General features: G+C 64.6%; 104 protein-coding genes and 1 pseudogene (2 of these 105 only partly in view). 51 read left to right on the forward strand and 54 right to left on the reverse strand.

Going from position 1 to position 114,568, the window contains the following annotated elements; genetic code table 11:
* The 4 genes and pseudogenes from XH91_RS23680 to XH91_RS23695 form a co-directional block, all read left to right on the forward strand.
* Positions 1-41: pseudogene (locus XH91_RS23680) on the forward strand (arsenate reductase ArsC); its annotated part reaches 70 nt to the left of the window's first position; the annotation flags it as partial.
* A gap of 2 nt (positions 42-43) precedes the next feature.
* Positions 44-1,102: an ACR3 family arsenite efflux transporter gene (gene arsB / locus XH91_RS23685; protein WP_128952809.1), complete on the forward strand. Its 1,059-nt coding sequence runs from the start codon at positions 44-46 to the stop codon at positions 1,100-1,102.
* 37 nt (positions 1,103-1,139) lie between these two features.
* Positions 1,140-1,541, forward strand: coding sequence for an arsenate reductase (glutaredoxin) (arsC, locus tag XH91_RS23690; RefSeq protein ID WP_128952810.1), 402 nt, complete (start codon positions 1,140-1,142; stop codon positions 1,539-1,541).
* A gap of 263 nt (positions 1,542-1,804) precedes the next feature.
* On the forward strand, positions 1,805-2,530 hold the full coding sequence (locus tag XH91_RS23695; RefSeq protein WP_128952811.1) for a Crp/Fnr family transcriptional regulator: 726 nt from the start codon (positions 1,805-1,807) through the stop codon (positions 2,528-2,530).
* Positions 2,531-2,862: 332 nt separating this feature from the next.
* On the opposite strand, the gene XH91_RS23700 is transcribed toward XH91_RS23695, so the two are convergent.
* Positions 2,863-3,288, reverse strand: a complete 426-nt coding sequence (locus XH91_RS23700; RefSeq protein WP_128952812.1) for a hypothetical protein — start codon at positions 3,286-3,288, stop codon at positions 2,863-2,865.
* Between the two features lie 173 nt (positions 3,289-3,461).
* A complete protein-coding gene (locus XH91_RS39460) occupies positions 3,462-3,638 on the reverse strand; it encodes a hypothetical protein (protein WP_245477186.1) in 177 nt (58 codons plus the stop codon).
* A 147-nt stretch (positions 3,639-3,785) separates the two neighbouring features.
* Here XH91_RS39460 and XH91_RS39465 point away from each other — a divergent pair, with 147 nt between their 5' ends.
* Positions 3,786-3,932: a hypothetical protein gene (locus XH91_RS39465; protein WP_245477187.1), complete on the forward strand. Its 147-nt coding sequence runs from the start codon at positions 3,786-3,788 to the stop codon at positions 3,930-3,932.
* Positions 3,933-3,979: 47 nt separating this feature from the next.
* Here XH91_RS39465 and XH91_RS23710 read toward each other — a convergent pair whose 3' ends face one another.
* Entirely contained in the window at positions 3,980-4,606 is a 627-nt protein-coding gene (locus XH91_RS23710; protein ID WP_128952814.1) for a LysR family transcriptional regulator, read from the reverse strand.
* A 129-nt stretch (positions 4,607-4,735) separates the two neighbouring features.
* Between XH91_RS23710 and XH91_RS23715 the strand changes: the two genes are divergently transcribed.
* Complete coding sequence (locus XH91_RS23715) at positions 4,736-5,128, forward strand: RidA family protein (RefSeq protein WP_128952815.1); 393 nt, start codon at positions 4,736-4,738, stop codon at positions 5,126-5,128.
* Positions 5,129-5,165: 37 nt separating this feature from the next.
* Positions 5,166-5,858, forward strand: coding sequence for an L-2-amino-thiazoline-4-carboxylic acid hydrolase (locus XH91_RS23720; protein ID WP_128952816.1), 693 nt, complete (start codon positions 5,166-5,168; stop codon positions 5,856-5,858).
* 30 nt (positions 5,859-5,888) lie between these two features.
* Here XH91_RS23720 and XH91_RS23725 read toward each other — a convergent pair whose 3' ends face one another.
* The 4 genes from XH91_RS23725 to XH91_RS23740 are packed head-to-tail and all read right to left on the reverse strand — an operon-like array spanning position 5,889 to position 10,727.
* The gene (locus tag XH91_RS23725; protein ID WP_128952817.1) at positions 5,889-6,653 is read right to left on the reverse strand and encodes a hypothetical protein; all 765 of its coding nucleotides are present in this window, start codon (positions 6,651-6,653) and stop codon (positions 5,889-5,891) included.
* A 2-nt stretch (positions 6,654-6,655) separates the two neighbouring features.
* A complete protein-coding gene (locus XH91_RS23730) occupies positions 6,656-6,850 on the reverse strand; it encodes a hypothetical protein (RefSeq protein ID WP_128954972.1) in 195 nt (64 codons plus the stop codon).
* Positions 6,850-7,293, reverse strand: a complete 444-nt coding sequence (locus tag XH91_RS23735; RefSeq protein ID WP_128952818.1) for a hypothetical protein — start codon at positions 7,291-7,293, stop codon at positions 6,850-6,852. The genes XH91_RS23730 and XH91_RS23735 overlap by 1 nt, the downstream gene beginning before the upstream one ends.
* A gap of 26 nt (positions 7,294-7,319) precedes the next feature.
* Positions 7,320-10,727 carry a CHAT domain-containing protein gene (locus tag XH91_RS23740; protein ID WP_128952819.1) on the reverse strand — a complete coding sequence of 1,136 codons (3,408 nt, stop codon included), beginning with the start codon at positions 10,725-10,727 and terminating at the stop codon, positions 7,320-7,322.
* A gap of 94 nt (positions 10,728-10,821) precedes the next feature.
* Here XH91_RS23740 and XH91_RS23745 point away from each other — a divergent pair, with 94 nt between their 5' ends.
* Positions 10,822-11,796 carry a dienelactone hydrolase family protein gene (locus XH91_RS23745; RefSeq protein ID WP_128952820.1) on the forward strand — a complete coding sequence of 325 codons (975 nt, stop codon included), beginning with the start codon at positions 10,822-10,824 and terminating at the stop codon, positions 11,794-11,796.
* Positions 11,797-11,806: 10 nt separating this feature from the next.
* Here the strand turns inward: XH91_RS23745 and XH91_RS23750 are convergent, their stop codons facing one another.
* Together XH91_RS23750 and XH91_RS23755 are read right to left on the reverse strand one after the other, a co-directional pair.
* Positions 11,807-12,568, reverse strand: coding sequence for a hypothetical protein (locus XH91_RS23750; protein WP_128952821.1), 762 nt, complete (start codon positions 12,566-12,568; stop codon positions 11,807-11,809).
* Positions 12,569-12,583: 15 nt separating this feature from the next.
* Entirely contained in the window at positions 12,584-12,772 is a 189-nt protein-coding gene (locus XH91_RS23755) for a hypothetical protein (RefSeq protein ID WP_128952822.1), read from the reverse strand.
* Between the two features lie 253 nt (positions 12,773-13,025).
* On the opposite strand from XH91_RS23755, the gene XH91_RS23760 reads away from it, so the two are divergent.
* On the forward strand, positions 13,026-14,000 hold the full coding sequence (locus XH91_RS23760; protein WP_128952823.1) for a DUF2336 domain-containing protein: 975 nt from the start codon (positions 13,026-13,028) through the stop codon (positions 13,998-14,000).
* Positions 14,001-14,109: 109 nt separating this feature from the next.
* On the opposite strand, the gene XH91_RS23765 is transcribed toward XH91_RS23760, so the two are convergent.
* The 5 genes from XH91_RS23765 to XH91_RS23785 form a co-directional block, all read right to left on the reverse strand.
* Positions 14,110-14,454, reverse strand: a complete 345-nt coding sequence (locus XH91_RS23765; RefSeq protein WP_128952824.1) for a DUF1491 family protein — start codon at positions 14,452-14,454, stop codon at positions 14,110-14,112.
* Between the two features lie 2 nt (positions 14,455-14,456).
* On the reverse strand, positions 14,457-14,750 hold the full coding sequence (locus XH91_RS23770; RefSeq protein ID WP_128952825.1) for a BrnA antitoxin family protein: 294 nt from the start codon (positions 14,748-14,750) through the stop codon (positions 14,457-14,459).
* Positions 14,731-14,991, reverse strand: a complete 261-nt coding sequence (locus XH91_RS23775) for a BrnT family toxin (RefSeq protein ID WP_128952826.1) — start codon at positions 14,989-14,991, stop codon at positions 14,731-14,733. Before XH91_RS23775 ends, XH91_RS23770 begins: the two co-directional genes overlap by 20 nt.
* A 96-nt stretch (positions 14,992-15,087) precedes the next feature.
* Positions 15,088-15,801, reverse strand: a complete 714-nt coding sequence (locus XH91_RS23780) for a peptidoglycan-binding domain-containing protein (protein ID WP_128952827.1) — start codon at positions 15,799-15,801, stop codon at positions 15,088-15,090.
* Complete coding sequence (locus XH91_RS23785) at positions 15,794-17,632, reverse strand: PAS domain-containing sensor histidine kinase (protein ID WP_164933767.1); 1,839 nt, start codon at positions 17,630-17,632, stop codon at positions 15,794-15,796. Before XH91_RS23785 ends, XH91_RS23780 begins: the two co-directional genes overlap by 8 nt.
* 406 nt (positions 17,633-18,038) lie before the next feature.
* On the opposite strand from XH91_RS23785, the gene XH91_RS23790 reads away from it, so the two are divergent.
* Together XH91_RS23790 and XH91_RS23795 are read left to right on the forward strand one after the other, a co-directional pair.
* Entirely contained in the window at positions 18,039-18,485 is a 447-nt protein-coding gene (locus XH91_RS23790; RefSeq protein ID WP_128952829.1) for a DUF5330 domain-containing protein, read from the forward strand.
* A gap of 69 nt (positions 18,486-18,554) precedes the next feature.
* Complete coding sequence (locus tag XH91_RS23795; RefSeq protein ID WP_128952830.1) at positions 18,555-18,983, forward strand: SufE family protein; 429 nt, start codon at positions 18,555-18,557, stop codon at positions 18,981-18,983.
* A gap of 67 nt (positions 18,984-19,050) precedes the next feature.
* Here XH91_RS23795 and XH91_RS23800 read toward each other — a convergent pair whose 3' ends face one another.
* Together XH91_RS23800 and XH91_RS23805 are read right to left on the reverse strand one after the other, a co-directional pair.
* On the reverse strand, positions 19,051-19,467 hold the full coding sequence (locus XH91_RS23800) for a Ros/MucR family transcriptional regulator (protein ID WP_128952831.1): 417 nt from the start codon (positions 19,465-19,467) through the stop codon (positions 19,051-19,053).
* Positions 19,468-19,628: 161 nt separating this feature from the next.
* Positions 19,629-20,498: a DUF308 domain-containing protein gene (locus XH91_RS23805; RefSeq protein ID WP_164938302.1), complete on the reverse strand. Its 870-nt coding sequence runs from the start codon at positions 20,496-20,498 to the stop codon at positions 19,629-19,631.
* A gap of 309 nt (positions 20,499-20,807) precedes the next feature.
* Between XH91_RS23805 and XH91_RS23810 the strand changes: the two genes are divergently transcribed.
* Together XH91_RS23810 and XH91_RS23815 are read left to right on the forward strand one after the other, a co-directional pair.
* Entirely contained in the window at positions 20,808-22,457 is a 1,650-nt protein-coding gene (locus XH91_RS23810; RefSeq protein WP_128952833.1) for an ArnT family glycosyltransferase, read from the forward strand.
* A 178-nt stretch (positions 22,458-22,635) separates the two neighbouring features.
* Positions 22,636-23,415: a class II aldolase/adducin family protein gene (locus XH91_RS23815; protein WP_128952834.1), complete on the forward strand. Its 780-nt coding sequence runs from the start codon at positions 22,636-22,638 to the stop codon at positions 23,413-23,415.
* A 251-nt stretch (positions 23,416-23,666) separates the two neighbouring features.
* Here the strand turns inward: XH91_RS23815 and XH91_RS23820 are convergent, their stop codons facing one another.
* The 3 genes from XH91_RS23820 to XH91_RS23830 all read right to left on the reverse strand — a co-directional run bounded on the left by XH91_RS23820 (position 23,667) and on the right by XH91_RS23830 (position 28,175).
* Positions 23,667-25,061: a M20/M25/M40 family metallo-hydrolase gene (locus XH91_RS23820; RefSeq protein ID WP_128952835.1), complete on the reverse strand. Its 1,395-nt coding sequence runs from the start codon at positions 25,059-25,061 to the stop codon at positions 23,667-23,669.
* A 25-nt stretch (positions 25,062-25,086) separates the two neighbouring features.
* Positions 25,087-26,415, reverse strand: a complete 1,329-nt coding sequence (locus XH91_RS23825) for a glycosyltransferase family 87 protein (protein ID WP_164933995.1) — start codon at positions 26,413-26,415, stop codon at positions 25,087-25,089.
* A gap of 137 nt (positions 26,416-26,552) precedes the next feature.
* Positions 26,553-28,175 (reverse strand): helicase HerA-like domain-containing protein, encoded by a 1,623-nt coding sequence (locus XH91_RS23830; protein WP_128952837.1) that lies wholly within the window; start codon positions 28,173-28,175, stop codon positions 26,553-26,555.
* 345 nt (positions 28,176-28,520) lie between these two features.
* Here XH91_RS23830 and XH91_RS23835 point away from each other — a divergent pair, with 345 nt between their 5' ends.
* The 13 genes from XH91_RS23835 (at position 28,521) to XH91_RS23895 (ending at position 41,196) form a co-directional block, all read left to right on the forward strand.
* Positions 28,521-28,886 carry a hypothetical protein gene (locus tag XH91_RS23835; protein WP_057753036.1) on the forward strand — a complete coding sequence of 122 codons (366 nt, stop codon included), beginning with the start codon at positions 28,521-28,523 and terminating at the stop codon, positions 28,884-28,886.
* A 24-nt stretch (positions 28,887-28,910) separates the two neighbouring features.
* Entirely contained in the window at positions 28,911-29,318 is a 408-nt protein-coding gene (locus XH91_RS23840; RefSeq protein WP_128952838.1) for a DUF4332 domain-containing protein, read from the forward strand.
* A 189-nt stretch (positions 29,319-29,507) separates the two neighbouring features.
* A complete protein-coding gene (folP, locus tag XH91_RS23845; RefSeq protein WP_128954973.1) occupies positions 29,508-30,368 on the forward strand; it encodes a dihydropteroate synthase in 861 nt (286 codons plus the stop codon).
* Complete coding sequence (gene folB / locus XH91_RS23850; protein ID WP_128952839.1) at positions 30,365-30,733, forward strand: dihydroneopterin aldolase; 369 nt, start codon at positions 30,365-30,367, stop codon at positions 30,731-30,733. The genes folP and folB overlap by 4 nt, the downstream gene beginning before the upstream one ends.
* A gap of 1 nt (position 30,734) precedes the next feature.
* Entirely contained in the window at positions 30,735-31,226 is a 492-nt protein-coding gene (folK, locus tag XH91_RS23855; protein WP_128952840.1) for a 2-amino-4-hydroxy-6-hydroxymethyldihydropteridine diphosphokinase, read from the forward strand.
* Between the two features lie 80 nt (positions 31,227-31,306).
* On the forward strand, positions 31,307-33,178 hold the full coding sequence (locus XH91_RS23860) for a methylmalonyl-CoA mutase subunit beta (RefSeq protein WP_128952841.1): 1,872 nt from the start codon (positions 31,307-31,309) through the stop codon (positions 33,176-33,178).
* Complete coding sequence (locus XH91_RS23865; RefSeq protein ID WP_128952842.1) at positions 33,175-33,639, forward strand: GFA family protein; 465 nt, start codon at positions 33,175-33,177, stop codon at positions 33,637-33,639. The genes XH91_RS23860 and XH91_RS23865 overlap by 4 nt, the downstream gene beginning before the upstream one ends.
* 23 nt (positions 33,640-33,662) lie before the next feature.
* A complete protein-coding gene (gene scpA / locus XH91_RS23870; protein ID WP_128952843.1) occupies positions 33,663-35,819 on the forward strand; it encodes a methylmalonyl-CoA mutase in 2,157 nt (718 codons plus the stop codon).
* 228 nt (positions 35,820-36,047) lie between these two features.
* Entirely contained in the window at positions 36,048-36,815 is a 768-nt protein-coding gene (locus XH91_RS23875; RefSeq protein ID WP_245477362.1) for an RsiV family protein, read from the forward strand.
* Positions 36,816-36,935: 120 nt separating this feature from the next.
* On the forward strand, positions 36,936-37,922 hold the full coding sequence (locus XH91_RS23880; RefSeq protein WP_128952845.1) for a tripartite tricarboxylate transporter substrate binding protein: 987 nt from the start codon (positions 36,936-36,938) through the stop codon (positions 37,920-37,922).
* Between the two features lie 41 nt (positions 37,923-37,963).
* Positions 37,964-38,953: a methylmalonyl Co-A mutase-associated GTPase MeaB gene (meaB, locus tag XH91_RS23885; protein ID WP_128952846.1), complete on the forward strand. Its 990-nt coding sequence runs from the start codon at positions 37,964-37,966 to the stop codon at positions 38,951-38,953.
* The gene (locus XH91_RS23890; RefSeq protein WP_128952847.1) at positions 38,950-39,606 is read left to right on the forward strand and encodes a pyroglutamyl-peptidase I; all 657 of its coding nucleotides are present in this window, start codon (positions 38,950-38,952) and stop codon (positions 39,604-39,606) included. The genes meaB and XH91_RS23890 overlap by 4 nt, the downstream gene beginning before the upstream one ends.
* 219 nt (positions 39,607-39,825) lie before the next feature.
* Positions 39,826-41,196, forward strand: a complete 1,371-nt coding sequence (locus XH91_RS23895) for a TIGR03808 family TAT-translocated repetitive protein (RefSeq protein WP_128952848.1) — start codon at positions 39,826-39,828, stop codon at positions 41,194-41,196.
* A gap of 14 nt (positions 41,197-41,210) precedes the next feature.
* On the opposite strand, the gene XH91_RS23900 is transcribed toward XH91_RS23895, so the two are convergent.
* The 4 genes from XH91_RS23900 to XH91_RS23915 form a co-directional block, all read right to left on the reverse strand.
* A complete protein-coding gene (locus XH91_RS23900) occupies positions 41,211-41,849 on the reverse strand; it encodes a TIGR03809 family protein (protein ID WP_128952849.1) in 639 nt (212 codons plus the stop codon).
* A gap of 479 nt (positions 41,850-42,328) precedes the next feature.
* Entirely contained in the window at positions 42,329-44,041 is a 1,713-nt protein-coding gene (locus XH91_RS23905; protein ID WP_128952850.1) for a S8 family serine peptidase, read from the reverse strand.
* A 14-nt stretch (positions 44,042-44,055) separates the two neighbouring features.
* Entirely contained in the window at positions 44,056-44,748 is a 693-nt protein-coding gene (locus tag XH91_RS23910; RefSeq protein ID WP_128952851.1) for a hypothetical protein, read from the reverse strand.
* Positions 44,745-45,314: a sigma-70 family RNA polymerase sigma factor gene (locus tag XH91_RS23915; RefSeq protein WP_164933996.1), complete on the reverse strand. Its 570-nt coding sequence runs from the start codon at positions 45,312-45,314 to the stop codon at positions 44,745-44,747. The genes XH91_RS23910 and XH91_RS23915 overlap by 4 nt, the downstream gene beginning before the upstream one ends.
* 438 nt (positions 45,315-45,752) lie before the next feature.
* On the opposite strand from XH91_RS23915, the gene XH91_RS23920 reads away from it, so the two are divergent.
* Positions 45,753-46,910 (forward strand): GGDEF domain-containing protein, encoded by a 1,158-nt coding sequence (locus tag XH91_RS23920; RefSeq protein ID WP_128952852.1) that lies wholly within the window; start codon positions 45,753-45,755, stop codon positions 46,908-46,910.
* A 63-nt stretch (positions 46,911-46,973) separates the two neighbouring features.
* On the forward strand, positions 46,974-48,074 hold the full coding sequence (locus XH91_RS23925; RefSeq protein ID WP_128952853.1) for a DUF2336 domain-containing protein: 1,101 nt from the start codon (positions 46,974-46,976) through the stop codon (positions 48,072-48,074).
* On the opposite strand, the gene XH91_RS23930 is transcribed toward XH91_RS23925, so the two are convergent.
* Positions 48,071-48,709: an NrsF family protein gene (locus tag XH91_RS23930; protein WP_128952854.1), complete on the reverse strand. Its 639-nt coding sequence runs from the start codon at positions 48,707-48,709 to the stop codon at positions 48,071-48,073. The two genes, XH91_RS23925 and XH91_RS23930, sit on opposite strands and share 4 nt — an antisense overlap.
* Positions 48,710-48,711: 2 nt before the next feature.
* Positions 48,712-49,257 (reverse strand): sigma-70 family RNA polymerase sigma factor, encoded by a 546-nt coding sequence (locus tag XH91_RS23935; RefSeq protein ID WP_128952855.1) that lies wholly within the window; start codon positions 49,255-49,257, stop codon positions 48,712-48,714.
* A gap of 290 nt (positions 49,258-49,547) precedes the next feature.
* Between XH91_RS23935 and XH91_RS23940 the strand changes: the two genes are divergently transcribed.
* Together XH91_RS23940 and XH91_RS23945 are read left to right on the forward strand one after the other, a co-directional pair.
* Positions 49,548-50,234: a hypothetical protein gene (locus XH91_RS23940; protein WP_128952856.1), complete on the forward strand. Its 687-nt coding sequence runs from the start codon at positions 49,548-49,550 to the stop codon at positions 50,232-50,234.
* 122 nt (positions 50,235-50,356) lie between these two features.
* Positions 50,357-51,136 (forward strand): enoyl-CoA hydratase, encoded by a 780-nt coding sequence (locus tag XH91_RS23945; RefSeq protein ID WP_128952857.1) that lies wholly within the window; start codon positions 50,357-50,359, stop codon positions 51,134-51,136.
* A gap of 155 nt (positions 51,137-51,291) precedes the next feature.
* On the opposite strand, the gene XH91_RS23950 is transcribed toward XH91_RS23945, so the two are convergent.
* Complete coding sequence (locus XH91_RS23950; RefSeq protein WP_128954975.1) at positions 51,292-53,148, reverse strand: acetyl-CoA hydrolase/transferase C-terminal domain-containing protein; 1,857 nt, start codon at positions 53,146-53,148, stop codon at positions 51,292-51,294.
* 258 nt (positions 53,149-53,406) lie between these two features.
* On the opposite strand from XH91_RS23950, the gene XH91_RS23955 reads away from it, so the two are divergent.
* From XH91_RS23955 to XH91_RS23965, 3 genes are read left to right on the forward strand one after another with little or no spacing between them, the layout of a single operon-like run.
* Positions 53,407-54,804: a TolC family outer membrane protein gene (locus XH91_RS23955; RefSeq protein WP_164933997.1), complete on the forward strand. Its 1,398-nt coding sequence runs from the start codon at positions 53,407-53,409 to the stop codon at positions 54,802-54,804.
* 24 nt (positions 54,805-54,828) lie between these two features.
* Positions 54,829-55,386: a P-loop NTPase family protein gene (locus XH91_RS23960; protein ID WP_128952859.1), complete on the forward strand. Its 558-nt coding sequence runs from the start codon at positions 54,829-54,831 to the stop codon at positions 55,384-55,386.
* Between the two features lie 40 nt (positions 55,387-55,426).
* Entirely contained in the window at positions 55,427-56,338 is a 912-nt protein-coding gene (locus XH91_RS23965) for an amidohydrolase family protein (RefSeq protein ID WP_128952860.1), read from the forward strand.
* A gap of 2 nt (positions 56,339-56,340) precedes the next feature.
* Here the strand turns inward: XH91_RS23965 and XH91_RS23970 are convergent, their stop codons facing one another.
* The 3 genes from XH91_RS23970 to XH91_RS23980 all read right to left on the reverse strand — a co-directional run bounded on the left by XH91_RS23970 (position 56,341) and on the right by XH91_RS23980 (position 62,282).
* Positions 56,341-59,457 (reverse strand): efflux RND transporter permease subunit, encoded by a 3,117-nt coding sequence (locus XH91_RS23970; RefSeq protein ID WP_128952861.1) that lies wholly within the window; start codon positions 59,455-59,457, stop codon positions 56,341-56,343.
* A gap of 34 nt (positions 59,458-59,491) precedes the next feature.
* Positions 59,492-60,736 (reverse strand): efflux RND transporter periplasmic adaptor subunit, encoded by a 1,245-nt coding sequence (locus XH91_RS23975; RefSeq protein WP_128952862.1) that lies wholly within the window; start codon positions 60,734-60,736, stop codon positions 59,492-59,494.
* A 151-nt stretch (positions 60,737-60,887) separates the two neighbouring features.
* A complete protein-coding gene (locus tag XH91_RS23980) occupies positions 60,888-62,282 on the reverse strand; it encodes a CoA transferase (RefSeq protein ID WP_128952863.1) in 1,395 nt (464 codons plus the stop codon).
* A gap of 56 nt (positions 62,283-62,338) precedes the next feature.
* Here XH91_RS23980 and XH91_RS23985 point away from each other — a divergent pair, with 56 nt between their 5' ends.
* Positions 62,339-62,626 carry a hypothetical protein gene (locus tag XH91_RS23985; RefSeq protein WP_128954976.1) on the forward strand — a complete coding sequence of 96 codons (288 nt, stop codon included), beginning with the start codon at positions 62,339-62,341 and terminating at the stop codon, positions 62,624-62,626.
* 199 nt (positions 62,627-62,825) lie between these two features.
* Positions 62,826-63,596 (forward strand): SDR family NAD(P)-dependent oxidoreductase, encoded by a 771-nt coding sequence (locus XH91_RS23990; protein ID WP_128952864.1) that lies wholly within the window; start codon positions 62,826-62,828, stop codon positions 63,594-63,596.
* A gap of 171 nt (positions 63,597-63,767) precedes the next feature.
* Here the strand turns inward: XH91_RS23990 and XH91_RS23995 are convergent, their stop codons facing one another.
* Genes XH91_RS23995 through XH91_RS24005 form a run of 3 tightly spaced genes read right to left on the reverse strand, consistent with a single transcriptional unit; the run spans position 63,768 to position 69,434 of the window.
* Positions 63,768-67,142, reverse strand: coding sequence for an error-prone DNA polymerase (locus XH91_RS23995; RefSeq protein WP_128952865.1), 3,375 nt, complete (start codon positions 67,140-67,142; stop codon positions 63,768-63,770).
* Positions 67,139-68,731, reverse strand: coding sequence for a Y-family DNA polymerase (locus XH91_RS24000; RefSeq protein WP_164933998.1), 1,593 nt, complete (start codon positions 68,729-68,731; stop codon positions 67,139-67,141). The genes XH91_RS23995 and XH91_RS24000 overlap by 4 nt, the downstream gene beginning before the upstream one ends.
* Positions 68,628-69,434, reverse strand: a complete 807-nt coding sequence (locus XH91_RS24005) for an ImuA family protein (protein ID WP_128952866.1) — start codon at positions 69,432-69,434, stop codon at positions 68,628-68,630. Before XH91_RS24005 ends, XH91_RS24000 begins: the two co-directional genes overlap by 104 nt.
* Before the next feature lie 161 nt (positions 69,435-69,595).
* Here XH91_RS24005 and XH91_RS24010 point away from each other — a divergent pair, with 161 nt between their 5' ends.
* The 3 genes from XH91_RS24010 (at position 69,596) to XH91_RS24020 (ending at position 74,020) form a co-directional block, all read left to right on the forward strand.
* Complete coding sequence (locus XH91_RS24010; RefSeq protein WP_128952867.1) at positions 69,596-70,831, forward strand: putative DNA modification/repair radical SAM protein; 1,236 nt, start codon at positions 69,596-69,598, stop codon at positions 70,829-70,831.
* Positions 70,831-72,273, forward strand: a complete 1,443-nt coding sequence (locus XH91_RS24015) for a UdgX family uracil-DNA binding protein (RefSeq protein WP_128952868.1) — start codon at positions 70,831-70,833, stop codon at positions 72,271-72,273. Before XH91_RS24010 ends, XH91_RS24015 begins: the two co-directional genes overlap by 1 nt.
* A gap of 124 nt (positions 72,274-72,397) precedes the next feature.
* Positions 72,398-74,020, forward strand: coding sequence for an inorganic phosphate transporter (locus tag XH91_RS24020; RefSeq protein ID WP_128952869.1), 1,623 nt, complete (start codon positions 72,398-72,400; stop codon positions 74,018-74,020).
* Positions 74,021-74,094: 74 nt separating this feature from the next.
* On the opposite strand, the gene XH91_RS24025 is transcribed toward XH91_RS24020, so the two are convergent.
* Complete coding sequence (locus XH91_RS24025) at positions 74,095-75,267, reverse strand: M20 aminoacylase family protein (protein WP_128952870.1); 1,173 nt, start codon at positions 75,265-75,267, stop codon at positions 74,095-74,097.
* A gap of 177 nt (positions 75,268-75,444) precedes the next feature.
* Here XH91_RS24025 and XH91_RS24030 point away from each other — a divergent pair, with 177 nt between their 5' ends.
* From XH91_RS24030 to XH91_RS24050, 5 genes are all read left to right on the forward strand, one after another.
* Positions 75,445-77,064 (forward strand): GMC family oxidoreductase, encoded by a 1,620-nt coding sequence (locus tag XH91_RS24030; protein WP_128952871.1) that lies wholly within the window; start codon positions 75,445-75,447, stop codon positions 77,062-77,064.
* Positions 77,065-77,227: 163 nt separating this feature from the next.
* Complete coding sequence (locus XH91_RS24035) at positions 77,228-78,172, forward strand: metallophosphoesterase family protein (RefSeq protein ID WP_128952872.1); 945 nt, start codon at positions 77,228-77,230, stop codon at positions 78,170-78,172.
* 24 nt (positions 78,173-78,196) lie between these two features.
* Entirely contained in the window at positions 78,197-78,526 is a 330-nt protein-coding gene (locus XH91_RS24040) for a cupredoxin domain-containing protein (protein ID WP_128952873.1), read from the forward strand.
* A 127-nt stretch (positions 78,527-78,653) separates the two neighbouring features.
* Complete coding sequence (locus tag XH91_RS24045; protein WP_164933999.1) at positions 78,654-79,202, forward strand: sigma-70 family RNA polymerase sigma factor; 549 nt, start codon at positions 78,654-78,656, stop codon at positions 79,200-79,202.
* Positions 79,199-79,963 carry an anti-sigma factor family protein gene (locus XH91_RS24050; RefSeq protein WP_128952875.1) on the forward strand — a complete coding sequence of 255 codons (765 nt, stop codon included), beginning with the start codon at positions 79,199-79,201 and terminating at the stop codon, positions 79,961-79,963. The genes XH91_RS24045 and XH91_RS24050 overlap by 4 nt, the downstream gene beginning before the upstream one ends.
* A gap of 412 nt (positions 79,964-80,375) precedes the next feature.
* Here the strand turns inward: XH91_RS24050 and hpnO are convergent, their stop codons facing one another.
* Positions 80,376-81,767, reverse strand: coding sequence for an aminobacteriohopanetriol synthase HpnO (gene hpnO / locus XH91_RS24055; protein ID WP_128952876.1), 1,392 nt, complete (start codon positions 81,765-81,767; stop codon positions 80,376-80,378).
* A gap of 142 nt (positions 81,768-81,909) precedes the next feature.
* Between hpnO and XH91_RS24060 the strand changes: the two genes are divergently transcribed.
* Entirely contained in the window at positions 81,910-82,533 is a 624-nt protein-coding gene (locus XH91_RS24060) for a DUF2147 domain-containing protein (RefSeq protein WP_164934000.1), read from the forward strand.
* Here XH91_RS24060 and hpnN read toward each other — a convergent pair.
* Positions 82,501-85,089: a hopanoid transporter HpnN gene (gene hpnN / locus XH91_RS24065; protein ID WP_128952878.1), complete on the reverse strand. Its 2,589-nt coding sequence runs from the start codon at positions 85,087-85,089 to the stop codon at positions 82,501-82,503. The two genes, XH91_RS24060 and hpnN, sit on opposite strands and share 33 nt — an antisense overlap.
* A gap of 455 nt (positions 85,090-85,544) precedes the next feature.
* Here hpnN and ispH point away from each other — a divergent pair, with 455 nt between their 5' ends.
* The 3 genes from ispH (at position 85,545) to XH91_RS24080 (ending at position 88,182) form a co-directional block, all read left to right on the forward strand.
* A complete protein-coding gene (gene ispH / locus XH91_RS24070; RefSeq protein ID WP_128952879.1) occupies positions 85,545-86,471 on the forward strand; it encodes a 4-hydroxy-3-methylbut-2-enyl diphosphate reductase in 927 nt (308 codons plus the stop codon).
* A gap of 34 nt (positions 86,472-86,505) precedes the next feature.
* Positions 86,506-87,666 (forward strand): adenosyl-hopene transferase HpnH, encoded by a 1,161-nt coding sequence (gene hpnH / locus XH91_RS24075; RefSeq protein WP_128952880.1) that lies wholly within the window; start codon positions 86,506-86,508, stop codon positions 87,664-87,666.
* Positions 87,667-87,981: 315 nt separating this feature from the next.
* Positions 87,982-88,182: a hypothetical protein gene (locus XH91_RS24080; protein ID WP_128952881.1), complete on the forward strand. Its 201-nt coding sequence runs from the start codon at positions 87,982-87,984 to the stop codon at positions 88,180-88,182.
* Positions 88,183-88,326: 144 nt separating this feature from the next.
* On the opposite strand, the gene XH91_RS24085 is transcribed toward XH91_RS24080, so the two are convergent.
* The 6 genes from XH91_RS24085 to XH91_RS24110 all read right to left on the reverse strand — a co-directional run bounded on the left by XH91_RS24085 (position 88,327) and on the right by XH91_RS24110 (position 94,471).
* Complete coding sequence (locus tag XH91_RS24085; RefSeq protein ID WP_164934001.1) at positions 88,327-89,076, reverse strand: phosphorylase; 750 nt, start codon at positions 89,074-89,076, stop codon at positions 88,327-88,329.
* Complete coding sequence (shc, locus tag XH91_RS24090) at positions 89,073-91,025, reverse strand: squalene--hopene cyclase (protein ID WP_128952883.1); 1,953 nt, start codon at positions 91,023-91,025, stop codon at positions 89,073-89,075. Before shc ends, XH91_RS24085 begins: the two co-directional genes overlap by 4 nt.
* A 50-nt stretch (positions 91,026-91,075) precedes the next feature.
* Complete coding sequence (hpnE, locus tag XH91_RS24095) at positions 91,076-92,332, reverse strand: hydroxysqualene dehydroxylase HpnE (protein ID WP_128952884.1); 1,257 nt, start codon at positions 92,330-92,332, stop codon at positions 91,076-91,078.
* Positions 92,332-93,171: a presqualene diphosphate synthase HpnD gene (gene hpnD / locus XH91_RS24100; RefSeq protein WP_128952885.1), complete on the reverse strand. Its 840-nt coding sequence runs from the start codon at positions 93,169-93,171 to the stop codon at positions 92,332-92,334. The genes hpnE and hpnD overlap by 1 nt, the downstream gene beginning before the upstream one ends.
* Positions 93,161-94,045, reverse strand: coding sequence for a squalene synthase HpnC (hpnC, locus tag XH91_RS24105; protein ID WP_128952886.1), 885 nt, complete (start codon positions 94,043-94,045; stop codon positions 93,161-93,163). The genes hpnD and hpnC overlap by 11 nt, the downstream gene beginning before the upstream one ends.
* 192 nt (positions 94,046-94,237) lie before the next feature.
* Entirely contained in the window at positions 94,238-94,471 is a 234-nt protein-coding gene (locus XH91_RS24110) for a hypothetical protein (protein ID WP_027533949.1), read from the reverse strand.
* Positions 94,472-94,950: 479 nt separating this feature from the next.
* Here XH91_RS24110 and XH91_RS24120 point away from each other — a divergent pair, with 479 nt between their 5' ends.
* Entirely contained in the window at positions 94,951-95,448 is a 498-nt protein-coding gene (locus XH91_RS24120; protein WP_128952887.1) for a hypothetical protein, read from the forward strand.
* 77 nt (positions 95,449-95,525) lie between these two features.
* Here the strand turns inward: XH91_RS24120 and XH91_RS24125 are convergent, their stop codons facing one another.
* The 4 genes from XH91_RS24125 to XH91_RS24140 form a co-directional block, all read right to left on the reverse strand.
* A complete protein-coding gene (locus XH91_RS24125; protein WP_128952888.1) occupies positions 95,526-97,892 on the reverse strand; it encodes an efflux RND transporter permease subunit in 2,367 nt (788 codons plus the stop codon).
* A 205-nt stretch (positions 97,893-98,097) separates the two neighbouring features.
* Positions 98,098-98,883: an ethanolamine ammonia-lyase subunit EutC gene (eutC, locus tag XH91_RS24130; protein ID WP_128952889.1), complete on the reverse strand. Its 786-nt coding sequence runs from the start codon at positions 98,881-98,883 to the stop codon at positions 98,098-98,100.
* Positions 98,880-100,466 (reverse strand): B12-binding domain-containing radical SAM protein, encoded by a 1,587-nt coding sequence (locus XH91_RS24135; RefSeq protein ID WP_128952890.1) that lies wholly within the window; start codon positions 100,464-100,466, stop codon positions 98,880-98,882. The genes eutC and XH91_RS24135 overlap by 4 nt, the downstream gene beginning before the upstream one ends.
* Positions 100,467-100,640: 174 nt before the next feature.
* Positions 100,641-102,023 (reverse strand): ethanolamine ammonia-lyase subunit EutB, encoded by a 1,383-nt coding sequence (locus tag XH91_RS24140; RefSeq protein ID WP_128952891.1) that lies wholly within the window; start codon positions 102,021-102,023, stop codon positions 100,641-100,643.
* Positions 102,024-102,339: 316 nt separating this feature from the next.
* Here XH91_RS24140 and XH91_RS24145 point away from each other — a divergent pair, with 316 nt between their 5' ends.
* Positions 102,340-104,070 carry a methyl-accepting chemotaxis protein gene (locus XH91_RS24145; RefSeq protein ID WP_128952892.1) on the forward strand — a complete coding sequence of 577 codons (1,731 nt, stop codon included), beginning with the start codon at positions 102,340-102,342 and terminating at the stop codon, positions 104,068-104,070.
* A gap of 21 nt (positions 104,071-104,091) precedes the next feature.
* On the opposite strand, the gene XH91_RS24150 is transcribed toward XH91_RS24145, so the two are convergent.
* The 3 genes from XH91_RS24150 to XH91_RS24160 all read right to left on the reverse strand — a co-directional run bounded on the left by XH91_RS24150 (position 104,092) and on the right by XH91_RS24160 (position 107,224).
* The gene (locus XH91_RS24150; RefSeq protein WP_128952893.1) at positions 104,092-105,573 is read right to left on the reverse strand and encodes a hypothetical protein; all 1,482 of its coding nucleotides are present in this window, start codon (positions 105,571-105,573) and stop codon (positions 104,092-104,094) included.
* 221 nt (positions 105,574-105,794) lie between these two features.
* Positions 105,795-106,811 (reverse strand): zinc-dependent alcohol dehydrogenase family protein, encoded by a 1,017-nt coding sequence (locus tag XH91_RS24155; RefSeq protein WP_128952894.1) that lies wholly within the window; start codon positions 106,809-106,811, stop codon positions 105,795-105,797.
* Between the two features lie 2 nt (positions 106,812-106,813).
* Complete coding sequence (locus XH91_RS24160) at positions 106,814-107,224, reverse strand: (R)-mandelonitrile lyase (protein WP_128952895.1); 411 nt, start codon at positions 107,222-107,224, stop codon at positions 106,814-106,816.
* 221 nt (positions 107,225-107,445) lie between these two features.
* On the opposite strand from XH91_RS24160, the gene XH91_RS24165 reads away from it, so the two are divergent.
* Positions 107,446-108,354 (forward strand): LysR family transcriptional regulator, encoded by a 909-nt coding sequence (locus XH91_RS24165; RefSeq protein WP_128952896.1) that lies wholly within the window; start codon positions 107,446-107,448, stop codon positions 108,352-108,354.
* A 168-nt stretch (positions 108,355-108,522) separates the two neighbouring features.
* Here XH91_RS24165 and XH91_RS24170 read toward each other — a convergent pair whose 3' ends face one another.
* The 5 genes from XH91_RS24170 to XH91_RS24190 form a co-directional block, all read right to left on the reverse strand.
* The gene (locus XH91_RS24170; RefSeq protein ID WP_128952897.1) at positions 108,523-109,044 is read right to left on the reverse strand and encodes a P-loop nucleotide/nucleoside kinase family protein; all 522 of its coding nucleotides are present in this window, start codon (positions 109,042-109,044) and stop codon (positions 108,523-108,525) included.
* A 436-nt stretch (positions 109,045-109,480) separates the two neighbouring features.
* Positions 109,481-109,972, reverse strand: coding sequence for a septal ring lytic transglycosylase RlpA family protein (locus XH91_RS24175; RefSeq protein WP_128952898.1), 492 nt, complete (start codon positions 109,970-109,972; stop codon positions 109,481-109,483).
* A 352-nt stretch (positions 109,973-110,324) separates the two neighbouring features.
* Positions 110,325-110,900 (reverse strand): HdeD family acid-resistance protein, encoded by a 576-nt coding sequence (locus tag XH91_RS24180; RefSeq protein WP_128952899.1) that lies wholly within the window; start codon positions 110,898-110,900, stop codon positions 110,325-110,327.
* 103 nt (positions 110,901-111,003) lie between these two features.
* Positions 111,004-112,527 carry an FAD-dependent oxidoreductase gene (locus tag XH91_RS24185; RefSeq protein WP_164934002.1) on the reverse strand — a complete coding sequence of 508 codons (1,524 nt, stop codon included), beginning with the start codon at positions 112,525-112,527 and terminating at the stop codon, positions 111,004-111,006.
* Between the two features lie 66 nt (positions 112,528-112,593).
* A complete protein-coding gene (locus XH91_RS24190) occupies positions 112,594-113,484 on the reverse strand; it encodes an alpha/beta fold hydrolase (RefSeq protein WP_128952901.1) in 891 nt (296 codons plus the stop codon).
* A gap of 98 nt (positions 113,485-113,582) precedes the next feature.
* Between XH91_RS24190 and XH91_RS24195 the strand changes: the two genes are divergently transcribed.
* Complete coding sequence (locus XH91_RS24195) at positions 113,583-113,915, forward strand: hypothetical protein (RefSeq protein ID WP_128952902.1); 333 nt, start codon at positions 113,583-113,585, stop codon at positions 113,913-113,915.
* A gap of 10 nt (positions 113,916-113,925) precedes the next feature.
* Here the strand turns inward: XH91_RS24195 and XH91_RS24200 are convergent, their stop codons facing one another.
* Positions 113,926-114,568, reverse strand: partial view of a putative bifunctional diguanylate cyclase/phosphodiesterase gene (locus tag XH91_RS24200; protein ID WP_128952903.1) — the 3' end only. Its footprint extends 1,436 nt past the window's final position; 643 of the gene's 2,079 nt are visible here — the last part of the coding sequence; the start codon falls outside the window, past its right edge — the gene reads right to left on this strand; it ends in the stop codon at positions 113,926-113,928.

A 114,568-nucleotide genomic window follows, 5' to 3' on the forward strand; every position in this document is an offset into this window, starting at 1 on the left:
GCTCCGACGGGACCAAGTCCAACAGAAACGACGTGGCATAGCGATGAACATCTTCGAACGGTACCTGACCCTTTGGGTTGCGCTTTGCATCGTCGTCGGCGTGGCCCTGGGGCACGTCACGCCGGGCTTCTTCGGTACGGTCGCAGCCGCCGAGATCGCCAAGGTCAACTTGCCGGTAGCAATGCTGATCTGGCTGATGATCGTGCCAATGTTGCTGAAGATAGATTTCGGCTCATTGGGCGAGGTGCGGCAGCACTGGCGCGGTGTCGGCATTACTCTTTTCATCAACTGGGCGGTGAAGCCATTCTCGATGGCGCTGCTGGGCTCATTCTTCATCGGCCACCTGTTCGCGCCGTGGTTACCCGCTGGCCAGATTCCGTCCTACATTGCCGGCTTGATCCTGTTGGCGGCTGCGCCCTGCACCGCGATGGTGTTCGTGTGGTCCAACCTGTGCGAGGGAGAGCCTCATTATACGCTGAGTCAGGTCGCGCTGAACGACGTGATCATGGTTTTCCTGTTCGCCCCGCTGGTGGGACTGCTGCTTGGGGTTGCCTCGATCAGCGTCCCATGGGGTACGCTGTTGCTCTCCGTTCTGCTTTATATCGTGGTGCCGGTGATCGTCGCACAGGTGTGGCGCAGGGTGCTCTTGCGAACGGGCAAGGACGGTTTCGGCCGCGTCATGCGCGTGCTGCAGCCTCTTTCGCTGGTTGCACTGCTCGCCACGCTGGTGTTGCTGTTCGGCTTCCAGGGAGAGCAGATCGTCAGGCAGCCGGGCGTCATTGCCATCCTGGCCGTGCCAATTCTCGTTCAAGTCTATTTCAACGCGGGCCTGGCCTACTGGCTGAGCCGACGGTTCGGCGTGGCGTGGTGCGTCGCGGCTCCAGCCGCCCTGATCGGCGCGAGCAATTTCTTCGAGCTGGCGGTCGCTGCCGCAATCAGCCTGTTCGGCCTGGACTCCGGCGCGGCGCTGGCAACCGTGGTGGGCGTCCTTGTCGAGGTGCCGGTGATGCTGTCGGTCGTCCGCATCGTCAAGGCGACCCGGAACTGGTACGAAGCCGGAGCCGGCAGGGTCTCGGCGTCACTGCAGCAGGATCATGGATGAGAGCAGCTGGCCCCTCCGCAACCGCAGAGACATTCCGATGAGCGTCACGATCTATCACAACCCCGACTGCGGCACCTCGCGCAACACGCTGGCGATGATCCGGCAGAGCGGCGTGGAGCCAATCGTCATTGAATATCTGAAGACGCCACCGTCGCGCGAGACGCTCAAGCGCCTCATTGCGGCGATGGGAATATCCGCCCGCGCCTTGCTGCGCGAGAAGGGCACGCCTTACAAGGACCTCGGTCTCGCCGAGCCAAAATGGTCCGATGACGAACTGATCGACCAGATGCTCGCGCATCCCATCCTGATCAATCGCCCGATCGTGGTGACGCCGAAGGGCACGCGCCTGTGCCGCCCCTCGGAGGCCGTCGTCGATCTCCTGGACAATCCCGTCGGCCGGTTCGTGAAGGAAGACGGCGAGGTCGTCGAAGCGCGATAGGCGGCTCTCGGGCCTGCCGCTCCCGATGCCAGCTCTTGTCCCTTCTCCGGGCCTCTGTGTTTCGCCCTCAGTGCCCGGCGCATTCTTGGCCAAATGAGTAAGTTGAGCGCTTCTTCGCCGTTCTCGCCCGCCACCGAAAGTCTTTTGAACCAACACGACCTGTGGTAGTTTACCAGGCATCACCGGCCAAGGCTTTGCCGTAGGCGTCGGTGGCTGAGAGACCGAGCGCGCTCCCGCCTGCTTATGCAACGGGAGCGCTGTCCATGCCGCACCAAAAGCTCATTGAACGTTTGCTTGCCGTCAGCAGGCTGTCGAAAAGCGAGCAGAATGCGCTGGTTGGTTTGCCGTACGCGGTACGCAATCTGGCGGACGGAGACATTGTCGTTCATCAGGGCGATCGCTCCTCCTGCTGCACCGTATTGATGAGCGGCTTCCTGTCGCGGCAAAGGGTGATTTCAGAACGAAATCAGATATCGGCATTTTACGTGCCCGGCGACATCCCGGATCTTCACAGCCTGCATGTGCCAATCATCGATCATGATCTGTGCAGCACCGGCCCGTCCACCATCGCCACCGTCAGCCACGTTGCGCTGAGACAGCTGTTACGGGATTTCCCCGCGCTCACTTACGCCCTCTGGGGAGAGACTGTCATCCAGGCGGCAATCTATCGAAACTGGGTGGAGAACCTCGGGGCACGCGCTGCCCTTCCGCGAGTTGCCCATTTGCTTTGCGAACTTGCAACGCGACTGCAACAGGTCGGCCTGGCGAGCGGTGGCAGAATGAATTTGCCGTTCACGCAAGGTGACCTTGCCGATGCTTGTGGCCTCTCGACCGTGCACATCAATCGCACAATTCAAGAACTTCGACGTCGGCGCTTGATCGACTGGCAAAGCCAAACGCTGGAATTGCTGGAGCGTGTAGAGCTGGAATTCATAGCGGAGTTCAATCAAGACTACCTGCTTGGAAGACCAAGTCTCGCGCAGCATTAGTCAATGGGCCAGCTCATGGCCCATCTTTGGCACCGTCATTGCGGACCTTCGCCGATCGAGTTCCGGAGCGCTGGCCGGCTCTCCTGCCCCGCGGGCGTCGGCGAACGCCAAATGAGGCCGCCGTGGAACAACTTGACATTTGTTAGGTTGACCTGACGCCATCGCAGTGGGGTGCGCAATGTCACAAGACGATTTGTCCAACAAGGCGGAGCGGGCCCTCGTGACGGTCGCGCTGAGCACTGCGATGCTCATCATATGCCTCGGATCCTTGCTTTACAGATGAGCCACGCCTTCGCGCATGGATGGACTCGCGAACAGCCGCCTGCCCCGCGTCATCGCTCCTCCGTCGGATGCACCCATTTGTAGGGCGTGATGCTCCGCGTTTCCGTCAGCTTGATCATGTGAACAGGCGGCGCGGACCGTCCCCTCCGGCACGAGCGGCACTTCAGCGAGGCCTCCAGCTTCCAGATCGGCGTATCGCGCGGGCGGCGGATCGCATCGAGCGGCAGGCTCGCGCGCGACTTGCACCTGTTGCATTCGACCTCGAGCCAGCCCATCCCGCCGTTGAGGCATTGCCCGATGGTCGGCGACGGCTGCGAGGGGCCGCCGTACCCCTCCATGCGCACCGACCAGGCCTCGGCCTCGGCACGATCGGCCTCGCGCACCGCCTTCTTCGCCTCCTCCCGCGCATGCTTGGCGGAAATCTCCGCGCCCATGATGCGGCCGCCCCAGATGACCTCGCGTGATTTGGTGCCCATGCCGCGATCAAAGCAACGTGAAAGCGCCTTGGCAAATTATCGATGGGTGGTAGGTCGGATCGGCAGCTCGCTACTGCGCGTCGTGGGTGTGGACAAGTGTCGGTGCGCCGCTGTCCGCTCATGCAAAACCGCCCCTGACACGGGGTCAAGGGCGGTTTCCCAGATCAGGCCGATCAGTGACCGGTGCCGGGCTTGCTGGTTTTCGGCGGCTTGCCGTCTTCCATACGACCTTCGTTGCGAAGATCGCGGCCCTCCTGGGCCTTGCGCAGGCTCTTCGGATCCTTGCCGTGCTCGTTCATCTCTTCCTTGATGTAGCCGGCGCCTTCCTTGATCTTGCCTTCAACGCTCATGACGTCCTCCTTCAATATGGGAGGCAACGCGCTGACCAACCCGGCGTTCCGGCGCTCGAAATCCGTCTCGCACGGGAACGCTGGGACCTGCCCTGCGTTACGGAGCAAATGAGTGAGGTCCGACGAAAAGACCGGCAGGAAAAGACCTTGAGCGAAAGGCTCGCCGAGGCTGCGCGCGAAGCCCGAGCGCAGGCGCAGCTTCTGCCGGATGGACGGTTGCGAGACGTTCTGCTGGAAAAGGCGCGCCAGTACGAGGCGCAGATACCGCTCAATGCATTTCTGGGACAGCGATGATCGATCCGAGCTGCCGCGGATGTGGCCGCTCTCATCGCCGATAAGAATCAGCTTCCGACGCCGCCGACCAGCCGCGGCCGGCGGCTCGCGCGCGCCTTCGCATCCATCACCGTACGCAGCCATTCGCGAAAGCTGACGATCTCCGGGCAATCCGCAGTGCCCTCGGGCGCGATCAGCCAATCGCCAAGACCTGTCCTCTCGGTGATCCTGTCACAGCGATAACCAGGGTGATGGCCGAGGCTGCGGGCGATCAAGAGATCAACCTTGCCCTCGACGAGCTCATGCAGGCCGGCGGGCTGGAGCACGCGCAAGCCGATCTCCGCATGCGCGCTTCGAAACGCCGCGAGATCAAGGCGGCGCAGATCGAAGCTGGCATGGACGCCCAATTGCAGCAGCACGACACCTTCAGGCTTCAATTGCGAGGTCGCTTCCGCGATGTGGCGAAAGCCCTCCGACACCCCGGGCAGATAGGCCTGACCTGCCGCAGTCAGGATGAGTTGCTTGTGCAGCCGCTCGAACAGCTGCACGCCGAGGCGCGCTTCCAGCGCTTTCACCTGCTGGCCGACGGCGGCGGGCGTCACGTGAAGTTCGTGCGCGGCCAGCTTGAAGCTGAGATGGCGCGCGGCGGCCTCGAAGGCACGGAGTGCGTTGAGTGGCGGAAGGGCGTAGGTCATCGCGCATCAGTTTGACACTGATGGCCCGCCGTCTTGCAATAGATTTTCTTGCGCTGAACCGCAGGAATCATGCTTTGCGCAGTAGCGATGTCGCCGGATACGGTCAAGTTCGCAATCCGGAGACAGGACATGCCCCAAGCTCACATCGTCAGTCACAATCCCGGAACGGTTCACCCTCCCGCCGGCGGCTACAGCCTTGGACTTGAAGTGACGCAGCACCGCCGCCTGCTCTTCATCAGCGGCCAGGTGCCGGAATGGTCCGACGGCTCCGTGCCCGAAGGGTTCGAGGCGCAATGCGAGCAGGCCTGGCGTAACGTCATGGAGGTGCTCGCTGCTGCCGGCCTTGGCGTTGAACATCTGGTCAAGGTCACCACCTTCCTGACCGACCGCAGTCAGGTCGTGACCAACCGCATCGTTCGCCGCAGCATGCTCGGGGAGCATCAACCCGCGCTGACGGTCATGATCGCCGAGACCGTCGACAGCAAATGGCTGCTGGAGATCGAGGCGATCGCCGCAGAGTGAAAACAGCTTCAACTATTTCCCAACCATCAGGTGCCCCATGGCTCAAACCATCCATCCCTTCTACGAGGCCCATCGCGATGCGATGGAGGCCGCGATGCGCCAGCGTCTCGACCTGGCCGAGCCGATGCTGCGCGAGCGCGCGCATCTCACCGACGTCGACGCCATCAGGCGGCAGGTGATGGACGAGTTCGCCATCGTGCTCACGCAGATGCCCTATGTCGGCGGCGCGGCCGGCCGCATGAGCGATTTCTTCATGCGCCTCACCGGCTTCATGGCCATCAGCCGCGTGCTGCGGCGACATCGTGTGCCGGTGCCCGTGATCGGCGAGATCGAACGGCAGATCTACAAGGCGCAGCTGCTCACTGAGCCCGAAGCGGACCGTCTCGCCGCAGGAGATCAATTCATGTCGGCGGAGAACCAGATTTTGCTGCGCGAGCAGGCCGCAAAGAGCGTGACGGAAAGCCACCAGGCCGAATTTCCGGAGGACTTTGTCTATGATTTCGTCGAGCCCGGCCCGGCCGACAGTTTCGAGTTCGGCATCAACTACAAAGCCTGCGGCTTCTGCAAATTCGCCGGCCGTCACGGCGACAAGGATATTCTGCCGAATATCTGCGGGCTGGATTTCGACGCCTACGCGACGCGTGGCATTCATCTGGAGAGAACACAGACGCTGGCCGGCGGCGCAAGCCACTGCAATTTCCGCTTCTCGCGATTGCACCGGGAGGATTGACTTGGTACCGCCGGCGCAACCGGCAATAAGCTATCCGAGCAGGCCCTTCAGGCCGGCATAGATCGAGCCCACCGCGGTCGCGGCGACGCCGGCGAGCGGGCCGACCGTCTGCATCAGGTCCTGGATCAGGCGCGCGCGGCGGCGGAGCTGTTCCTCGCCGACATGCTGCCCGAGCAGCCGCGCCATCCTGAAGGCGAACGCATTGGGCTTGCCGCCCTGGCCCAGAACGCGCGGCAGGACCTGGAAGATCACGACTCCCAATATGTTTCCGGACACGAAGGCGAGCAGGATGCTCGCACCGTATTCGAACACTTCGCGCCATTCGACCCACACGGTGGGCAGGATCGGAACGTCATCGTGGAATCCGGTCACCGTCAGCATCGCCTGGATGCTGACGCTGGCGAGCAGCAACGCCAGCACGAACGCACCCGATGTCGAGACCCGGTGCAGCGGATAGGCCGCGAACCCGAACAGCAGCGGGATCACGATCGAGGCGATGCGGAGCGGAATCGGCGACAGATTGAAGGTGATGGTGACAAGAATATGCGCGAGCGTCAGCAGCACGGACGGAATGACGACGTAGAGGACGGCATGCGTCCCGTAATAGCGCAGCGGATTCCTGTAGCGCTCGAGCCGGACGTTGACGCGGTCGAGATCACGCCTCAGCTTGTCCAACTCGGCGACGATGTCGTCGATCTCGAGCAGCGTCGGCCGCACGACGCGTAAGTCGCGCGAGCAATGCTTGCACGCGATGGCTTCGTCCTTGATCGTCTCGGCGCAGAACGGGCACTCCATCGTCAGCGCGACGCCCTGCGCCGCATGATGGTCTCGACCTCGTCTCTGGCCCGCGCCAGCTCGTCGCGCAACTGGTCGCGCTTGCGCAGGAGATCGTCGCGCTCGGCAATCAGCGTCGCGGGCACGGCGATGTCGCGCGAACAGGATGCGCAGACCAGCGCGCGATCGGCATTCTCGGCCTGGCAGTAAGGGCACATCACTTGGGTGCGACCTTGAGGGTGAAGATGGCCGTGCCCGGCCGCCCGTCGCTGTCCTTGATGTCGACCCGCATGGTGTAATCGCCGGGCGGCAATTCCGCATCCAGCATGTTGATCCCATCGGCCTGCACGAACGGCTTGACCCGGGACGTCAGATCGACGTTCGGCGTGCGGAGGAACATCACCTTGACCGAATCAGGATCGATCTTGGCGCCCCCGAACGACTCGAACTTCAGTTGGAGCTTCAAGGGAGAGGCGACGGAATCTCCGGGCGAGACGAACTCCACCTTGGGACCGCGCAGGATGCCGCGCCGGTCGGCGGCGACCGCACCCTTCGGCGGCGGCAGCTTGGCCTCCTCTTCCGTGATCAATTGTGTCGCCCGCGACGCTCCGGAAAACAGGAGACCCGCCGCAACCAGCCCGAGCAAGATATTCCGCGTCATCGTCCTTCCAATCTTCTCAAGATCAATCATCGCACGCCGCCATCACCGATGATCGTATACGGCGCCCAGAACAGCGGGTGCGCGTAGGCGAACTCGGTCTTGCCCTCGCCGTTCAGGTAGCCGGGACCGTCGACCAGGGCCATCATCGCCTGCCGCAGCGCTTCGCTCCGCGACAGCTTTGGATCGTCGGCCTGCCGCTTGAACAGGTCGGTCACGAGCTGGCGGGCCGATTGAGAATGCACCGACCAGTTGGTCACCAGCAGCGCCCGCGTTCCGGCATAGAAGAACGCGCGGCCGAGGCCGGAGGCCGCCTCGGCCCCGGCGCCCGCGCCTGCGCCGGTGTTGCAGGCGGACAGGATGACCCAGTCGGCGTCGAGCTTCAGGCCCAGGATTTCCTCCATGGTGAGCAGGCCGTCTCCGCCTTCGCCCGTCACCGCCGGCGAGGACAAGGCAAGAGCCGGCTGCGTCAGCCCGTTCAGCTCGCCCGGCACGAGACCATGGGTGGCAAACGCGATGATCCTGAAGCCGGACAGATTCATCGTCTTCACGGCGCTCTCGGTCGCGTTCTTGCCGAGGAACAGCACCTTCGAGGGATCCGCCTGCAACGCCAGCGCGATCGATTTGAGCTCGTCGGCCGTATCAGGAAGACGGGGCAACAGGCCGAGCTCGGCGCTGTCGACGCCTTCGAGCTTCGGGCTGCTGCGGCGCTTCAGCGGCATGCCGCGCGTGACGTTGCCGCCGACCTCGGCAACCTGCACCTTGCTGTCCTCGCTTTCCGCCTCGGCTTGCTGATCCCGGTTGAAATAGGGATCGCCGAACGCCACGAGATCGCCGCGGCCGGGCTTGCCGGGCGGCAACTGCCGCAGCGTGCGCAGCGCAGCCGCAGAAGGCACCGTCGAGACGGCATGGGTCCGCGCCAGCCACGGCACGTTGCGATAGCCGACGAACAGCGGATCCTCGTCCGCGGCCACTTCCGCAGGTGCGGTCGGCAGCAGCGACAGCGGCAAGAGGCCGAGCGCGCCGTTGGTCACCACGATCAGGTTCTTGGCCGGCTTCCATCCGCTCTCGACCGGCTTGAGCAACAGTTCGTAGAGCTCGTAGGCCAGCTTCAGATCAAACGGCGGAATGTCCGAGATCATTGCCGCCTGCGGCTCGAGCGCCTCGCGCAGCTTGCGGATCTTGGTCTCGATGTCGCCGCTCCTGGCGTTGACGGCGGCAAAGGCCACCGGACCCGATTTCGGCACGGCCCAGACGAAGCTGCCGTTCTGGCCGAAATAGAACGACAACATCGCTTCGTTGTCCGACAAGGTCGCGCGGATCTCGGCGACACTCGGCGGCTTCGGCGAAACGAGATCGGCATAAACAGGGAATTTCTGCTTGATCTCCTGCCGCGCCTTGTCGCGTTCACCGCGCAAGGCCGTGATCGACGCCTGGATCTGCTGCACCCCCTTCTCGTCGCGCTCCGCCGAGGGAATGGCGAGGACGTTGTTGAGCGTGCCGAGCTGGGCGTTGACCTGTTTTGTCAGATCCTGCTCCTTGCGGACGAGCTCGGCGAGCGCGGGATCCTTGGCCGCCGCGCGCGCGCTCGAGGCCGCCAGCGCCTGCTGCACGGAATGGCCGCGGATGGCATCGGCCAGGCTGAACGTCTCCTCGCCGACGGCGCCGCCGGTGCCCTCGGCCCGCGCGAGCAGCAGCAAATAGCTCTCGACGATGGCCTGCAGCCGCTGGCTGCGCGCGGCCACGACGGTCGTGTTCTCGTCGTCGGCGTTCTCGTTGGCGTTCGCCATCATGATCGGTATGGCGGCCTTGAACTCCCTGATCGCGTCGGCATCGCGCCGCGCGCGCATCAGGCCGATCGCGAGGGTGCCGCGCGCCGAGGCCGCATCGAAATGGTTCTCGCCGACCCGCCCGATCTGCTTCTTGACCAGTTGCTCGGCGGCGGCGATGCCGGCGTCGAGCTGGCCGGAATTGTAGAGCGCCAGAATGCGCGCCGGATTGAGCTCGATGACCTGGCGGCGCTGCGGATCCCAATTGGCGACCGCCTTGTCGATCTGCGCGAACATCTCGTTAGCTTCGGCATTCTTGCGCCGCAGGTTGAGAATACCGGCGAGCTGCGAGAGCAGCTGCACGGTCGATTGCGAGTCATCGGGCACGCCGACCGTCTTGTCGATCTCGAGCGCGACGCGGCCGAGCTGCTCGGCTTCCTCGTAACGGCCCTCATCGACCAGGACTCCGGCCAAGCCCATCACGTAACGCGGCATCACCGGATTGTACTTGCCGGTGTCCTTCAGGCGCGACAGCAGCGCCCGGCGCGCGTCGACCTCGGCCTCGGCGAGCCTGCCCTGCCGCGCCTTCATGCGAGCCTGGCTCAGCACCATATAGTCGATCGACTGTAGGATGACGGTCTCGGCGGGAGGATTATCCGAGTCCATGATGCCCTTCATGCCGGCGCGCTTGCGCTGCTCGGCCAGGCGATAGGCGGCTTCGGCTTCCTTGAACTGTCCGCGCGCCTCGAAGATCATGGCGCGGGTGCCCTCGATTTCCGCCTCCCAATTCTGCCCCATCTTCGCATAGGAGGCGCGCCATCCGGGAAGGCCGCTGGTGCGAGCCTCCTGGATGCCGGCCAGGCTGCGCCGCAGATAGCCTTCGGCCTGCGGGATGTCGCCCATTTGAATGAGAATGCCTGCGATCGAGCGATTGGCGTTGAACAGATACCCCTTGGCGCCCGGCATCGTGGCGACCTCGCGCAACTGCCTCTGCATGATCTCGAGGGCGCGCTTCGGATCGCCGGCGGCCGAATATTGCAGGGCGGTAAGCTGGGTCAGCCGGCCCAACATGCTTGCGCTGACGGCGCCGCGTCCCACCTCGACGGCCTTGTTGGCGTCAGCGATGGATTCGGCAAGCCGTCCAAGCTGGGCGCGCGCATTGGCGCGGTCGAAGTAGAGCTGGGCGAGATCCTCGCGGGACTCTTTGCCCGTCGGCGTCGAATCCGCATCCGCCTTCAATTCCGCAATCAGCTTCTCGTTCGGCTTTTCGCTGTCGAGGATCGCGGTGATGTCGGAGATGGTGCGGGGCGGCGCGATGAAATCCTTCGGCAGTGCGGTCCCCGGCGCCAGCTTGGGCGCTTCTTCCTTCGGCACCTCGACGGCGACATTGGCGCGGCCATTGGCGGCGTTGAGGGCCGCCATCACACAGGCCTTGACCTGCGGCGAGGCCTTGGCGCGGCATGCTTCCCGATCGGCACCGCCGCCCGCATGCATACAGGCCTGCACGATCGGCCGGCCGACGGTCATCCGGCAGTTCTCGAGTGCCGCCTCCTTGGTCAGTGCGGCAGCCGAGCCTGATGATCCCAGGAGAACGGCGAGGACCAGCAGTTTTCGCGGCAGGGAAACATCCAGACGGCTCTTAACCGAACTTGCGGCGTAGAAGCTCATCGCGAAGGACCTTGGGTGAAAATCACTTGAAGAAACGGGCCAATCCTACCCCTATTGCCCGGGAGAACAATCACCAATCGGTAGGGTGGTCGAAATGCTCAAGAGGGTCAGCGGCAGCATTGGGGGCCGATTCCTCGGGCGCGCGCGCCAGAGGGGGCGACACAGGCTGATCGCGCTGGCTGTCGGGCTGCTCGCTGGATATAGCCCCGCAAGTGCCGTGGACGGGCCGGAATGGAAGGCGGCGGTCTGGGATGCCGAGGCGATCTATCGCGGAGCAACAATCGCCCCCGACCTCGTTCTTCCCGACATCGGCGAGACGGCCGACCGGCTGACCTCGCCGCGGATGGCACTGATCAAGCCTGATGGCTCCGGTCCGTTTCCGGCCATCGTCCTCATGCACCAATGCGGCGGGTTGAACGTCGCCGTTGCGGCATGGGCCGGCGTCGCCGCCTCGCACGGCTATGTCGTCCTGCTCGTCGACAGCCTGGAACCGCGTGGCGTCAAGAGCGTCTGCTTCGGTCCCAAGAACGGCGTGAACTTCTTTCGGGGCGCGCGGGATGCGCTGCAGGCGGCCGAACATTTGCGGCGAATGCCTGATGTCGATGCGCAACGAATTGCGCTCGTCGGCTTTTCATGGGGTGCGATGGTGGGCCTGCTTGCTGCCAGCCCTCACTACGTCGAAGCCCTGAAGTCGGGCCCGGGCTTTGCGGCTGTCGCCAGTTTTTATCCCGGCTGCTTCCGCATCACGCCGCAACAACGGCCGCCCTACGATCTGGTCAATCCAGACGTGTCGCGACCACTTCTGGTCCTGATGGGCGATGCGGACACCGAGACGCCCGCGCAGCAATGCCTCGACAGGCTCGAAATCCTCAAGCGAGGCGGCGCGCCCGTCGAATGGCATCTCTATGCGGGCGCAACCCACTGCTGGGACTGTCGGCAACTCGACGGCCTCAACAAGATCGACGTCCGCGGCGATCACGTCGCCTATCATTTTCGTCAGGACGTAACCGACGATTCCCGGCGCAGGCTGTTCGAGTTCCTTGACCGCGTCATGCCCAGACGACCGTAGCGGCCGGCGCTCAGCCCTTTGAGACGACCGCGCGTCCGTAAGGAGGCTGCGAGATGATGGGCGGATTGGTGGTTTGCGCGGCGAGCTCGCCGATCAGGCGATCGGCGTCGGCGGCCATGCCGTCAGGTGCCTGGATCACCAGCCGCTCCAGCGCCCAGCGATAGGACGAGACGCGCTGCTCGAGGCTCTGCTGCACCCACTGGACGATCAGCGAGTTCTCCTGCATGCGCGCGACGGCGTCGGCCTTTTCCTGCGGCGACAGCGCGGAGACGCGCGCCATGCTGGCATCGCGTTTCCTGTCGAGATCGATGACGCGGATCGCGCAGGCAAAAAACGGCTCGAAGCGGGTGATGTCGTTGCGGACGTCCTCGATCAGCTGCGCATAGCGCGACGAATGCGAGCGATGCGGCTCGTCGATCAGCGTGCGCCCATACATGGTGCGATCGAACACGACTTTCTGGTGCCATGGCGACGGCAGGGCCCGGTAATCGCCGAACACGCTCTTCCAGGCCGGCCGGGACAGCGGCGGCTCGATCATGGGATAGGCGAGATCGCGAAGCTGGCGCTCCTCGTCGGTCAACTGGAACTGGGAGGACTTCAGGCCGAGGCTGCCGGTGGCCTCAACGCCGAGCCAGCTGTGCATGTCGTCGCTGCGCATGTCGGCGCGAGTGCGGCCGAAATCACCGCCGCTGCAGCCAGCGAGCGAGGCGCCTGCAGCCGCGAGCAGAAGGGCCGATAGAACGGTGCGGATCTGGCGAATGGTATCGGGCATTGCAAAAGCCGCGACTCAGCGGCGACGACGACGGCGCCCCGGCGCGGTGCCCTGCTCCGGTCCACGGTCGCCGCTGGTTTCGTCGCCGTCGCGCTCGATGCGGATGACGGGAAGGATCAGAATCGTTCCCATGTCCGCGCGCGGTGTGACGTCCCCCGACGAGCCCACCCGGCGACCGGCCGGAAATTCGATGATGGTCCCCATGTCAGCTCTCTCGATTGCCGCGCGAGCGAACGCGCCCCAGCAACATGGGGGTCATTAGGATCAGTTTATGGTTAACGGGGTGTAAACATGGCCTTTCGACCGTAACCGCACGGACCGGCGCACACCGTCCCGCAACGACACGAGACGGCTTGAATTGAGCGGACTTGCTTCACATCTCGTTTTCCTTAACGAGCCTTTAAAGGAACCCTTGATAGGCTGAGACAACAGTTCTTCCCGAGTTGCGTACGCCTCCATGACCAAGTCGCTGTTTCCCGGATTCGACGGGCTGATGACACTCTCCCGCCGCGAGGGCGTCGATGTACGCCCCACTTTGCTGCGCGTGTTGACGGATCTCTATGTCCAGGCCAGCACTCACACCGAGGACGAGCAGCGGCAGTTCATCGAGCTTGCGACGCGGCTGATCGACCAGGTCGACGATGCGACGCGCGCCTCCGTCAAGGCGAAGCTGGCGATCTATCCGCACACGCCCGTGCCGGTGCTGCAGAAGCTCGGGCTGGTCGCGGCGCAGGAAGGCCGCCGCGTGCCGCTGGCGCGCGCAATCCCGCAGCCCACGCCCGCCCCCTCGCCTGCCCGCACGCCGACCGACGCGGAAGCGCGCATGGCCGCCAATATGGCGATGCAGCCGAAGGAAGCGGCCGAGATCCACGACATGTTCTTCGGCGCCGATGCGAGCCAGCGCGCGCTGATCCTGCAAAATCTGGCGCAGACGCCGCTGAAAGCCGCGCCGCGCATTCCAACCGTGCACGCCAAGCGCGCGATCCAGGTTCTGGAGATGGCGGCGATCGCGGGCGATGTCGACAGCTTCGCCCACGAGCTCGGCGACACCCTGATCCTGCCCTCGCGAGTCGCAGCGCAAATCGTCGACGATGCCGGCGGCGAAGCGCTTGCGGTTGCCGCGCGCGCGCTCGACATGCCGAGCCCGAACTTCCAGCGCATCCTCTTGTTCTTCAAGCCAGCGATCGGAACCTCCGTGAACGAGGTCTATCGGTTGTCGCGGCTCTATGACCGCCTCAGCGACCGCTCGGCGCTGGTGATGCTCGCGGCCTGGCGCGGCTCGACGCTCGCCGTCACGCGCGCCAAGTACCAGCCGTCGTTGCACGACAGTGAGAGGCAGCGCGCACGCGGCGCATCCAGCCAGTCGCGGCCGAGCGTGCAGCCCGGGTCGAGCCCCGCGGTGCGGACAGGTTCAAGCGGATCAGAGCGCTAAAGCCTCGACGTCGTCATTGCGAGCGCAGCGAAGCAATCCAGAGTCCCTTCGCGGAAGGATTCTGGATTGCTTCGTCGCAAGGGCTCCTCGCAATGACGGTGGGAATGCATCACGTCTTCGCCAGATCCAGAAAATGCCGCCCGGCGCGGTCCTCGGTCTCGACGATCCAGGCATCCGGATCGAAGCGAAGCTCCTTGGTCAGGCGCTCTTCCACGGCGGGTTCGGGCACCGGCTGCGGCGCGATCGGCACGAAGAAGCGATCGACCGGGCGGCCGTCGTCATAAGAGGTCTGCGGGGCCGGCACGTAGAGCATCGCGTTGCCGTCGAGCAGCGACACCTTGACGAACACCGCGCCCGCCTCTTCGGCGCCACGACGGCGCACCGCGCCGAACACGCCCTCGGTCTGGCACCGGCGCAAATAGGCTGAGACCCAGATATTCGATTTCAAACGCATGATTAACCCGTGGCAGAGCTGCGCTTGCGCTTCACCACCTTGACGAGGGTTTCATCAATCCGACTCTGCCAACCCGGGCCTTCGGCCTTGAAATAGTCGACTACGTCCGGGCTCAGGCGCAATGTCACTTGCTGTTTTGTCGGGGCTTTGTTGGGACCGCGGCCTTTCCGCATCGTCGGGAAGACCTCATCGAAAGTCCTTGCCTTGGCAAAGTCGCCCTTAGTCCATTCTGGATTATCGCTCACCGCACGCAAGTCCCGCGCGGTGTACCCCTTCTTAGCGGCGGCTTTCTTCATAGAGCTTCCTTTCCTTCTTGCTGCCGGCGCGCATGCTGACGATGCTTACGCCCTCGGATCCCCGGGTCGCAAAGATGACCGAGACGACACCACGAATTGTGACGCCGATCGCGCGCCAGCGGTTGCCATAGGTGGCCAAAACCAGGGCATTGTCGAAGAAGGCCTCGTTGAGATCAGCGAAATCCATCCCGTGCTTGTCGAGATTGGCTCGGCGCTTCGGCTCGTCCCAAACGATTTTCACAAGATTATTTTGTAACTACAAAATAACCTGAAGTCAATTGTGATCAGCGGCCGCCGCGCGGGGGTGACAAGCACTAACATCGCCGCAGAATGACGATTATTCGACGGGATGGCCGATCGCGGCGGCGAGCTCGCGCAGCAGGCGATCCGTCACCTGGCCGGTGACGGGCAATTTGTGCTGGCGCTCGAAGGTCTGGATCGCCGACTGGGTCTCGCCGCTCATCGTGCCCGTGATCTTCAAATTGCCATAGCCGTATTCGGACAGCGCGCGCTGCACGCCGGCCAGGCGACGCGCTGCCGGGCTCTGCTGCGGGATCGGCGCCGGCGGCCGCGCGACGGCTATCGCAGACGGTGACGGCGTGGGTGCCGTGGCCTTGATCACCAGATTGGTCATGGGATCGCCCGAACGCGGCGTCGAGGCGGTCGTTTCAGTGGGCTTCTCCGGCGCCTTCTCGGCCGATTTGGGTTCGACGCGAAACTCGGTGGCTTTCGGCTCGAGCGGCGAGGTATCGGCGCCGACGGGGCGCGGGCGCGGCATGGGGCTGACCAGCGACGCCGGCGACGGCGCGGGAAGATTGATCACGTTGCCGAACATCGGCGCCGGATGCCGGCCGGTCTGCAGGAACAGCGCGTTGGCAACGATGGCGGCGATGGCTGCGGCGGCGACGAAGCCGGCCAGCGTATCCTTGGGACTGTGCAAGAGCACGCGCATCACGAGATTGCGCTCGGTCTCGACATCGATGACCGCAGCCTTGGCCTTGGCGCCGCGGCGGCGCGGAGCGGTTTCGTCGTTGGCAGACTTCCTAGGCACTTTTCTTCACCAGAGCGGGTTGGTCCTGAACGTCATGACGCTGCGGCGTCAACGTCGCGATCTTGCTCGCCGCCGGCTTTGCTTGCGGCGGCGTGTAGACGAGCGGCAGCTTGACGGTGACGGCGGTGCCCTCACCGAGCTTGCTTTGTACCGTCAATTCGCCGAGATGCAACGACACGAGGCTCTTCACGATCGAAAGCCCAAGGCCGGTGCCTTCGTGCCGGCGCTCATAGGTCTTGCCGCACTGGAAGAACGGCGCGCCGATGCGCTTGAGATCGTCGGGCGCGATGCCGACCCCGGTGTCGCTGATGCGCAGCGTGAGCTGCGAGGCCGACGCCGACGCTGACACCGTGACCTGGCCGCCGCGCTCGGTGAACTTGACGGCGTTGGCGACGAGATTGAGCACGATCTGCTTGAAGGCCCTGGGATCGCCGGTCATCACGGGCAGATCCTGCGGCGCGTCGGTGATGAGATCGATGCCGCTCTCGCGCGCCTTCAGCGCCAGCAGATTGCAGCAATGCATCAGCGCGGCGCGCGGCGCGAACGGCTCCGACGCAATCTCGAAATTGCCCGATTCCATCTTCGACATGTCGAGGATGCCGTTCACCACGGACAGCAGATGCTGGCCGGAGGCGTTGATCAGCTCGGCATATTCCTTGCGCTGGGACGCGGCCAGCATCAGGGCCTGCTCCTGCGCGATCATCTCGGAGAACCCGATGATGGCGTTGAGCGGCGTGCGCAGCTCGTGACTCATGGTGGCGAGGAAGCGCGTCTTGGCGGCGTCGGCGGCTTCCGCCGCGCTGCGGGCCTGGTCGAGCGCCTGCTCGGACAGCTTGCGATCGGTGACGTCGCGCATCACCGCGACGACTTCGAGATCGGCGGCGACGTCGTTGTAAGGATTCTGGCGCTGGTCCTGGTCGAGCGGCCGACAGCGCATCTCGACCCAAATGAAGTCGATCTGGCCACGCTCGGAACCGATGGGGTCGCGCCGGAGCCGGAATTCGACGCTACGGACATCGCCACGCGCGGCGTCCGACAGTGCGGTGAGATAGGCCGGGCGATCGGCAACATGGACGCGATCGAACAGGCCATGACCGAGCAGTTGCGCGGCCGGCATGCCGAGCATGGCTTCCGCCGCCGGCGAGATGAACTGCACCGCGCCGTTGCGCTGATGCCGCGAGATCACGTCGCTCATATTGCGCGCCAACAGGCGATAGCGCTCCTCCTCGCGCGAGAGCAGCGTGACGCTGGTGCGCGCAAGCGACTCGGCGCCGAAAGCAAGGCCGGCGGCATAGAGCGTCGCCGAGGCAACGCCGAACGCCATCATCATGCTGCGCCCGGTTCCGCTGAGCTCACCGGAAGGCAGCCAGCCGAACTGGCTGAGCAGGATCAACAGGGCCGCGCAGGACAATGCGAGCACAGAGGCAAAGGCAGCGACACGGCGCGAGGCCGACAGTGCAGCCTCGAGCGGAACCACGACCAGCCAGATCGCCGCAAATGATTCGATGCCGCCGGTGGTGGCGGCGATCGCCATGATCAGACCGGCGAGCGCCAGCGACGACAGCACATGGGCGCCTTCATAGCGCCCGGTGCGCGACAGGAACCAGGACAGCAGGATCGGCGCGATCAGCCAGGCGAAGGCCGCGACCTCGATCGCGCTCGGCGCGCCACGCAGGACGAGATAAACGGGAAATGCGGCAAAGGCGGCCAGGCTTCCGAGAAGCCGCGGCGCCATGAAGGCCCGATGCCGCGCACGCGTCAGCGCATCGTAACGCGCGGAGGGATGCAGCAGTGCATCGAGACAATCGCGGATGATACTCAAAACTGTCACGGGTCTCGCGCTTCGGCTCACTCGTCAAAAGACGCGCCGGAACGCCTCCTTGTCGTTGAGCCACCGTGTCAGAGCGACCTTAAACGAGTGCTAAGGCGGATCGGCCGGCCGCCGAACTGCATGTCATCGCAGAGATTTTTAGGCGATTTGGCGATGTCATCATCGCAGATGGTGAACACAGGGTTTCGCCGTCCCGCTCATGGTTTCGAATTGGTGGATACACGGGGCCGGAGGACCACGGAGGCCGGCATCAATCGAAAATTTACGAGACTTCGTCTTGCGAAGATTTTTGCGTAAATTTTCTGCGAATTAAGCTCAAGGCAATCACTTGCGATTTATCGAGAGTTGCTAGGTCGCTGGTCCCGCGGAGATCGCCGCGGGCAAGATCTAACTACAGGTCGATAAGATGCGCTTTCTGCTCCGCATCACATTCTGGCTCGGGCTGGTGCTGGTGCTCCTGCCGCGGGACAAGACGCCCGAATCGGAGAAGCTGCCGAACATCGGCGCTGCCGACGCGGTGCAGGCTGCGACCGCGGCCGTGTCCGACATGAGCCAGTTCTGCAAGCGTCAGCCGGCGGCCTGCGAGGTCGGCGGACAGGCCGCGACCATCATCGGCCAGCGGGCCCAGGACGGCGCGCGCAAGATCTACCAGATCATCAACGACAAGAAAGAACAGATCACCGACGAGAAGAACGAGAAGACCAACAGGAACGACAAGAAGGCCCCCGACCATACCGGCTCGATCACGGTGGCTGGCGAAGGCGATGCCACCGCGAGCGAGGCGCCGCAGGATACGCTGACCCAGGACGATCTCGCGCTGGAATGGCGCGGCCCCGAAGCGACCGCGAATTAGGCCCCAAATCCTATCGATTTCGACGCTTCGCGTGCCTATATTGGCCTGAATGGGAACCACGGGCCATCAATGACTGAGATCGACGACATTCGCGAGAATTTCGAGCTTCTGGACGATTGGGACGACCGCTACCGGTACGTCATCGAGCTCGGCCGCACCCTGGAACCGATGCCCGAGGCAGAGCACTCCGCCGAGAACAAGGTGAATGGCTGCGTCAGCCAGGTCTGGCTGCAGAAGACGGTCGATCGCGGCCATGGCGCGCCGATCCTGAGATATCGCGGTGACAGCGATGCACACATCGTGCGCGGGCTGGTCGCGATCGTGCTCGCGCTCTATTCCGGCCGCACCCCGCAGCAGATCCTCGATACCGATGCGATTGCCGTGTTCAACGAGTTCGGCTTCCGCGACCATCTGACACCGCAGCGCTCCAACGGCCTGCGCTCGATGGTCGAGCGGATCAAGACGGATGCGAAAGAGGCGCTGGCGGAGGCGTCGTGAGAAGGTGCCGTAACGAAGTTGGTGGATTACGCCTTCGGCTAATCCACCCTACCGAGTTCGCATCGGACTACTTCCCCTTCTTCCGCTGCTGCTGACCGAGGCCCATCTTCTTCGCCAGCTGCGAACGGGCCACCGCGTAGTTCGGCGCGACCATGGGATAGTCGGCCGGCAGGCCCCATTTCTCGCGATATTGCTCGGGCGTCATGTTGTACTGGGTGCGCAGATGGCGCTTCAGCGACTTGAAGCGCTTGCCGTCTTCCAGACACACGAGATAATCAGGCGCGATCGACTTTTTCAGCGAAACCGCGGGCTTTGCCGGCTCGTGCGGCGCCTCGACGCGGCCCGACGACACCCGCGTCAACGCACCATGCACCTGGCTGATCAGGTTTGGAATCTCGCCCGCCGGCGTCGGGTTATTGCTGAGATAGGCCGAGACGATGTTCGCCGTCAGCTCGATGAAATTCTTAGCCCCTGCATCCGACATGGGCGCGACCTCTCTCCAATCCGGCTCCGTCGCGTTGCATTGGCGGCAGTGAAGTATTCTCTGTCAACAATACGTTTGACCGAAATACGACGACTGGCGATTATGAACTGATTACTGATCTCGCGACAATAGCCGCGCGACTTTACTTGATGGGAGCAGCTTCAGCCGCCGCGCTGGTCGAGATGCGCGCGCAGTTCGTCGATCGAGGCAAAGCGCATCATGCCCTCGGGCATCTGCGCCTCGATCGAGCCGTCGGAATAGAGCGAATAGGCCATGCCGTCGACGATTCCGGATTTCAGCACCGTCACCTGCGGCTGTTCGGCCGACGGCGGCTCGGACGCAGGCGAGGCTGCGGTGGGCTGGGGCGCAGCAGGCTCGAACGTCGATGACGGACGCGGAGGCGGCGGCGGACGACGCGCCGCCGGCGGCTCCGGCGGCCGCCCGCGGTCCGGCTTCGGCCAGGCATCGTCGAAGCTCGCATGCGGCGCGTCCGGCGCGGCGGGTTCTGCGGAAGCTTGCGGCGGCGCGCCCTCGACGGCTTTCGCCTCGGCGCGCTCACGCTCCTTGCGCGAGCTCGAAGCGAACATCAGGTTCCGCTTGCGCGGTGGCTCCGGCGCTGCGGGCGGCGGTGGCGGGGCTTCCGGCTCGGCCGGCGCCTCGGCACGGGGGCGCGCGGGCGCTTCGGCCTGCCACGGCAGCGCGGCAGGCTGTGGCGGCTCTGGCCGCATGGCCGGAGCGGGCTCCGGCACAGGCGCGGCGAGCCCATTGGGCGAGGCAAGGCCCGGCGGCAGCACCGGCCTGACGCGAACCTCCGACGCCGCGGCTGTCCCGGCCAGCCTGCGGGCGATGGCCTGCAGCTCGAGCAGAACGACGTAGAGGCCTATCAGTAACATACCGGAGCAGACGCCGATCGTTCCGCTCTCTATGAGCGTGCTGCCGAGGCTGAAATCCCTGATGGAATAGCCAAACGCGACCGCAAGGAGGCCCGCCAGAACGGCGAAAATCCCTGCGATCAACAAAGCCACGCTCATCGAACTCACCCCCGGCCGCGCAACCATGCGCGACGCCTGCTACGCCACGATACCGTCATACTGCGTTCCACGCCAACGACCAATTGCCGCCACTGTTCCTAAAGGGAAGGATATCAGGGACTTATTCACATTCCCTTCAGCAATGGTCCGCTAGCTAACTTGTGCTCCAGATTGGAAATTGCTGCGTCGCATCAGGAATTTAGCCATAATGCCCAATTACTTGGTCATGGAACTGCGCTATAGGGATTCCGGGGAGCAGGCCCGCGCGCACCAGCAGGGCCACGAGGGGATTCCGGGTCACCAATAGCCATGACATCTATCACGACTTCCGCGATCGACACGCCTCAGGGGCGCTCGGTTGAGCGGACTTGCGACGACCTGGCCATGCTGGTGCTGGCTGCCGTCGCCGTCATCGCAGGCCTGACTTTCCGCGACTACGGGCTCGGCTGGGACGACTACACCCACGCCGAATATGCCGACCTGCTGCTGCGCATGTATGGCTCCGGCTTCAGGGACACCTCCGCCCTCTCCTTCGCCAATCTCTACATGTATGGCGGCGGCTTCGACATGGTCGCAGCCCTGCTGCACAAGATTATCCCGCTCGAGCTGTTCGAGACGCGGCGCCTGGTCGGCGCGATCGTCGGCGTGATCGGGCTCGCGGTGACGTGGCGGCTGGGTCGGCGCATCGGCGGACCTCTTGCGGGCCTGGCTTCGTTGTTGCTGCTCGCGCTCTGCCCGATCTTCTACGGCCACATGTTCATGAACCCGAAGGATGCGCCCTTCGCTGTGGCGATGATCATCCTGATGCTCGGCCTGGTCAGGCTCGCCGAGGAATATCCAAAACCCTCGCCGCGCACGATCCTGATCGTCGGCCTGGGAGCCGGTCTCTCGATCGGCTCGCGCATTCTCGGCGGGCTTGCGCTGGTCTATGCGCTCATCGGCTTCGTCCCGCTGTTCCTGGAGGAGCTGCGCAGCGAGGGCATCCGCGAGGCGGCCAGGCGTTTCGCCCATGTGATCTACGTGCTGCTGCCCGGCCTTGTGCTCGGCTATCTCGTGATGGGCCTGATCTGGCCGTGGTCGATCATGGAGCCCGGCAATCCCTTCGAGGCTTTGACCTATTTCTCGCACTTCTTCGAGAAGCCCTGGAAGGAAATGTTCGACGGCGCGCTCGTGTCCGTGCCCGACATGCCCTGGTCCTATCTGCCGACGCTGTTCGCGCTACAGCTTCCCGAAGTGATGCTGGTGTTCATGATCGGCGCCGTGGTCGGCACCATCGCCATGCTGCCGCGGCGCGCGATTCCGGCGCGCCGCAAGACCATCCTCTTGATGCTGACGCTGGCAGCGACCCTGCCGCTCGCGATCGCGATGGTGAAGCGTCCGGCGCTCTACAACGGCATCCGCCACTTCGTGTTCGTGATCCCGCCGATGGCGGTGCTCGGCGGCGTCGCCTTCGCCTGGACCATGGAACGCCTGCGCGCCAACCATCGGGCCTGGCAACCGGCCATGCTCGCACTGTTCTGCTTCGGCCTCGCACTGCCACTGGCCGAGATGATCCGGCTGCATCCGTATCAATACACGCATTTCAACCACATCGCCGGCACGGTGCGCGCCGCCGACGACCGCTTCATGCTGGACTATTGGGGCCTCGCCTTGAAGCAGGCCTCCGACGAATTGCGCGAGCAGCTGGTCGAGCGCCAGGAGGTTCCGCCGCGCAATCGCAAATGGAAGGTCGCCGTGTGCGGTCCGCAGCGCCCGGCGCAAGTGGCACTCGGCCCCGACTTCACCATCGGCTGGGATTCCAATGCCGCCGATTTCGCCATGACGCTCGGCGAATTCTACTGCAAGGGCCTCACCGCGCCCGTGATGGTCGAGATCAAGCGCGACGATGTCGTGTTCGCGCGCGTCTACGACATCCGCGGCCGCAGCATTTCCAGCCTGCTGTCGATCCCTGCACCGTAATCATTTTCTCCGGATCGGTAGCCCGGATGGAGCGACGCGAAATCCGGGGACAGCGGTCCCGCATTGCGCTGCGCTCCATGCAGGCTGCGCTTGGCTGCCGCGATTTCGTCGCCTTGCTGCCGGCTTCCCCGAAGACTAGGCTTCCTCCCCGCAACAACGAGGTTCGGAGAGATTTGCCATGTCGCCAGCGGAAGCCCGCCTGAAGGAAGTACCGTCTGACATGACGGAGGCCGAGTGGCAGCAACGGGTCAATCTCGCCGCCTGCTATCGTCTCGTCGCGCTGTACGGCTGGGACGATCTGGTCGACACCCACATCTCGGCGCGCGTGCCCGGTCCGAACCATCACTTCCTGATCAATCCCTATGGGCTGATGTTCGACGAAATCACGGCCTCGAGCCTGGTCAAAGTCGATTTGCACGGCAACCAGCTCTCCGAGAGCGAGTACAGCATCAACCCGGCCGGTTTCACCATCCATTCGGCCATCCATGAGGTGCGCGAGGACGCGATCTGCGTGCTGCATCTCCACACGCTCGATGGGACTGCGGTGTCGAGCAGCGCCGAAGGCCTGTTGCCGCTGAACCAGACCGCGCAGCTCGTCACCCACGACCTCGCCTATCACGACTATGAAGGCATCGCGCTCGACCACGACGAACGGCCGCGGCTGCAGAAGGATCTCGGCAACCACAATCACATGCTCCTGCGCAACCACGGCACGCTGACCGTCGGCCGCTCGGTCGCCTCCGCCTTCGAGCGCATGTACCATCTCGAGCGCGCCTGCTCGATGCAGGTGCGCACCCGCGCGCTCGGCACGCCGGTCTATCCGGTCGAGGCGATCGCGATCGAGAAGAACAGCGAGCTGCTCGCCAACCGCGACAACGCCGAGCTGCGCGCGACCACCCTCGTGTGGCCGCCGCTGCTGCGCAAGCTCGACCGCGAGAGCCCGGGCTACCGGTCTTGAGATTTTCATGAATGTGAGGTAGTGTCTTCGTCGAACTACCTCTGCACGTCTTGGAATGAAACGCCGTCCAATCCCGGGCGGCGTTTTTGTTTGGGGCTTTGTAGGGTGGGTTAGCCCTGCGACTGCGCAAAGCGCAGTTCGCGCGGCGTAACCCACCATGTCGCAGCGATTGCGGAGCGAAGTTGGTGGGTTACGACGAGCAGATGCGCTTCGCACATCCGCTCGTCTAACCCACCCTACAGCAGCTCGGCCTACTTCACCTCCGCCAGCGCCGCGAGGATGCGGGCCCAGGAGCGGATGCCTTTCTGGAAGCTGCGCAGATCGTACTTCTCGTTCGGCGAGTGGATGTTGTCGTCGTCGAGGCCGAAGCCGACCAGCAGCGAGTCGAGGCCGAGCGCTCGCTTGAAATCGGCAACGATCGGGATCGAGGCGCCGGAGCCCATCAGCACGGTCTCCTTGCCCCATTCCTCGGTCAGCGCTTGCTTGGCCGCAGCGAGCGGCTTCATGTTCCAGTCGAGCGCCACGGCCGGCGCGGCGGAATGGTCGCCGAACTCGACCTTGCAGTCGCCGGGAATCCTAGATGTCACGTAGTCGCGGAAGGCCTTGCGAATCTTTTGCGGGTACTGTCCCTGGACCAGGCGGAACGAGACCTTGGCCGAGGCATGCGACGGGATCACCGTCTTGGAGCCCTCGCCGATATAGCCGCCCCAGATGCCGTTGACGTCGCAGGTCGGACGCGTGGACGCCTGCTCGACCATCAGCCGACCCTTCTCGCCCGCGGGGATCGACAGGCCGATCGGCTTGAGAAACGTCTCGGGCGTGAAGTTGAGCTTCTTCCACTGCTCCAGGATCTCCGGCGGCGTATCCTTCACGCCATCATAGAAGCCGGGAATGGTGATGTGGTTGTCCTCGTCGAACAGCCCGCCCAGGATCTTGGTGAGCACCCGGATCGGGTTCATCGCCGTGCCGCCGAACACACCGGAATGCAGATCGCGACTGGCCGCGGTGATCTTCACCTCTTCATAGAGCAGGCCGCGCAGCGCCGTCGTGATCGCCGGCGTGCTGGGGTCCCACATACCGGTGTCGCAGACCAGCACGTAATCGGCCTTGAACTCGTCCTTGTTGGCCTCGACGAACGGCACGAAGTTCTTGGAGCCGACCTCTTCCTCGCCTTCGATCAGGAAGGTGATGTCGATTGGCAGTGAGCCCGTCACCTTCTTCCAGGCGCGGCAGGCTTCGACGAAGGTCATCACCTGGCCCTTGTCGTCCTCGGCGCCGCGCGCGACGATGATTTTGCGGCCGTCGGCGTGATCCGTGACCACGGGCTCGAACGGCGGACGGTGCCAGAGCTCGAGCGGATCGACCGGCTGCACGTCGTAATGGCCGTAGAAGATCACATGCGGCCGTCCGCCTGCCTTGACCTTGCCGACGACTGCGGGATGGCCTGCGGTCGGCCTTACCTCGGTCGCGACGCCGAGGCTCGCAATGTCCTTGGCCAGATGCTCGGCTGCCGCCTTGCAATCCGCGGCATAGGCTGGATCGGCGGAAATCGACTTGATCCGCAGCAGCGAGAACAGGCGCTCGAGGCTGTTGTCGAAGTCCTTGTCGATGTGGTCGAGCACGGTTTGGAGCTGCGCATTGGCCATGGTCGGATGTTCCGCTTTTGGAGTCTCAAGATGACTGCGATTTTAGCCCTGCCGCGGCGTCGGAGCTAGCCGCATCAGGCGGATGCCGGATGTGCCAGGCGAGCGCGCCGCCGATGATGGCCGTGGCGACGAGGTTGTTGCCCCAGGCCTGGATGGCGTTAGGAAACGGCGGCAGCGACAGCAGCATGAGGATGCCGGCCGCGCCGAGCGCGAGCCAGGTTCCCAATTGCACCTTGGGCCTGATGTCGAAGGCGGCCCGATGCATCAGCACCGTCAGCGGCAGGAACAGCCACATGAAGTAATATTGTCGTGCCAGCGGCGAGGCCACCGTCATCAGACAGAACAGGATGCCGAGCTCCTCGGCATCCGATCGCGCCGTTCGTTGCCGCTCTGACGGCATGACCGCGATAAATCCGAGCCCAAGCAACACGGATACCGCGAGCACGATCCAGTTCGCCGTCCTGTAGTCGACCTCGATGACATTCATCGTGCGCACCGGCTTGCTGGGGTCCTCCAGATTATAGTTGATCGGCCGGACCAGCCGGTGCGTGACGGCGATGATGGACTGGTTGACCCACGACCAGTTCTGCTCGTCGCGCTGGCCAAAACCCTTTTCGGAGCTCGAGCCGACCATGCCCTGGTACCAGGTGTTGAGCTCGGCGGCGTTGCGCTCGAAACCGCGGATCGGCGCCGGCACGATGTAGAGCAGGATGCCGACAAAGGCGAGCATGCTGACGACTGCCGCCCACTGCCGTCGCCACACCAGATAAGGCAGCACCGCGATCGGAAACATCTTGATGGCAGTGGCGAGCGCGAACATGAAGCCCGCCAACCAGGACCGCCGATGCTGGAGGCTCCAGAAGCCGAACAGCATCATCGCCAGCAGAACGAGGTTCGGCTGGCCGAGATCGAACATGTCGAACACGAAGGTCACGGTGACGAACGCCGGCAACGCTTCGAGCCACGGGCCCGGCCTGCGGTCCGACCCGGTCATGGCGTTGGACAGCATCCCGGTGTACCACCACGCCACGGCGTTCAGCACCGACAGCACGAGGTAGAGCGGGATCTTGCCAAACCAGCTCGGGATCGCGAGCAGAATCGCCGACAGCGGTGGATAGATGAACTCGAAATATTCGTGGACGTCGCTCGGATAGAGCGAGCCGCCATGCAGCACCTGCTGCCCGGCCCAGTACCACAGCGCATAGTCCTTGGTCTTGCCGTGGCTGAAGATCTCCGGACCGAGAACATCGGCGGTCAGGATCACGCAGCAGACCAGGAAGAGCAGGTCGAGCGGCTCACGCAGCGACAGAACACGGAGCGCGCCTGGTTTCTTGGGCGATAGGGCTGGGGTCACAATGCCTTCAATCTGCGGCCGGGAGAGGTGTCGATATATGTCTACCCGGACACAGGCCGCAAGTCCGCTTCCCCCTCCCGCGCGCGCGAGACAGGCTCCGGCAGTCCGGAAAGCGCTTCAAAAATGTCCTTGCCTGCCTACCGGCGGAGCAGCCCGCCGAGGGCGCCGCGGACCAACGCACGGCCGACCGAGCCGCCGAGCTGGCCACCGACCGATTTGCCGAGATCGGCCACGACGCCGCCGACGACCTTGTCGGTGACCGTGCGCGTGACGTCGCGCGCAATGCGCTGTCCGGTCGTCAGCCGGTTGCGCCCGGTATTGGTGCCGAAGACGGTGCCGACGATCGAGCCGATCTGGCCGAGGATGCCGCCGCCGCTCCCACCCGCCTGACCATCGGCCGTCGCAGCGGTGCCCGCGATCCGCTTCTGGATAATCTCATAGGCGGACTCGGCATCAATGGCGGTGTCGTATTTGCCCTTGACCGGGCTTGCATCCATGATCGCCTTGCGCTCTTCCGCCGTGATCGGCCCGATGCGGGCCGATGGCGGCCGGATCATGACACGCTCGACCATCGCCGGCGTGCCGCTGCCTTCGAGGAACGACACCAGCGCCTCACCCTTGCCGAGCTCCATGATCACCTTGGCGGTGTCGAGCTTCGGGTTGGGCCGGAAGGTCTGAGCAGCGGCGGCGACCGCCTTCTGGTCGCGCGGTGTGAAGGCGCGCAGCGCATGCTGCACCCGGTTGCCCATCTGCCCGAGGACACGGTCGGGCACGTCGATCGGGTTCTGCGTGACGAAATAAACACCGACGCCCTTGGAGCGGATCAGGCGGACCACCTGCTCGATCTTGTCCATCAGCGCCTTCGGCGCATCGTTGAACAACAGATGCGCTTCGTCGAAGAAGAACACCAGCTTGGGCTTGGGCAGGTCGCCGGCCTCGGGCAGCTCCTCGAACAGCTCTGACAGCATCCACAGCAGGAATGTCGCGTAAAGCCGTGGGCTCTGCATCAACTTGTCGGCAACGAGGATGTTGACCATGCCGCGGCCGTCGCGGTCGGTCTTCATGAAGTCCTTCAAGGTCAGCGCCGGCTCGCCGAAGAATTTGGTGCCGCCCTGGTTCTCCAGCACCAGGAGCTGGCGCTGGATGGTGCCGACGGTCGCCTTGGTGACGTTGCCGAACCCTTGCGCCGCTTTCCGGATCGGCGCGAGCGGATCCTCTTCCGCATCGGGCCCCTTCTTGCCGCTGTCGGGCACGATGGCATCGAGCAACGCCCGCAGATCCTTCATGTCGATGAGAGCAAGGCCGTTGTCGTCGGCGACACGGAAGGCGACGTTGAGCACTCCCTCCTGCACGTCGTTGAGATCGAGCATGCGCGCGAGCAGCAACGGCCCCATCTCGGTGATGGTGGCCCGCACCGGATGGCCCTGCTCACCGAACACATCCCAGAACACCGTCGAGAACTGGTCGGGCTGAAAATTCAGTCCCATCTCGCTGGCACGCTTGACAATGAAGTCTTTGGCCTCCCCGACCTCGGAGATGCCGGAGAGGTCGCCCTTGATGTCGGCTGCGAACACCGGAACACCGGCCCGCGCAAATCCTTCTGCCATCACCTGCAGCGTCACCGTCTTGCCGGTTCCGGTCGCGCCGGTGACGAGGCCGTGGCGATTGGCGAGCGCCAGTGTCAGCCAGGCCAGCTCGTCTCCCTTGCCGACAAAAATCTTGTCGTCGGTATCGCCGAGCTTGTTGTCCTGCGCCGTCATCACACTCTCTATTGTTGGTTTCGCGTATCGAAAACTCGAGCCCGCCAATTCCGTAGTTTAACGCATGTCACGAGCCGATTGAAACCTTTCAGGACGCCGTCGACGTGCGACATTGTCGGAGACTTCGCGCGTGGCATGCGCCAAAAGTCGGATGCGCGCATTTGCACCGCGGTGATTTTTCACGAATTTCTGCTCTGCTCTTGCATCGCTGCAACACTTTTCATGTCTTCGAGAATGAATCGGAACGTTGCGTGCGTTCATCGCTTGTATTTCACATCGCAGGGGCTCAAGATCATTTTTCGAAAATAATCTCCGGCATGTGAACCGGCTGAGGGGCAGGCCCATATGGACGAGCTGATCGGACGGCTGGCGACAAACGCCAGCATAGATAGTGCTGTCGCTGAAAAGACCGTCGGCATTATCCTGGGATTCCTCCGCAGCGAAGGTCCTTCCGACAGCGTGCAGGCCTTGATCGACCAGATCCCTGGTGCAGAAGGGGCGATCGAGGCGTCCAGAAGCGGCGGCGGTCTGTCGCGGCTGATGGGCGGCGGCCTGATGGCCGTCGGCACGCGCCTGATGGGCCTCGGGCTCGGCATGTCCGACATCCAGACAATCGCCCGTGAACTTTTTCGCTTCGGCCGAGACAAAATCGGAGCGGATCAGATGGGCAAGATCATCGCGGGGACGCCGGGCCTCAGCCAGTTCGCCTGAGCGACGCTTTTCATACCGAGTATCATGACATATCCGATCTCCGAGATTGAGGGCCTGCCGGCCTTTGCCGCCAACAAGTTGAAGGCGCAGGGTATCCGCACCACCGACGCGCTGCTGGAAGCCGCGAGCACGGCCAAGGGCCGCAAGGCGCTCTCGGCCAAGACCGGCATCAGCGAGCAGCAGTTGCTGGAGTGGGCCAACGTCTCAGACTACATGCGTATTCCCGGCATGGGCCGGGCCAAGGTGGGCCTGGTCCGCGCCGCTGGCGTGACCACGGTGCGCGAGCTCGCCTATCGAAATCCGGCAAGACTGGCGCAAAGCATGCGCGAAGCGAACGATCGCAAGAGGCTCGTCCGCATTCTTCCTTCCGAGAAGTCGGTCGGCGACATCATCGCCAAGGCCAGGAAGCTGTCGCCGAAGATTACGTATTAGGCCTCTTGCGACACACCTTCTACGGCGTTGGCTCTCGGTGTCATACCCCGCGAAGGCGGGTTATCCAGTACGCCGCAGCTCCTCCGCGTCACGGCACTGCCTCGGAATACTGGATTGCCCGCTTTCGCGGGCAATGACAGAGAGGGGTTGGTCTTGACTCCCCTTCCCCGACCGCGCAAAGCCTCGCGCATGAATGCCTCGCCCTCCCCATCCGTCCCGCCGGCCGGCTCGGCCGGGCCAGACGTGCTGCGGACGCTCGTGGGCCGGCCGCTGCCGGCGGTGATGGGCGTGCTGAACGTGACGCCCGACTCCTTCTCCGACGGCGGCGATTTCATCGCGCCGGAACAGGCGCTGGCACGGGCGCGGGCGATGATTGCGGATGGCGTCGACATCATCGATCTCGGTGCGGAATCCACCCGGCCCTACAAGGGCGCGCAGCCGGTGACGGCCGCCGACGAGTTGGCCCGGCTCAAGCCGGTGCTGGCAGGCATCGTTGCGCTGGGCGTGCCTGTTTCGATCGACAGCATGAAGGCGGAGGTTGTCGCCTTCGCACTCGACCAGGGTGCCGCCATCGCCAACGACGTCTGGGGGCTGCAGCGCGACGCCGCCATGGCTCCGCTGGTGGCGGCGAGAGGCGTCCCTGTCATCGTCATGCACAACCGCGAGACCGTCGATTCCGCCATCGACATCGTCGCGGATATGAAGGCGTTCTTCATGCGCTCGCTCGACATCGCGGCCAAGGCCGGCATCGCGCGCGACAACATCGTGCTCGATCCCGGCATCGGCTTCGGCAAGACCGCCGAGCAGAGCATGATCGCGCTGGCGCGCTTGCGCGAACTCGACATGTTCGGCCTGCCGATCCTGGTCGGCGCTTCGCGCAAGCGTTTCATCGCCTCGGTAGCGCCCTCGGAGCCGAAAGAGCGGCTGGCCGGCTCGATCGCCGCGCATCTGATTGCCGCGCAGAAGGGGGCGAGGATCATCCGGACCCATGACGTCGCCGAGACCCTGCAGGCCCTGCGGGTCGCCAACGCAATCGAGAGCAAACAATGACAGATACGATCTTTGTGACCGGCCTGTCGATCCATGCGCGCCATGGCGTGCTGGATCATGAAACCAAAGTCGGCCAGCGCTTCGTGATCGACCTCGAGCTCTACACCGATTTGTCGGAGCCTTCACGCAGCGACCGGCTTGGCGATACGGTCTCCTATGCCGACGTGGTGGCGACCACGACGGACGCGTTCAAGAACACCAATTACAAGCTGCTGGAGCGCGCGGCCGGTGCGGTCGCCGATGCCATCCTGTCGCACTTTCCGCGCATCCGCGCCGTGAAGATCACCGTGCACAAACCGCACGCGCCGATCGCCGCGATCTTCGACGATGTCGGCGTGATGCTGACGCGCTCGCGGCATCCCTGACATGGCGAGCGTGCTGATCGCACTCGGCGGCAATGTCGGCGACGTCCGCACGACCTTCAAAAAGGCGGTCGCCCATATCTGCGGCATGGCGCAGGCCGCATTGATCGCGCGCTCTTCGGACTATGCGACGCCACCCTGGGGCGACGAGGATCAGGACCCCTTCATCAATGCCTGCGTCGAGATCGAGACCGGCCTCGATCCGCATGCGCTGTTGTTCGTGATGCAGAAAGTCGAGCAGAAATTCGGCCGTACGCGCGACAAGGATCGGCGCTGGGGTCCGCGCACGCTCGATCTCGACATGATCGCCTATGACGATGTGTCGATGAACAAGCCCGACCTGACCCTGCCGCATCCCCGCCTGTTCGAACGCGCTTTCGTGCTGGTGCCGCTGGCCGAAATCGCAGCCGATCGCGTCATCTCGGGCCTTCGCGTGCGTGACGCCCTCACCAGCGTCTCGACGCAAGGCATTGAGCGGCTTTCGGATACCGGTTAACCAAAATCGACCGTTTGCAGAGGCGGCCCGCCGTGGCAAATTCGCTGCGAATGTCGAGATGTTCGGGAGCCCCTGACCGTATGACCTCCGTGACTGACGATCTGCCGCTGGCGGCCGATTTTCCCAAGGCGACGGACGCGGACTGGCGCAAGCTGGTCGACGGCGTGCTGAAGGGAGCGCCGTTCGAGAAGCTGGTCGGCAAGACCTATGACGGTCTCAAGATCGAGCCGCTCTATCCGCGCGCCAAGGGCGCAGCGCCGGTGGCGGGGCGGCCGGCGGCCGCGCCATGGCAGGTCATGCAGCGGATCGATCATCCCGATGCGCTCGCAGCGAACGCGCAGGCACTGATCGATCTGGAGAACGGCGCCACGGGACTTTCGCTCGTGTTCGCCGGCGGCGCCGGCAGTCATGGCTTCGGCCTGGAACCGACGGCGGATGCGGTTGCCAAGGTGCTGAAGGACATTCACCTCGACGCCGGCATCGGCATCGAGCTTCAGATCGGTCCACAATCGCGGATGGCCGCGATCCATTTCGCGGAATATGTGAAGAGCAACGGCGTCGATCCCGCCGCCTGCGACATCCGCTTCGGGCTCGATCCGCTCGCGGCCTGCGCAGTGTGGGGAAGCAGCCCCTACAGCTGGGAAGAGATCGTTCCCGCCGTCACGGGCGGCATCAAGGGCCTTGCCGCGCTCGGCTTCAAGGGACCATTTGCCTCCGCCGACGGACGCGTGATCCACGATGCCGGCGGCTCGGAGGTGCAGGAGCTCGCTTTCGTGCTTGCCTGCGGCGTCGCCTATCTGCGTGCGATCGAGGGCGCCGGCGTGCCGCTCGCGCAGGCGCAAGGCATGGTCTATGCGCGGCTCGCAGCTGACGCCGACCAGTTCCTGACCATGGCGAAGTTCCGCGCGCTGCGATTGCTCTGGGCGCGCGTCGAGGCCGCCTGCGGCCTGGCGCCGAAGCCGCTGTTCATTGCCGCCGATACGGCCTGGCGCATGCTGACGCAGCGTGACCCCTATGTGAACATGCTGCGCGCGACCATCGCGACATTCGCGGCCGGGCTGGCAGGCGCCGATGCGATCACCGTGCTGCCGCATACGCTGGCGCTCGGACTGCCTGATCCGTTCGCGCGGCGCGTTGCACGCAACACACAAGCCCTGCTGCTCGAAGAAAGCAACCTCGCCAAGGTCAGCGATCCCGCGGCGGGATCCGGCGGCATCGAGACGCTCACGGCGCAGCTTTGCGAAGCGGCCTGGGCGCTGTTTCAGGAGAGCGAGAAGGCCGGCGGCGCCTTTGCCGCGCTTCAGCAGGGCCTGTTTCAGGGCAAGGTCGCGTCCACGCGCAAGGCGCGCGAGGCCAACATCGCCAAGCGCCGCGACGTGCTGACCGGCGCCAGCGAGTTTCCGAACCTGCATGAGGGCGAGACGGCCGTGCTGAAGGCGATGCCCATCGCGCTCGCGCCTTATGGCGATGCCAAATACAAGTTTGACGCGCTTGCGCCGATCCGCCTGGCGCAGCCGTTCGAGGCGCTGCGCGACAAATCGGATGCGGCGCTGAAAGCGCAAGGCGCGCGGCCCAGCGTGTTCCTGGCCAATCTCGGCACGCCTGCCGATTTTACCGCGCGCGCGACATTCGCAAAAAGCTTCTTCGAGGCCGGCGGCATCCAAGCCATCGACAGCGACGGTTTTGCCGATCCGGCCAAGCTGGCTGCGGCCTTCAAGGTATCAGGCGCGGAGCTCGCCTGCCTGTGTTCCAGCGACAAGGCCTATGCGGAACACGCCGAAGCCGCCGCGAAGGCCCTGCAAACGGCGGGCGCGCGACATATCTATCTGGCAGGCCGTCCGGCCGAGGCCGAGGCGGCCTTGCGCGCGGCCGGTGTCACGGGCTTCGTCTTCGCCGGGGCCGACGCGCTTGCGACGCTGCAAGACGCTTATGTCCTGATGGAGCTGGCATGACCGACGCAAGCAAACCCGTTCTGACCGGCGGCTGCCAATGCGGGGCGGTGCGCTTTGCGATTTCGGCAACACCCAACAAGGTGTCGATCTGCCACTGCCGGATGTGCCAGAAGGCGAGCGGCGCGCCCTTCGCCTCCTTCGCCGACATCAACCGGACGGATTTTGCCTGGACCAAAGGCACACCGTCCGCATTCCAATCCTCCACGATCGCGATGCGCGATTTTTGTGCTGCCTGCGGCACGCCGCTGAGCTTCCGTCGCATCGACGGCGAGCGGATCGAGATCATGACCGGCGCGTTCGACCGACCTGACCGGCTGGTGCCGACGCGGCAATACGGAACTGAATCGCGCCTCGGCTGGGTTGTCGGAATCTCCAACCTGCCGAGCCAAACCACGCAGCAGAATTACGGGCCGGAGAAGATGGCGACCATCGTCAGCCATCAGCACCCGGATCATGATTGAGCGCCGATGATATGGTGGAGGCCATGAGCCGCATTCCCAATTTCGCCGATGTCGCGTTCGAGCGAACCGCAACCGCCGCGCCGTCAGGCAGCGCCGAGCCATGGCTGACGCCCGAAGGCATTCCCGTAAAACCCGCTTACGGCGAGGCTGACCTTGCCGGGCTCGATTTCCTCGAGACCTATCCGGGCATCGCGCCGTTCCTGCGCGGCCCCTACCCGACCATGTATGTCAACCAGCCCTGGACCATCAGGCAATATGCCGGCTTCTCCACGGCGGAGGATTCCAACGCGTTCTACCGTCGCAACCTCGCGGCCGGGCAGAAGGGTCTTTCGGTCGCTTTCGACCTCGCCACCCATCGCGGCTATGACAGTGACCATCCGCGCGTCGGCGGCGACGTCGGCATGGCCGGCGTCGCGATCGATTCCATCTACGACATGCGCACGCTGTTTGCAGGGATTCCGCTCGACCAGATGAGCGTGTCCATGACCATGAACGGCGCGGTGCTGCCGATCCTCGCGCTCTATGTCGCGGCCGCCGAGGAACAGGGCGTTCCGCCGGAAAAGCTCTCGGGCACCATTCAGAACGACATTCTGAAGGAATTCATGGTGCGCAACACCTACATCTATCCGCCCGCGCCCTCGATGCGGATCATCTCGGACATTTTTGCGTACACCTCGCAAAAGATGCCGAAATACAATTCGATCTCGATCTCCGGCTATCACATGCAGGAGGCCGGCGCGACGCAGGACCTCGAGCTCGCTTATACGCTCGCCGATGGCGTCGAATATCTGCGCGCCGGACTTGCCGCCGGCCTCGACGTCGACCGCTTCGCGCCGCGACTGTCGTTCTTCTGGGCGATCGGCATGAACTTCTTCATGGAGGTCGCCAAGCTGCGCGCCGCGCGACTGCTCTGGGCGAAGCTGCTCAAACCCTTCAACCCGAAGGACCCGCGCTCGCTGTCGCTGCGCACGCATTCGCAAACATCAGGCTGGTCGCTGACCGCGCAGGATGTCTTCAACAACGTGATGCGCACGACGGTCGAGGCGATGGCAGCGACGCAAGGTCACACCCAGTCGCTGCACACCAATGCGCTCGACGAGGCGCTGGCGCTGCCGACCGACTTCTCGGCGCGCATCGCCCGCAACACCCAGCTGTTCCTCCAGCAGGAGAGCGGCACCACCCGCATCATCGATCCTTGGGGCGGTTCCTATTATGTCGAGCGGCTGACGCGTGACCTCGCGGCCAAGGCCTGGGGCCACATCCAGGAGGTCGAGGAGCTCGGCGGCATGGCCAAGGCGATCGAGGCCGGCGTGCCGAAGCTGCGCATCGAGGAGGCCTCCGCCAAGACGCAAGCCCGCATCGATGCCGGCAAGCAGGCGGTGATCGGTGTCAACAAGTACAAGCCGACGGACGAGACGCCGATCGACATCCTCAAGGTCGACAACACCAATGTTCGCCGCCTGCAGATCGACAAGCTGACGCGGCTGAAATCCGAGCGCAACCAGACGGACGTCGACGCCGCGCTTGCCGCGATCACGCGTTCGGCCGGCGAAGGCAATGGCAACCTGCTTGCGCTCGCCATTGATGCTGCGCGGGCCAAGGCGACCGTCGGCGAGATTTCGGACGCGATGGAAAAGGTGTTCGGCCGGCACCGTGCCGAAATCAAGTCGATCACCGGCGTCTACAAGCGGGAGGCGTCCAGCATGGGCAACCAGGTCGAGAAGGTTCAGGCGCTGATCGACGCTTTCGAGGAGGCGGAAGGCCGCCGCCCGCGCATCCTGGTCGCCAAGATCGGCCAGGATGGGCACGACCGCGGCCAGAAGGTGATTGCGTCCGCATTCGCCGATATCGGCTTCGACGTCGACATCGGACCGCTGTTTGCCACCGCGGATGAGGCGGCCCGCCAGGCGGTCGAGAACGACGTCCACATCCTCGGCGTTTCCTCGCTGGCCGCAGCCCATCTCACGGCCGTGCCTGAACTCAAGGCCGCGCTGAAGAAGCAGGGCCGCGAGGACATCATGATCATCGTCGGCGGCGTGGTGCCGCCGCAGGATTACGAGGCGCTCTATGCGGCCGGCGCCGAGGCGATCTTCCCGCCGGGCACCGTGATCGCGGAAGCGGCGGAGGAACTGATCCGCAAGCTGAACGCCCGGCTCGGGCACAGCGAGGCGGCGGAGTAACTCCGCCGCTGTTCGGCTTGAAGCATCAAACCCGCGGGCGCGCTACTGCGATCAATCTTCACGTCCCGCTGTTCACACCGTGCGTTCTGCGCGGGTTCATCTTGCGGTCATTACGTTGAGGCAGACATCCTCGACGGCGTCGCCGCGACGGCATCGCCGCGACGGCGGTCGGATACGGAATTGATGGATATTGAAGTGACATATCTTCGTGCAAATGTGCGGGCCGGCTTGCTCGCGATCCTGTCTGCTATCGCGACGATCGCCCTGGCCTCTCCCTCCTTCGCCGCCGATCCCAAGCCCGACGCCGCGGTCAAGAACAGGAACATCGATGCGCGCGTCTTTCTCGACGACAAGATCAAGGCCGACGCGCCGCTCGCGGCCAATTGTCTGGCCGACGGCAAGAAATGGCTCGACAAGAACGCGGCTGACGCCGCGGCCTCTCGCAAGCAGGATCCGCAATTCTTCAAGGACGGCGGCTGGGACTTCGAACGCAAATATTCGATCCGCTCTGTCGTTGCCGATCGCTATGTCAGCATCCTGCGCGACGATTACATGGACACCCATGGCGCGCACCCCAATTCGGACGTGAACACGATCCTGTGGGACAAGGCCGAGAACAAGCGCATCTCGATTCGCCCGTTCTTCACCGAGACCGCCGACAATGGCGCCACCATGAAGGCGATGGTGAAAGCCGTGATCGCTTCGCTCAAGATCGAGAAGAAGAAACGCGACAGCGGCGAGACCGCCACCGAGGACTGGTTCAAGGGCGTCGAGCCGAGCCTGCTCAAGATCGGCGCCGTGACGCTCGCGCCGTCGACCGAGACAGGCAAGAGTTCCGGCCTCACCTTCCACTACCCGCCCTATGCCGTCGGCCCCTACGCCGAGGGCCAATATGTCGCCTTCGTTCCGTGGGAGACGTTGAAGCCCTATCTCACGCCGGAAGGCGCGCGCATCTTCGGCGGCGCACGGCCAAAGGCCGATGCTGACGAACAATAGCAGGGACGGAACCCGCTGTGCGCGGGGCCGCAGGGCTGCCGCTTGCGACCTCCGCGCAAAGCTGCGTAGCATGGTGCGATAACGCGAGCCCGATTCCCGAGGGCGATGCCGGGAACATTGATGCCAGGAATCACCCGCCGCGCTTTCGCGGCTTCTTCTGTGGCTGCAGCCACTTCGGCTTTCTTCTCCCCTGCGCGCGCGCAAGCCTATCCGGCGCGGCCGGTGACCCTGATCGTACCCTGGGGGGCCGGTGGCGGCACCGATGCAACGGCACGCATCATTGCAACGCTCCTCCAGCAGGAACTCGGCCAGCCGTTCAACGTCGTCAACCTCACCGGAGGGTCTGGCGTTATCGGCCACGCCGAGATCGTAACCGCGCCGCCGGATGGCTACACGATCGGCATGATCACCGTGGAAATCGCGATGCTGCATTGGCAGGCCGTGACGCACCTGACGCCGCGAAACTTCATGCCGCTCGCGCTGATGAACGAAGATCCGCCGGGCATCCAGGTGGCCGCCTCCTCGCCGTACAAGACCGTGAAGGAGCTGACCGAGGCCCTCAAGCTGGCGCCGCCGGGACGGTTCAAGGCATCGGGCACCGGACAAGGCGGCATCTGGCATCTCGCCCTCGTCGGCTGGATGCAGGCGTTGGGATTGCCGGCGAACCAGGTCACGTGGTCCCCCTCGAACGGTGCGGCACCGGCCATGCAGGACCTCGTCGCGGGCAGCATCGATCTCACCACGTGCTCGGTGCCGGAGGCGCGCGCGACCATCGAGGCCGGCCAGGCCCGGAGCCTCGCGATCATGGCGCACGCGCGCAATCCGAGCTTTCCCGACGTCCCGACGCTGAAGGAGGCGCTCGGCGTCGACTATTCCACCAGCTCATGGCGCGGCATCGCTGGGCCCAAGGGCCTGCCTCCGGAGATCGCGACCAGGCTGACCGGGGCCTTGAAGACGGTGTACGACTCCGCCGCATTCAAGAACTTCATGACCGGGCGGGGCTTCGGCACCGTATGGCGGGATGCAAGCGGCTTCCAAACCTTCATGGACGAGGCCGACAGCCAGATGGGCCAGGCCATGAAGGCCGCCGGCTTTGCCAAGGCTTGACGGGCTCTCGCCTGCCTGCTTCCGCCGTTGTAAAGCAGGGCATGGTTGAGAAGAAGACTTCGCTCGATATCACCACCCTCGCCCGCGACCTCCGCGCCGGCCATCGCGCGGCGCTCGCGCGCGCCATCACGCTCGTGGAGAGCCGGCGTGGCGATCACCAGGCGCAGGCGCGCGAGCTCGTGCAGATGCTGCTGCCCGACACCGGCAAGGCCGTCCGCGTCGGCATCACCGGCTCACCCGGCGTCGGCAAATCCACCACCATCGATGCGCTCGGGACCTATCTGATCGAGCAGGGCAACAAGGTGGCGGTGCTCGCGGTCGATCCGTCCTCGGCGCGCAGCGGCGGCTCGATCCTCGGCGACAAGACGCGGATGGCGCGGCTGTCGGCCTCCAGCGACGCCTTCATTCGCCCCTCGCCATCCTCGGGCACGCTCGGCGGCGTCGCCGCAAAAACCCGCGAGGCGATGCTGCTGTGCGAGGCCGCCGGCTTCGACGTCGTGCTGGTCGAGACCGTCGGCATCGGCCAGTCCGAGACCGCGGTCTGCGACATGACCGATTTCTTCCTCGCACTCATGCTGCCGGGCGGCGGCGACGAGCTGCAAGGCATCAAGAAGGGCCTGGTCGAGCTCGCCGACATGATCGCGATCAACAAGGCCGATGGCGACAATCTCAAGCGCGCCAACATCACCGCCGCCGACTATCGCGGCGCGCTGCACATCCTGGCGCCGAGGTCCGAGCATTGGCATCCGCCCGTTATCACCTATTCGGCGCTGGCCGGCACCGGCATTGCCGAGCTGTGGCAGAAGGTCCTGGATCACCGCAAGGCGATGAATGCATCAGGCGAGTTCGCGGCGCGGCGGCGCGACCAGCAGGTGAAATGGATGTGGTCGATGCTGGAGCAGCGCATGCTGGCGCGGCTGCGCAGCGAGGCCTCCATGCGGGGCAAGGTAAAGAAGATCGAAGCTGAGGTCGCCGAAGGGCATCTCACGCCGGCGCTGGCGGCCGAACGGATTTTGGAGTTGCTGCAATGAGCGAGAAGCTGCGCATTCTTCTCACCGGCTTCGGACCGTTTCCCGGTGCGCCGCATAATCCGACCCAGTCGCTGGTGGCGCGGCTGGCGCAACTGCGCCGGCCCGCGCTCGGTGATGTCGAGATCTCACGGCATATCTTTCCGGTCACCTATGCCGCGGTCGACCGGCAATTGCCGGAGGTGCTGGCGAAGGTGAAGCCGGATGCGCTGCTGATGTTCGGGCTCGCCGCGCGCACCCCTTACCTGCGGATCGAGAGCCGCGCGCGCAACGCCGTCACCATGCTGTGGCCTGATGCCGCCAACACCCGCTCCAGCAAGCGTGGCATCGCCGGCCATGCGGACGCCATGAATTTCGGCCCGCATACGGCAAGGCTGCTGCGCGCCGCCCGCCTCACCGGCATCGATGCGCGGCCCTCGCGCGATGCCGGCGCATATCTCTGCAACTATCTGAGTTGGCGCGCGATCGAGAAGGTGCGCGGCGGCGGACCGAAACTTGCCGCCTTCATCCACATTCCGCTGCTTGCACGCAGCGGCGCCGTCCGGCGCAAGGGCGCTCCGCGGATCACGCTGGACGAGTTGGTGGATGCAGGAGAAGCGATGCTGATGGAGATGGTGCAGATGGCACGGAAGGCGCGGAATACACAGGACTCGTAGGGTGGATTAGCAACGCGTAATCCACCTCTTCTGTCGCCGCGGGAAAAGATCGCGGTGGGTTACGTCTGACGGACTGCGCTTCGCGCACCAGGCCAACCCACCCTACGACACCATCTTTGCGGTAAACATTTAACCCTACCGCGAACAATCCCGACAGCCCCGTCCGCCCTGCGCTACCTAACCTTCGCGGACATCCCCGCGTCCGCCGAAGGACGCGTCATGGATCTCAACCGCCGTCATCTCATCGGAGCTTCGACCGCCGGCATTGCCGGTGCGCTGGCCATGCCCTCAGACGCCGCGCGCGCGGCGCCGCTGACGTCGCTGCTCGGCCGCGATGCGACCCAATATGGCGTGCGACCAGGCAGCAGCGAGGATCAGACGCGCGTTCTCCAGCGTGCGATCGACGACGCCTCGCGGGCGCAGATGCCGCTGGCGCTGCCGCCCGGAATCTACCGCACGGGCCTTTTGCGGCTGCCGAAGGGGGCGCAACTGATCGGCGTGCGTGGCGCGACGAAATTCGTCTTCACCGGCGGGGCCTCGGCGATCTTGAGCGAGGGTTCTGATTCGATCGGCCTCACCGGCCTCACCTTCGACGGTGGCGGCATTCCCCTGCCGACGCGGCGCGGACTGATCCATGTCCTCGGCGGGCGCGACGTCCGCATCACCGATTGCGAGATCAGGACATCGGGCGGCAGCGGCATCTGGCTGGAGCAGGTGTCGGGCGACGTCTCCGGCAACATCTTTACCGACATCGCCGTCACTGCGGTGGTCTCGTTCGACGCCAGGGGCCTCAGCGTGTCCCGCAACACCATTGTCGGCACCAACGACAACGGCATCGAGATCCTGCGCACCGCCATCGGCGACGACGGCACTTTCGTCGCCGACAACCGTATCGAGGATATCAAGGCCGGCCCGGGTGGCTCCGGCCAGTACGGCAATGCCATCAACGCCTTCCGCGCCGGCAACGTGATCGTGCGCGGCAATCGCATCAGAAATTGCGACTATTCGGCCGTGCGCGGCAACTCGGCCTCGAACATCCACATCACAGGCAACAGCGTCAGCGACGTGCGCGAGGTCGCGCTCTATTCCGAGTTTTCGTTCGAGGCCGCGGTGATTGCCAACAACACGGTCGACGGCGCCGCCGTCGGCGTCTCCGTCTGTAATTTCAACGAGGGCGGACGTATTGCGGTCGTTCAAGGCAATATCATCCGCAATTTGATCCCGAAGCGCCCCATCGGCACCGCGCCTGACGACGATGCCGGCGTCGGCATCTACGTCGAGGCCGATACCTCGGTATCAGGCAATGTGATCGAGAACGCGCCGTCCTACGGCATCGTCGCCGGTTGGGGCAAATATCTGCGCGACGTCGCGATCACGGGCAATGTGATCCGCAAGGCGCTGGCCGGCATCGGCATCTCCGTCGTATCAGGCGCCGGCACCGCACTCGTCAACAACAACATGATCTCAGAAACCCCGCGCGGCGCGGTGGTCGGCCTGGACCATGCCCGCGCGGTGACGGCGGATCTGTCCGCGGAAGGCGCGCAGCGCTTTGCACAGGTGATGATTGGCGGCAACGCCGTGCGGCAATAGGCGCCGCGCTCGCCTCAGAACGTATTCCGCAGCAGCGGGTACTTGGCTTCGATGCCGTCGAGGCTGAAGGTGAATTCGACCACGCGCTCGGGGGCCGCGACGATGTCGTCGGCGGGCGGGGTGAAGGTCTGCAGGAACGATGCGATGGACGCTGCCGGCGCAGTCGGAGCGATCCGTTGAGCCGGAGCGATCCGAATTGCCGGAGCAACCCGTGCAGGCGGAGCGACTGGCGCCATCGGGGCGGCCGGTGCAATGGGCGCCTCGACGATTTCAGCGAGGATATCGGGCTCGGGCTCGAGCCTGACCGGAACGGAGGTCTCGGGCTCGATATGCACCGCTTTTGGCTGCACGGTCTGGGCCTGCTCGCGGGGAAACACGCGCGGCATGGTCGCCGGCGACCAGCCGAATGCAGAGGTCACGCTCGCGGCGGCCGCGGCGACGTCCTCGCCATTCGCAAGGGCGCGCCAGGTCTGGACCGCGCGCTTGGCTTCCTGGATGTTTTCGAGGAATGCGAGTTCGGAATGGTAGCGACGCCACCGCCCGGTCTCGAACATTTCGGAGAGATGCTCCAGCCGCTGCTCTGCGAGAGCGCACCAGCGTGCCGCAATTTCACGGCTGGCCGCGCCTTGGCCAGCGTTATGGCGATGAGTCATAAATCAGCCCGTCAGGAGAAGAGTACGGACGCGACGCAACGCACACGAATCAATCTAGAGGCGACGTGAATATTTTGTGGAAAAGTTTTGACTTGTCCAGCAACGACGCGGCTTTGGTCACAAAACACCGTAGTCACGCGGAGTTCTCGGCAGTTTAGGAGTCAAGCTTCGCACAAGCATGGCGGACCTGCCGCGCGACGTCGGCGAGAAACCGACGGCGACCCTCCCGCGGCCTCAACCGCAAGCTGATCTCGCATGACGCTTCAAGAAATCCGACACGAAAGAAAAGACCCGTCCGGGGGGACAACCGGACGGGTCGAGCCATATGGGCGCTTGGGGTGGATGGGCGCTCGCGCCTGATATGACTGATGGGGAGGGATGACCGCTCCCACATCATTTGGTCGTGGCAGCAGGCTGAACGTTCAATCCGGGCGCTCGATTTTTTAACCTTTGACCCGCCCGCAATGTCGTCGCAGGGGCTATCGCGCCGCCGGCCTATCCGTCTGAGAAATCGCGGATTTATCGTCGGCGCTCGACAGCGAGGGCTGCTCGATCGCGCGGATGTTGGGGTCGTCGCGACGCTTCTCGGCATCTTCACGTTTAGTTGTAGCAGCGGCGGCCGCGACCGGCGTCGTGCTGTCGGCCGGAACGGTCATGACCGCGGCAAACGCATCGGGCTCGCCGTCGCCAAAGAGGTCGTCACGCCCGGGTGAACCGAGGTCGCGCGCCGTCTTCGCCAGCGTCATGCGCAGCGCTTCCGGCTTCAGGGTGTAATTGCGTTCCAGCAGCAATGCCGCGACTCCGGAGACATAGGCCGCCGAGAACGAGGTGCCCGACGTGATCTGGTATTTGCCGTCAGGCGCCGGCAGGAAAATGTCGACGCCGGGCGCGGCCAGCGCGATGTAATTGCCGCGGTTGGACGCGGTGAACAACTTGTCCTGCTGGTCGGTCGCGCTGACGGCGATCACGTTGGGATTTGCAGCAGGATAGAGCGGCGGCGATTTGGCGCCGGCATTGCCGGCGGCCGCGATCAGTACCAGGCCACGTTCGGCGCTGGCCGCGATCGCACGCTCGATCACGGCGTCCTTCGGGCCGGCAAAGCTCATATTGACGATCTGGGCGCCGTGCTCGGCGGCGTAGTTGAGCGAGCGCAGGATGATGTAGGACGAACTCTCCGCACCGCCGGCGGTGCCGCCGAAAGCTCTGATGGCGATGATGCGTGCTTCCGGCGCGCTGCCCATCAGCTTGGCATGGGCCACGATGGCACCCGCAATACCGGTGCCATGGACATGGGCGCCCTCGCTACTGCCAAGAGCGTCGAAAACGTCGGCAATGGAATTGGCCAGTTCGGGATGCTTGGCGTCGATGCCAGAATCGATCACGGCAATCGTGACATTGGCGCCGTGTACCAGCGTGTGCGCTTGCGGCAGATGCAGCTTGGACAGCGCGTATTGCGCCGGATCTCCTTCGGTCGGCACCGCCGGCTTCTGATCCTGCAGCACGTAACGGAAGTTCGGCTGAAGCGAGCGCACGCTCGCGTCGGCCGCGAACTCGCGCCGAACAGTCTCGTAAGAGCGGCCGTCGGTGATGCGGAACAGGCCGACCGTGGCCGCGATCAGCGGGAAGGTTTCGGACGACACGCGGGTCAGGCCGTGGCGCCGGGCGAGCTCGTCGGCTTCAGCCGGCGACAGCGCGCCATCGATCTCGGCCACGAATTCATTGGCGAAACTGCGGGACGTGATCGCGGCGGGCGTGGCGTTGCCCCGTCCCTTGCCGGCGCTCTTCCTGGCCGACTTTCCGGACCCGTCGCCGCCGCCTTTCGGCTGGCCGAGGCACTCCCCGTCGGCATCGCGATAGGCGTTGGAACAGGCCGGATAGAGATTTGGCGAATAGCGCGCGTAGGGCAGCACGGGGTTCACGGAACTCGGCGCGATCCGCGCGATGGTATGAACCGTCGGCGTCACGTGCAGTGTCGGCGTCAGGTGCGGACCGTGATCGCCGCCGCCTACGGCTCTCGCCGCGACACTCGCAGAGATCGTCGGCGTACGCGACGGAACGCTGATCGTCGGCGTGCGCATGATCGCCTGGGCCTGCGCCACTCCGATGCCGAGACAGGCGGCGAGCAGGAGCGCGGCTCCAGCCGAGGAAGCGTAGGTGCCGGCTCGCAGCTTACTCTCGGACTTGCGCATCATTGGGACAGGCGCGCTTACGGCGCCGCCACGGCGAGGTTGACGAACTTCTCACGCTGCATTCTGGCAAGCAGCGCGGTGAGCTCGTCCTGGCTCATCGCCTTGTCGAACTGCAGGCGGAACATGCCGCCTTTGGCATCGCCGATGATCGAGGCCTGGTAGCTGTCGAGCAATGCGGTGATGTCGCCGACGCGCGCCTCGGGCGTGAAGCGCACGAGCGCCCGCGAAGGCGCAGCCGCACCTAGCTCGCGCGTGATCGGCGCACCGGTCGAGAGCGATGCGGTCTGGAACGTCGCGGTCTGCGTCTTCATCAAGACGGCGCCGATGATGCCGGCCTGCAGCAGCAGCGCGATGGCGCCCAGGCTCGCCGACCAGGCCAGCGTGCGCGGCGAAAGGCTCGCAAAGAACGTGGCGATGCGTGCCGACAGCGGCAGCGAACCGGTCGCGCGCGCCGGCTCGGCGTCGATCGCGGCGAACAACTTCTGCATCGCGCGCGCCGACGGTGCGCCCAGGCTCTCATTCAGGTGGATGGTCTCTTCATATTCGCCGCGGATCGCCGCATATTGCTTTGCGAGCTCCGGATCGCTGGCGAGCGCTTCCTCGACGCGGCGCGTATCGCGCGCGTTCAACGTGCCGGCGGCATGCCATGGCAGCAGCAACTCGATCTCACTGGGCTCTTGCTGCAGCATCTTCTTGCTCAAAGCCATCATGGCCAGCCTCGCTCAATGCCGGCTGCCTTCAGCAGTTCGGCCAATTTCTTGCGCGCATAGAACAAGCGCGTCTTTACCGTGTTCTCCGGGATTCCGACGATTTCGGCCACTTCCTCCACGGACTTCTCGTGGTAGTAGACGAGGTCGACGATTTCCCGATGGTCCGGCGAGAGGCCCGTCAGACACTCCCGCAACGCCACGCTCGTATCCTTCTTCTGCACCGCCGTTTCCGGATCGTCGGATGAATCCTCGATCGCGTTGGCGGCTTCGTCGTCCAGTTCAAAGTCCTTTCTGCGCCGGAGCGCCGACAGGGCCTTGAATCGGGTGATTGCCAAGAGCCAGGTGGAAACGGCGGATCGGCCCTCGAACTTGCCGGCCTGACGCCAGACGTCGAGAAACACCTCGCTGATGAGGTCTTCCGCCGTCTGCTCGTCCCGCACGAGCCGCAGACCGAACCTGTACACCCTGACATGGTGCCGCCCGTACAGCACCTGCATCGCGAGCCGGTCACCTTGGGCGATCCTGGCGATCAGGACCTCGTCCGTAGCCGCCTGTGTCACGCTCAAAGCCCGTCTCGCAAGATTGGTCGGGTCGATGCGGGGGAGGGTTCGACGGGAGGAGTGAAATTCTTCAACCTACCGCAGTCATACGGGGATTTGTGTGATCTACCACACATACGCGCAATTTCCTTGTCCCGCCCGTGGCGGTCGGCCGTTTGGCTCAAAGACGGTAACATAATACGGAAACACTCTCTTCGGACTTGCCGCAGGCCGGCACAGACGGCCCGATAAAGCCGGGTCCATAACACGGCCCTGTGCACCTTATGTCGCACGGGGCCGGATTTGGTCCGCGATATCGCTTGCGATGCCTAATTGGCCGAAAATTCCGCGCCGCACGAAGGCCCCTCACCCGCGCCGTGTTCCCCGGATTCGGTGCAAAAGGATACCAAACCTAAAGGCTTGCCACGTAGATTTTTTCGGCTGACATCCACCATTGGCGGGACCATGAACACGGCTGCGACGTCCTTCCCGGAGAGGAGTGCCGCAGAGGCCGCGGATCTCGTCCTCACGCGTGAGGAGGCTGCACCCGGCGTGCTGGCGCGCCGGATCCGGCAGCGCCGGCAGATGTATGTCGGTCAGGTCGCGAGCTATTCGCTCGGCGCCTTCGTGCTGCTGCTCTATGCCTATGACGGCGCCGTCCGTATTGAAGTACCGTCGCTGTTCTGGATCGGCGGCGTCACGATCATCGGCATCTTCGTGGTGATGTCGGAGGCCGGCATCGGCGACAGGCACAACGACCATTATCTCACCGTCTTCCAGATCTCGGCGCATATGGCGCTGCAATTCATCTTCCTGGTGTCGGTGCCGACGATCGGGATCGCCTTCATCAGCGTGCTGTTCCTGATCTTCGCCTTCGGTACGCTGCGCATGACCTCGGTTCAGGCGATGCTGACCTGGGCACTCGCGACCTGCGCCCTCGCGACCGTCTTCCTCGCCTCCGACCTGCCGATCGGCATGCCGGTCGCTACGCGGCTTCAGCGGACGGCCTCGATGCTGTGCTTCGTGCTGGTGATCGGCCAGTGCGCCTTCCTCGGCCTGTTCGGCGCCACGCTGCGCAAGATCCTGTACCGGCGCAGCATCGAGCTGAAGGCCGCCTATCAGCGCATCGAGGAGCTGGCCGAGCTCGACGAGCTGACCGGCTCCTACAATCGCCGCTGCATCATGCGACTGCTCGACACAGAGATCGAAAAGTCGCGGCAGGCGAATGTGCCCTGCGCCATCGCGCTGATCGATCTCGATTGGTTCAAGCGCATCAACGACGCCCACGGCCATCCCGTCGGCGACGAGGTGCTGCGGACCTTTGCCATCACCATCTTCGCCAACATCCGGCCCGATGACCGTTTTGGCCGCTATGGCGGCGAGGAATTTCTGCTGCTGCTGCCCGGCACCGCAAGCGAGGCTGCATCGCGCATGCTCGATCGGCTGCGCAGCATCGTCGCCGAGCTCGACTGGAGCGCATTTTCGCCCGGTATGCGCGTGACGATTTCCGCCGGCGTCGTGACGCTGCGCGCTAACGATACTGCCGACACGTTTCTCGCGCGCGCCGACAGCACGCTCTATTCCGCCAAAGCGCAAGGGCGCAACCGCATTGCCACGAGTTGACCAATCCATTTGTCGCCGGCACGTGAGAACACGCCGCCGGACCGAACGCTCCAGGACAGGGCTATGAGATCCAAGACCGTCAAGTCATCCGCGAATTTGCTCGAGGAATTGCAGTCGGCGCTTGCGCACGGCACCGTCGCGCGCCGGGTCGAGACGCTACGCCGCGTCACCGATCTCTTCATCAACAACGCCGTGGATTATTCCGACGATCATGTCCGCGTGTTCGACGACGTCTTTCAGTGCCTGATCGAGCAGATCGAAACCTCGGCAAAAGCATTGCTCGCCGATCGTCTCGCGCCGATCGGAGCCGCGCCGCCGCAAATCATCCGTACGCTGGCGCTCGACGACGTCATCGAAGTCGCAGGTCCCGTGCTGTCAAAGTCTGAGCGGCTGGACGAGACCACCCTGCTCGAGATCGCGCGCAGCAAGAGCCAGGCGCACCTCAAGGCGATCTCGCTGCGGCGGGTGCTGTCGGAGGCGCTGACCGACGTGCTGGTCACGCGCGGCAACGAAGACGTGGTGCAGTCGACCGTCAACAACCACGGCGCCCGCCTTTCCGAGAGCAGCCTCGCCGATCTCGTCACGCGCGCCGAGCGCGACGACGACCTCGCCACCTGCATCGGCCTGCGGCCCGATTTGCCACGGCATCATTATCTGAAGCTCGTCGCCAAGGCTTCCCTGAGCGTTCGCAGGAAGCTGGAAGCGGCCCATCCCGAGCTTGCCAGCGAAGTATCGAGCGCGGTCCAGGAAGCGGCCCAGCGGGTCCGCACCGCTGCCATGACGAGGCAGACCGAAATGGCGCGGGCGCTGGTGAAATCACTGCATGAGGACGGTCGCCTCAACGAATTCCAGGTCGCGACCTTCGCCGAGCAGGGCAAGTTCGACGAGGCCAATGCCGGGCTTGCGGCCCTCGCAGGGGTGTCGGTCGAGACCGCGGAGAACATGATGATCGAGAGCCGCACCGAGGGCCTGATGATCCTCGCCAAGGTCGCCGGCATGCAATGGTCGAGCGTGCGCGCGATCGTCGCCATGCGCGAAAAGCTCTCGGGCGGCTCGCAGACCGACATGCTGTCGCTGCGCGATACCTACGAGGCCCTGCGCTCCTCCACCGCACAGCAGGTGCTGCGTTTCCACCGCATGCAGAACGCGACGTCCGCGGCTTAATACCTCAGGATCTTCGATCCCACCGCCGCGCCGATCGCGGTCACGATCGCGGTCGCGATCGTGTACCAAGTCGCGACGAACAGCGGCGAGTCATCGGTGCAATGCGAGGCGTAGAGCGTGGCGGCGAGCCCGGCCGACAACAGACCGGCGAGCGCGCCGGCCTGGGCCGGTCGCGACGGCGCACCGTGGCGCAGGCCGAACAAGGCACCCGCGAGAAGCGGCAGCGACATCGCCGGGATCGCCAACATGCACCACCGCGAATTCTTGCCGACCAGCCGCATCGTCATCGGCATCGCCGGCGCCATCATCGCTTCGCTGCCGATCGCAACCGCAAGCAGGCCGACGGGCAGCAGCAGGAGCCAGCCCCACCCGCGCATCAGGGCTTCGGGCCGGGACAAATGCAGGCTGATGATGATCGCGGGGATCGCCAGCGACAAAGTCACCGCGAACTTCGTATCGAAGAACGGGTTGTGCATCGCCGTCATCACGTCAGGCCGCACGCCCAGGAAGGTGGCGAAGATCAGGATCGAGAACGGCGCCGCGACCAGCAGTCCCATGGTCAGCAGCGCGCCGACGCGCGGAGGGCGGCGGGCGTTGTCGGCCGCGAGCGTGCGAATGAGTTGATCGGTATCCATGACTAGTGGTCCCGTAGTTTGGCGGTCAGGGCCGCGAGCCCCCGATGCAGCGCGACGCGCACCGCACCTTCGCTCATCGCAAATTTCGTCGCCGTATCCTTGATCGAGGCGCTGTCGACCGCAATCGACTGCAACACGTCGCGCTGGCGCTGCGGCAGCGTGTTGAGCTGGGCGGTGACCTCGCCCGCCGAGGCCGTCTCCTGCGGCGCCTCCCCGGGCAGCGTCTCGGCGAAATCGTCGATGTTGACGAAGACGCGCCGGCCGCGGCGCCTGAGCGCATCGATCAGCTTGTTGCGCGCGATCGCGAACAGCCAGGGGGCGAAGGGGGCTTCGCTGTCCCAGGTGTGCCGCTTCAGATGCACCGCCAACAAGATTTCCTGCACGATATCCTCGGCCTGATCGGGAGGCTGCCCGGCACGCGCCAAGCCGCGCCTCGCAGCAGCGCGCAGCACCGGTGTGACCGCTCTCAACAGGCGATGATACGCAGCATCATCCCCCGTCATGGCCGACCGCATCAGGTCGGTCCATTCGTCCTCACGTCCGCGCACGCGCGCTCCTACACGGCAATTCGGCCGCTCTTTCAATTTGTTACATCGCCAACCCTGAAATCACGAAATCGTGATCAGAGCGCCGCCAGGGAATCCGGACCCCACCGGGAAAAGACCGGAGGCTCATAACACCGATCGGTCCGTCCCGCATCTGGGGGCGCTGCGGTGTCCGTCAGTTTGCCGCCTTTTTGCCCGGTGTGGCCCGAAGATTCCCATTTTTTGCCCCGCTGTCGTCATGCCCCGGGGTCTCTGTTCGCATCCGGGACGGGCGAATTGGGGAGATCGTCAACATGATGAAAGCCAGCGGGCGCGCGGCATGGATTGTTCTGGCCGGGCTATTTTTGCTGTCCGGAGGCGCGGCTCAGGCGGCGCCGAGCTCTGCCACGAGCGCCAAGCCGGACAGCGCGAGCAAGCAGGCCGATGCAGGCAAGCAGCGGCACCACGCCTCTCGCCGCCATACCGGGAACAAGACGGCGGAAAAACCCGACGACAAGACCGGCAAGACCAATAGTGCGGACGCGACGCCGCAGGCCGGCGAGGCCAAGACGGACAACACGACGGACAACAAGACCGACAGCGACGCGCAGGCCTCGAGCCAGATGCCGCCGGAGGTCGCCAACGCCAACGCTCAGCTCCCCGCGGCGGATGCGCCGCCTGCGGCTGCAGCCTCGGCGATGACCGGCCGGGCCAACGACAATGTGCAGGCCGCAGCCGATAATACCGCCGCGCCCGGTGCCGAGAACCAGCTCGTGCCGCCCGACCAGCTCAACGACCTCGACCGCGCCCTGCAGCAGGACAACCCGCCCGCGCAGAAGGCGGTGATCGCCGCGACCGACGCGCAGCCACGCCCGGCCCCGGTCATGGCGAGCAGCCAGCCGAGCTCGGCCTGGGACCAGAGCTCCCTGATCGGCAAGATCTTCATCGGCGTCGGCACGCTGCTGACATTGGCCTCGGCCGCGCGCATGTTCATGGCCTGATTTCTTGGCCAGATTTCTTGGCCTGATCGCTTGGAACGCGCTCACCTGGCGCGTTCCCGCCCCCTTGAAGGCATCCGCGCCAGCGGGCACATTGCCCGCCCAATCAAACGCGTGGGTGGAGCATGAGCACGTTCGAACACATCATCGTCGAAAGCATCAAGGCAGTCGGCATCATCAAGCTGAACCGGCCGAAGATGCTCAACGCGCTCTCCTTCGGCGTCTTCCGCGAGATCGCCGCGGCCGTCGACGATCTCGAAGCCGATGACGCCATCGGCTGCATCGTCCTGACCGGCAGCGAGAAGGCGTTTGCCGCCGGCGCCGACATCAAGGAGATGCAGCCGAAGGGCTTCATCGACATGTTCTCCGAAGATTTCGCCGCGATCGGCGGCGATCGCGTCGCTCGCTGCCGCAAGCCGACCATCGCCGCAGTCGCGGGTTATGCGCTTGGCGGCGGCTGCGAGCTCGCGATGATGTGCGATTTCATCATCGCCGCCGACACCGCCAAGTTCGGCCAGCCCGAGATCACGCTCGGCACCATCCCCGGCATCGGCGGCACGCAGCGTCTCACCCGTGCGATCGGCAAGGCCAAGGCCATGGATCTCTGCCTCACCGGCCGCATGATGGATGCGGCGGAGGCCGAGCGCAGCGGCCTCGTCAGCCGCGTTGTGCCCGCCGACAGACTGATGGACGAGACGATTGCAGCTGCGGAGAAGATCGCGTCGATGTCGCGGCCCGCCGTCGCGATGGCCAAGGAAGCGGTCAACCGCGCCTTCGAGACCACGCTCGCCGAGGGCATGAGCGTCGAGCGCAATCTGTTCCACTCGACCTTCGCGCTCGAGGACCGCTCCGAGGGCATGGCGGCGTTCATCGAGAAGCGCAAGCCAGTGAACAAGAACCGGTAGGATTCTTTCTCTGTCGTCCTGAACAAGCGAAGCGCAGATCCAGGCCCCATCACCACAGGGCGACGTTTGGCGAGGACTCGGAGTTGCCAGCTCGCGCTACGATCTCTCCCTGGGTTAACGGGCCCTGGCCTTCGCCAGGACGACTGCGGAGCTAGTTAGCGTCGGCTCTGCACCAAGGCCGCGCTGACGAGGGCGCGATAGAAGCGCTCCGGCCACGTCTTGGGGCGGTCGAGGCCGAGGCGAGCGAGACAGGCCTCATCGTCTCGGTCAGGCTTTCGCGTCGATCCCTGCCACAGCAGGCCTGCCAGCGCGCGCGATGAATGTTGCGCGCCCTGCAGGATCTCCAGCGCCGGGATCAGGCGCTGCTCGACCTCGGTGAAATCGCATCCGAACGGGAACGACGGCAACAGCCCCGCCTCGCGCGCGGGCTTCAGCGCTGCCGCGATCCTTTCAGGGTGGTTTTCGCGATGGGCGGAAGGGATCTCATGACCCCGCGGCAGCTTGCCGGCATCCTTGGCGACCCGCGCCAACTCATCCTGAAAGCGGGAGTCCGCGATCGTCAGCACGCCGGCAATCACGTCGGCATCCGACTTGCCGCGGAGATCAGCAACGCCGTATTCGGTGACGAAGACATCGCGCAGATGGCGCGGGATGGTTTCGTGGCCGTAGCGCCAGAGAATGTTGGATTTCACCGCGCGACCCGATTGCCGCGTCGCCTCGAGCGCAAGGACCGACCGCGCGCCGTGAAGCGCGAAGGCCTGGGCCACGAAATTGTACTGCCCGCCGACACCGCTCACGACCTGGCCATCGTCGAGACCGTCGGACACCGCCGCGCCCAGCAGCGTGGCCATCATCGTGACGTTGACGAAGCGCGCGTCGAGGCGGGCGCGGCGCTTCTGGTCTTCCTCGTTGTAGAGCTCGTTGGTGAACGACACCGGCATCATCCGGATGCGTGCGAGTTGGTCCGGCGGCATCTCGCGCAGTGCGCGATAGAACGATTTGGGACCGAGAAAGAAGGCGCCGTGCAGCACGACACCGTCAATGGCACGCTTGAGAATGCCGGCGTCGATCAGGCCGATGAACGCCTCGGTCACCATCTCGCTGACGCCGTAGAGGCCGGCCTGGAAGCGGCCGGCTTCCTGCGCAATGGCCGGCCGCCCTGGCGACAACCGCGTGACGACGTCGCGAAACGCTTCGCTATTGCGCTGACGCAGGATCAGGCCCTGCGCCAGCGCATCGCCGATCTGCCCGATGCCGATTTGCAGCGTACCGCCGTCGGCCACCGTCGATGCCGCATTCAGGCCGATGGCGTATCTGGTATCGGAGATCGGCTCGGACGGCGGCGCAAACAGGGGAAAGTCGGTCGCCGCGCTGTCCAGCACGGCGGAAAACTCCGCGGCCGGAAGATCGCCCTCGCCCGGCATGAATGGCAGCTCGGAATTGACTTGCGCGATCAACTTGAACGACGCACGTCCGGCACGACGCGCGCGCAGCACATCCAGCGTCGTGTCCGTGTTGCAGGACAGGCTATAGCGCGGCACGCCGTCGACGAGGCGCTTGGCCACCAGCTGCATCACCACGTTCATTCCCCGCGCCAGCAGATAGCTCGCCGCGTGGGTGTAGTTGGCCGAGATGTAGTTCTGCTGCGCCAACGGCACGTGCAGCCAGCGGCCGGCCAGAACGAAGAACTCGACGATCTTGATGTTGGGCGGCAGCCGGTTTTCACGCAGCGCTTGAGGATAGGCCAGATCGGGATACCCGCCGAACAGGCGATCGATCACCGGCGTGATGAACCGCCGCTCGATCAGCGCCTTCGGCCGCGGCTTTTCCAAGGTCAACGCCGACAGCAATGTCAGCTTGATGTCAGGATCGGCACAGGCCCGCGCATAGAGAGCATTGACGACATGATTGGCCTTGCCAAGACCAAGCGGCAGACCGACCACCAGATCGGTTCCGACGTCGCGAACGATCTCCTCCGCGAGCGCATCGGGATCGGAGAAGAATTTCGGCATCATCCGTGGCGTCCGGACCGCATTGCAGGGCGCCCGACGGAATCGGAAGGCGCCACCAAGTCCCTATAGCCCATTCGCGGCAGGATCGGTGTGTGACGCACCTGCAACAAGCACGGATTTCATGGGGGTTTCCTCCGCGGCAGTTTGCCTGCGGGACCGGCGCTGGGTAAACAGTTAAGAGAGCCGCCGTCGGCGGGGGCGGACAGCCGGGGTTTGCGGGATTACATGATTGGGCGTACCGCCAGAGCTGGTCGCGTGATGACGCGGCGTCGATCGGGCGTGGGTCCTGTCCTGGCGACATGGACCGCGCTGGGGCTGTGCTGCGCCCTGCCCGCCGCGGCCTCTGCAGAGGCCCTGCCGGAGGCGCTGGTCAAGGCCTACCAGACCAATCCGCAACTCAATGCCGAGCGCGCAAGGCAGCGCGCCACCGACGAGAACGTACCCCAGGCGCTTGCCGGCTACCGGCCACAGATCGTGGCGAGCCTCAGCGCCGGCTTGCAAGCAGTGCGCAATCTGCTTCCCGACAACACCATCCAGACCGCGACGCTGAAGCCCTGGACCATCGGAGTCACGGTGTCGCAGACCCTTTTCAACGGCTTCCGGACCGCCAACAGCGTGCGCGTGGCTGAACTCCAGGTACAGTCCGGCCGCGAAGCTCTGCGCAATGTCGGCCAGGGCGTGCTGCTTGACGCGGTCACCGCGTACACCAACGTGCTGGCGAACCAGTCGCTGGTCGAGGCGCAACGCTCCAACGTCGCCTTCCTTCGCGAGACGCTCGCCATCACCCAGCGCCGCCTCAACGCCGGCGACGTCACCCCGACCGATACCGCCCAAGCCGAGGCGCGCCTCAATCGCGGCCTTGCCGATCTCAACGCCGCCGAGGTCGCACTTGCGGTGAGCCAGGCGACTTACACCCAGGTGATCGGCAATGCGCCCGCCGCGCTTCGTCCCGCCGAGGTGGTTGATCGCTATCTGCCGAAGAGCCGCGAGGATTCGATCGCGATGGCGATCCGCGAACACCCGGCGGTGATGGCAGCGGGCTTCGACGTCGACGTCGCCTCGACCAATATTCGCGTCGCCGAGGGCGCGCTGCTGCCGAGCGCCAGCCTGCAGGGCAACGTCAGCCGCAGCCGCGACAGTGACCAGACGCTCGGCACCTTCGGCACCGACCAGGCCTCGATCGTCGCCAACGTCACCGCGCCGATCTATGACGGCGGCCAGGCGGCGTCGCAGACCCGTCAGGCCAAGGAAGTCACGGCGCAGAGCCGGCTGGTGCTCGACCAGGTCCGCAACCAGGCGCGCACGGCGGCGGTTAGCGCCTGGGTCGCCAATGAGGGCGCCAAGATCGCGGTCTCGGCATCCGAGTCCGAGGTGAAGGCGGCGACCGTCGCACTCCAGGGCGTGCAGCGCGAGGCCGCTGGCGGACAGCGTACGACCGTCGATGTTCTGAACTCGCAGGCCGACCTGATCCAGGCCCGGGCCCGCCTGATCGGCGCGTTGCGCGACCGCGTCATCGCCTCCTACACGCTGCTCAGCGCCGTCGGCCATCTCGACGTCAAGACGCTGAGTCTGAACACGCCGGACTATCTGCCCGAGGTGCATTACCAGCAGGTCCGCGACGCCTGGCACGGTCTGCGCACGCCGTCGGGGCAGTAATCCCAATTCTTCGGGTCGATACCGATGAAGAGCCGCCGCATCCATCTGATGGGAGCTTCGGGCTCCGGCGTGACGACGCTCGGCCGGGCGCTGGCGGGCCGGCTGGCGCTGCCGCATCACGACAGCGACGATTATTTCTGGCTGCCGACCGTTCCGCCCTACCAGACGACGCGCCCTGCCGCCGATCGGCTGCGCCTGATGCGCGAGATGTTTCTGGCGCGTCTCGATTGGGTGTTGAGCGGATCCGTCACCGGATGGGGCGATGAACTCGCCCCGTTGTTCGATCTCGTCGTTTATGTGGCCACGCCGCGTGAGCTTCGCATGCAGCGACTGCGCGCCCGGGAAGCCGCGCATTTCGGCGCCGATGCCGTCGCGCAGGGCGGCTGGCGTCATGAGGAGACCGAGTCGTTCCTCGAATGGGCCTCGCACTATGAGGCCGGTGATCGCGAGGGCCGCAGTCTCGTAAAACATGAGGCGTGGCTCGCTCGCCTGCCCTGTCCGGTCGCCCGCATCGACGGTTCGCGGCCGGTTGCGGAGCTGGTCGAGCAGCTATGCAGCGACGTGGCGGGACTGCGCGGATGATGTGATATCGTTCGGCGCCTATCGCGATGCCGGAGCAGCCATGACCGACACGATCTACGCGCGCGCAGCGCAACCCGCGACGCCGATCAATTTCGACGTGCCGGCAGGCGCCTGCGACTGTCACACCCACATCCATGGCGATGTCGAACAGTTTCCGTTCTTCGCCGGGCGCGTCTATACGCCGGGACCTGCGAGTCCGGAAGAGATGGCGGCGCTGCACAAGGCGCTGCAGATCGAGCGCGTGGTGATCGTCACGCCCAGCGTCTACGGCGCTGATAATTCCTCCAGCCTGTTCGGCATGAAGGCACGCGGCGCCACCGCGCGCGGGGTGGCCGTGATCGACGACACCATCACTGAAGCCCAGCTCGATGCGATGCATGCGGACGGCTTTCGCGGCACCCGCATCAATCTGGCAACCGACGGCGTCAACGATCCCGACGTGGGCCGCTCCCGTTTCACTGCCGCTGTCGCGCGGATGACGGCACGCGGCTGGCACGTGCAGCTCTACACCACGCTGGCGATGATCTCCGCCATCAAGGATCTCGTGCTGGCCTCGCCGGTCCCTGCCGTGTTCGATCATTTTGGCGGGCTCGAAGCCTCGCTCGGACTGGAGCAGCCCGGCTTTGCCGACCTCATTGCACTGGTCAAGTCAGGCAAGGCCTATGTGAAGATCTCGGGCGCCTATCGCTCATCGAATCTCGCGCCCGATTACCAGGACATGGTGCCCTATGCGCGTGCGCTGATCGCGGCGAACCCGGACCGGATCGTCTGGGGCACGGACTGGCCGCATCCGGATTCGGCACAACTTGCGGGCCGCAAGGCCACCGACCTCGCACCGTTCCACCAGATCGACGACGGCCGGCTGCTCAACCAGCTTCCGCTGTGGGCAGCGGATGCCGATGTGCGCAAGAAGATCCTGGTCGACAATCCGGCGCGTCTGTACGGCTTTTGAGATCAGCGCGCCCGGCGCGAGAAGAACGAGATCAGCACCGGCAGCGTCACCAGGATCACGACCGGCGCCAGCATCATGCCGGTGACGACGACGACCGCGAGCGGCTTCTGCACTTGCGAGCCGATGCCTCCCGACAGCGCGGCCGGCAGCAGGCCGACGCCCGCAACGACGCAGGTCATCAGCACCGGACGGAGCTGCAACTCGCCGGTCCGTATCACCGCGCTCATGCGGTCCATGCCTTCATCGATGAGCTGGTTGAACTGCGACAGGATGATGATGCCGTCCATCACGGCGATGCCGAACAGCGCGATGAAGCCGATCGCGGCCGAGACGCTGAAGGCGGTGCCGGTGATCAACAGTCCGAGCACGCCACCAAAGATCGCCATCGGGATCACGCTCATGGCGAGCAAGGTGTCGGTCATCGAGCCGAAATTGAACCAAAGCAGGATGCCGATCAGCGCCAGCGAAATCGGCACAACGATCGACAGGCGCCGGATCGCGTCCTGGAGATTGCCGAACTCGCCGACCCATTCCATGTGCGAACCGGGCGGCAACTGCACCTGGTCGGCGATCTTCTGCTGCGCTTCGCGGATGGCGCTGCCGAGGTCGCGCTCACGCACCGAGAACTTGATCGGCAGATAGCGCTCCTGCTGCTCGCGATAGATGTAGGCGGCGCCCGACACGAGGCTGATATTGGCGACCTCGCTCAGGGGAATCTGCGTGATGGAGCCGTTCGGTCCGGGCGCGCCGATTCTGATATTCTGGATCGCCTCGGCGCTGCGGCGGTACTCCGGCGCAAGGCGAACGATGATCGGGAAGTGGCGGTCGCTGCCCGGCTCGTAGAGATCGCCCGCAGTGTCGCCGCCGATCGCGACCTTGATGGTCGCGTTGATGTCGCCGGGCGCCAGGCCATAGCGCGCGGCCTTGGCGCGGTCGATGTCGATCTGCACGGTCGGCTGCCCCAACGAGGTGAAGACGGCGAGGTCGGTGACGCCCTGAACCGTCGACAGCACCGACTTGATCTTGTTGGCGGTATCGGTCAGCGCCTGCAGATCGTTGCCGAACAGCTTGATCGAGTTCTCGCCCTTCACGCCGGAGACGGCTTCGGAGACGTTGTCCTGGAGATATTGCGAGAAGTTGAACTCGACGCCGGGGAAGCGATCGTCGAGCTGCTTGAGCAACTCCGCGGTCAACTCCTCCTTGTCATGCGTGCCGGGCCACTCGCTCGCGGGCTTCAGCGGCGCGAAGAACTCGGCGTTGAAGAAGCCGGCGGCGTCGGTGCCGTCGTCGGGGCGGCCGTGCTGCGACACCACGGATTCGACCTCGGGCCGGGCGCGGATCAGCTTGCGCATCTCGTTGACGTAGGTGTTGCCTTCCTGCAGCGAGATGGTCGGCGGCAGCGTGGCGCGGATCCAGAGATTGCCCTCTTCGAGCTTGGGCAGGAATTCCAGGCCAAGCAACCGGCCGAAGATGACCGTCATCACCACGAGGCCGACCGCGCCGCCGAGCACGATTGTACGGTTGGCGACGGCCCAGTTCAGCACCGGCATATAGAGTCGGTGCAGGACCTGCATCACGCGCGTCTCGGTCTCCTCGACATGGGCGGGCAGGATGATCGCGGACAGCGCGGGCGTGACGGTGAAGGTCGCAAGCAGTCCGCCGGCGAGCGCGTAGGCATAGGTGCGCGCCATCGGTCCGAAGATGTTGCCCTCGACGCCTGAGAGCGTGAACAGCGGCAGGAAGGCCGCGATGATGATCGCGGCGGCAAAGAAGATCGAGCGCGAGACGTCGGCCGCGGCGCTGAGGATGGCGTGGCTCTTCATGCCGAACAGCGTCTCTGGCGACATCTGCTCGGATTCCGTCGGTGGCGTGGTCTGTGTCAGGCGGCGGAAGATCGCCTCCACCATGATGACCGTGGCATCCACGATCAGGCCGAAATCGATGGCGCCGACCGAGAGCAGGTTGGCCGATTCCCCGCGCAGCACCAGGATGATCACGGCAAAGAACAGCGCGAACGGTATGGTGGCGCCGACGATCAGCGCGCTGCGCAGATCGCCGAGGAAGATCCATTGCAGCAGCACGATCAGCAGGATGCCAACCACCATGTTGTGCAGCACGGTGTGGGTGGTGAGATCGATCAGGTCCTTGCGGTCGTAGATGCGCTCGATCCGCACACCAGGCGGCAGGATCGTCGAGCCGTTGATCTGATTGACGAGCTGCTCGACGCGACTGATGGTCGGCGTGCTCTGCTCGCCGCGACGCATCAGCACGATGCCCTGCACGATGTCGTCGGAATCGTCGAGGCCGGCGATGCCGAGGCGCGGCTTCTGGCCGACGGTGACGGAGGCGACGTCCTTCACCAGCACCGGATTGCCGTTGGTCTGGGCGACCATGGTGTTGGCGAGATCGTCGATCGACTTGATCAGGCCGACACCGCGCACCACGGCCGATTGCTGGCCGATATTGACGGTGTTTCCGCCGACATTGACGTTGGAGTTGCTGACGGCCTGGAGTAGCTGCGGCAATGTCAGGCCGTTGGCGACCAGCTTGTTGTTGTCGACCTCGAGCTCATAGGTCTTGCTCTTGCCGCCCCAGCCGGTGACGTCGATCACGCCGGGCACGGCGCGGAAGCGGCGCTGGAGGATCCAGTCCTGGATGGTTTTGAGGTCGAGCACACTGTAGTTCGGCGGGCCGACCAGGCGATAACGGAAGATTTCGCCGATCGGGCTCAGCGGCGAGATCTGCGGCTGCACGTTGCCCGGCAGCGGCGCCAGTTGCGCCAGGCGGTTCAAGACCTGCTGCAGCGCCTCCTCATAGGTGTAGGCGAAGGAGAACTGCAGTTTGACGTCGGAGAGGCCGTAGAGCGAGATGGTGCGGATCGTCGTCAGGTTCTTCAGGCCCGCGACCTGGGTCTCGATCGGGATCGTGATGTAGCGCTCGATCTCTTCCGCCGACAGGCCGGGGCTCTGGGTGACGATGTCAACCATCGGCGGTGTCGGATCCGGGTAGGCCTCGATGTTGAGTTGATTGAACGCAATCAGGCCCCCGATGAGCACGGCGGCGAACATGCCGACCATCAGGAAGCGCCGGTTGACGGCAAGGGCGACGAGACGGTCCATTCAGGTTTTTCGCGGTTTCGTGGGGGCTCGTCGATCAGCTACCGGACGCCGCGCGGTCGATGAACAGGCTGCCTTTGACGACGATCTGTTCGCCGGGCTTCAGGTTGCTGGTCACCTCGACGAGGTTGCCATTGATGAGGCCGATCTTGATCTGGCGGAGTTCGACCGACTTGTCTTCGCGCGCGACCCAGATGCGGACCTGGTCGCCTTCGTAGATCAGCGACTGCTTCGGCACTGCAGGTGCCGCGCGGTCGCCGGCCGAATAGATCGTGACGTTGGCGAACATTTCCGGCTTGAGCAGGCCGTCCTTGTTGTCGATGGTGGCGCGCACCAGCAGGCGGCGAGTGCTGGGATCGATCGCCGTGGCGACGTAATTGATCTTGGCGGTCAAGGGGCGGCCCGGCAATGCCATCACGTTGACGCTGATATCCTGTCCGACGCTGACCATGGCAGCATCGCTCTCGCGCACGAAGGCGGTGAGCCAGACCGTGGAGAGATCGCCGATCACGAAGACCGGGTCGCTGGCGCCGGCGCTCACATATTGACCAGGCCCGACCTTGCGCTGCACGACCGTGCCCGACAGCGGCGCATAGATCGTGATTTCGGGGTTGATGGTGCCCTTGCTCTGGAACGTCTTGATCGTTTCGTCGGTAAAACCGAGGATGCGCAGCTTGTTGTTTGCGGCCTCCAGTGCCGTCACCGCAGAGCGCATGTCGTTCTGCGCCTGGACCTGGGTCGCTTCCGCCTGCTGATAATCCTTGAGCGGAATGGCGCGGCCTTCATAGAGGTCCTTGGCGCGCTTGTACTGGATGTCGGCAAGCTCGAGTGCGGACTTTGCCTTGTTCTGCGACGTCATCGCCGCGATGAAATCGTTCTGGGCCTGCACGGTATCGGCGGCCTCGATTGTGAACAGCGGTTGACCCTGCGTCACGCTCTCGCCCGGCTTGGCGAGCAGCTTGGTCACCCGGCCCGCATAGGGCGAGAAAACCGGCGTCGAGCGGTCTTCATCGACCGCGACCTTGCCCTCGGTGACGTATTCGGCACGAAAGGTTTTGGCGTTGACGGGCTCGATCGTCAGCGTCGCCCATTCGGACGGTGTCGGCGTGAAATTCTGCGCGTTCTTGCGCGACTGGCTGGAGACTTCGGAGAGCTTCTTCTCTTTGGCACCGGCAAACATGAAGCCATAGGCGCCAGCCCCGGCAAGCGCCAGTAAGACTACGGATGCAATCACCCGTCGTCTTGTAAGCACCTGCAATCGCTTGGTCTTTTCAGCTACCATGGGGCCCGGTCATGTCTGCGACGATCTCGGCAGACGACTGCCTCATCGGTCGCGCTAATAGTGCCGATTTGGGATTTCAAACAACCTAAAAAACGCTGGCCGTCCTTCGGTTTGCGTTAAAATTTTACAACACGTCAGCTTCACGTCAGCTTCAGTGCGGCCATTGCGGCGAATGGCTGCCGAGCGGCATCGCCGGACGGCTCCATTGCGCCGGCGTCCTCGACAGCACGGCCGAATGGCGCACCGCCCGCAAAGTGCCGAAGCCAGATGACATCGTTTCCATGAACGCTGCATGTACGGACGCGCCCACAAGATCCGGAGTATCGAGACCGCCTTCGAGCCGGCCGAGATTCCAGAGCCAGCGACCGGTCTGCGCCAGCGACACGCGCACGTGCCAGCTGCCGCCTTCGCGGGCCTGGCGCGCCTTCGCCATCATCGCGCCGAACGCCATCAGATAGCCGGTGGCGTGGTCGAGCATCTGGGCCGGCAATTCCTTCGGACCATCGACGCCGGCCGCTTTGCCTTCCGCCTGGTTGAAGCCCGTCGTGGTCTGCACCAGCGAATCGAACCCGCGTCGCTCGGCCCAAGGGCCGGCATGGCCGTAAGCCGACAATGTGACGTAGACGATGCCGGGATTGATGCTAGCCGCCTCTTGCGGCGAGAAGCCGAGGCTGGCGAGCGCGCGCGGGCGATAGCCTTGCGAGAAAATGTCGGCGTCTTTCAGCAATTCGCGCAGTTGCGCCCTGCCCGCCTCGCTCTTCAGTTCGATGAAGGTGGTGAGCTTGCCGCGGCCGGTGTCGATGGCGAGCCAGGGAATGGCCGGCAGCTCCGGCCCTGAGACCAAGAGCACATCCGCGCCGTGTGCCGCGAGCGTGCGGCCGGCGACGGGCCCTGCGATGACGCGGGAGAGATCGAGCACGCGCAGGCCTGCGAGCGGACGATCGCCGTCAGGCCAGGGCTTTATCGCCGCATCACCGATCTTCTCGATCGAGACCAGCGGCAACTCAGCCAGCGCGCGGGCCTGCGGCAGCGCCGACCATTGATCGTAAGAGCGCATGAGCGCAACGACGCCGCCGGCGGCATAGGCCGCGGCCTCGAAATCCGCGCCCTTCCACTGCATCAGCGCGGCCTGCACCTTATCGCGCTCGGGTGCGCAGCCGAGCACCTTGCAGACGGCGTCGCGGTGGTGCGGGAAATTCGTGTGGCAGCGGACGAAGCTGTTGTCGCCAGTCTTGTAAACGCCGGCGATGGCATCCCAGGCCGGCGGTGGCGGCTTGTCGTCGAGGCGCAGATAACGCTCGGAGCGGCATTCGACGACGGCGTGGCGCATGTCGACGCTGACCTCCTGCGCCTCGCCGCTGCGCAGCCGCCAGATCTCGGCAGCGGCAAGACCGGCGGCGGCGATCGTCGCTTGGCCGGCGGCAGCGACACGAAACGAGGACGGAATCTGCGGCTCCTCGCCGGTCAGATGCACGCGTTCGAGCGCAGCAGCATCGCCGCCGGCGGAGAGCCAGATGTCGCTGAGGATGTCGGCGGGGCTTTGCATGGCCTCTTTTCTCCCTTTAGCTTTGCGACCATCCCATGAGCACGGAAAGGATTGCAATGGCCGCCATCGATCCCCTCACCGCAGGCGCCGTGTTGGTCGCGACAGCGGCCACCGACGCGGTCTATGTGATGTTTACGTCAGCCGTGGTCGCGCGCAAGCGCGTGCCGGCCGCAAGCTGGAGCGCGATCTGGTATCTGCTCTCCTCCTATGCCGTGATCAGCTACACGGAAAACGCCGTCTATGTGGCCTTCGCCGCGATCGGCTCCTGGGTCGGCGCCTATGCCTCGCTGACCTTCCTGCATCGGCCGCCCGGCGGCCCACCGGTTGGGGCTGCGCCGGAGTAAGGGGGCGCGCTCTTCCGGCTCGCACCGTGTCATCATCCGCGAAGGCGGGCGATCGAGTATTCCAGAAGCGGTCGTGATTGAACCGAGAAGCCGCAGCGTACTGGATACCCCGCCTGCGCGGGGTATGACACCGAGAACGAATTCGACATCCTCGCTCAAACAACTAAGGTCCTTACGACCAACAACAAGGAAAACCACAATGGATCTCGGTCTCAAGGGAAAAAACGCCATCGTGCTCGGCGGCACGCGCGGCATCGGGCGGGCGATTGCGGCAACGCTGGCCGGTGAAGGCAGCAATGTCGCGGTGTGCGCGCGCAATGCAGAGCAGGTCGCGGCCACCGTTGCTGAATTGAAGGCCAGCGGCATCCGCGCCACAGGCGGCACCGTTGACGTCACCGACGGCGCGGCGCTGAAGGCCTGGGTCGAGGGCGCAGCCAGGGAACTCGGCGGCGTCAATATGCTGTTTTCCAACGCCGGCGCCATGGCACAGGGCCACGATCCCGCATCATGGGAGCAGAATTTCCGGCTTGACGTGCTCGGCGCCGTGCAAGCGTTCGATGCCGCACGGCCGTTCCTGGAGGCCAGCGGCGAGGCAAGCGGCGATGCCGCTTTCGTCATCATCTCCTCGATCTCGGCGGCGCAGGCCGATGTCGCCAGCTCCTATGGCCCGATCAAGGCGGCGCTGATCCACATGGCCAAGGGCCTGGCGCGGCAATACGCCAAGAAGAAGATCCGCGTGAACGTGGTCTCGCCGGGCACCGTCTATTTCAAGGGCGGCGTCTGGGAGATGATCGAGAAGAACATGCCGGAGCGTTACAACGACGCGATGAAGCGCAACCCGACTGGGCGGATGGCGACGCCGCAGGAGATCGCGAACGCGGCGGTGTTTCTGGCAAGCCCGATGTCGGGATTCACCACGGGGTCGAATCTCGTCGTCGACGGTGCGATCTCGAACCGGGTGAATTTTTAGAGGCAGGGTACACTGTCATCGCTCGCGAAGGCGGGCGATCCAGCATTCCAGAGGCAGCGCGGCTAGATCCGTGAAGCCGCGGCGTACTGGATACCCCGCTTTCGCGGGGTATGACGACTGGGGGTGAGGTGCGCGAGCGCGCTTCAATAACTCACGGCATCTGGCCTCACCTCAATGAAAATCCCGCGACGGCGGCAGGATGCGGACGTTGCGGGGGTGGCGGATTTTCTGCGCCGGCATATCGGCGTGGTCGCGGCGGTCGTCGTTGAGCGGCTCGACCAATGTTGCGCCTGCCGGCACCTTGTGCTTGCGGCTTAGCGCATCGTTGGCGAGGCCGACCAGATCGTTCGAGCGATCGATCATGCGCTGCGCGATCAGATGCGTCACCTTCTCGGGGCTGCTCTGGATGTAGCCCTGAACCTCGATGAGGCGCGCGCCCATCACCTCCTTGCGGTACTGCTCCATGACCTTGGGCCACACCACGACATTGGCGATGCCGGTTTCGTCCTCCAGCGTCATGAACACGACGCCGCTGGCGCTGCCCGGCCGCTGCCGCACCAGCACCACGCCGGCGCAGCGGACGCGGCGGCGCTCGTTCTCGTGGCTGATCTCCTTGCAGGCGACGATGCGCTCGCGCGAAAACATCTCGCGCAGGAATTCCATCGGATGGCCCTTCAGCGATAGCCGGATGGTCTGGTAATCCGCGACGACCTGCTCGGGACGCGGCATCAGGGGAAGCGGCTTGGCCTGCTCGTCCGGCTGCTCGCGCGCGGTGGCCGCTTCGAACAGCGGCAGCGCCACGTCGTCAGGCAGCCGCCGCACCTGCCACAGCGCCTCGCGGCGATCGAGCCCCAGCGAGCGGAATGCGTCCGCATCCGCCAGCAGGATCAGCGCGCGCTTGGGCAGGCCGGTGTCGCGGGCGAAGTCTTCGAGTGAGGTAAAAGGACGGCGGTGGCGGGCATCAATGATAAGATCGGCCCAATCTTTCTGGATGACATAGACCTTGCCTTGCCTCTTCGCCTGCTCCTTTTTGAGGAACTCCTCATCCGGATCGAGCCAGTGAAAGCCGTCGATCTGGCGAAAGCCCAGGCGAACGGCACAATATCTGCCCTCCGTATTCTCCAGCGTGTTCTGCGCAAAACTATAGGACACGTCGATCTCGCGGACCTCGACGCCGTTCTTGCGGGCATCGCCGACGATCTGCGCCGGCGCGTAAAAGCCCATCGGCTGCGAGTTCAAGAGGCCACAGCAGAAGGCGTCGGGGTGATGATGCTTCAGCCATGACGAGATGTAGACGAGCTGGGCAAAGCTCGCGGCATGGCTCTCGGGGAAGCCGTAGGAGCCAAAGCCCTTGATCTGATCAAAGCAGCTTCTGGCGAAGTTTGCGTCATAGCCGCGCGCGACCATGTTGCCGATCAGCTTCTCCTCGTACTGGCCGATGGTGCCGACATTGCGGAAGGTCGCCATCGAGCGGCGCAGGCCATTGGCTTCCTCGGGGGTGAATTTCGCCGCCTCGATCGCGATGCGCATCGCCTGCTCCTGGAACAGGGGCACGCCCTTGGTCTTGTGCAGTACCTTATAGAGCTCGTCTGCGGGACCATGCTCTGATGATGGCGAGGGATAGGTCACCTTTTCCAGATTATTCCGCCGGCGCAGATAGGGATGCACCATATCACCCTGGATTGGGCCTGGCCGCACGATCGCGACCTCGATGACGAGGTCGTAGAAGGTCCGCGGTTTCAGCCGCGGCAGCATGTTCATCTGCGCGCGGCTTTCGACCTGGAAGACGCCGAGCGACTCGCCGGCGCACAGCATGTCGTAAACCTTGGGATCATCCTGCGGGACGCTCGCCAGCACGAAACGCTCCCCTTTGTGCTGATCGATCAGATCAAAGCACTTCCTGATGCAGGTCAGCATCCCCAGCGCGAGCACGTCGACCTTCATCATGTTGAGCGCGTCGACGTCGTCCTTGTCCCATTCGATGAAGGTGCGGTCGTCCATCGCGGCGTTGCCGATCGGCACATAGGTGTCGAGCCGGTCTTGCGTCAACACATAGCCGCCGACATGCTGGGACAGATGGCGCGGGAATTCGATCAGCTCGGTCGCCAGCTCGACCGCGAGGTTGATCATGGGATTTTGCGGATCGAGCCCGGCTTGCCGGACCTGCATGTCATTGAGGCCCTTGCCCCAGCTGCCCCAGACCGTGTCCGCGAGCGCAGCGGTGACGTCCTCGGTCAGGCCGAGCGCCTTGCCGACATCGCGGATGGCGCTACGCGGACGATAATGAATCACGGTGGCGATGATCGCAGCGCGGTGGCGGCCGTAGCGGAGATAGACATATTGCATCACCTCTTCGCGCCGCGAATGCTCGAAATCGACGTCGATGTCGGGCGGCTCCAGCCGTTCCTTGGAGATGAAGCGCTCGAACAAGAGATCGACCTTGGTCGGATCGACCGAGGTGATGCCGAGCACGTAGCAGACGGCCGAATTTGCCGCCGATCCCCGCCCCTGGCACAGAATGTTCTGGCTGCGCGCGTAATGAACGATGTCGTGCACGGTGAGGAAGTAATGCGCATATTTCAGCTCTGATATCAGCGCGAGCTCTTTCTTGAGCGTCGCACGCAGCTTGTCGTCGATCTCGCCGCCGAAATATTTATCGACGCCAGCCCAGGTCAGATCCTCCAGATGTCCCTGCGCGGTCTTGCCCGGCGGCACCGGCTCGTCGGGGTATTGATATCTGAGCTGGTCGAGCGAGAACTCGATCCTGTCCGCAAAACGCATGGTCTCCGCGATCGCCTCGGGGATGTCGCGAAACAGCCGCGCCATCTCGCGGGGCGTCTTCAGAAAGCGCTCGGCATTGGCTTCCAGCTTGCGTCCGACCGCCTCGATCGTGGTCTTTTCCCTGATACAGGTGAGCACGTCCTGGAGCGGACGACGGCCGGGATCGTGGTAGAGCACCTCGTTGGTCGCGAGCAGCGGCACTCTTGCTTTTGCTGCGAGATCGTCGAGCCGCGCCAGGCGACGGCGGTCGTCGCCGCGATAGATCAGGCTCGCCGCCAGCCACACGCCGTCGGCGCGGCTTGCTTTGAGTTTTGAAAGCACCTCCAGCGCTTTCGCATCATCGAAGCGATGCGGCAATGTCAGGATCAGAAGCTGGCCTTCCGCAAACTCCAAGAGATCGCCGAAGCTGAGATGGCACTCGCCTTTCTCGATCCGGATAATGTCGTCGCCACGCTTGCCTCGGGTCAGAAGCTGACAGAGCCGACCATAGGCGGCGCGGTCGCGCGGATAGACGAAAATGTCGGGCGTGCCGTCGATGAAGACGATGCGCGCCCCGATCAGCAGTTTTGGCTTGTGCAGCACCTTGTCGTTGTCGAGCTCGTTCCAGGCCCGCACCACGCCGGCGAGCGTGTTGTGGTCGGCGATGCCGATCACGGGAATGCCGAGCTTGCTGGCCTGATGCACATAGGCGCGCGGATCCGATCCGCCGCGCAGGAAGGAGAAATTGGTGGTGATGCCGATCTCGGCATAGGCAGGAATGTTCATGCGAAGAGACCGTGCACATACCAGCGAGGCGGAGCGGGCTCGCCGTCGGCGTCGAACACCTCTCCCTCATAAAGACCGTCGCGAAAAATCCAGAAGCGCAGGCCCTCGGCATCCTCGATGCGGAAATAATCCCGCGTCAGCTGCTTGCCGTCCTGCCGCCACCATTCCATCGCGATGCGCTCGGGCCCCTCCACCCGCACCACCGCATGTTTCGCGCGCCGCCAGGTGAATTGATGCGGCGGGCCGTCAGGCACGGTCGCAAACGGCACGGTGACCGGCTCCGGCTGGTCGAACAGCCTGAGGGGGCGCAGCGGCGGCTCGCTTTCGGCGCGCGCGGGCCACTGGGCCTGCACGGCAGCCGTGAGATGATGCTGGGCGGGCGCGGCCAGCACCGCCTGCTCGGGGATATGGGTATCCTGCGGCAGATGGACCACGACGCGCCTTCCGCCGATGCGCGCGGCGATACGGTCGATCAGCGCGGCAAGCTCGTCATTGTCATGGACATGAGCATCGAGATCGCGCTGCTCCTGCACCACGATCTCGGTGCGGCTCGCCGACAAGCGCACCATGTCGAAGCCGAAGCCGGGATCGAGCGGATCGGCGAGCGCATCGAGCCGCTCGCGGAACAGCCGGTCGATCACGGCGCTTCGCGTCACCGGACGTCCGGTCTCGACCATGATCGCGCGCACCACACCGTCGGTGCGGAAGAAGGCGGCTTCCAGACGTCGCGCGCCCTTGCCCTGCTTCTCCATGGACGCGATCAACGTGTCGGCGAGTCGCGACAGCGTCATCGCGATCATGGTGTCGGTTGCGATCGGCTCGGCAAAACGTTTCTCAACGATGTAATCGGGCAGCGGCTTGCGCGGGCTGATCGGCGCATCGCCCTGCCCCAGCGCATGCGCGAGCAGCGTGGAGAACCGCGCGCCGAACCGCGCCGTGATCTCGGAGGCGCTGCGCGAGGCGACATCGCCGATAGTCTTCAGCCCGGCGCGGCGCAGCCCTGTGATGATCGCCTCGTCCGCACCGAGTGCGGACACCGGAAACCGGTCGATCGCCGCCCCCTCGCTGCCATCGGCAACGATGCTGCCCGTGGCCTGCCGCGTCAGCGTCCGCGCGCAGACCGAGGTGCCGGCGATCGCCGCACTGACGGCAAAGCCTTGTCGACCGAGCGCCCGGACCAACGTCTGCAACAGCGCAGCCTCGCCGCCGAACAGATGCGCGCAGCCGGTGATATCGAGGAACAGCCCATGCGGCGCATCGAGCGCCACCAGCGGCGTGAAGCGGTCGCACCAGTCGGCGATGTCGCTCAGCGTTTTCGCATCGGCCACGACATCGGCGTCGAACACTTTTAAATCTGGACACATCGCCCGCGCGTTCGCCAACGGCTGGCCAATATACAGACCCAGACGTTCGGCCGCTTCATCCAGCGCATGGATCACCAGCGCATTGTTGTCCTTGATGACGACGATGCTGGGATCATTGGTCTTACCCAGCCCGGCGCTGTTGAAGAACCGCTGGATCCGGTCGATGGGCAGGCGAGGCAGCCACAGGCTGAGAATACGCCGACGGTTCACTGAACTGGCACTCATCACACTTCCATTCCATGATCCACCGGCCGCACGGGCCATGACGATTGCGCAACAGCTCGACATCGAAGCGCGGCGCGCCCCAGGCGCTCCAAGGCGCCGCAGGCATTGAAGCTGAACCCGGCGGTGAATGCGCCGCGCGCAGCATCCAGCGTGTCTCCGCGGTCGACGGCAGCGGCTGTGCCGCCATTCGCAACAACAGGCCAGTGACGCCTGAGCCTTGCGCGGCCAGCGTCAGCTTGCGGCTCGCCACGAGATCGAACTGCCTTATCTCGCCCCAGAGCTCGAGCACGACGGCACCGAGCGCATCGCAGGCGAGCGCATCGGCCGAGGTGCGCAGCGCACTCTCGACGTCGGCCGCGCGCACCATCACCACACGGCGCGGATCGAGGCCGAGCTCGGCGAGCCCGCTCATCGACAGCGCACCAGCCTCGATCTCCGAGAAATCCTGCCGCACCCACAAAAGCGGCCGCTGCGCCGTGACGCGGCCCGCAAGCCCGGTGACAAAGCCCGTCGCGGCCGCGCCCTGGCGCCCTTCGCAAAACACCTCGTGGATCGCCGCGCGCGCAAGCCCGCCTTTCAAGGCGCGATCGACCTCGCCATGACCGAGCGCGACACGGTCGTGATGATGCACGACCTCCGCTGTCTCGATCCGTTCGATCTGGCTGCGCAAGATCGCAAGCGCGCTCATGCGTGCGCCGCTCATGCTCGCCGCTCCTTCAGAGTGATTGCCGAGGCTTTCAAAAATAAGAACCTGCGGCTGGCTCATTTGTTCATGATATGTTCTAATATAAAGCTAACGGCGCCCGAAGAGTCAATCGAATTGCGCCCAATCGAATTCATGAGCTGAATCAAAGGGATTCTGGGATGGACGTACAACGCAAGCTGGAGATCCTGGCGGACGCTGCCAAATACGACGCCTCCTGTGCCTCCAGCGGCACCGAGAAGCGGGATTCCAGCGACGGCAAGGGCATGGGCTCGACCGCGCCCGGCATGGGCATCTGCCATTCCTACGCGCCGGATGGACGCTGCATCTCGCTGCTCAAGGTGCTGCTCACCAACGCCTGCAATTACGATTGCCTCTACTGCATCAACCGCGCCTCCTCCAACGTGCCGCGCGCCCGCTTTACCATCGACGAGGTGGTCAAGCTGACGCTCGACTTCTACCGGCGCAATTACATCGAGGGCCTGTTTCTCTCCTCCGGCATCATCCGCAGCCCGGACTACACGATGGAGCAAGTGGTCAGCGTCGCGCGCAAGCTGCGCGAGGAGCATCACTTCCGCGGCTACATTCACCTGAAGACCATTCCGGAGGCCGACGATACGCTGATCACGGAGGCCGGCAAATATGCCGACCGTCTTTCCATCAACATCGAGATGCCCGAAGCGGCGAGCCTGCAGCAATTCGCGCCGGAGAAGGACGTGCGCGCAATCCGACGCGCCATGGGCCGGCTACGACTGAAACTCGACGAGGCCGAAGAAGACAGCTCGGCGAAGACCAAGGCAAGGCCGCAACGTTTCGCGCCAGCCGGCCAAAGCACCCAGATGATCGTCGGCGCCGACAGCGCGAACGATCACACCATTCTCCACACCAGCGCCAATCTCTACGGTTCATACCGAATGCGGCGCGTCTATTACTCCGCCTTCAGCCCGATCCCGGATGCCAGCCGCGCCTTGCCTCTGGTCCAGCCGCCCCTGCTGCGCGAGCACCGGCTCTACCAGGCCGACTGGCTGATGCGCTTCTACGGCTTCGATGTTGCGGAGATCGTCGACGACAGCGCCATGCTGCCGCTCGACATCGATCCGAAACTCGCCTGGGCGCTGCGCCATCGCGACCGCTTCCCGCTCGACGTCAACCGCGCCAGCCGCGAGGAGCTGCTGCGGGTGCCGGGCTTCGGCACCAAGGCGGTCGAACGCATTATCGCAACGCGGCGCACCACCACGATCCGCTTGTCCGATCTGGCGCGGCTGCACGTGCCCCGTCACAAGGCGCTGCCCTTCATCATCCTCAGCGACCACCGTCCCGCGCCACATCGTCTCGATGCGGCCGGGCTGATCGAACGATTCAAGCCGAAAGCAACGCAATTGGGGTTTGGATTCTGATGCAATACATCACCCTCGACGGCGAAACCGATTTCGACGGCTGGCGTAAAGCTGCACGCAGCCTCGTGCTTCATCATGTGCCGCCCGCCGATGTCACCTGGGCCGTGCAGGGCGGCGACCCCGAGTTGTTCGCGCCGCCCGCGCCGTCGCCGATCCTCGAGGTCAACGAGGGCACCTTCAATGTATCAGGCAAATTCGTCGATCTCGCGAAGTCAGCAATCCTGCACCGCGATCGCGAGCGCTTCGCGATCCTCTATCGCCTGCTCTTCCGGCTGAAGGACCATCACGATCTGATCGAGGTCGCGACCGATCCCGATGTCGCGCTGGTCACTGCGATGGCGCGCGCGGTCCATCGCGACGAGCACAAGATGCACGCCTTCGTGCGCTTTCGCGAGATCGGCCGGGAGCGCGCCGCCCATTACGTCGCCTGGTTCGAGCCGGAGCATCACATCGTCGAACTCGCCGCGCCATTCTTCGCCAGACGCTTTGCCGACATGCCCTGGTCGATCCTGACGCCCGATCTCTGCGCGCATTGGGATGGCCACGCGCTCTCGTTCACGCCGGGCGTGAGCAAGAGCGAGGCGCCAAGCGAAGACCGGCTGGAGGAAACCTGGCGAAGCTATTACGCAAGCATCTTCAATCCGGCCCGGCTGAAGGTGAAGGCGATGCAGACGGAGATGCCGAAGAAATACTGGAGGAACCTGCCCGAGGCCTCGATCATTAAGCCCTTGATCGAGGACGCCGAGCGCATGACCGGTGCCATGATCGCCAACGCCCCAACCGATCCGCACAAGCCTCAGAAGCGGCCGGAGGCTCCGATGACACGCAAGACTGCTGCCAACGATCTCGAAGCGCTTCGCGCGGAAGCCGCGCATTGCCGCGCCTGCCCGCTCTACAAGGACGCGACGCAAACCGTGTTCGGCGAAGGCCCCGAGAATGCCACCATCATGCTGGTCGGCGAGCAGCCCGGCGACAAGGAGGACCTTGCCGGCCATCCCTTCGTCGGCCCGGCCGGCCAGATGCTCGACCGCGCGCTTGCGGAGGCCGGCGTCGATCGCAAGAAGGTCTATGTCACCAATGCCGTGAAGCACTTCAAGTTCGTGCCGCGCGGAAAGATCCGCCTGCACCAGAAGCCGGCAACGCCGGAGATCAAAGCCTGTCGACAATGGTATGAGCGGGAGGTTTCGGCAATCCAGCCCGAGCTGATTGTCGCGATGGGCGCAACCGCCGCGCAAAGCGTGTTCGGCAAGATCACGCCGATCGGCAAGACCCGCGGCCGGCTCCTAGACCTTCCCGACGGACGCAAGGCTCTGGTGACGGTGCATCCGTCCTATCTGTTGCGGCTTCCGGATCCGGAGGCGAAGGTGATGGAATATCAGCGCTTTGTCGAAGACCTGAAGATCGCCGCGGCGTTGCAGAAGAAAGCCTCGCGCGCGGCCTGACGCGGCGCCGATGCACGGCAACGAGCCGTGGAGAGGTCACGTCATTTCGGCGGCCTTTCCGCCATTTCAACCGCCTGTCACATGCCACGCGCAAAATCGGGGCCTTGGGACAGGAGAATTTCCAATGAGTGACGTTGCTTTGCCGGGCTCGATCGAGCCGGCCTTGAGTAAGGGGCCAGACCTCAATCGCGGCTTCCATCCGCTCACCGGCGTGATCTACATGGGCGTGATCGCCGCCGCGCTGCTCTTCGTCGCCTACAGCATCTGGATCGACGTCGATGCGTCCGGCGTGCAGGTCAAGTCCTTCGCTCCGTTTCTCCTGCTCTTCGTCGCGCTCCTGATCGCACTCGGCTTCGAGTTCGTGAACGGCTTCCACGACACCGCCAACGCGGTCGCAACCGTAATCTACACCCGCTCGCTGCCCGCCCACGTCGCCGTGGTTTGGTCCGGCATGTTCAACCTGTTCGGCGTGCTGCTGTCCTCCGGCGCGGTCGCGTTCGGCATCGTCTCGCTGCTGCCGGTCGAGCTGATCCTCCAGGTCGGCTCCAGCGCCGGCTTCGCCATGGTGTTCGCGCTGCTGATCGCCGCCATCATCTGGAACGTCGGCACCTGGTATTTCGGCCTGCCGGCCTCGAGCTCGCACACCCTGATCGGCTCGATCATGGGCGTCGGCATCATGAACGCGGTCCTGCATGGCCGTAGCGGCACCACCGGCGTCGACTGGTCCCAAGCCACCAATATCGGCAAGGCGTTGCTGCTGTCGCCGCTGTTCGGCTTCGTGCTTGCCGCCGGCCTGCTGCTGATCCTGCGCACGGTGCTGCTGCGCGCCACCCCCGCCCTGTTCGGCGAGCCGAAGGGCGACCAGCCGCCGCCGTGGTGGATCCGCGGCATCCTCATCCTCACCTGCACGCTGGTGAGCTTCTTCCACGGCTCCAATGACGGTCAGAAGGGCATGGGCCTGATCATGCTGATCCTGATCGGCACCGTGCCGACCGCCTACGCGCTCAACCGCGCGCTGCCGGAAGGCCAGCTCGCCGCGTTCATCCAGAACTCGGAGGCCGCCAGCAAGATCATCGAGGCCAAGGCCGCCGGCTACAACGTGATCGGCAATCCGCGTCCGGCCGTGACCAACTACGTCGCGCAGCACGAGGTCAACGCCGGCACGTTCCCATCGCTCGCCGTGCTCGTGCGCGACATCGCCAAGCAGGTGAGCACCTACGGATCGCTCGCCAAGGTGCCCGCCGACCTCGTCGGCAACACCCGCAACGACATGTACCTCGTCTCGGAAGCGCTGCGCTTCCTGATGAAGGACAAGGAAGCCGAGCTCAGCGCCGCCGAGGTCACCGTGCTCAACGCCTACAAAGGCTCGCTCGACGGCGCCACGAAGTTCATCCCCGGCTGGGTGAAGATCGTGGTCGCCATCGCGCTTGGTCTTGGCACCATGGTCGGCTGGAAGCGCATCGTCGTCACCGTCGGCGAGAGGATCGGCAAGACGCACCTGACGTATGCGCAGGGGGCCTGCGCCGAGATCACCGCGGCCGCCACCATTGCCGCCGCCGACGTCTACGGCCTGCCGGTCTCGACCACCCACGTGCTGTCGTCAGGCATCGCAGGCGCCATGGCCGCCAACGGCTCGGGCCTGCAATGGGCGACGATCCGCAACATTGCCATGGCCTGGGTGCTGACCCTGCCGGCCGCGATGATCATCTCGGGCGTACTGTACTATCTGTTCTCGCACGTTTTCTGAGCCGACACGACATGCCAACAAAAAGGGCCCGCGCATCGCACGGGCCCTTTTCATTCGTGCCTCAGCTCAGCGCATCATGATGCTGCGAGCTGCTCCTCGACCAGCTTGACCCAGTAGGACGTGCCGAACACGATCGCCTCGTCGTTGAAATTGTAGGCAGGGTGATGCAGGCCGGCGCTGTCGCCATTGCCGCAGAAGATGAAGGCACCGGGGCGCGCTTCCAGCATGTAGGCGAAGTCCTCGCCGCCCATCATTGGCGACATCTCCAGCACATTGGCATCGCCCGCGACCTGCTTGGCGATGCGCGTCGCCACCTCGGTCTGCGCGGCGTGATTGTTCACGACGGGATAACCGCGCTTGTAATGCAGGTCGATCTTTGCGCCGGTGATCTGGGCGACACCCGCCACGACTTCGCGCACGCGCTTCTCGACCAGCTTGCGCACATCAGGCGTCAGCGTGCGGATCGTGCCTCTCAACGTCGCGGTTTGCGGAATGACGTTGCGGGCATTGCCGGCGTGGAATTCGCAGATCGAGATCACGGCCGATTCCAAGGGATCGACGCTGCGCGCGACGATCGACTGCAAGGCCGTGATCAGCTGCGCACCCACGAGAACGGAATCGATGCATTTGTGCGGACGTGCGGCATGGCCGCCGAGGCCCTCGATCACGAAATCGACCTCGTCGGTCGACGCCATGATCGGGCCGGGCCGGATCGCGAACGAGCCGATCGGAATGCCGGGGCCGTTGTGCATGCCGTAGACCTGCTCGATGCCGAAGCGCTCCATCATGCCGTCCTTGACCATCGCCGCGCCGCCGGCGCCGCCCTCCTCGGCCGGCTGGAAGATCACGACGGCGTCGCCGGCGAAATTGCGGGTCTCGGCGAGATAGCGCGCGGCACCGAGCAGCATCGCGGTGTGGCCGTCGTGGCCGCAGGCGTGCATCTTTCCCGGAGTCTTCGAGGCGTAAGGCAGGTTGGTCTGCTCGTCGACGGGCAGCGCGTCCATGTCGGCACGCATGCCGATCGCCTTGAGCCCCTCGCCGGCCGCCTTTTTCCCCTTGATCACGCCGACCACACCGGTCTGGCCGATGCCGGTCACAACCTCGTCGCAGCCAAATTCCCGGAGGCGATCGGCCACGAATGCTGCGGTGCGGTGAACATCGTAGAGCAGCTCGGGATGCTGGTGGATGTCTCGCCGCCAGGTCTGGATATCGGGTTGAAGGTCGGCGACGCGGTTGACAATGGGCATGAAGGGTCTCGAGCTTTGTTGAAAATACAAGCCCGTCTACCATGCAAGCGCTAGTCCACCCAACTGCTGGAGAACGGGGTCTGGTCCCGCCGTTCGGCATGGCCGGGCTTGTCCGGCCATGTCCGTCTGCCTATTAGGACGGAGCGCGTTTGGAGACCATCCGGGGTGGAAAGCAGAATGCCAAGGCGGCTCGAAGGTGAGTTTGACTACGTAATCGTCGGCGCCGGTACGGCTGGCTGCATCATGGCCAACCGATTGTCGGCCGTATCAGGAAACCGCGTCCTGATCCTCGAGGCCGGCGGCGACGACAACTGGATCTGGTTCCATATTCCAGTCGGGTACCTCTTTGCCATCGGCAATCCGCGCTCGGACTGGATGTTCAAGACCGAGGCCGACCCTGGCCTGAACGGCCGCTCGCTCGCCTACCCCCGCGGCAAGGTGATCGGGGGCTCCTCGGCGATCAATGCCATGATCTCGATGCGCGGCCAGGCCGCCGATTACGACCACTGGCGCCAGCTCGGCATGACCGGCTGGGGCTATGATGACGTGCTACCGCTGTTCAAACGGCTGGAGGACCATTTCCTCGGCGCCAGCGAGCACCACGGCGCAGGCGGCGGCTGGCGTATCGAGGCGCCGCGGCTGTCCTGGGACGTTCTCGATGCCGTCGGCGACGCCGCAGAGGAGATGGGCATCAAGCGCATTCCTGACTTCAACACCGGCGACAACGAGGGCACGAGCTATTTCCACGTCAACCAGAAGCGCGGCCGGCGTTGGTCGTCGGCGCGCGGCTTTCTCAAGCCGGCCCTGAACCGCCCCAATCTGCGGCTCGAAAAGCATGTGCTGGTCGATCGCCTGATCATCGAACAGGGCCGCGCCGTCGGCGTGCGCTTCATCCAGAACGGCGAGATCGTCGAGGCGCGCGCAAAACGCGAGGTGATCCTCTCGGCCGGCTCGATCGGCTCGGTGCAGGTGCTGCATCGCTCCGGCATCGGACCTGGCGACTGGCTGGCGCCGCTCGGCATCGACATCGTGATGGACAAGCCCGGCGTGGGGCGCAATCTGCAGGATCACCTGCAGCAGCGCGCGATCTACAAGGTCGAGGGCGTGCGGACGCTGAACGAGACCTACTACAATTTGTTCCGCCGCGGCCTGATGGGCCTCGATTATGCCTTCCGCCGCCGTGGTCCGCTGACGATGGCGCCGTCGCAGCTCGGCATCTTCACGCGCTCCGACGCGACCCGCGCGCGCGCCAACATCCAGTTCCATGTGCAGCCGCTGTCGCTCGACAAGTTCGGCGATCCGCTGCACCGCTTCCCCGCCATCACGGTGAGCGCGTGCAATCTCCAGCCGACCTCGCGCGGCATCGTGCGGCTGCGTTCGGCGAGCCCTGACGACAAGCCGATCATCGCGCCGAACTATTTATCGACCGACGACGACCGCCAGGTCGGCGCCGACGCCATCCGCACCACGCGCCGCCTGATGCAGCAGAAGGCGCTCGCGAAGTATCGACCCACGGAATATCTGCCCGGCCCCTCGGTCGGCGACGATGATGCCTCGCTCGCCAAAGCTGCCGGCGATATCGGCACCACGATCTTCCACCCCGTCGGCACGGCGAAGATGGGATCGGCGAACGATCCGATGGCGGTGGTCGACGAGCGCCTGCGCTTCTACGGGCTCAGCGGCCTGCGCGTCGTCGATGCCTCGATCATGCCGACCATCACCTCGGGAAACACCAACACGCCGACCGCGATGATCGCCGAGAAGGGGGCAACGATGATCCTGGAGGATGCGAAGTAGGCGATTGCCGGCGGAGTTCGGTCGCGACATTTTGGGCGGCTGACTTTGCCCGCCCCGGTTAACGCGGCCCCCTCACGAAAACGTCATCCCCCTCCGCGAATAAACCCGCCCCACCCCCAATCAACTCCCCGAAGCCCAATTCCGGGCCAAAGGAGACGTTGCGATGAGCGGACACGATCACGGGGACGACGGCGTCAGCCGCCGCAAGGTCCTGGAATGCATGACATGGGCCGGCACCGGGGTGCTCTGGACCATTACCGGCGGCGTGCCGCGCTCGCTCGGCATTATCGATTCCGCTGAGGCCGCGACCGCCGCGGCGCCGGGCATGACCTTCCTCCAGATCAGCGACAGCCATGTCGGCTTCGACAAGCCGGCGAACCCCAATGCGCTGGGCACGCTCGAGGAAGCCGTCAACAAGATCAATGCGATGCCGGCCAAGCCGTCGTTCATGATCCACACCGGCGACATCACCCATTTGTCCAAGGCCTCCGAGTTCGACAACGCCGACCGCATCATCTCGCAGTCCAAGCTGGATGTGCACTACGTGCCCGGCGAGCACGACTTCCTGGACGAAGAGGTCAAGTTCTATCGCGACCGCTACGGCCGGGGCACCAAGGGCGCAGGCTGGTACTCCTTCGACGCCGGCGGCGTGCATTTTGTCGGATTGGTCAATGTCGTCGACCTCAAGGCCGGCGGTCTCGGCAATCTCGGCACCGAACAGCTTGCCTGGCTCGAGGACGACCTCCGCGGCAAGTCGAAATCCACGCCCATCGTCTTGTTTGCCCACATTCCGCTCTGGACGGTCTATCCGGAGTGGGGTTGGGGCACCGACGACGGCGGCCGCGCGCTGGAATTCGTCAAGGGCTTCGGCTCGGTGACCGTGCTGAACGGCCACATCCACCAGGTGATGCAGAAGGTCGAGGGCAACGTCACTTTCCACACCGCGCGTTCCACCGCCTTCCCGCAACCGGCGCCGGGCGCGGCCCCCTCTCCCGGACCGATGAAGGTCGAGGACGCCAAGCTCCGCTCGATGCTCGGGGTCGCCAGCATCAACTTCAAGCAGAACGAGCAGCGGCTCGCCATCATCGACACGCCGCTCCAAGGTTGATTCAAGGTTGAAGAGAAGCTGACAATGAAGACGCTCAATCGCCGCGACTTCTCCGTCGCTGTGGCCGCGGCCATCCTGCTGCCCGTCACGACCGCCCGTGCCGACGACACCAACATGGAGGTGCATATCGACAATTTCGTCTTCCAGCCGGCGGAGCTCAAGATCAAGGTCGGCACGACCGTGACCTGGACCAACCGGGACGACATCCCGCACACCGTGGTGTCGGCCGGCAAGTTCCGGTCCAAGGCCCTGGACACCGACGACAAGTTCTCGTTCACCTTCACCGAAGCGGGCGACTACAAATATTTTTGTTCGTTGCACCCGCATATGACAGGGATGATCAAGGTTGAGTAACGTCTCCAACCAAGGCATCTCTCTCTTGCCCGGCCGGTGGTCGCACACCGGCCGGGCTCGCATGCCTTCGGTCAGGCCCCAAGGCGAAACGACGCACCAAACGCAGCAAGAGGCAAAGCGAGAGGCGATGCCCGTCAGCGACGATTTCCAGAAGGCGCAGCGCTTCCGCGAGGCGGCACTGCCCTATCTCGACGACGTCTACACGCTCGCACGCTATCTGCTGCGCGACGCCTCCGACGCGGAGGACGCGGTGCAGGAATGCTATCTGCGCGCGCTGAAGCACTTTGACAGCTATCGCGGCCCGGCCATGAAGCCGTGGCTGTTCGCGATCCTGCGCAATGTCTGCAACGCCGAATATGCCAGACGCAAGCACTCGCACACCGCGATCGAGGACACGCCCGGCGCGGCCGACCAGACGCCGATGTGGCAGGAAAGCGAAGCGAGTCCGGAGACCGAAGTGCTGCGCAACCGCGACGCCGGCGCCATTCGCAAGATGATCGACGCGCTCGCCGAGCCGTTCAAGGAAACCTTCGTGCTGCGGGAGATCAACAACCTGTCCTATCGCGAAATTGCAGATGCCGTCGGCGCCCCCGTCGGCACCGTGATGTCCCGCCTTGCCCGGGCCCGCGCCATGCTGCGCGCGGCCTGGACGGCGGAAGAGGAGCATTTGAGATGACCTGCGACGAAGCAAAAATCCTGCTTCACGCGCTGCTCGACAATGAGCTCGATGCCGGCCACGCGCGCGAGGTCGAAGCCCATATGGCGACCTGTCCGGCCTGCACGGCCGAGTTCGCGGCCCAGCGAGAGATGAAGCGCGCGCTTGCCGGCACCAACCTGCGCTACAGCGCGCCAGCGGCGCTGCGCGCACGTATCGAGGCCTCGCTTCCGCAGGCCCGGCCGCAGCCCAGCCGACGCTCGATGCTGCGCGGCTTTGCGATGGGATCTGTCGTCTCTGCGCTCGCCGCCTCGGGCGTCGTCGCCGTCGTACTGCGTCAGGACGACCAGCAGCGCATCCTCTCGGAGGTCGTCACCGCACATCTGCGCTCGCTGCAGGCCGGCCACCTCATCGACGTGGTCTCGACCGACCAGCACACGGTCAAGCCGTGGTTCAACGGCAAGCTCGACGTCGCCCCGCCCGTGATCGACCTCACCGCGCAAGGCTTCACGCTGGTCGGCGGCCGGCTCGACTATGTCGATGCGCGCGCCATCGGCGCGGTCGTGTACAAACGCCGGCAGCACATCATCAACCTGTTCGTGTCGCAGACCGCGAGCACCGAGCATCGGCCGCCGAAGACACAGACCATGCAGGGCTTCAACTGCCGCCGCTGGGGCGAGCGCGGCCTGAACTTTTGGGCCGTCAGCGATATCGGAAACGACGAGCTCACCGAGTTCGTCGACAAGTTCGAGGCGGCGATGAAGGCGAATGTGGAGGGGTGAGTTTCCTCGCCCGGATGCAGCGGAGCGAGCATGGGCTACGTCCCCTCGCCTCCTCGCACTCCTGCAAAAACTGAAAAACAACCCCATGCACAGTAGAGGCGCGGCTACTGGCCGGCAGGGCGTCTCCTCGGTCAGGTCATTGCAGCGTCGGGCAAACCGGCAGAGAGCCGGCAAGGATCACAGGCCTACGGCGGGTTCGTTTTCGTAACCAGCCGCCCCGTCAGGCGGCCGCTCTTTACACCGGCACCACTTCGTATTTTACGAATATCGTTTGACCCGTCGGGCAAAACAGTGGCACTATGCCATGCTGGCTGTTTTCGGAGATCGCTGCTTCCGCGCCGCCTCTGGGACGCGATGGGTTTCGCAAGGGCTCAACCCATTCTACGGGCTACGGCAGCTGAGGGCGATGACCCTACGCCGACCTTCGCACCGCGTTGTCCACCAGCGTCTTGCCGAGCGACCAGATCGCGCCGGGGACCTTGTGGCTGCCGGCGATGACGTCGTCGAAGGCGCGCTCGATCCAACCGCAATCTTCTTCGGTGATGGTGAGCGGCGGCAGCAGCTTGATGGTGTGGCTGCCGTGGCCGGCGACCTGGGTCAGGATCTTGTGATCCTTGAACAGCGGCACGGTGATGAGCTGGCAGAACAGGCCCTTGTTGGCGGCCTCGAGCACGTTCCAGGAAGCCCGCAGCCGCAGCGATTTCGGCGGGCCGAACTCGATGCCGATCATCAGGCCCTTGCCGCGCACTTCCTTCAGCAGTTCGTAGCCGGGCACCATGCGCGTGAGCGCGAGGCGAAGCTCGGCGCCGCGCTTGGCGGCCGCCTCGATCAGCTTCTCCGATTCCATCACGTCGAGCGTGGCGATGCCCGCGGCCATCGCGAGGTCGTTCTTGGAGAAGGTCGAACCGTGCACCACGGCACGATCCATCTGGTTGAAGATCTTGTCGAAGATACTCTTGCGCGTCAGCACGGCGCCCACAGGCACGTGGCCGCCGGAGAGCGACTTCGACAGCAGCACCATGTCGGGCTCGACATTCCAGTGCTCGACCGCAAGGAAGCGGCCGGTGCGGCCCATGCCGGTCTGGATCTCGTCGGCGACGAACAGCGTGCCGTACTTCTTGCAGAGTGCGGCCGCGCCCGGCAGGAACTCGTCGGAGGGCATGTTGACGCCCTTGCCCTGGATCGGCTCGACCACGAAGGCTGCGACCTCGCGCGAAGCCAGCGCCTTCTCGAGCGCGGCGAGATCGTTGAACGGAACCGAGGTGCAACCCGGCAGCAGCGGCTCGAAGCCGGTGCGGAAGTTCGAATCACCTGTCAGCGACAGCGCGCCATAGGTCAGGCCATGATAGCCGTGGGCGCAATAGACGATGCCGGGGCGGCCGGTGGCGCCGCGCGCGAACTTGATCGCGGCCTCGACGCATTCTGCGCCGGAATTGGCGAAGAACGCCTTGTCGAGATAGGGAACGTATTTCAGGAGCCGCTCGGCGAGCACGCCGGCGAGCACCGAGACGTCGAATTGAACGAGATTGGGCAGATCGGCGTCGAGCACGCTTTTCAGCGCATCGCGCATCACGGGATGATTGCGCCCGATTGCGAACACGCCAAAGCCGGACAAGAGGTCGAGGTAGCGTGCGCCTTCCCGATCGTAGAGGTACTGCCCCTGCCCCTTCTGGAAGCCGACGTCGTAGCCGATGGTCTTGAGAACCCGGACGAACTGCTCGTTCAGGTACCGATTATGCAGGGTGCTGCGCTGGGCCTGACGGTCCGCGAACAACTGGGACATGTCTGGATTTGGACTGTTCATCCGCTACATACTTCGGTTGAGGGCCGCTTCGTCAACTGAAAACGGTCAGCGAACGGAAAAGGGTCTGTGCGGCCTTTTGCCCTTTTTCGGACCATCTTCGCAAGCACAGCTTTAGACCATGTTGCACTGCCGAGGAACACATATGCGTTTGGCCATTTACACCGGAATAATACTGGCAAGTGGTTACGCCTGCCTGACACCGGCGCTTGCCGCCGATCCTACCGGCGACTGGCGGGTCGCTGACGGCGTCGCCAATATCCGCGTCGCCCAATGCAATGGCGCCATGTGGGGCGCGGTTTCCTGGGAAAAGAAGCCCGGCGGCCGCGACGAGAACAATCCGGATGTCTCAAAAAAGAACAGGCCGACACTGGGCATGGCGACCCTCATCAACATGAAGAAGACGGCCGGCGCCGAACAATGGGAAGGTCAGGTCTACAACGCCAAGGATGGTCAGATGTATAGTGCGACCATCACGCCTGAAGGCACCGACAAGCTCGAAATCAAGGGCTGCGTGTTGGGCTTCCTGTGCGGCGGCGAGACCTGGACCCGTGTGAGTCCGCCGATCCCCCTGAGCACCGCCAACGCCATGGCCAAGGGCGCGCCAAAAACCACCGGTGCGGCGCCCAAGTCTGCGCCGGCCGCGGCACCTGCGCCGACGGCGGCCGCTCCGAAGAGTGCCGCCGCGGCCAAGCCGGGTCAGAAGAGCTCCACCGACCCCGTCGGCGACATCTGCCTACTCCCTGAGATTGCGGGGTTTGCCCATTAGGGCCGGCTGGAACAGCAGCACTGCGGCAAGCGTCGTCACCAGCGACAATGCGAGCAACTTGCCCATGCTGGACGTGCCCGGATGGCTCGACAGCCACAAGCTGCCGAACGCCGTCGCCGTCGTCAGTGCGCTGAAGAAGATCGCGCGCGTCAGGCTGGTCTGAAGCAGGTTTGTCCTGCCGGACCGCCACGCGACGACATAATAGATCTTGAACGCGACGCCGACGCCGAGCAGCAGCGGAAACGCGACGATATTGGCAAAGTTCAGCGGAAGACCGATCAATACGCAGATCTCGAGCGTCACCGCACCCGCAACCAAGAGCGGCACCAGCGTCATCAACACGTCCACGATGCGACGGAGCGTGATCCATAGCAACAGGCCGATCACCAGCAGCGCATAGATGCCGGCATGGATGAAGGCGTTCACCACGGTGTCGCCGGATTTCAGGATCGAGACGGGTCCGCCGATCGCGGTCGGCTCGGCAGCGAGCACGGCCGCCGCAAACTTGCGCAGCGTATCGTTGTCGTTGGGATCACCCTTGGGCTGGGCCTCGACGCGGATGATGCCGTCCTTGCTCTTCCAGGCGCCGACGAGATCTGGCGGCAGTGAACTCAGGGTCACCGGCCCCGCCTGCATCGCGTTCCTGAGCTGGTCGAACACGATCTTCATCGGCGTGACGAACACGTCCTGCGCCTTGTTGCGGGTCGCTTCGTCCGAGTTGGCGAGCTTCTCCAGGGCGTCCGCGAGCCGGCGCGAGGCAACCGCGCCGGGACCTTTGGCGTCGCCGGCGGTCCGGCGGAGATTTGCGACCGAGGATTTCAGCGACTCGACATTCTCCTGGTCCGACGGCGCTGCATCGACCTGGTCCGGATTGAGCGCGGGGGTCAGCACCTTGGCACCCTGCGCGATCAGCTTCAGCTTCGGCTGCTGATCCTCCGGCACGAAACTGTTGAGCGACATCACCCGCAATACTTCCGGGACCTTTTCGAGCCTCGCCTCAACCTGCCTGGCTTGCTCTTCCGACTTGACCATCACGTTGATGGCATTGGCGCCGGTGTTGGGATCCTTGCGCAGGTCGAGGAAGGTCGCGATCGACTCCGCGTTCGGATTGCGCAGGTTCATCGGGTTAAAGTCGAACTTCAGGAAATAGAGCAGCGGCAGACCGGCGACAGCAATCAGCAGCGTGCCGCCGACGACCAGCACACGGTGCTTCTCGAGGAAGTGATCGAGCGGCGCCAGGAAGGCGTAGCCGACCGGCTCCTTCTCGCCGGGCGGGTTCAGCAGCTTGAGCAGCGCCGGCAGGATGGTGATCGAGGAGATGAAGGCCACCAGCATGCCGACGCCGGCGATCTGGCCGAGCTCCGCGATGCCCTTGTAGTCGGTCGGGATGAAGCAGAGGAAGCCGGCTGCGGTCGCCATCGCAGCGAGTGACAGCGGGATCGCGGAGCGTCGGGCGGCGAGCACCAGCGCCTTGCGGAGATCATCGACCTTGTAACGCTCCGAGCGGTAGCGGACGCTGTATTGGATGCCGAAATCGACGCCGAGGCCGACGAACAGCACCGCAAACGCGATCGACAGCAGATTGAGCGAGCCGACCATCATCAGGCCGGCGGCGGTGGTGATCGCGAGGCCGACGAACAGATTGACGAACACGGCGACGATGATCTTGGCCGAATGCAGCGCGAGCCACAGGATCAGGAGCACGACAACGACCGTGCCGATGCCGTTGACGACAGCGCCTTCCTGAACGGTCGCGTATTCCTCGTTGGCAATCGGAACGGGACCGGTCAGCCGCACCCGCGCTTGATATTTTGTCGCAAAATCGAGATCGACCGCGGCCTTGCGGATCGCGTCGGTTGCGGTCTTGCCGGGCTCCAGTTGGTTGTAGTCGAGGATCGGCTTGAACTCGATGAAGGCCCGCTTGTCCGAATCCTCCAGCGGCTTGTCGCTGACGAACTCGCGCCAGGAGAAGATCGCATTGCCCTTGTTGAGCACGGTTTCGACCGTCTCCGAGATCTGATTGAAGGGCCGCTCGGTGCTGTCGAGCTTGACCTCGCCGCGCTTGACGCCGGCAAGCCCGGTCTCCAGCGCGCCGGTCAGACCGCGGATCGAGGGATCGCCGGCCATGATCTCGATCAAGGGCGCGGCGGATTCGAACTGCCCGGTGATCTTGCCGACTTCCTCGGTCGGCAGGAACAACAGGCCGTTCTTCTCGAAGAACTCGCCGGTGCCGAGCTGCTGCATCGACTGGAAATTGGTCTTGTCGTCCTTCAGCCTGGCAAACAGCGCGTCGGCGGCGGCGGTCGCCATCTCCGGTGTCTTGGCCTCGACCACCGCAAGAATCGTGGCGTCGCGATCGAAGGCACGGTCAAACTGCTGGTCGCGCTGGCGCCAGTCGAGATTCTGGGCAATCAGCGAATTGATGTCGGTATTGATGGCGAAGTGCTTGGACGTGTAATAGCCCGCCCCCACCGCCAGCAGGAGCCCGAGAACGACAACGAGGGTGGCAAACCGGGTACAGGCCCTGACAATGGCAACGACTACGCTCTGCAGCACGTCTTTTCTTTCTAGTGTTAACAGCCTGCCGAAAACGCCCGCTGTTTAGCGGAGTTCCCAGGCGAAACCTATTGCCGTTTGGGTCGTTCTCGCCGGAACAAGGTTCGAGGTAAACGGCGAAAGGCCATGGCAAAATCATGCGGGCGGCCGGTATAGCCGGGGAGTTGAGGCGGTAAAGTGGCGAAGGGATGAGCAGAAATGTCGTCGCCTTGCTCGCCACAATGGCGTATTATATTACCTTACTCCGACTTTGAGGGAACCCAGAGGGCGCTGCACCTTTCCTTGTTGCCGATTTTTTGACACAAAGTGCTGTGCCTGCAATGCGCCGAGCCCCGATGGGGTGGGCGGTTACCGTGGTTTGCTGGCCGATGGTGCGGATATTGCAACATTGGTCGCATCGAGATGCCGCCGGGGACAAATAAGCGGATTGGTGCAATTTGCGTGATGGGCGTCCAATGGAAGTTTATCTAGCGCAGCCGCGCGGCTTTTGCGCGGGCGTGGTGCGCGCGATCGAGATCGTGGAACGCGCACTGGAGAAATATGGCCCGCCGGTCTATGTGCGTCACGAGATCGTGCATAACAAATACGTGGTCGAGAGCCTGAAGGCCAAAGGCGCTGTCTTCGTCGAGGAGCTGTCAGAGGTTCCACCGAAGGCCGTGACCGTTTTCAGCGCCCATGGCGTCGCCCGCAGCGTCGAGGAAGAGGCCGCCGCCCGGGACCTTCCGGTGCTGAACGCCACCTGCCCGCTGGTCACGAAAGTTCACAATCAGGGGAAGCGCTATATCACCAGGGGCCGCACCCTGATCCTGATCGGCCATGCCGGCCACCCCGAGGTCGAGGGCACGATGGGCCAGGTTCCGGGCCCGGTTCTGCTGGTCCAGAGCGTCGAAGAGGCCAAGGCCCTGGCGCTGCCGGCGGATACGCCAGTGGCCTACATTACCCAGACCACGCTGTCGGTCGACGACACCAAGGGCATAATCGAGGCCCTTCAAGCCAAATTTACAGATATTCAAGGCCCGGACATCCGGGATATCTGCTATGCGACACAGAACCGCCAATCTGCGGTAAGGGACTTGAGCAAGCTGGTCGACGTGATCTTGGTGGTGGGCGCTGCCAACAGCTCGAACTCGAACCGGCTCCGCGAGATCGGCACTGAGGCCGGTGTCGCGAGTTATCTGATCGCCGATGGAAGCGAGCTCAATCCGGAGTGGTTGAAAGGTGCCAGGACCGTCGGCCTCACGGCCGGCGCCTCGGCGCCCGAGGTGCTGGTGGATGACGTGATCGAAGCGTTGCGGCGAATCGGACCGGTGACGGTCTCGGTGCTCCCGGGCCGCGAGGAAAACATCGAATTCAGGCTTCCGGCCGAACTGGCTGCAAGCTGACCTACCGAATTTCAAGCCCAGAAAGAAACGTGTAATGGCAATCCCCTTCTTCAAGGAAATGCGTATCGGCGGCTATTTGCTCAAGCAGAAACTGCTTGGCCGCAAGCGCTATCCGCTCGTGCTGATGCTGGAGCCGCTGTTCCGCTGCAACCTCGCCTGCGTCGGCTGCGGCAAGATCGACTATCCGGATGCGATCCTCAACCGCCGCATGACCGCCCAGGAGTGCTGGGACGCGGCCGACGAGTGCGGCGCGCCGATGGTGGCGATCCCCGGCGGCGAGCCGCTGATCCACAAGGAGATCGGCGAGATCGTGCGCGGCCTCGTGGCGCGCAAGAAGTTCGTCTCGCTCTGCACCAACGCGCTGCTGCTCGAGAAGAAGCTCGATTTGTTCGAGCCCTCCCCGTACCTGTTCTTCTCCGTGCATCTCGACGGCCTGAAGGACCATCACGACAAGGCGGTGTCGCAAGTCGGCGTGTTCGACCGCGCCGTCTCCGCGATCAAGGCGGCCAAGGCGCGCGGCTTCACCGTCAACGTCAACGCCACCATCTTCGACGGCCATCCGGCCGAGGAGATCGCAAAATTCCTCGACCTCACCGTCGAACTCGGCGTCGGCGTCTCGATGTCGCCCGGCTATGCCTATGAGCGCGCGCCGGACCAGGAGCACTTCCTCAACCGCACCAAGACCAAGAAGCTGTTCCGCGACGTCTTTGCGATGGGCAAGGGCAAGAAGTGGAATTTCATGCATTCCGGCCTGTTCCTCGACTTCCTTGCCGGCAACCAAGAGTACGAGTGCACGCCGTGGGGCATGCCCGCGCGCAACATCTTCGGTTGGCAGAAGCCCTGCTATCTGCTCGGTGAAGGCTACGCCAAGACCTTCAAGGAGCTGATGGACACCACCGACTGGGAGACCTACGGCACCGGCAAGTACGAGAAGTGCGCCGACTGTATGGCCCATTGCGGCTACGAGCCGACGGCGGCGACCGCAGCGCTGAACAACCCGCTGAAGGCGATGTGGGTGTCGCTGCGCGGCATCAAGACCACGGGCCCGATGGCGCCGGAGATCGACATGTCGAAGCAGCGCCCGGCGCAGTACATCTTCTCCGAGCAGGTCCAGAAGAAGCTGTCCGAGATCCGCAAGGACGAGGCCGACGCCGCTGCGGCGAAGGCGGCGCGGAAGGCTTCGACGGCGGCGTAAGCGCGCCCGTCGGCGAAAATGAACAAGGCCCGGTCGCCATCGCGACCGGGCCTTTTCTTTGCCGATGCCCTCGATCTGCCGGTCGCAGTCGCGACGATCAGTGTGGGCCTGCGTTATTCTCGCTTTGGCATCAACCGTCGCCTCACAGAGCGGACACTGGTGCAGGCGTTTGTCTTGCCATAGCATCCGCATGATTCCATGGAGCGACGGGCTTCGATCATGCATACTTCATTGCTTCAATCCGCGACGGCTGCTGTTGGCATTCTCCTGACTCTGGTCACGATCCCGGCCAGCGCACAAAGTCCGTGTCCTCCAATGATCTGCTCAAATCCGTACGGCCAGGGCGAGCAGGCGCGGACAGAGCCGTTTTGTCCGTTCGAGCCAGTCGTCTGGGTCAACACGAAATCCCGCGTCTACCACGTCGCCGGTTCCCGCAGCTATGGCCACACCCGACACGGCGCCTACATGTGCGAGAGCGAGGCGAAAGCCGCCGGCAACCGTGCCGCGCCGCGCTGATCACATCTGGCTCGTTTCGCAGCGGTGATGGGGACGCGATGGGTTTCGCAAAAGCTCAACCCATCGAAGCCACGATAAGACTCAAAACAAAAGGCCCGATCGCATTGGCGACCGGGCCTTTGTTTAGCAGCGCAAAGAAACGGCTCAAGCCGCCTTGGACACCAGCGCCTCGCTCTCCAGCAGTTCGGTGCCGATCAAGAAATCCCGGCAGCCGCGAAGCGAGCGCAGCGCGCGGTTGAAGTCGATGCCGGTGGAGACCAGCGCATGCAGCACCGTCGGATTGCGGACGATGCCGCGCAGCACGGCGGCGAGGTCGATCTGGCCGTTGGGCTTGATGGCGGCGCGGGCGATGGCCGGCAGCGCGCGGTGGGCGGGGTCGCTGATGACGCGGACCGCGGCGAACGGAAGGCCAGCCTCGGCGGCATAGGCGGCGGCGATGTGGCTTTCCATGTCGACGGCGGAGGCGCCGGTCTCCGAATGCAGCGCCGCCTTGCAGGATGAGCCGGTGACCACTTCCTCGGCACCAGCAAGGCTGCCGCGCACCACCCGGCGGCGGCCGGAGGTCAGCTTGTCGATGAGGTCGTCGCTGAGCGATAGCCCGGCGGCCCAGCGCGCATCGCCCGAGAGCACCTCGGTTGCCACCACGACGTCGCCGGAGCGCAAGCTCGGGTCGAGGCCCCCGGCCACGCCGAACGAGATCACGCCGCGAATCGTCTCAGGGTCCACCACCGTCAGCAGCGCGCGCAATTGCGTCGGGCTGCTCGACGAGCAAATGACCGCCATCCCGGGGCCGGCCGCGATGCGGGCCTCCTGGACCAGTCCAGTCACGATCAAGATCGGCCGCGGATCAATGGCATTGCCCGCGGTAAAATAGTCCCCCGTCCCCAAAGTCACATTCCGACCCCTACCACCCTGCTGTTGGTGTTCCGCAAGTTCCGATATCGCGCCAGCGCCCACAGCGGAAAGAACTTCGGGTAACCATGATACCGTAGATAGAACACGCGGGGGAAGCCTGTGGCGGTGTACCGCTGCTCGTCCCACAGTCCTTTTTCGCTTTGTGTTGCAATCAGGTACTCCACCCCGCGGGCGACGGCCGGGTGATCAACCTCGCCAGCAGCCATCAGGGCAAGCAAGGCCCATGCCGTTTGCGAGGCGGTCGAGGGGGCCGGTTCCCAGCCCCGGTAGTCCAGCCGGTAGCTGACGGCGTCCTCGCCCCAGCCGCCATCCTTGTTCTGGATCGAGGCCAGCCAGGCGGCGGCCTTCCGCATCATGGGGTCGTCGTGGCTGATGCCGGCCATGTTGAGGGCACACAGCACCGACCAGGTTCCATAGATGAAGTTCATGCCCCAGCGGCCGTACCAGGAGCCCTCGGGGTGCTGGGTCTTGCGCAAATAGGCCACACCGGCGGCGACGTGCTTGCTGGTCGCCTCGGTCTCGCCGAGCTGGCCGAGCATCGAGATGCAGCGCGCCGTGACGTCCTCGGTCGGCGGATCGAGCAGCGCGCCGTGATCCGAGAACGGAATGTTGTTCAGGTAATATTCGAGGTTGTTGACGTCGAAGGCCGCCCAGCCGCCGTCGTCGCTCTGCATGCCCTCGATCCACTCGCGGCCGCGGTCGATCGCGGCATCATAGCCGGCAGCACCGTGCTCCCGGCGCATGCGGTCCATCGACATCACCACCACGGCGGTGTCGTCGAGATCAGGGTAATGGGCATTGTTGTACTGGAACGCCCAGCCGCCCGGACGCACGTCGGGGCGCTTCACCGCCCAGTCGCCCTTCACTGCGAGCTCCTGCTTGGGGATCAGCCAGTCGAGGCCTTGCTTCGCCGCAGGCACGGCCTTGTCGCCGCCGGCCTCCAGCAGCGCATGCGCTGTCAGCGTGGTGTCCCACACCGGCGAGACGCAGGGCTGGCAATAGGCTTCGTCGCCCTTGATCACGAGCAGCTTGTCGATGCCGCGGCGCGTGATCGCGCGCGGCGGGAAATTCTCGTCCTTGCCGAGCGCGTCGTACATCATGACGATGTTGGCCATCGGCGGATAGATCGCGCCCATGCCGTCCTCGCCGTTGAGCCTTTCCTCGATGAAGGCGAGCGCGGCGTCGATGGCGCGCTTGCGCAGGCTCTTCGGAAACATCGGCTCCACGACGCGCAGGACCGCATCGAGCGAACGGAAGAGCAGGAACCAGGCCATGCTCTGGTGCGGCGCCTTCGCCGTCATGCCGATCGAGCGCGGATCCTGCAGGAACAGCTCGTCGATGCCGACGCCCTTGGGATTCTTCGCGCGCGGCTTCAGCGCGGCGATCACCATCAGCGGCACCATGGTGGTGCGCGCCCAATAGGAGATCTTGTTGAGATGGAATGGCGACCAGAACGGCAGCAGCACGATCTCGATCGGCAACACCGGCACCGCGCGCCAGGTCAGGACGCCGAAAGTCGCGAGCAGGAAGCGGGTGAAGACGTTGCTGTGAATTGCGCCGCCGCGGGCGTGGATCGCCTCGCGCGCGCGCAGCATGTGCGGCGCGTCCACGGAATCGCCGATCATCTTCAGCGCGAAGTAGGCCTTCACGCTGGCGCTCATGTCGAACTCGCCGTCATGCACCAGCGGCCAGCCGCCATGGGCGCCCTGGACGCGGCGCAGATAGTTGGCGATCTTGGCCTCGAGCGCTGTGTCGACCGGCTCGGCGAGATAATGGCGCAGCAGGATGTATTCGGCCGGAATGGTGCAGTCGGCCTCGAGCTCGAACACCCAATGGCCGTCCGATTGCTGCAAGCCGAGCACGCCTTGCGTGGCCGACGCAATGCTCGATTCCAAAGCTTCGCGGCTGGTCGCGGTTACGGAATCCATAGTGCTCGATTGCTCCTGATGTCGATCGAAAGTGACCGGGACATTGCCCGTCAGGCCCGCTTTGCGGCCAGCACCAGATCCGCGGCGCGATCACCTGACCGGACCGATCCCTCAATGGTTGCAGGCAATCCCGTAGCAGTCCAGTCGCCGGCGAGAAACAGGTTTTTCAGCGAGGTGACCGGCCCCGGACGCAGGGCATTCTGGGCCGGCGTTGCCGCAAATGTGGCACGGCGCTCGCGCACGATCTGCCAAGGGGGCAGTTCGCCGGAGACACCACCGGCCGCGCAGACGTCGTTCCAGATCGCCTGCGCGAGCTCCTCGCGCGGCATGTCGACCAGGCGATCGCCATTGCTGATGGTGACGGAGAGCCGGTTGGGGAACGCGAACAGCCATTCCACGACGCCGCCGATCACGCCCAGGATCGGCGCCGATCCCTGCGGCGGCTCGAAGCGGAAATGCGCATTGACGATGGCGCGGAATTCGGTCGGCGCGGTCAGGCCCGGCAGCAGGCTCGTCGCCGCGCGCGGCGGCACCGCCATCACGACGACGTCGCCCGCGGCTAACTGAACCACATCCTCGCCGCCGAAGTTCAGCGCGCCGACCTTGCCGTCAGTGGTGACGAAGGAGCGCAGCTCGTGGCCGAGCTGCACGGTATGGCCGCGCTCGGTGAGGAATTTTACGGCGGGCTCGATCAGCACGGCGCTGAGGCCGTCGCGCGCGATCAGCGGACGGCAGGCCTGCCCGCCCGCCAGCAGCGTCTCGCGCACGATCGCACCGGCAAGCCCGGCCGAGCCCTCGGGCGGATCGACATTGAGCGCGGCAAGCAGCAGCGGCTGCACCAGACGGTGATAGAGCGTGCCTTCGCAGGGAATCGACTTGCCGACCAGCGTCTGTTCCGACGCCCAGATCAGCGGCGCCAGCTTGAGGTAATCGGTGAGACCCGTATCTGGCACACGACGGCCCTCGTCGAGCACCCAAGTCGGCCATCGGCCGGTGCCGAGATCGATCTGCCAGCGCTGCCCGGTCTTGATGTCGACGAAGGGAAACTGCGCGCTTTCAGGCCCGACCAGGCCCGCCTCGGTGCCGATCGAGCGCGCATAGGCGCGCGCATGGCTGTTGCCGGACAGCAGCAGATGATTGCCATTGTCGATGGTGAGATTGGTGGCGCCGTCGAAATAGGAGCGGCAGCGGCCGCCGGCCTGGTGCGTCGCCTCGTGCACGGCGACGATGTAGCCGGCATTGGCGAGCCGCACAGCGGCGGAGAGACCGGAAATTCCGGCGCCGATGATGTGAGCCGTGTTTTGCATCAGATGAAAGCGTAGCGGAGCAGGATCAGAATGCGTGTGACTTTCGACACACGCACGGGCTGGCGCGGCGCGTTGAAGCCTCGCGCGATCAGGAGGTCGAGAATGGAATGGTAGTATTTCGACATGATCCGCGGCGCGCGCACCGCGCGACGCCTGTTGCGGTTCATGATCTCGTCCGACTTCTCGAAATGCGCTTTCGCGCGCTGCGTCAGAGGCACGCACACTTTCGGCAGCGCGCGCTCCGCGATCACGCGGTTCGGATCGTTGGCGGTGATGCCGGCATGCAGCAGCGCTTCGCGCGGCAGATAGAGCCGGCCAAGACCGGCGTCCTCGTCGATGTCGCGCAGGATGTTGGTGAGCTGGAGCGCACGGCCGAGGTGATACGCAAGCAGGATGCCGTCCTCTTCCGGCAGGCCGAATACCCGTACCGACAAACGGCCCACGGCGCTGGCGACGCGGTCGCAGTAGAGATCCAGCGTCGCCATGTCGGGCGCGCGGATGTCCTGCGGCACGTCCATCTCCATGCCGTCGACGATTGCGAGGAAATCCTCGCGCTTGAGCCCGAAGGTCTTCACCGAGGCGACGTAGTCCTTCAGCCGCGGCGGCGGATGGCCCTGATAGAGCGCATCGATGTCGTTGCGCCATTCCTGCAGCGCGGCGAGCCGCGCATCGCGCGGGCCGTCGGAATCGGCGATGTCGTCGACCTGGCGGCAGAAGCTGTAGATCTGGAACATCGCCTCGCGCTGGTCGCGCGGCAGGATCCGCATCGCAGCGTAGAAGGAGCTGTTCGATGCGGACGAGCCATAATTGGCGCTGGGCGCGGTCGCCTCAAGCGTCATGGGCAGTCCCCGGATTGGTGATGGCCTTGCGGCAGATCGCACGGCGGCCGAGTTCACCGGCGATGCCGGCAAGGCTGAAGGTGAGCAGTTCGAGCTTGTTCAGGTGCACGCGCTCGCGCAGGGGATCGCGCACCTTCAAGAGACGCACGATGCGGTCCGCATAAGCCTGGATCACCGCGACGTCGATGCCGAGGCGGACATCCCTGATCTCGGCAGCCAGCGACCTGCCCTCGCCCAGCAGCGCCTCGTTGCGCACCGCGAGCGACTGCAGGCAGGCCAGCATCGCCGGCGGCGACTGCGCCAGGCCGAGCTGCTCGACCGAGGCGCCGTGTGCAGCCAGCGCGTCACGCGGCAGATAGACCCGGTTGAGCTCGCGATAATCCTTGCCGCAATCCTGGAGATGGTTGTTGATCTGGAGGCCCGCACAGAGCGCATCCGATGCCGCCCATGTCGCGGTCGCCTCGCCATGGACGTCGAGCATGAAGCGGCCGACGGGCATTGCCGAATAGCGGCAATAGTGGATGACCTCGTCCCAGGTCTCATAGCGCAGCTTGGTCACGTCCATGCGGAACGCGATCAGCACGTCGAGCGCGTGGCGCGGCGCCATGCCGCGCTCGGCGAGCGCGCGCCGCAAGGTGACGGCCTCGGCCTGGGTCTCGCCCTTGCCGAGCAGCTCCGCCTCGAGCAGGTCGAGATAGCGAAGCTTCTCGTCCCCCGGCAGGGTGGCATGGTCGGCAATGTCGTCGGCGGTCCGGACGAAATTGTAATAGGCCAGGATCAGCGCGCGATGACGCGGATGAATGATCCAGGACGCGACGGGAAAATTCTCGTCGCGGTCGTCCTTGCCGGATCGCAATTCGCTCGCAGAGGTCATCGAGGGCTGATCAACAATCGTTTGGACAGAAAGGGGCTTTTGCGTTCGCGCGGGCTCATGCCGGCGACGCCGCCGCGGCCCCCATATAGGGGAATACGGCCGCAAAACCAATCCTGTCGCGCGATGGCAGCCCTGCCGTTTCAGGCCGGAAAAGGCGGCCCCATGGCCGCCTTTATGGGTCAGTGGCCGAGCTTACTGGTTGTGGTTCTTCAAGACCTGGTCGCAGGCCTGCGAGATCTTGGCGCGGTTCTCCTTGAGGCAGGCCAGCACCGTGAAATCGCCCTGGTCGATAACCGGGCGGCAGAATTTCTGCACATCGCGCGTGCAGGCCTTCTGCTCGGCGTCCGTGCCACGCCCCTGCTGGGCGAACGCAGCCGTGGACAGGGTTGCCGACAGCACGGTGAGAGCGACGAGAAGCTTACGCATTGTATTCCTTCATTCTGACGGCAGAATCGCACCAATCCCGGACAGCACAGGGCGAAGAGCCGGAACGGTTTGTTCTGATGGCGAGTTGCCGCAGGACGAGTGCGGCACCGGAGAAGGCACAAGCGCTGGTAAATGCGGCCAAATTGGCGCCGCGCCGACCAAAGCAGGTCTTCCCTCGGCCTTCATTGGCAGATGTAAGGGCTTGATACTACGTCATAATTCTGGGAGACGGCGTTTTAATGCATACCTGTTGCAGAGCTGCATCTGTTCGAGCGGACATTCGGGCCGGAAACATATGGAAACAGATGGAAATCCGAGGCCGGACCGCGGCAAGACCGCTTGGCGAGCCCGATATCGCGGCCGGCCAGGCTTATCCGGCACAGCCGCTTGAACCTGACACAGGCTCGCAACACTAAACTTTCGATGTGGCGAGACGGCCTGCGATGCAGCAGGCGTCGTTCCAAAACGGGATATTGATGATGAAATTCTTTGGGCGATCTGGACTGGCACTCAAGGCAGCCGGCATCGGTGCGGCGCTGCTGTTCTCGGTTGCGGCGAGCCACGCTCAGTCGTCCGGTCCGTTCGCCGGCTTCGACGGCGCGTGGACCGGCACCGGCACTGTGTCACTGTCGGACGGCTCGACCGAGCGCATCCGCTGCAAGGCCGACTACAAGGTCGCCGGCACCGGTCTCGGCCTCAAGCAGGCGCTGCACTGCGCCTCCGACAGCTACAAGTTCGACCTCACCAGCGACGTGACCAGCCAGGGCGATCGCATCTCCGGCAACTGGAGCGAGTCCAACCGCAACATCTTCGGCAATCTGCAGGGCACCGCCGGCGGCGGCCAGATCGACGTGTTCGTCGAGGCCAACGGCTTTGCCGCCAATCTGTCGCTGCGCACCAACGGCTCCAAGCAGACCGTGCAGATCTCGTCCAAGGGCGAGATCCGCGGCGTCAACATCACGATGACGAAGGGCTGATTGCCCTTCCTCAGTCTTCAAGAAAAAGCCCCCGGCTCTCGTGAGCCGGGGGCTTTTTGCTGATGCGCATTCGCCGCTCAGATCGCCGGCTTGTCCGGGCCCTGCAGCCTGGCGTGCAAATTGATCAGCCACATCGCCGTCGGGCGCAGGATGAAGAGGTCGGCGACCAGCGCCGCCACCATCGAGAAGGCGCTGAGCCAGCCGAACAGCCGCAGCGACGGCAGATCCGAGAAGACCGTGACGACGAGGCCGCAGGCCAGCACCACCGTGGTCAGGATCAGCGCCGGGCCGACCAGCACGGTGGCGCGCTCCACCGCGAGCGCCGATCCGACGCCGGGCTTGCTCTCCAATCGCAGGCGATTGAGGAAGTGGATGGTTGCGGACAGGCCAAGGCCGAACGAGACGGTGAGCGCGACGACGCTGGCGAATTGCAAGCCCTCGCCCATCGCCCACAGCACCGTTCCCGACATCACCACCGGGAAGATGCCCGGCAGGATGCAGGCGAACATCACCACCCATGAGCGGAAGGCAAGGCCGATGAAGATCGCGACCAGCGCGAATTCTACGGTGAGGCCGCGGTTCAGCTTCTCGATCATGCCGGCCGAGTTGCGCGCGGCGATGGCGGCAAGACCTGTCACGGCGACCTCGTAGCCCGGATGCTTCTTGCGGACAGCGTCGAGCTCCGAGTCGAGCTTGTCGACGATCGGCAAGAGCTGGCTGGAGTCCTTGTCCGGCACGCGGCCGGCCACGACCACCGCATCCTGCTTGGCGTCGATGAAGCGCCGCACCAGATGTTCGGGAATGACGTTGACGTATTCCTTGAGGGTCGCGACGTCGTCGCTGCCGGCCTTCTCCGCCAGCCAGCGGCGCAGCGTCTCCAGCGACCAGACATTGCCGACGCCGGCCGCCTTCTCCACGGTCGCATGCACGTCGGCGATGGTTTGCAGCGTCTCCGGCGAGTAGAGCGATTCGCCCTTGGGGAACGTGATCAGCACATTGACCGGATTGGCGCCGGTCAGCTTGGCGTCGAGCCGGTTGCTGGCGGCGACCGCCTGGCGCTTGTCCGGCACCTGGTCGGCGAGGCGGTAGCGCGGCTGCAGGTTGGCGTAGACGACGCCGAGGCTGGCGACGAACAGCAGCGCGATCAGGCTGAACAGGCCGGGCCGGCCGACCATGCGCACCGCGATCCAGTAGCAGAAATTGCGCAGCGCCTGCACGCCGGCATCGGCGCTCTGGAATTTGACCGCGAAGATCTTCTCGTTGCGCACGAACAACACGCCGAACACCGGCACCAGCGACAGCACCGTGATGAGCGCGATGATGGTGGCAGCCAAGCCCGCCTCGCCGAACTTGCGGATCAGGTCGGAGTCGGAGAACTGCAGCGCGATGAAGGAAATGCCGGCGGTGCCGTGCGTCAGCACGCAGGCCGGGCCCACCACCAGCACCGCGTTCCTGAACGCGGTGAACTTGTCCTGGCCGGCAATCAGCCGGTCGCGCGCGGCGAAGGTGAGCTGCATCGAGTCCGAGAACGAGATCACCATGATGAGCGGCGTCATCACATTCAGGAACATGTTCAGATTGAAATTGGCCCAGCCGAGCGCGCCGAGCGCGATCAGGATCGCGATCATCGGCGGGAACGCCGCCACCACCATGAACGATATCTTGCGGAAGAAGATGATGGCGATGATGCAGCCGGCGAGAATGCCGAGGATGTTGTAGGTCAGGCCGTCGCGCTCGACCGCGTTGCGGATCTCGAGCTGCATCACCGGCACGCCGGAGAGCTGAACGCTCAGCCCGGTGTCGCCGAGATCCTCCTTCATCAGCGCGCGGATGTCGCCGACGACCTTGCCGAGCTTGCTGGAGGCGACCACCTCCGGATCGAGCGAAAGCACGATCAGCGCCAGCGTGCCGTCCTCGGACAGCAGCTTGCCGCGGATGATCTCGTTGTTCTTGACGGTTTCGATGAACTGGTCGTAGGCCGCGCCCTCGGGCAGCTCGGCGGGGAACAGCGCGGCCGGCAGCTTGCCCGGCGCCGGCGCCTGGCGTGCCGAGAACAGCGAGACAAGGCCGCGCGTGCCGTCGACCAGCTGAAGATCGGTGACGAAGTCACGGAGCTTCTCGAGGTTGTTCCGCGCCAGCAGGGTCTTCCCCTCGACCACGACGAGGACGTCGAACTCCTCGGCCGGGAACTTCTTGGTCACCTCTTCGTACTGGCGGAATTCGCGGGTGTTGGAGCGGAACAGCTGCGACAGCGAATCGTCGATCTTGATCCGCTCGATGCCGAACACGGCGGCGACGATCAGCGCGACCAGGATGATGCAGGAGACGATCGGCGCCCGGACCGCGATCAGCCCGATGCGCTCCAGCCCGAAGGCGATGGAGGACGCAGGCCCCTGTTCGACCTTGTCGACATGAACCTCATTCTCGCGGTGCTTTTCGAGCATGCCTTGTCCAGTTCCTAAATCGGCTCTAGCTGTGAGCTTGTTGCGCCCCGCGAACGGCTTGAAAACGCCATACCAATGGGAGGCTTGCCCTTTGAAAATGCGCGGAAAATCGCCGGCAGCGGTTTAGCAGGTCAAACGCCCTTCTCGCAAGCACGCCGGGGGTCTCCGAATCGATCAAGATGCGGAGATTTTGCCGGAATGCCCGTCATTCTGGCACAGCCGTGCCGATTCGACGCGGGGCGCGGTCGGCACTCTCGTCCTTGAGCGCCACGCCCGTGACCTGGCGCGCCAGCCCCTCGCGAACAAGCCAGGCGATTTTGAAGGCCGCCTCGTCGTAACCCAAGCCGGCCTTGTGAATGTTCGACACGCAATTGCGCTCGGCATCGGTCAGGCCCGGCTTCGGCGCGAAGGTCAGATAGGCCCCGAGGCTGTCGGGCGCCGACAGGCCGGGCCGCTCGCCGATCAGCATCAACACCATGCGCGCGCCGAGAATCGCCCCGATCTCGTCGCCAAGAGCAACTCGCGCGCCTGAGGCCACGACGACGTGACCGAGCGCGACGGCATCCCCCTCGCCAAGCCGCTGCAACAGGCGTTGCAGCAGCCCGGCCGCATGGGCATGGACCGCTGCAGCCGACAAACCATCACCGATGACGATCGCAAGCTGGCCCGGCGCTGCGACAGTCTTCTCCAGCGTTGCGGCAGAGGCGGCATCGAGCTGCCGCCCCAGATCCGGCCGCCGCAGATAATCCGCGCGATCGGCGGCCCGGCTGTGGACCTCAGTGGCGCCGAGGCCGAGCGCCCTCAGCCCGGCAATCAAGCCCGGCGCGTCGAAGGCGGCATGCACGGCATCGCGGGCGCGGGCGTGCGCCAGCGTGAAATCGAGCAGCGGCTTGGTCGGCAGACTCGCGCCGCTGCGCCCGAGCGCGACGCGCGCGGGCGTGAACGATTTGAGGTCGACGATCGGGCGTGCCGGAACGGGCTCGTCGCTCATTCGGCGGGAACGGAGGCTTCGCGCAGCCTGATCGAATAGTTCGAGGCGTTCTGCTTGCCGCTGGTGGCCGCCCGCGCAAAGGTGATGAGATGATGCGCGATCATGGTGCAGCCGATCAGACCCTCGATGTCACCGCGCTTGATGCGTCCGAGCGCAAACTTCCAGAACACGCGCCTGTAGTCGCCGAGCACGCCGACCTTCCAGAAGATGTTGCGCAGCATGACGAGGCCGCGGCGGATGTTGGCCCAGGTCTTCATCTCGTCCGGCACCGGCATCTTGAGGCGATGAGGATAAACCTCGTCGCATTGATACTGGAAGCGCGCATAGACCTTTTCGGGCTCGTAGGCGACGCTCATGGCGTGCTTCCAGGACGCGACAACCTCGTCATAAGGCAGCAGGAAGTCGACATTGGAATCGCGCCCCTCATCGTCGACCAGGCGCCCTTCCCTCTCCAGGCGGTCCCACAGCGGCGTCTTCGGCAGGGCCTGAAGCAGATTGATGGTGAGCAGCGGAATGCGCGATTCCTCGACGAAGGCGAGCAGCGCCTCCGACGTGTTGGGCTTGTCGGTGTCGAGGCCCATGATGATGCCTGAGACCACCTCCATCCCGTAGGAATTGATGGTGCGCACGCCCTCCAGGATCGGGACCATCATGTTGTGGTCCTTGTGCATGGCCTTCAGCGCGTCCGGGTCCGGCGTCTCGATGCCGCAGAAGATGGTGATGAAATAGGCCTCGCGCATCTTCTTGAGGATTTCGGGACGCTTGGCGATGTTGAGCGTCGCCTCGCAGGCAAGCCGCATCACATAGCCGGTCTTCTTTTGCCATTCGATCAGATGCGGCAAGAGATCCAGCGCCGCCTTGCGGTTGCCGATGAAATTGTCGTCGACGAAGTAGACCGTGTCGGTCATGCCGCATTCGCGCAGGCGGTCGAGCTCGGCGATGATCTGCTCCGGCGTCTTGATACGCGGGTTGCGGCCGTAGAGGCCGGGGATGTCGCAGAACTCGCACTCATACGGACAGCCGCTGGAATACTGGATGCTGCCGAGGAAATAGCGCTTCACGTCGGCGAGCTCATAGGCCGGGATCGGAAACTCCGTCATCGGCACGCGATCTTTGGTGGTGAGCACGACCTGCCGTTCGGGGCGCGAGGTGTCGCGCGACAGGATTTCGAGCAGCTGATTGGTCGCGTCGCCGAGCTCGCCGACATGGAGGTAGTCGAACGACGGATAGTAATCCGGACAGGCGCTGACCGAGGGACCGCCGAGCGCGACCGGCAGATCGAATTCATGGGCGCGGCGGCAGATGTCGTTCATCTGCTGGCGCTGGATGTGCATGCCGCTGACGAAGACGGCCTCCGCCCATTCGAACTCTTCCTTCGTGGTGCGGCGGAGGTTCTCGTCGACGAATTTGACCTGCCATTCCCTAGGCAAATAGGCCGCGAGCAGCAGCAGGCCCTGCGGCGGCATGAAGGCGCGGACGCCATCGGTCAGCGGATAAGCGTGCTCGAAGGTGCCGAAGGACGAGGTGTAACGCGGAAAGACGCAGAGAATTTTCCGGCTCGTTCCGTTGCTTTCAGCGCGCATCGAACTTCCCCCAACCACGTTCCACTGATGGTACTGACGAGGTCTCCAGAAACATAGCGTAACGCTGCGACCGGAATTCCTCAATATTGTGGCAGCGAACTAATTCTTGAGACGCACCAAGGGTTTCCCAGGTTCACGCCGGCAGATGGGGTTTTTTCGCCAGGTTTTTTCGCATCACCCGATCAGGCGCGAGGCAAAATCGGGCAAGAGCCCCGCGTCGCCGGCGAGCCGGAAGTCGGCGCCGGCAATGCCTGACAGCACCAGCCAGTCGTCGAACTCGGGCGCGCGGGCCACACCGAAGACGTCGCGGACATAGAGCGCGTCGTGAAAGGAGGTGGACTGGTAGTTCAGCATGACGTCGTCGGCGCCGGGCACCCCCATGATGAAGGTGACGCCGGCCGCGGCGAGCAGCGTCAGGAGATTATCCATGTCGTCCTGGTCCGCCTCGGCATGGTTGGTGTAGCAGATGTCGATGCCGAGCGGCAGGCCGAGCAGCTTGCCGCAGAAATGGTCCTCCAGCCCAGCCCGGATGATCTCCTTGCCGTCATAGAGATATTCCGGGCCGATGAAGCCGACCACGCTGTTGACCAGCAATGGCGCATAGGCGCGGGCCACCGCATAGGCGCGCGCCTCGCAGGTCTGCTGATCAACACCGTGATGGGCGCCCGCCGACAATGCCGAGCCCTGGCCGGTCTCGAAATACATGACGTTGTCGCCGACCGTGCCGCGCTTCTGCGACAGTCCAGCCGCGTGCGCCTCCTTCAGCAGCGCGAGGTCGATACCAAAGCTTCGGTTGGCGGCCTCGGTGCCGGCGACCGACTGGAAGACGAGATCGACCGGCACGCCCTGCCCGATCAGCGACAGCGTCGTTGTGACATGGGTCAGCACGCAGCCCTGTGTCGGGATTTTCAGCCGCGCGATGATCTCGTCCAGCAGCCGCAGCAATTGCCCGATCACAGCCGGATCGTCGCTCGCCGGGTTGATGCCGATGCAGGCGTCGCCGGCTCCCAGCAGCAGACCGTCGAGGATCGAGGCAGTGATGCCCCTGGCATCATCGAAGGGGTGGTTGGGCTGCAGCCGCGTGCTCATCCGCCCCTTCAGGCCGATGGTGTTGCGGAAGGCGGTCGTGACCTCGCATTTCCGCGCCGCCAGGATCAGGTCCTGGTTGCGCATCAGCTTGGAGACCGCAGCGGCCATTTCGGGCGTGATGCCCGGAGCGAGCTTGCGCAAGGTCGCAGGAGTGGCGGCGTCCGAGAGCAGCCAGTCGCGGAATCCACCGACCGTCAGCGAGGAGACCTGCGCGAAGGCGCTGGCATCATGGCTGTCGATGATCAGGCGGGTGACCTCGTCGGCCTCATAGGGGATGACGGCCTCCTGCAAAAACTGCCGGAGAGGGACGTCGGCCAGCGCCATCCGCGCCGCGATCATCTGCTCGGCGCTGGCAGCGGCAATCCCCGCCAGCCGATCGCCGGAGCGTGGCGGCGTCGCCTTGGCGAGGAGGTCGCGCAGGTCGGCAAAGCCATGGGTGGTGGCGTCGATAGTGTGGCGATAGACCAAAGGCCCCTCCGGCTTCGTCGGCCAGTGACCGACTCCCGCGGGTCCGGAAGGCGGCGCTGGCGTCAGGGAATACGCGCTTGGCGGCGTGTGTGCACGCCGATGTTTGGGGCATTCCGTGCGATCCCCGGGACCAACCTGCCGAGGATCGATAGGACGGCACCAACCCCCTGAGACAGCTCGTATTTCCTACGACCTTCGGCGCGCACCCCAGACTTGCGCGTTAACGCCGCGTCCATCTTCATTCTGCATAATTTTGCATCAATTTTATACGACCCGCGCGCGACCGGCCGCTCCTGGCCATTTGGGCCCGAACACCATGCAAATCGACCGATCTGGGAATGCCGCCGCCCTGGCGGGCCGCTTCTCGCTTGCCACCAAGCTCTATGCGATCTTCGCCCTGTTCGCCTTGCTGACCGCGGCGATTGCGATGCTGTCCGACTACAACAGCCGCCGCAGCGCCGAACTGACCAGCGCGATCGAGACGGCGAACGCGGCTGCGCTGAACGTCGAGCGCGTCAACTCGCTGGTCTATGCGGTCGTGATGGAATCGCGCGGCGTCTACATGTCGACGGAACCGAAGGTCGTGAAGAAATTCGGCGACGGGCTGCTGAAGTTCAACGATCAGATCCTGGGCGTGGTCAAAGGCTGGGAGAGCATCGTCAAGGCCGATGACGCCGAGCAGTTCGCCACCTTCAAGAAGCGGATCGAGCAGTTCGTCGAGTTCCGCAAGGAGCTGGTGCGCCGCGGCGTCGAGATCAATGCGGCGGCGGGGCGCGAATGGGGCGACAACGACGCCAACCGCGCCGTGCGCTCGGCGCTGAACAAGGATCTCGAGGCGCTCTCCAAGGTCTATGCCGAGCGCGCCAAGCAGATCGCGCAACAGACCGCGACCAACCGCACGCTGTCCTTCGTCCTGACCTGCCTCGGCGGCGTGGCGCTGGCGCTGGTCGTGATCGGCATCATCATCATCGCCCGCTCGATCGCCCGGCCGCTCGCCGCGATCACCGCGACCATCAAGCAGGTCGCCGACGGTGCCGAGAATGTCGTGGTGCCGCACTCCGGCCGCGCCGACGAGATCGGCGCGCTGGCCCGTGCCATCGAGGTGTTCCAGGACGCGATGGGGCGCAACCGCAACCTTGCCTCGCAGGTCTCGCAGGACTCCGCCGCGCGCGAAGAGCGCGCGCGCCACATCGAGCAATCGGTCGAGGCGTTCCGCGAAGCGATCGGCGCGATTATGCGCGGGCTCAGCGACAGCGCCAGCGCCATGCGCGAGACTGCGCAGACCATCACGCGCGTCACCGCGGACGCGAGCAGCCGCGCCGGCACCGCCGCGAACGCCACCGAGCAGGCCTCGCACAACGTCACCGCGGTCGCAGGCGCCGCCGAGGAACTGTCGGCCTCGGTCGAGGAGATCGGTCGTCAGGTGCGGCAGAGCGCAAGCGCGGTCGAGCAAACCGGCCAGCGCACCGAGAAATCGATCGCGGAGATCGAGAGCCTTGCCGCCGCCACGCAGCGCATCGACGGCGTGCTGACCCTCATTCAGACCATCGCCGAGCAGACCAATCTGCTGGCGCTCAACGCTACCATCGAAGCTGCGCGCGCCGGCGATGCCGGCCGCGGCTTTGCCGTCGTCGCGCACGAAGTGAAGGCGCTGGCGGGACAGACTGCGAAGGCAACCGCCGACATCAGCGAGAACGTCGCGATGATCCAGTCCTCCACCCGCAACGCAGTCGACGCCGTGCGCGAGATCGGCGGCGCGGTGCGCGAGATCAACGAGGTCACCTCGGCGATAGCAGGCGCCGTGGGTCAGCAGGACCAGGCCACGCGCGAGATCTCCTCCAACGCGCAGAGCGCAGCGCAGGGCAACGAGACGCTGGTTGCCAACATCACCTCGCTCCGCGACGCCATCGGCGAGACGGATACGGCGGCATCCTCGGTGCTGTCAGCGGCGAGCGGCCTGACCGCGACCGCGGACACGCTGTCACGCGAGGTGGAGAAGTTCTTCCAGAATCTGCGCGCGGACAACCGCACGGCCAAGGCGGGATGACGGTCCGTCATCGGCAAGACGTCACGGTGGCAGCGACTGATCGACAAATATCCTGACGCGGCCGACATCCTCGACTTCGCGATAGCGGCCGAGCTCGGCCTGCAGCTCCGAATCCGAATTGGCCCAGGCCAGCCAATCGAACGGGAATGAGCTCAACAGATAGGTGTCGACGAGGATGACATCAGGGCGGCCGTTGCGGATGTCCGCCAGTAGATGCCGCCGCTCGAACTGGATGATGCCATCCAGCTTTGCCTGCTCGGCTTTCGTCGGCTGCGCGTCGTTCAGCCGCAGGATCGCGCCGCCGGCCAGGAGTTGCGCGGCGCAGGAGCTGCCCACCCAGGTTCCGCCGATCTGACGGACCAGCGGATGCCCGAGCCCCACATGATCGGTGATGGTGAGCAGCCGCGGATGCTTCGCAAGGGCCTCGATGCGCGCCGCGAGCGGCGGAAACCCCGGAGCCGGTGACGACAAATAGAGCCCGACGAGCGCGATCGCGGCAAGGCCGCCAATCAACACCGGCGGCCGCACGGCCCTGATGCGAACATGCAGCAATGGCGCGGCGACGGCAAACATGCAAAGCGCAAAGGCCATGTATGGCCAGCCCTTGCCTTGAATCATGAACGTCGCGGCCCCGCCGATCGATGCCGCCAGCCATGGCGTTGCGTCGCTCCAGAGCTTGAAGTGCTGCGGCGCAGCCAGGCGCAGGAATGCCAAGGAGGCACCGATCACCACGACCGGAAGAGGAAGCAGGCCGCTCAGCTCCTTCCTGACAGGGAGATAGGCCTCTGCCACCATCGGTGCGTAGGTGGAGAGATAGTCGGGGAAAGCAACAACGACGACCGCGCCGTAGCCGATGACGACGAGCGCGGCGAGGCCCGTTTCGGGCGTGAACAACGGCCTGAGCGAGCGCCGGCGGAGCACATCAAGGATCACCGGAAGGCCAACCACCAGGGCGAAGAAGGGCTTGATGCTCATGGCGAGCCCAGCACCGAGCCCCGCGACGATCGCAGCTCGTCCGACATCGAGACCGCGCCAGCGCAGCGCCGTGACGGCAACAAAGGGGGTCAGCGCGACAACGGCGATGTGCTCACGCTGCCCGAACACGGCACCCGGAAGAATTGCGAGCAGGAGCGCCAGCGACAAGATCGTCACGTTGCGCTCTCTGGCGTCCAGCTTTGCCGTCGCGGCCACGCGATCGATCGTCACAAGCACTGCTGCGATCTCGATGATCACCAGGATGATCACGATGATCTCCGGGGCAAGGCCGGATATTCGCGCAAGCCAGGCCGCCGGCATGTACATGAACAGCGACAGCGGCGGATTCAACTCGAAGACGTCGATGCCGAGCCTTCGGCCGTCCAGGATTTCTTCGTTCGTCGTCAGCAGGCATCCCAGGTCCGGGTTGAGAACGAGAGGGATCTGAACAAGCGCAGCCGTCAAGAGGATCGCAGCTACGATCAGCCATCGCTGCCTGACGCTGAACGTGCTTCCTGACGTCCCCAAGGGCCCGACCTCCTCACTGCTGCGCGGTTCAAACCGTGCGGCGGGACGAACGGTCGAAGGGGAATGATCAGTCCGAGGGATAACGATCAGCCCTACTCTCAGCCAGGAGCGGTTACTATTGTCCTACGCTGGCCACCCTGCCCGGCTGCGCACGGGGATGACCTGGAGCGGGCCGCCGGTTGTGAGCTTGCCAAGCCGCTTTTATCGGCAGCACCCCGCCATCACACGGTTAGCAGCGTCTTGATGGCGCGACGTTCGTCCATCGCCCTGTAGCCTTCGGCGACCCGGTCGATCGGCAGCGTGAGATCGAACACCTTGCCCGGCTGAATCCGCCCGTTGAGCACCCTGTCCATCAGGTCAGGCAGGAACCGCCGCACCGGCGCCGGGCCGCCCATCATGCGCCGCTGACCGAAGAACAACGCCTGGCCATCGAAGGTCACGCCGTGGGGAACGCCGACATAGCCGATCGTGCCGCCGGGGCGCGCGCATGCGAGCGCCTGCGACATCGCTTCCTGCGTTCCGACGCATTCGAGCACCGACTCGGCGCCGACGCCGCGGGTCAACTCCTTGATGCGCGCGATACCGTCTGCGCCGCGCTCGACCACGATATCGGTGGCGCCGAACTCCCGGGCGAGATCCTGCCGGGTCTTGTGGCGGCTCATCGCGATGATGCGCTCGGCGCCCATCTCCCTGGCGGCGAGCACGCCCATGAGGCCGACCGCGCCGTCACCGACCACCACGACGGTGGCGCCCTGCTTCACGTCAGCAGCGTCTGCGGCATACCAGCCGGTGCCGAGCACGTCGGAGGTCGCAAGCAGATGCGGGATAAGGTCGCTTCCCGGCATCTCCCTGGTTGCGACCAGCGTGCCATCGGCGAGCGCAACGCGCGCGTAAGGGGCCTGCGCACCCGACATGAACTCACGCTGCTCGCACGACGACTGGAAGCCGAATTTGCAATGCGGGCAGGTGTTGTCCGACAGGCAGAATGAGCCGACGACGAACTGACCGGGTCTGATGGTCCGCACCGCGCTGCCGACCTCGACGACCACGCCGCAATATTCATGCCCCATATGCGAAGGCCCGTCCTGCGGCTGCAGGCCGCGATACGGCCAGAGGTCGGAGCCGCAGATGCAGGTGGCCGACAGCTTGATGATCGCGTCCGTCGGGTGAATGAGCTTCGGATCGTCGACGCCTTCGTAACGGATATCGCCGGGCCCGTAGAGAACGGTTGCTTTCATGGTCATGCTCCTTTGGCCGGGGCGCCGTACTGCTCGTCCGTCACCCGCTCCATCCATGTGACCGGGTTGCCGTCGAGCGATTCCTGAATCGCGATATGGCTCATGGCTGATGTCGCAGAGGCGCCATGCCAGTGCTTCTCGCCTGATGCGAACGAGACCACGTCGCCCGGACGGATGGTTTCGACCGGTCCGCCCCAACGCTGCACGCGGCCGAGGCCCGAGGTCACGATCAGCGTCTGGCCAAACGGATGGGTGTGCCACACCGTGCGGGCGCCAGGCTCGAAGGTGACGTGATTGCCGGCGACGCGTGAGGGCTCTACCGCTGGAAACAAGGGGTCGATACGAACGGTTCCGGTGAAATAGTCTGCCGGGGCCTGGACTGAGGGTTGCGAGCCTGCTTGGCGAATTTGCATGTGGTGCCTCCTCGAGGTGGTCATTGCTGCCGGTGCTTCAAACCTTGCCCGCGAAGCCGCAGCACAGGGCCCGATCACAAGGCTCGGCTTGCGCATAGGGAAATCCGTGTCGCGCGATGCGCCCAGCGCGTTCACGAACGACATCTAGCGCTCCGGCGGCTTTTCGATTAGCCGTTATAATTTGCTTGCATTAATCGATGCTGGCCATAAATGGTGAGACCATGGCAAGCCAGGACTTCAACGATCTCCTGGCCTTCGTAGCCGTCGCCCGCGAGCGCAGCTTCACGAAGGCCGCGGCGGAGCTGGGCGTCGTCCAGTCGACGCTCAGCCATACGATCAAGCGGCTGGAATCGCAGATGGGGCTGCGGCTGCTCACGCGCACCACGCGCAGCGTCGGGCTGACCGAGGCGGGGGAGCGGCTTCTGCAATCGGTCGCGCCGCGCGTCGAGGAGATCGAGCGGGATATCGACGCGCTGATGTCGCTACGCGACAAGCCGTCGGGCACCATCCGGATCACGCTGTCGGAGCACGCGCTCGAAAAAACGGTCTGGCCAAAGCTGGCGCCGGTCCTGAAGCAATACCCTGATATCAAGGTCGAGTTCAGCCTCGACTCGGCTTTCCGCAACATCGTCGAAGACGGCTTCGATGCAGGCATCCGCCTCGGCGAGAGCGTCGAGAAGGACATGATCGCGGTACGCATCGGTCCTGACTGGCGGCTCGTCGCAGTTGCCTCGCCCGCATATCTGAAAGAGCACCCGAGGCCGAAGCATCCGCAGGACCTCCTGAAGCACATCTGCATCAAGCGGCGCGCGGCGGCCGGCGGTCATTATGTCTGGGAGTTCGCCAAGAACGGTCCCGATCTCCGGGTGCGGGTCGAGGGGCAGCTGACTTTCAACGATTCCCGCGCGATGATCGATGCCGCCGTCAAAGGCTTCGGCATTGCCTATGTTCCCGAAGACATGGTGACGCGGCACGTCCGCTCCGGCGAGCTTGTCATCGTGCTCGACGACTGGTCGCCGGCATTCGACGGCTATTACATCTATTACCCGACCTCGCGGCAGAACTCGGCTGCTTTCAAGGTGATCGTCGACGCACTGCGCCATCATGACGCGCACAGAAAGCGCAGCTAGCTGCGCCCACGCGTACCCCGACGACAAAAAGCCCCGGCGCGCGGGCCGAGGCTTGCGATCCAGCTCGCGTACATCCGGCGAACCAATCGTCGAGGAGAGACTAGTCGCGAATTTTGAACAGATGATGACGGGATGGAGCGCCGGCAAAATGCCGCGCCCGGTGGACCATCATGATTCCATCGCGTTGCGAAGATACAGCTCCACCAACCCGAGCAGATGATCGATCGACTCATGGGCGGTATCGAGCACCAGATGGTCGCGATCCCAGGGTTCGTAGTGCCTGGTGACGATGTCGTGCCAGGTCGGCGGTCTCAGGCCGGGAATATCGGACTTGCGCATCTCCGCCCGCTGCCGGTGCAAAGCCACATCGCTGCAGATCGTTTCGATCTCGGCAATGGGCACTGAGGCCTGCAGTGCCGTCTGTCTCCAGCCGTCGCGGCTGGCCAGAACCGGATTGACGCCATCAGCGACGACCACGCGGCCGAGCTTCAGGTTTTCCGCCGCCAGTGCGTTGGCGATGACGTATCCCATCGGACCGACATCATGGCCCGCACCGCGCAGGGACTGCTCGATTGCATCGACGCGGATATAGCTCGCCGCACACCGCCGCGTCAGTTCGCGTGAGAGTGTGGTTTTCCCGGTGGCGGGAAGACCGCCGAAAACGATGAGGATGGATTGCCGACCTGCCATGCCCCATCATCCATTGGCAAGCGCGGGCTCGCAATGGGCCAGGCAGGGCGTCGGGTCTCAAAGCAGCATGGAGACGATGGCTATCAAGCCGATCGCCGTCAGCCCCCACACCAGTGAATGCAAAGCCCAAGGCCGCATCGTTGCACCTCGTCCGCCTGTCCTGCCGAACGCAGGAAACGCCCTGGCGCGGTGCATCAATTGAGATAGATCAATAGCCCAATACGAGCGCAGACACGGCGACGACGGTGAAAACTCCGGCCGCAATGGTCACCACACGTATGATCAGCTCGCTGCCCATACCCCGAAATTAACATATGATAACGTCGAGAGCGTGTGCAGTTTGTGCCACAACGGCGCTGCTCCAACGCCTCCTCGTTGTCCGTGACCTACCCTATCGGGCCGAAACGTTGTGCCTTGTCTGCTTCGCGGATGCCGCTCAGCCCACCGGCCCCGGTATCCAATCGTCGCCGGACAGCGGCCTGACCGTGACATCGGGAATGACGCCAAGCTCCATGCGCGGATCGAAATGGCGCATCGTCCGCTCGTTGAGATCGATGATGCGGCCAGGCCTGAGCGGCCCGACGTCGTTGATCTTGACGATGACCTTCTTGCCGGCGGCCTCGACGAGCGCGAATTTCGGTCGCACCCCGAATTGGACACCGCCAAATTTCTGTCGCAGGCTCGTCTTGATCGCAGCCGTCCACACCTCGGGATCGTAACGCTCGCCGGAGGCCGTTTTCGGACCGCCTTCCTCCTTGCCGGGCTTGAACGGATTATACGTCGACGCTGCGCCAACGATCGCATCGCCGCAGGCGGCATCGACGACGGCGCTTGAATGATCCCCACTTGTTTCACTACGGGCAACGGTCACAGAAACGACAAGCGCAACCAGGGCGCCGCAAATTGCGGCGCTCGAGCGGAACACCATTACATCTCCTTTGATTTTTCGTGCGGTTCCCGATGCCGCAGAACGTGGCCAAGCGAACGCGTCAGCGTTTTCAGGCTTGCGCCAGTCTCTTGCGAATTCGCGCCAACCCCTGGCCGCGGAACCGTTGCGAGAACCTGATCGGTCCCCGCGCGTCTTCGTTGCCGCTGTCTAAAACAGGGAATGAGTCAGCAACATGACCTCTGGACTCGCGGGTCTTGATCCCCGGAGTCTTACGCGCGGCGCGCTGAGGCCATCACCCGCGAAACCCGTAATGGCACGGGAGTTCCGAGCATCAGTTCCTAGTGGATGGCGGCGATGCCGGGCAGGAGCCGCGACATCACCGGCACGCTCTTCAGCTTCGCCGCTTCAAGGCAAAGCCCAGGCTCACCCAGCCGGCGCCCGCCATGATCAGATCGATGCCGAGGAACAGGCCGAGGATGTAGACGCTGTTGACCGGCCAGCGTGCCATGATCAAGAGACCGAGCAGCAGCGTGATGGCACCCGACAGCGCGACCCACACCCACGGACTCTCGCGCTTCATGCTGAAGGCGAGAAACAGCCTGACGGCGCCGGAGGCGATCAGCGATATGCCGAGAAACAGCGTCAACAAGACTGCCGCGAACACCGGATTGTCGAACGTGAGGATGCCGGCGATGACGTAGAGCACGCCGAGCAGCGCCCAGATCAGGAACTTGCCCCAACTCTTCATCTGGAAGGCGCCGATAATCTCGGCGGCACCGGCGACGATCATCATTGCACCGACCACGAGGACGCTCGCCACCGTCGCCATCACGACGCTGCCGAGCGCGACGAAGCCGGCGATGAGGTAGACGACGCCGAGGGCGACGATCCAGCCCCATTTGGCATGCAGTGCCGCGATGCCGGAGCCGAGGCCGAGATGGGGAGAGGTATCCGAAGCAGACGTCATGACGCACCTCCTGCATGTGACGCCCCAGAGCACATCTCAGGATAGCACAGTGCCGGGACCACAGCCAGCAGATCAGCCCGGCGGCCGCCAGCGTTGATACAGATCAAGCGCGCGACCGCTCCATCTCGAGCTCGGCCTTGAGATTATCGAGATCGCGATAAATTGAGGCAACCGCGAGCACCCGGCCGTCCTTGCGGTACTTCAGCAGGCAATCGCGGTCTTTGATGCTGCCGTCGATAGCAATGTCGTCAAAGCTCTCGGCGTGGCCGACATAATTGATCGGCACGTCGTAGTGCTGGCTCCAGAAGAACGGCACGGCGTCGAAGCGCTCGCGCCTCCCGAGCATGTTGCGCGCCGCGGTCTGGCCTTGCCGCTCCGCCACCACCCAATGCTCGACGCGGATGGTCTGGCGCGAATGCGGATCGGGCCAGCGCGCGATATCGCCGGCCGCGAAGATGCCGGCGACGCTGGTCTCCAGATATTCGCTCACGCTGACGCCGCGATCGACGGCAAGCCCGGCCTGCTCCGCCAGCGCCAGACGTGGCTTGACGCCGATGCCTGCTACCACGAGGTCGGCCTCGATGACAGCGCCGCTCTTCAGCGCCGCACTGATCCCGTCGAGCCTCTCCACGGTATCCTTCAGATGAAAATTGACGCCGTTTTCTTCATGCAGCGCACGAATGAAGTCACCCATCTCGGGGCCGAGCACCTTCTGCATCGGCCGCTCCTCGGGCGCGACCACGTGGACCTCGATCTTGCGCGCCCGCAAGGAGGCCGCGACCTCGAGCCCGATGAAGCTGGCGCCGATCACCAGCGCGCGCTTGGCGCTGGCTGATTCCTTGATGATGGCGCGGCTGTCGGCGACGGAGCGCAAGGTGTGGACATGCGGCTGGTCGGCACCTGATATCTGGAGCTTGACCGGCTCGGCGCCGGTTGCGAGCAGCAGCCGGTCGAACGGCAGCTTGTCGCCATTACCGAGCGTGACGCTGCGCGTCTTCGGATCGATCGCCGCAACGTTCGTGTTCAGCCTGAGATCGATGCCGGCGTCCCGGTAATAGTCCTCGCCCCGCAGCGGCAGCCAGTCTTCCGGCGCGTTACCGGCGAGATAGTCCTTCGAGAGATTGGGCCGGTCGACCGGCATCGCATCGTCATTGCTGAGCATGGTGACGGCGCCGGCAAAGCCCTCGCGGCGAAGCGTCTCAGCCGCGGCGAAGCCGGCCGCACCGCCACCGACGATGACGACTTTTTCCGCTGCCGGCGCGCTGCGACGAGCCGTCAACGGCTTGGGCGCCTCGCGCTTGCGCGCGACGGTGATCCTGTCCCGATCGCGCGTGACGTCCCACACAGCCAGCGCATTCAGCGCCGGCGGCCGCGTGGCTTCGCCCGTGCGCAAGGCAAAGCAGGCGTGATGCCACGGACAGCGGATGGTGTCGCCAACCACGAGGCCTTCGGCGAGCGGACCGTGGTAGTGGCTGCACAGCGGCTCGATCGCAAAAATCTCACTGCCGGCCTGCACCAGCAGGACGTCCTCCTCACCGACATGGCCGAGTAATTTTCCGTCCTTGAACTCGGAGAGCGAAACGCCCTTGCTCAGATCGGGGCCGCTCGGCCTTTTGTCCTCGGTCATGGTCATCTCCCTGGCAGCTCAGGATTGGACGACGGCGACCGCGAAAAGTTCCTTCGATCGTGAAAATCAGGATGCCGCCTTCCGCACGTCCAGCACGGCCTGCGCCCATTCGGCCGGCCGTTCCTGCGGCAGATTGTGGCCGGCACCGACGAAGACGCGCCGTTCGAAGAAGCCCTCGAACTTCTTCGCGTGATGCGCGGTGCCCGGATTGACGCCGTCGCTGTCGCCGTCGATTGCAATCGTGGGGACGCGAACCTGGGGCTGCGCGGCGAGCTTCGCTTCGATCCCGGCATAGGCGGGATCGCCTTCCACCAGCCCATAGCGGTGGCGATAGGAATGGATCACGATTTCGACGAAGTCGGGATTGTCGAACGACACCGCGCTTCTGTCGAAGGTCGCGTCGTCGAATTGCCACGTCGGCGACCACATCGTCCAGAGTTGGCGGGCAAAGCCGCGCCGGTTGCGCTCCAGCGCGCGGCGGCCGCGCTCGTTGTGAAAGAGATATTGATACCACAGCGCCGCCTCCTCCGGCGGCGAAGCCGGCTCCATCGCGCGCGCGATATTCTGGATGTTGTAGGAATTGCCGGAGACGAGCCCGGCGACGCGCTCGGGGTGCAGCACCGAGACCACACAGGCAGCGCGCCCGCCCCAATCATAGCCGCCGACGACGGCGCGTTCGATCTTGAGTGCGTCCATGAAGGCCAGCAGATCGGCGCCCAGCGCCGCCTGCTCGCCGGAACGCCGTGTCTGCGCCGAGCGGAACCGCGTCGGCCCGTAGCCGCGCAGCCACGGCACCAGCACCCGGGCGCCGGCTTGCGCGATGATCGGCGCCGCCTTGGCATAGGCGTTAACGTCATAGGGAAAGCCGTGGCCCATGACGCAGGGCCAGCCATCGGGTGCGCCGTAGTCGAGATAGGCAATCTCCAGGATTTCAGTCGTGACGGATTTGTATTGCATGCTGTGCACTCGACCTGACGCCAGAGCCTAATTCGCACTCGCCGGTGATCCAACCCCTTTTGCGCACCGTTCCTGCCACATCACAATCGAGGTGCAGCATGGTCTACGTTTCCATGACCGGCTTCCGCCCGCGCGGTATCGCGCAGTTGCCGCGATTCTGGTGGCGAACTGTCCAGTCGCTGGCGCAGGCGCGCCGTGCAGCCGGAGTTGTCGCAGTCGAAGCGAAGATCGTCGGCGGAACGTATCACACGCTGACGGCATGGTCCGATCTCGTCAGCATGCGCAGCTTCGTTGCGAGCGGCGCGCACCTCAAGGCCATGAAGAATTTCCGGAAGCTCGGGACCGGCAAAATCTTCGGCTACGCGCCCGATCAGCTTCCGGATTGGGACACCGTCTACGAGCTCTGGAAGAGGCATGGCCGAGAGGTTTGACCGGCCGTCCTCAGGCGGCCTCCACCGTCGGCGCCTTGCGGGTATCGGACGCGGGTTGATTTGATGCCTTGGCGTCATCGATCATGCGATTCACGATCTCGACCGGCATCGGTCGACCGAACAGATAGCCTTGGACGCTGTTGCAGCCCTCCTCCCGCAGGAAGTCGAGATGGCGCGTGGTCTCGACGCCCTCGGCCAGCACGGGAATGTTGAGGCTGCGGCCAAGCAGGAGCGTCGCCTTGACGATCGCAGCCGCGTGCGCGCTGGTCTCGACCGCCTGAATGAAGCTCTTGTCGACCTTGATCTTGTCGAACGGAAACGCCTGCAGCGTCGAGAGCGACGAATAGCCGGTACCGAAATCGTCCATGGCGACGGTGACGCCGGTCGCCTTCAGCGCCAGCACGACGTGGAGCGCGTGCTGTCGGTCGGCGATGATGCCGGTCTCAGTCAGCTCGATCTCGAGCCGCGCGGGTGCCAATCCGGTCTGCTTCAGAATCTCGGCTACGCGCCGGGGCAGATCGTGATTGAGCTGCATCGGCGCGACGTTCACGGCGACCTTGAACGGGAGGCGCCACTGCGCGGCGGTGGTGCAGGCCGTTCGCAGCACCCAGTCGCCGATCTCGACGATCAAGCCGGTCTCTTCGGCGATCGGG

The sequence above is a fragment of the Bradyrhizobium guangzhouense genome, from assembly GCF_004114955.1.
Taxonomy (GTDB): Bacteria; Pseudomonadota; Alphaproteobacteria; order Rhizobiales; family Xanthobacteraceae; genus Bradyrhizobium; species Bradyrhizobium guangzhouense.

Coding starts and splice junctions, on each gene's coding strand:
- hpnE (WP_128952884.1), bottom strand. CDS start 92,332: ATGCAAAACACGGCTCACATCATCGGCGCCGGAATTTCCGGTCTCTCC.
- XH91_RS23760 (WP_128952823.1), top strand. CDS start 13,026: ATGACCAAGTCGCTGTTTCCCGGATTCGACGGGCTGATGACACTCTCC.
- shc (WP_128952883.1), bottom strand. CDS start 91,025: ATGGATTCCGTAACCGCGACCAGCCGCGAAGCTTTGGAATCGAGCATT.
- XH91_RS23790 (WP_128952829.1), top strand. CDS start 18,039: ATGCGCTTTCTGCTCCGCATCACATTCTGGCTCGGGCTGGTGCTGGTG.
- XH91_RS23860 (WP_128952841.1), top strand. CDS start 31,307: ATGACCTCCGTGACTGACGATCTGCCGCTGGCGGCCGATTTTCCCAAG.
- XH91_RS24170 (WP_128952897.1), bottom strand. CDS start 109,044: ATGGCAGGTCGGCAATCCATCCTCATCGTTTTCGGCGGTCTTCCCGCC.
- ispH (WP_128952879.1), top strand. CDS start 85,545: ATGGAAGTTTATCTAGCGCAGCCGCGCGGCTTTTGCGCGGGCGTGGTG.
- XH91_RS23765 (WP_128952824.1), bottom strand. CDS start 14,454: ATGCGTTTGAAATCGAATATCTGGGTCTCAGCCTATTTGCGCCGGTGC.
- XH91_RS23700 (WP_128952812.1), bottom strand. CDS start 3,288: ATGGGCACCAAATCACGCGAGGTCATCTGGGGCGGCCGCATCATGGGC.
- XH91_RS23820 (WP_128952835.1), bottom strand. CDS start 25,061: ATGGCCAATGCGCAGCTCCAAACCGTGCTCGACCACATCGACAAGGAC.
- XH91_RS24160 (WP_128952895.1), bottom strand. CDS start 107,224: ATGCAAATTCGCCAAGCAGGCTCGCAACCCTCAGTCCAGGCCCCGGCA.
- XH91_RS24080 (WP_128952881.1), top strand. CDS start 87,982: ATGATCTGCTCAAATCCGTACGGCCAGGGCGAGCAGGCGCGGACAGAG.
- XH91_RS23945 (WP_128952857.1), top strand. CDS start 50,357: ATGAGCACGTTCGAACACATCATCGTCGAAAGCATCAAGGCAGTCGGC.
- meaB (WP_128952846.1), top strand. CDS start 37,964: ATGGTTGAGAAGAAGACTTCGCTCGATATCACCACCCTCGCCCGCGAC.
- XH91_RS23805 (WP_164938302.1), bottom strand. CDS start 20,498: ATGAGCGTGGCTTTGTTGATCGCAGGGATTTTCGCCGTTCTGGCGGGC.
- XH91_RS23950 (WP_128954975.1), bottom strand. CDS start 53,148: ATGCCGAAATTCTTCTCCGATCCCGATGCGCTCGCGGAGGAGATCGTT.
- arsC (WP_128952810.1), top strand. CDS start 1,140: ATGAGCGTCACGATCTATCACAACCCCGACTGCGGCACCTCGCGCAAC.
- XH91_RS24190 (WP_128952901.1), bottom strand. CDS start 113,484: ATGCAATACAAATCCGTCACGACTGAAATCCTGGAGATTGCCTATCTC.
- folK (WP_128952840.1), top strand. CDS start 30,735: ATGGCGAGCGTGCTGATCGCACTCGGCGGCAATGTCGGCGACGTCCGC.
- XH91_RS24155 (WP_128952894.1), bottom strand. CDS start 106,811: ATGAAAGCAACCGTTCTCTACGGGCCCGGCGATATCCGTTACGAAGGC.
- XH91_RS23725 (WP_128952817.1), bottom strand. CDS start 6,653: ATGGAGTGCCCGTTCTGCGCCGAGACGATCAAGGACGAAGCCATCGCG.
- XH91_RS24025 (WP_128952870.1), bottom strand. CDS start 75,267: ATGCCCATTGTCAACCGCGTCGCCGACCTTCAACCCGATATCCAGACC.
- XH91_RS23815 (WP_128952834.1), top strand. CDS start 22,636: ATGTCGCCAGCGGAAGCCCGCCTGAAGGAAGTACCGTCTGACATGACG.
- XH91_RS23710 (WP_128952814.1), bottom strand. CDS start 4,606: ATGACCTACGCCCTTCCGCCACTCAACGCACTCCGTGCCTTCGAGGCC.
- XH91_RS23770 (WP_128952825.1), bottom strand. CDS start 14,750: ATGAAGAAAGCCGCCGCTAAGAAGGGGTACACCGCGCGGGACTTGCGT.
- XH91_RS23985 (WP_128954976.1), top strand. CDS start 62,339: ATGGCCGCCATCGATCCCCTCACCGCAGGCGCCGTGTTGGTCGCGACA.
- XH91_RS23695 (WP_128952811.1), top strand. CDS start 1,805: ATGCCGCACCAAAAGCTCATTGAACGTTTGCTTGCCGTCAGCAGGCTG.
- XH91_RS23895 (WP_128952848.1), top strand. CDS start 39,826: ATGGATCTCAACCGCCGTCATCTCATCGGAGCTTCGACCGCCGGCATT.
- XH91_RS23880 (WP_128952845.1), top strand. CDS start 36,936: ATGCCAGGAATCACCCGCCGCGCTTTCGCGGCTTCTTCTGTGGCTGCA.
- XH91_RS24175 (WP_128952898.1), bottom strand. CDS start 109,972: ATGGTGTTCCGCTCGAGCGCCGCAATTTGCGGCGCCCTGGTTGCGCTT.
- XH91_RS24060 (WP_164934000.1), top strand. CDS start 81,910: ATGCGTTTGGCCATTTACACCGGAATAATACTGGCAAGTGGTTACGCC.
- XH91_RS23970 (WP_128952861.1), bottom strand. CDS start 59,457: ATGGACCGTCTCGTCGCCCTTGCCGTCAACCGGCGCTTCCTGATGGTC.
- XH91_RS23980 (WP_128952863.1), bottom strand. CDS start 62,282: ATGCAAAGCCCCGCCGACATCCTCAGCGACATCTGGCTCTCCGCCGGC.
- folB (WP_128952839.1), top strand. CDS start 30,365: ATGACAGATACGATCTTTGTGACCGGCCTGTCGATCCATGCGCGCCAT.
- XH91_RS24125 (WP_128952888.1), bottom strand. CDS start 97,892: ATGCTCGAAAAGCACCGCGAGAATGAGGTTCATGTCGACAAGGTCGAA.
- XH91_RS23715 (WP_128952815.1), top strand. CDS start 4,736: ATGCCCCAAGCTCACATCGTCAGTCACAATCCCGGAACGGTTCACCCT.
- XH91_RS24180 (WP_128952899.1), bottom strand. CDS start 110,900: ATGACGTCTGCTTCGGATACCTCTCCCCATCTCGGCCTCGGCTCCGGC.
- XH91_RS39460 (WP_245477186.1), bottom strand. CDS start 3,638: ATGAGCGTTGAAGGCAAGATCAAGGAAGGCGCCGGCTACATCAAGGAA.
- XH91_RS24185 (WP_164934002.1), bottom strand. CDS start 112,527: ATGACCGAGGACAAAAGGCCGAGCGGCCCCGATCTGAGCAAGGGCGTT.
- XH91_RS23835 (WP_057753036.1), top strand. CDS start 28,521: ATGGACGAGCTGATCGGACGGCTGGCGACAAACGCCAGCATAGATAGT.
- XH91_RS23830 (WP_128952837.1), bottom strand. CDS start 28,175: ATGACGGCGCAGGACAACAAGCTCGGCGATACCGACGACAAGATTTTT.
- XH91_RS24030 (WP_128952871.1), top strand. CDS start 75,445: ATGCCAAGGCGGCTCGAAGGTGAGTTTGACTACGTAATCGTCGGCGCC.
- XH91_RS23730 (WP_128954972.1), bottom strand. CDS start 6,850: ATGTGCCCTTACTGCCAGGCCGAGAATGCCGATCGCGCGCTGGTCTGC.
- scpA (WP_128952843.1), top strand. CDS start 33,663: ATGAGCCGCATTCCCAATTTCGCCGATGTCGCGTTCGAGCGAACCGCA.
- XH91_RS24005 (WP_128952866.1), bottom strand. CDS start 69,434: ATGAGCGGCGCACGCATGAGCGCGCTTGCGATCTTGCGCAGCCAGATC.
- XH91_RS23735 (WP_128952818.1), bottom strand. CDS start 7,293: ATGACGCGGAATATCTTGCTCGGGCTGGTTGCGGCGGGTCTCCTGTTT.
- XH91_RS24165 (WP_128952896.1), top strand. CDS start 107,446: ATGGCAAGCCAGGACTTCAACGATCTCCTGGCCTTCGTAGCCGTCGCC.
- XH91_RS23960 (WP_128952859.1), top strand. CDS start 54,829: ATGAAGAGCCGCCGCATCCATCTGATGGGAGCTTCGGGCTCCGGCGTG.
- XH91_RS23990 (WP_128952864.1), top strand. CDS start 62,826: ATGGATCTCGGTCTCAAGGGAAAAAACGCCATCGTGCTCGGCGGCACG.
- XH91_RS24035 (WP_128952872.1), top strand. CDS start 77,228: ATGAGCGGACACGATCACGGGGACGACGGCGTCAGCCGCCGCAAGGTC.
- XH91_RS23900 (WP_128952849.1), bottom strand. CDS start 41,849: ATGACTCATCGCCATAACGCTGGCCAAGGCGCGGCCAGCCGTGAAATT.
- XH91_RS24195 (WP_128952902.1), top strand. CDS start 113,583: ATGGTCTACGTTTCCATGACCGGCTTCCGCCCGCGCGGTATCGCGCAG.
- XH91_RS23910 (WP_128952851.1), bottom strand. CDS start 44,748: ATGATGGCTTTGAGCAAGAAGATGCTGCAGCAAGAGCCCAGTGAGATC.
- hpnH (WP_128952880.1), top strand. CDS start 86,506: ATGGCAATCCCCTTCTTCAAGGAAATGCGTATCGGCGGCTATTTGCTC.
- XH91_RS23800 (WP_128952831.1), bottom strand. CDS start 19,467: ATGTCGGATGCAGGGGCTAAGAATTTCATCGAGCTGACGGCGAACATC.
- XH91_RS23750 (WP_128952821.1), bottom strand. CDS start 12,568: ATGCCCGATACCATTCGCCAGATCCGCACCGTTCTATCGGCCCTTCTG.
- XH91_RS23955 (WP_164933997.1), top strand. CDS start 53,407: ATGACGCGGCGTCGATCGGGCGTGGGTCCTGTCCTGGCGACATGGACC.
- XH91_RS23865 (WP_128952842.1), top strand. CDS start 33,175: ATGACCGACGCAAGCAAACCCGTTCTGACCGGCGGCTGCCAATGCGGG.
- XH91_RS24010 (WP_128952867.1), top strand. CDS start 69,596: ATGGACGTACAACGCAAGCTGGAGATCCTGGCGGACGCTGCCAAATAC.
- XH91_RS24110 (WP_027533949.1), bottom strand. CDS start 94,471: ATGCGTAAGCTTCTCGTCGCTCTCACCGTGCTGTCGGCAACCCTGTCC.
- XH91_RS23755 (WP_128952822.1), bottom strand. CDS start 12,772: ATGGGGACCATCATCGAATTTCCGGCCGGTCGCCGGGTGGGCTCGTCG.
- XH91_RS23740 (WP_128952819.1), bottom strand. CDS start 10,727: ATGAGCTTCTACGCCGCAAGTTCGGTTAAGAGCCGTCTGGATGTTTCC.
- XH91_RS23930 (WP_128952854.1), bottom strand. CDS start 48,709: ATGGATACCGATCAACTCATTCGCACGCTCGCGGCCGACAACGCCCGC.
- hpnD (WP_128952885.1), bottom strand. CDS start 93,171: ATGACGCTTGAGGCGACCGCGCCCAGCGCCAATTATGGCTCGTCCGCA.
- XH91_RS24020 (WP_128952869.1), top strand. CDS start 72,398: ATGAGTGACGTTGCTTTGCCGGGCTCGATCGAGCCGGCCTTGAGTAAG.
- XH91_RS24050 (WP_128952875.1), top strand. CDS start 79,199: ATGACCTGCGACGAAGCAAAAATCCTGCTTCACGCGCTGCTCGACAAT.
- arsB (WP_128952809.1), top strand. CDS start 44: ATGAACATCTTCGAACGGTACCTGACCCTTTGGGTTGCGCTTTGCATC.
- XH91_RS24015 (WP_128952868.1), top strand. CDS start 70,831: ATGCAATACATCACCCTCGACGGCGAAACCGATTTCGACGGCTGGCGT.
- XH91_RS23810 (WP_128952833.1), top strand. CDS start 20,808: ATGACATCTATCACGACTTCCGCGATCGACACGCCTCAGGGGCGCTCG.
- XH91_RS23890 (WP_128952847.1), top strand. CDS start 38,950: ATGAGCGAGAAGCTGCGCATTCTTCTCACCGGCTTCGGACCGTTTCCC.
- XH91_RS23745 (WP_128952820.1), top strand. CDS start 10,822: ATGCTCAAGAGGGTCAGCGGCAGCATTGGGGGCCGATTCCTCGGGCGC.
- eutC (WP_128952889.1), bottom strand. CDS start 98,883: ATGAGCGACGAGCCCGTTCCGGCACGCCCGATCGTCGACCTCAAATCG.
- XH91_RS24040 (WP_128952873.1), top strand. CDS start 78,197: ATGAAGACGCTCAATCGCCGCGACTTCTCCGTCGCTGTGGCCGCGGCC.
- XH91_RS24135 (WP_128952890.1), bottom strand. CDS start 100,466: ATGCGCGCTGAAAGCAACGGAACGAGCCGGAAAATTCTCTGCGTCTTT.
- XH91_RS23905 (WP_128952850.1), bottom strand. CDS start 44,041: ATGATGCGCAAGTCCGAGAGTAAGCTGCGAGCCGGCACCTACGCTTCC.
- XH91_RS23925 (WP_128952853.1), top strand. CDS start 46,974: ATGAGATCCAAGACCGTCAAGTCATCCGCGAATTTGCTCGAGGAATTG.
- XH91_RS23975 (WP_128952862.1), bottom strand. CDS start 60,736: ATGGTAGCTGAAAAGACCAAGCGATTGCAGGTGCTTACAAGACGACGG.
- hpnC (WP_128952886.1), bottom strand. CDS start 94,045: ATGACCTCTGCGAGCGAATTGCGATCCGGCAAGGACGACCGCGACGAG.
- XH91_RS23940 (WP_128952856.1), top strand. CDS start 49,548: ATGATGAAAGCCAGCGGGCGCGCGGCATGGATTGTTCTGGCCGGGCTA.
- XH91_RS24045 (WP_164933999.1), top strand. CDS start 78,654: ATGCCCGTCAGCGACGATTTCCAGAAGGCGCAGCGCTTCCGCGAGGCG.
- XH91_RS23720 (WP_128952816.1), top strand. CDS start 5,166: ATGGCTCAAACCATCCATCCCTTCTACGAGGCCCATCGCGATGCGATG.
- XH91_RS23965 (WP_128952860.1), top strand. CDS start 55,427: ATGACCGACACGATCTACGCGCGCGCAGCGCAACCCGCGACGCCGATC.
- XH91_RS23840 (WP_128952838.1), top strand. CDS start 28,911: ATGACATATCCGATCTCCGAGATTGAGGGCCTGCCGGCCTTTGCCGCC.
- folP (WP_128954973.1), top strand. CDS start 29,508: ATGAATGCCTCGCCCTCCCCATCCGTCCCGCCGGCCGGCTCGGCCGGG.
- XH91_RS23995 (WP_128952865.1), bottom strand. CDS start 67,142: ATGAACATTCCTGCCTATGCCGAGATCGGCATCACCACCAATTTCTCC.
- XH91_RS24145 (WP_128952892.1), top strand. CDS start 102,340: ATGCAAATCGACCGATCTGGGAATGCCGCCGCCCTGGCGGGCCGCTTC.
- XH91_RS23795 (WP_128952830.1), top strand. CDS start 18,555: ATGACTGAGATCGACGACATTCGCGAGAATTTCGAGCTTCTGGACGAT.
- XH91_RS24000 (WP_164933998.1), bottom strand. CDS start 68,731: ATGAGTGCCAGTTCAGTGAACCGTCGGCGTATTCTCAGCCTGTGGCTG.
- XH91_RS23920 (WP_128952852.1), top strand. CDS start 45,753: ATGAACACGGCTGCGACGTCCTTCCCGGAGAGGAGTGCCGCAGAGGCC.
- XH91_RS24120 (WP_128952887.1), top strand. CDS start 94,951: ATGAAATTCTTTGGGCGATCTGGACTGGCACTCAAGGCAGCCGGCATC.
- hpnO (WP_128952876.1), bottom strand. CDS start 81,767: ATGAACAGTCCAAATCCAGACATGTCCCAGTTGTTCGCGGACCGTCAG.